106 protein-coding genes, 1 tRNA gene, 2 pseudogenes and 1 riboswitch (1 of these 110 running past the window's edge) are annotated in these 115,343 nt (G+C 37.3%); of the genes and pseudogenes, 49 read left to right on the forward strand and 60 right to left on the reverse strand.

The window, feature by feature from the left end; genetic code table 11:
- The first annotated feature begins 378 nt into the window (after positions 1-378).
- The 5 genes from B9T35_RS00005 (at position 379) to B9T35_RS00025 (ending at position 4,446) form a co-directional block, all read left to right on the forward strand.
- On the forward strand, positions 379-1,317 hold the full coding sequence (locus tag B9T35_RS00005; RefSeq protein WP_086189094.1) for a VacJ family lipoprotein: 939 nt from the start codon (positions 379-381) through the stop codon (positions 1,315-1,317).
- A gap of 127 nt (positions 1,318-1,444) precedes the next feature.
- The gene (gigA, locus tag B9T35_RS00010) at positions 1,445-2,413 is read left to right on the forward strand and encodes an RsbU family protein phosphatase GigA (protein WP_086189095.1); all 969 of its coding nucleotides are present in this window, start codon (positions 1,445-1,447) and stop codon (positions 2,411-2,413) included.
- A 113-nt stretch (positions 2,414-2,526) separates the two neighbouring features.
- Complete coding sequence (gene gigB / locus B9T35_RS00015; protein WP_086189096.1) at positions 2,527-3,054, forward strand: anti-anti-sigma factor GigB; 528 nt, start codon at positions 2,527-2,529, stop codon at positions 3,052-3,054.
- A gap of 34 nt (positions 3,055-3,088) precedes the next feature.
- Positions 3,089-3,913 (forward strand): carbon-nitrogen hydrolase family protein, encoded by an 825-nt coding sequence (locus B9T35_RS00020; protein ID WP_086189097.1) that lies wholly within the window; start codon positions 3,089-3,091, stop codon positions 3,911-3,913.
- A gap of 107 nt (positions 3,914-4,020) precedes the next feature.
- Positions 4,021-4,446 carry an organic hydroperoxide resistance protein gene (locus B9T35_RS00025; RefSeq protein WP_086189098.1) on the forward strand — a complete coding sequence of 142 codons (426 nt, stop codon included), beginning with the start codon at positions 4,021-4,023 and terminating at the stop codon, positions 4,444-4,446.
- Between the two features lie 249 nt (positions 4,447-4,695).
- Here B9T35_RS00025 and gspE read toward each other — a convergent pair whose 3' ends face one another.
- Positions 4,696-6,183 (reverse strand): type II secretion system ATPase GspE, encoded by a 1,488-nt coding sequence (gene gspE / locus B9T35_RS00030; protein ID WP_086189099.1) that lies wholly within the window; start codon positions 6,181-6,183, stop codon positions 4,696-4,698.
- A gap of 100 nt (positions 6,184-6,283) precedes the next feature.
- Here gspE and B9T35_RS00035 point away from each other — a divergent pair, with 100 nt between their 5' ends.
- Complete coding sequence (locus B9T35_RS00035; protein WP_086189100.1) at positions 6,284-7,105, forward strand: hypothetical protein; 822 nt, start codon at positions 6,284-6,286, stop codon at positions 7,103-7,105.
- Positions 7,106-7,114: 9 nt separating this feature from the next.
- Entirely contained in the window at positions 7,115-8,038 is a 924-nt protein-coding gene (locus B9T35_RS00040) for a mechanosensitive ion channel family protein (RefSeq protein ID WP_086189101.1), read from the forward strand.
- 54 nt (positions 8,039-8,092) lie between these two features.
- Here B9T35_RS00040 and B9T35_RS00045 read toward each other — a convergent pair whose 3' ends face one another.
- Entirely contained in the window at positions 8,093-10,837 is a 2,745-nt protein-coding gene (locus tag B9T35_RS00045; RefSeq protein WP_086189102.1) for a DUF2339 domain-containing protein, read from the reverse strand.
- A 163-nt stretch (positions 10,838-11,000) separates the two neighbouring features.
- On the opposite strand from B9T35_RS00045, the gene polA reads away from it, so the two are divergent.
- Positions 11,001-13,766, forward strand: coding sequence for a DNA polymerase I (gene polA / locus B9T35_RS00050; protein ID WP_086189103.1), 2,766 nt, complete (start codon positions 11,001-11,003; stop codon positions 13,764-13,766).
- A 128-nt stretch (positions 13,767-13,894) separates the two neighbouring features.
- Here polA and B9T35_RS00055 read toward each other — a convergent pair whose 3' ends face one another.
- From B9T35_RS00055 to ppx, 5 genes are read right to left on the reverse strand one after another with little or no spacing between them, the layout of a single operon-like run.
- On the reverse strand, positions 13,895-14,464 hold the full coding sequence (locus tag B9T35_RS00055; protein WP_086189104.1) for a YggT family protein: 570 nt from the start codon (positions 14,462-14,464) through the stop codon (positions 13,895-13,897).
- A 25-nt stretch (positions 14,465-14,489) separates the two neighbouring features.
- On the reverse strand, positions 14,490-15,320 hold the full coding sequence (proC, locus tag B9T35_RS00060; RefSeq protein WP_086189105.1) for a pyrroline-5-carboxylate reductase: 831 nt from the start codon (positions 15,318-15,320) through the stop codon (positions 14,490-14,492).
- A gap of 24 nt (positions 15,321-15,344) precedes the next feature.
- Positions 15,345-16,700: a tRNA lysidine(34) synthetase TilS gene (gene tilS, locus B9T35_RS00065; RefSeq protein WP_086189106.1), complete on the reverse strand. Its 1,356-nt coding sequence runs from the start codon at positions 16,698-16,700 to the stop codon at positions 15,345-15,347.
- Positions 16,637-17,461, reverse strand: a complete 825-nt coding sequence (locus B9T35_RS00070; protein ID WP_086189107.1) for an acetyl-CoA carboxylase carboxyltransferase subunit alpha — start codon at positions 17,459-17,461, stop codon at positions 16,637-16,639. The genes tilS and B9T35_RS00070 overlap by 64 nt, the downstream gene beginning before the upstream one ends.
- A gap of 35 nt (positions 17,462-17,496) precedes the next feature.
- Positions 17,497-19,017, reverse strand: coding sequence for an exopolyphosphatase (ppx, locus tag B9T35_RS00075; protein ID WP_086189108.1), 1,521 nt, complete (start codon positions 19,015-19,017; stop codon positions 17,497-17,499).
- Positions 19,018-19,299: 282 nt separating this feature from the next.
- On the opposite strand from ppx, the gene trxA reads away from it, so the two are divergent.
- The 3 genes from trxA to B9T35_RS00090 all read left to right on the forward strand — a co-directional run bounded on the left by trxA (position 19,300) and on the right by B9T35_RS00090 (position 21,909).
- The gene (gene trxA / locus B9T35_RS00080; RefSeq protein WP_086189109.1) at positions 19,300-19,626 is read left to right on the forward strand and encodes a thioredoxin; all 327 of its coding nucleotides are present in this window, start codon (positions 19,300-19,302) and stop codon (positions 19,624-19,626) included.
- Between the two features lie 330 nt (positions 19,627-19,956).
- Positions 19,957-21,225, forward strand: coding sequence for a transcription termination factor Rho (rho, locus tag B9T35_RS00085; RefSeq protein WP_086189110.1), 1,269 nt, complete (start codon positions 19,957-19,959; stop codon positions 21,223-21,225).
- A 411-nt stretch (positions 21,226-21,636) separates the two neighbouring features.
- Positions 21,637-21,909, forward strand: a complete 273-nt coding sequence (locus B9T35_RS00090; protein WP_086189111.1) for a hypothetical protein — start codon at positions 21,637-21,639, stop codon at positions 21,907-21,909.
- A gap of 376 nt (positions 21,910-22,285) precedes the next feature.
- Here B9T35_RS00090 and B9T35_RS00095 read toward each other — a convergent pair whose 3' ends face one another.
- The 3 genes from B9T35_RS00095 to pheS all read right to left on the reverse strand — a co-directional run bounded on the left by B9T35_RS00095 (position 22,286) and on the right by pheS (position 26,083).
- Positions 22,286-22,585, reverse strand: coding sequence for an integration host factor subunit alpha (locus B9T35_RS00095; protein WP_086189112.1), 300 nt, complete (start codon positions 22,583-22,585; stop codon positions 22,286-22,288).
- Positions 22,582-24,963, reverse strand: coding sequence for a phenylalanine--tRNA ligase subunit beta (gene pheT / locus B9T35_RS00100; RefSeq protein ID WP_086189113.1), 2,382 nt, complete (start codon positions 24,961-24,963; stop codon positions 22,582-22,584). The genes B9T35_RS00095 and pheT overlap by 4 nt, the downstream gene beginning before the upstream one ends.
- Before the next feature lie 139 nt (positions 24,964-25,102).
- Entirely contained in the window at positions 25,103-26,083 is a 981-nt protein-coding gene (pheS, locus tag B9T35_RS00105) for a phenylalanine--tRNA ligase subunit alpha (RefSeq protein ID WP_086189114.1), read from the reverse strand.
- Between the two features lie 156 nt (positions 26,084-26,239).
- Here pheS and B9T35_RS00110 point away from each other — a divergent pair, with 156 nt between their 5' ends.
- Positions 26,240-27,271 carry a hypothetical protein gene (locus B9T35_RS00110; RefSeq protein WP_086189115.1) on the forward strand — a complete coding sequence of 344 codons (1,032 nt, stop codon included), beginning with the start codon at positions 26,240-26,242 and terminating at the stop codon, positions 27,269-27,271.
- 25 nt (positions 27,272-27,296) lie between these two features.
- On the opposite strand, the gene B9T35_RS00115 is transcribed toward B9T35_RS00110, so the two are convergent.
- The 4 genes from B9T35_RS00115 to B9T35_RS00130 all read right to left on the reverse strand — a co-directional run bounded on the left by B9T35_RS00115 (position 27,297) and on the right by B9T35_RS00130 (position 29,332).
- Positions 27,297-27,845, reverse strand: a complete 549-nt coding sequence (locus B9T35_RS00115; RefSeq protein WP_086189116.1) for an NADAR family protein — start codon at positions 27,843-27,845, stop codon at positions 27,297-27,299.
- Between the two features lie 135 nt (positions 27,846-27,980).
- Positions 27,981-28,511 carry an AAA family ATPase gene (locus B9T35_RS00120; RefSeq protein ID WP_086189514.1) on the reverse strand — a complete coding sequence of 177 codons (531 nt, stop codon included), beginning with the start codon at positions 28,509-28,511 and terminating at the stop codon, positions 27,981-27,983.
- 144 nt (positions 28,512-28,655) lie between these two features.
- On the reverse strand, positions 28,656-28,853 hold the full coding sequence (locus tag B9T35_RS00125; RefSeq protein WP_086189117.1) for a hypothetical protein: 198 nt from the start codon (positions 28,851-28,853) through the stop codon (positions 28,656-28,658).
- Between the two features lie 101 nt (positions 28,854-28,954).
- Positions 28,955-29,332 (reverse strand): hypothetical protein, encoded by a 378-nt coding sequence (locus B9T35_RS00130; RefSeq protein ID WP_086189118.1) that lies wholly within the window; start codon positions 29,330-29,332, stop codon positions 28,955-28,957.
- A 55-nt stretch (positions 29,333-29,387) separates the two neighbouring features.
- On the opposite strand from B9T35_RS00130, the gene B9T35_RS00135 reads away from it, so the two are divergent.
- The gene (locus tag B9T35_RS00135; protein ID WP_086189119.1) at positions 29,388-30,317 is read left to right on the forward strand and encodes a hypothetical protein; all 930 of its coding nucleotides are present in this window, start codon (positions 29,388-29,390) and stop codon (positions 30,315-30,317) included.
- A gap of 277 nt (positions 30,318-30,594) precedes the next feature.
- On the opposite strand, the gene rplT is transcribed toward B9T35_RS00135, so the two are convergent.
- Together rplT and rpmI are read right to left on the reverse strand one after the other, a co-directional pair.
- Positions 30,595-30,954, reverse strand: a complete 360-nt coding sequence (gene rplT / locus B9T35_RS00140) for a 50S ribosomal protein L20 (protein WP_086189120.1) — start codon at positions 30,952-30,954, stop codon at positions 30,595-30,597.
- A gap of 11 nt (positions 30,955-30,965) precedes the next feature.
- Positions 30,966-31,160 carry a 50S ribosomal protein L35 gene (rpmI, locus tag B9T35_RS00145; RefSeq protein ID WP_086189121.1) on the reverse strand — a complete coding sequence of 65 codons (195 nt, stop codon included), beginning with the start codon at positions 31,158-31,160 and terminating at the stop codon, positions 30,966-30,968.
- 234 nt (positions 31,161-31,394) lie between these two features.
- Here rpmI and B9T35_RS00150 point away from each other — a divergent pair, with 234 nt between their 5' ends.
- Both B9T35_RS00150 and B9T35_RS00155 read left to right on the forward strand, forming a co-directional pair.
- Positions 31,395-32,660: an MFS transporter gene (locus tag B9T35_RS00150; protein WP_086189122.1), complete on the forward strand. Its 1,266-nt coding sequence runs from the start codon at positions 31,395-31,397 to the stop codon at positions 32,658-32,660.
- Positions 32,661-32,782: 122 nt separating this feature from the next.
- The gene (locus tag B9T35_RS00155; protein WP_086189515.1) at positions 32,783-33,538 is read left to right on the forward strand and encodes an energy transducer TonB; all 756 of its coding nucleotides are present in this window, start codon (positions 32,783-32,785) and stop codon (positions 33,536-33,538) included.
- Positions 33,539-33,604: 66 nt separating this feature from the next.
- On the opposite strand, the gene B9T35_RS00160 is transcribed toward B9T35_RS00155, so the two are convergent.
- The 4 genes from B9T35_RS00160 to B9T35_RS00175 all read right to left on the reverse strand — a co-directional run bounded on the left by B9T35_RS00160 (position 33,605) and on the right by B9T35_RS00175 (position 35,469).
- Complete coding sequence (locus tag B9T35_RS00160; RefSeq protein ID WP_086189123.1) at positions 33,605-34,033, reverse strand: YqaA family protein; 429 nt, start codon at positions 34,031-34,033, stop codon at positions 33,605-33,607.
- A 4-nt stretch (positions 34,034-34,037) separates the two neighbouring features.
- Positions 34,038-34,478, reverse strand: a complete 441-nt coding sequence (locus B9T35_RS00165) for a hypothetical protein (RefSeq protein WP_086189124.1) — start codon at positions 34,476-34,478, stop codon at positions 34,038-34,040.
- 22 nt (positions 34,479-34,500) lie between these two features.
- Entirely contained in the window at positions 34,501-34,788 is a 288-nt protein-coding gene (locus B9T35_RS00170; RefSeq protein WP_086189125.1) for a hypothetical protein, read from the reverse strand.
- Between the two features lie 63 nt (positions 34,789-34,851).
- Complete coding sequence (locus tag B9T35_RS00175; protein ID WP_086189126.1) at positions 34,852-35,469, reverse strand: glutathione S-transferase N-terminal domain-containing protein; 618 nt, start codon at positions 35,467-35,469, stop codon at positions 34,852-34,854.
- A 295-nt stretch (positions 35,470-35,764) separates the two neighbouring features.
- Between B9T35_RS00175 and B9T35_RS00180 the strand changes: the two genes are divergently transcribed.
- On the forward strand, positions 35,765-36,223 hold the full coding sequence (locus tag B9T35_RS00180) for an Hsp20 family protein (protein ID WP_086189127.1): 459 nt from the start codon (positions 35,765-35,767) through the stop codon (positions 36,221-36,223).
- Positions 36,224-36,329: 106 nt separating this feature from the next.
- Here B9T35_RS00180 and infC read toward each other — a convergent pair whose 3' ends face one another.
- The 5 genes and pseudogenes from infC to B9T35_RS00205 form a co-directional block, all read right to left on the reverse strand.
- Positions 36,330-36,881, reverse strand: coding sequence for a translation initiation factor IF-3 (infC, locus tag B9T35_RS00185; RefSeq protein WP_086189128.1), 552 nt, complete (start codon positions 36,879-36,881; stop codon positions 36,330-36,332).
- A gap of 5 nt (positions 36,882-36,886) precedes the next feature.
- The gene (thrS, locus tag B9T35_RS00190) at positions 36,887-38,809 is read right to left on the reverse strand and encodes a threonine--tRNA ligase (RefSeq protein WP_086189129.1); all 1,923 of its coding nucleotides are present in this window, start codon (positions 38,807-38,809) and stop codon (positions 36,887-36,889) included.
- A 206-nt stretch (positions 38,810-39,015) separates the two neighbouring features.
- Complete coding sequence (locus B9T35_RS18580; RefSeq protein WP_171264186.1) at positions 39,016-39,813, reverse strand: SEC-C metal-binding domain-containing protein; 798 nt, start codon at positions 39,811-39,813, stop codon at positions 39,016-39,018.
- 96 nt (positions 39,814-39,909) lie between these two features.
- Positions 39,910-41,004: pseudogene (locus tag B9T35_RS00200) on the reverse strand (D-arabinono-1,4-lactone oxidase); the annotation flags it as partial.
- Positions 41,004-42,728, reverse strand: coding sequence for a neutral/alkaline non-lysosomal ceramidase N-terminal domain-containing protein (locus B9T35_RS00205; protein WP_086189131.1), 1,725 nt, complete (start codon positions 42,726-42,728; stop codon positions 41,004-41,006). The gene B9T35_RS00205 and the pseudogene B9T35_RS00200, both read right to left, overlap by 1 nt.
- Positions 42,729-43,041: 313 nt before the next feature.
- Between B9T35_RS00205 and B9T35_RS00210 the strand changes: the two genes are divergently transcribed.
- Together B9T35_RS00210 and B9T35_RS00215 are read left to right on the forward strand one after the other, a co-directional pair.
- A complete protein-coding gene (locus B9T35_RS00210; protein WP_228147064.1) occupies positions 43,042-43,902 on the forward strand; it encodes an AraC family transcriptional regulator in 861 nt (286 codons plus the stop codon).
- A 220-nt stretch (positions 43,903-44,122) separates the two neighbouring features.
- A complete protein-coding gene (locus B9T35_RS00215) occupies positions 44,123-45,769 on the forward strand; it encodes an acyl-CoA synthetase (RefSeq protein WP_086189132.1) in 1,647 nt (548 codons plus the stop codon).
- A gap of 228 nt (positions 45,770-45,997) precedes the next feature.
- Here the strand turns inward: B9T35_RS00215 and omp38 are convergent, their stop codons facing one another.
- Entirely contained in the window at positions 45,998-47,032 is a 1,035-nt protein-coding gene (omp38, locus tag B9T35_RS00220; protein ID WP_086189133.1) for an outer membrane protein Omp38, read from the reverse strand.
- A 377-nt stretch (positions 47,033-47,409) separates the two neighbouring features.
- On the opposite strand from omp38, the gene B9T35_RS00225 reads away from it, so the two are divergent.
- The 3 genes from B9T35_RS00225 (at position 47,410) to B9T35_RS00235 (ending at position 49,809) form a co-directional block, all read left to right on the forward strand.
- Positions 47,410-47,940, forward strand: a complete 531-nt coding sequence (locus B9T35_RS00225) for a GspH/FimT family pseudopilin (protein ID WP_086189134.1) — start codon at positions 47,410-47,412, stop codon at positions 47,938-47,940.
- 122 nt (positions 47,941-48,062) lie between these two features.
- Entirely contained in the window at positions 48,063-49,238 is a 1,176-nt protein-coding gene (locus B9T35_RS00230; RefSeq protein ID WP_086189135.1) for a thiolase family protein, read from the forward strand.
- Positions 49,239-49,368: 130 nt separating this feature from the next.
- Positions 49,369-49,809 (forward strand): VOC family protein, encoded by a 441-nt coding sequence (locus B9T35_RS00235; protein ID WP_086189136.1) that lies wholly within the window; start codon positions 49,369-49,371, stop codon positions 49,807-49,809.
- A gap of 117 nt (positions 49,810-49,926) precedes the next feature.
- Here the strand turns inward: B9T35_RS00235 and B9T35_RS00240 are convergent, their stop codons facing one another.
- From B9T35_RS00240 to B9T35_RS00275, 8 genes are all read right to left on the reverse strand, one after another.
- The gene (locus B9T35_RS00240; protein ID WP_086189137.1) at positions 49,927-50,280 is read right to left on the reverse strand and encodes a DMT family transporter; all 354 of its coding nucleotides are present in this window, start codon (positions 50,278-50,280) and stop codon (positions 49,927-49,929) included.
- 119 nt (positions 50,281-50,399) lie between these two features.
- Positions 50,400-51,269, reverse strand: coding sequence for a 4,5-DOPA dioxygenase extradiol (gene ygiD / locus B9T35_RS00245; protein ID WP_086189138.1), 870 nt, complete (start codon positions 51,267-51,269; stop codon positions 50,400-50,402).
- Between the two features lie 169 nt (positions 51,270-51,438).
- Positions 51,439-51,924, reverse strand: a complete 486-nt coding sequence (locus B9T35_RS00250) for a DUF934 domain-containing protein (RefSeq protein WP_086189139.1) — start codon at positions 51,922-51,924, stop codon at positions 51,439-51,441.
- On the reverse strand, positions 51,917-53,560 hold the full coding sequence (locus B9T35_RS00255; protein WP_086189140.1) for a nitrite/sulfite reductase: 1,644 nt from the start codon (positions 53,558-53,560) through the stop codon (positions 51,917-51,919). The genes B9T35_RS00250 and B9T35_RS00255 overlap by 8 nt, the downstream gene beginning before the upstream one ends.
- A gap of 467 nt (positions 53,561-54,027) precedes the next feature.
- Positions 54,028-54,228 carry a hypothetical protein gene (locus B9T35_RS00260; RefSeq protein WP_086189141.1) on the reverse strand — a complete coding sequence of 67 codons (201 nt, stop codon included), beginning with the start codon at positions 54,226-54,228 and terminating at the stop codon, positions 54,028-54,030.
- 162 nt (positions 54,229-54,390) lie between these two features.
- Entirely contained in the window at positions 54,391-54,900 is a 510-nt protein-coding gene (locus tag B9T35_RS00265) for a DUF1543 domain-containing protein (protein ID WP_086189142.1), read from the reverse strand.
- A 327-nt stretch (positions 54,901-55,227) separates the two neighbouring features.
- On the reverse strand, positions 55,228-56,469 hold the full coding sequence (trpB, locus tag B9T35_RS00270) for a tryptophan synthase subunit beta (RefSeq protein WP_086189143.1): 1,242 nt from the start codon (positions 56,467-56,469) through the stop codon (positions 55,228-55,230).
- On the reverse strand, positions 56,450-57,103 hold the full coding sequence (locus B9T35_RS00275) for a phosphoribosylanthranilate isomerase (protein WP_086189144.1): 654 nt from the start codon (positions 57,101-57,103) through the stop codon (positions 56,450-56,452). Before B9T35_RS00275 ends, trpB begins: the two co-directional genes overlap by 20 nt.
- 258 nt (positions 57,104-57,361) lie before the next feature.
- Positions 57,362-57,573, forward strand: a riboswitch (cobalamin riboswitch).
- A gap of 35 nt (positions 57,574-57,608) precedes the next feature.
- Between B9T35_RS00275 and B9T35_RS00280 the strand changes: the two genes are divergently transcribed.
- The 8 genes from B9T35_RS00280 to B9T35_RS00315 all read left to right on the forward strand — a co-directional run bounded on the left by B9T35_RS00280 (position 57,609) and on the right by B9T35_RS00315 (position 65,825).
- The gene (locus B9T35_RS00280; RefSeq protein WP_086189145.1) at positions 57,609-59,465 is read left to right on the forward strand and encodes a TonB-dependent receptor plug domain-containing protein; all 1,857 of its coding nucleotides are present in this window, start codon (positions 57,609-57,611) and stop codon (positions 59,463-59,465) included.
- 89 nt (positions 59,466-59,554) lie between these two features.
- Positions 59,555-60,133 carry a cob(I)yrinic acid a,c-diamide adenosyltransferase gene (locus B9T35_RS00285; protein WP_086189146.1) on the forward strand — a complete coding sequence of 193 codons (579 nt, stop codon included), beginning with the start codon at positions 59,555-59,557 and terminating at the stop codon, positions 60,131-60,133.
- A 211-nt stretch (positions 60,134-60,344) separates the two neighbouring features.
- A complete protein-coding gene (locus B9T35_RS00290) occupies positions 60,345-61,067 on the forward strand; it encodes a glycerophosphodiester phosphodiesterase (protein ID WP_086189147.1) in 723 nt (240 codons plus the stop codon).
- A gap of 384 nt (positions 61,068-61,451) precedes the next feature.
- The gene (locus tag B9T35_RS00295) at positions 61,452-62,618 is read left to right on the forward strand and encodes an acyl-CoA desaturase (RefSeq protein WP_086189148.1); all 1,167 of its coding nucleotides are present in this window, start codon (positions 61,452-61,454) and stop codon (positions 62,616-62,618) included.
- 174 nt (positions 62,619-62,792) lie between these two features.
- Complete coding sequence (locus B9T35_RS00300; RefSeq protein ID WP_086189149.1) at positions 62,793-63,122, forward strand: DHCW motif cupin fold protein; 330 nt, start codon at positions 62,793-62,795, stop codon at positions 63,120-63,122.
- Positions 63,123-63,185: 63 nt separating this feature from the next.
- A complete protein-coding gene (locus B9T35_RS00305) occupies positions 63,186-64,628 on the forward strand; it encodes a protein adenylyltransferase SelO (protein ID WP_086189150.1) in 1,443 nt (480 codons plus the stop codon).
- 190 nt (positions 64,629-64,818) lie between these two features.
- Positions 64,819-65,418: a L,D-transpeptidase family protein gene (locus tag B9T35_RS00310; RefSeq protein ID WP_086189517.1), complete on the forward strand. Its 600-nt coding sequence runs from the start codon at positions 64,819-64,821 to the stop codon at positions 65,416-65,418.
- A gap of 32 nt (positions 65,419-65,450) precedes the next feature.
- Entirely contained in the window at positions 65,451-65,825 is a 375-nt protein-coding gene (locus tag B9T35_RS00315; RefSeq protein WP_086189151.1) for an MmcQ/YjbR family DNA-binding protein, read from the forward strand.
- A 103-nt stretch (positions 65,826-65,928) separates the two neighbouring features.
- Here the strand turns inward: B9T35_RS00315 and B9T35_RS00320 are convergent, their stop codons facing one another.
- Both B9T35_RS00320 and baeS read right to left on the reverse strand, forming a co-directional pair.
- Entirely contained in the window at positions 65,929-66,615 is a 687-nt protein-coding gene (locus tag B9T35_RS00320) for a response regulator (protein WP_086189152.1), read from the reverse strand.
- 15 nt (positions 66,616-66,630) lie between these two features.
- Positions 66,631-68,289 (reverse strand): sensor histidine kinase efflux regulator BaeS, encoded by a 1,659-nt coding sequence (gene baeS / locus B9T35_RS00325; RefSeq protein WP_086189518.1) that lies wholly within the window; start codon positions 68,287-68,289, stop codon positions 66,631-66,633.
- A gap of 137 nt (positions 68,290-68,426) precedes the next feature.
- On the opposite strand from baeS, the gene B9T35_RS00330 reads away from it, so the two are divergent.
- The 3 genes from B9T35_RS00330 to B9T35_RS00340 all read left to right on the forward strand — a co-directional run bounded on the left by B9T35_RS00330 (position 68,427) and on the right by B9T35_RS00340 (position 73,245).
- Positions 68,427-69,065: a hypothetical protein gene (locus tag B9T35_RS00330; protein ID WP_086189153.1), complete on the forward strand. Its 639-nt coding sequence runs from the start codon at positions 68,427-68,429 to the stop codon at positions 69,063-69,065.
- A 301-nt stretch (positions 69,066-69,366) separates the two neighbouring features.
- Positions 69,367-71,169: an acyl-CoA dehydrogenase C-terminal domain-containing protein gene (locus tag B9T35_RS00335; protein WP_086189154.1), complete on the forward strand. Its 1,803-nt coding sequence runs from the start codon at positions 69,367-69,369 to the stop codon at positions 71,167-71,169.
- Between the two features lie 294 nt (positions 71,170-71,463).
- Positions 71,464-73,245, forward strand: coding sequence for an acyl-CoA dehydrogenase C-terminal domain-containing protein (locus B9T35_RS00340; RefSeq protein WP_086189155.1), 1,782 nt, complete (start codon positions 71,464-71,466; stop codon positions 73,243-73,245).
- Positions 73,246-73,373: 128 nt separating this feature from the next.
- Here the strand turns inward: B9T35_RS00340 and B9T35_RS00345 are convergent.
- Positions 73,374-74,000: pseudogene (locus B9T35_RS00345) on the reverse strand (FMN-binding negative transcriptional regulator).
- Positions 74,001-74,148: 148 nt separating this feature from the next.
- Here B9T35_RS00345 and B9T35_RS00350 point away from each other — a divergent pair.
- Positions 74,149-74,643 (forward strand): phosphate-starvation-inducible protein PsiE, encoded by a 495-nt coding sequence (locus B9T35_RS00350; RefSeq protein WP_086189156.1) that lies wholly within the window; start codon positions 74,149-74,151, stop codon positions 74,641-74,643.
- Between the two features lie 55 nt (positions 74,644-74,698).
- Here the strand turns inward: B9T35_RS00350 and B9T35_RS00355 are convergent, their stop codons facing one another.
- Entirely contained in the window at positions 74,699-75,205 is a 507-nt protein-coding gene (locus tag B9T35_RS00355) for an RcnB family protein (RefSeq protein ID WP_213033339.1), read from the reverse strand.
- A 149-nt stretch (positions 75,206-75,354) separates the two neighbouring features.
- Positions 75,355-75,864, reverse strand: coding sequence for an RcnB family protein (locus B9T35_RS00360; protein ID WP_086189157.1), 510 nt, complete (start codon positions 75,862-75,864; stop codon positions 75,355-75,357).
- A gap of 172 nt (positions 75,865-76,036) precedes the next feature.
- Here B9T35_RS00360 and B9T35_RS00365 point away from each other — a divergent pair, with 172 nt between their 5' ends.
- Complete coding sequence (locus B9T35_RS00365) at positions 76,037-76,486, forward strand: hypothetical protein (protein ID WP_086189158.1); 450 nt, start codon at positions 76,037-76,039, stop codon at positions 76,484-76,486.
- Between the two features lie 91 nt (positions 76,487-76,577).
- Here the strand turns inward: B9T35_RS00365 and B9T35_RS00370 are convergent, their stop codons facing one another.
- Positions 76,578-78,041 (reverse strand): phospholipase D family protein, encoded by a 1,464-nt coding sequence (locus B9T35_RS00370; RefSeq protein WP_086189159.1) that lies wholly within the window; start codon positions 78,039-78,041, stop codon positions 76,578-76,580.
- A 170-nt stretch (positions 78,042-78,211) separates the two neighbouring features.
- Entirely contained in the window at positions 78,212-80,290 is a 2,079-nt protein-coding gene (znuD, locus tag B9T35_RS00375; RefSeq protein WP_086189160.1) for a zinc piracy TonB-dependent receptor ZnuD, read from the reverse strand.
- A gap of 136 nt (positions 80,291-80,426) precedes the next feature.
- Here znuD and B9T35_RS00380 point away from each other — a divergent pair, with 136 nt between their 5' ends.
- From B9T35_RS00380 to B9T35_RS00395, 4 genes are all read left to right on the forward strand, one after another.
- Positions 80,427-81,191, forward strand: coding sequence for a DUF4184 family protein (locus B9T35_RS00380; protein ID WP_086189161.1), 765 nt, complete (start codon positions 80,427-80,429; stop codon positions 81,189-81,191).
- A 194-nt stretch (positions 81,192-81,385) separates the two neighbouring features.
- Positions 81,386-83,176, forward strand: a complete 1,791-nt coding sequence (aspS, locus tag B9T35_RS00385) for an aspartate--tRNA ligase (RefSeq protein ID WP_086189162.1) — start codon at positions 81,386-81,388, stop codon at positions 83,174-83,176.
- A gap of 538 nt (positions 83,177-83,714) precedes the next feature.
- Positions 83,715-84,632, forward strand: a complete 918-nt coding sequence (locus B9T35_RS00390) for a lysophospholipid acyltransferase family protein (protein ID WP_265733434.1) — start codon at positions 83,715-83,717, stop codon at positions 84,630-84,632.
- A gap of 227 nt (positions 84,633-84,859) precedes the next feature.
- Complete coding sequence (locus B9T35_RS00395; RefSeq protein WP_086189164.1) at positions 84,860-85,081, forward strand: hypothetical protein; 222 nt, start codon at positions 84,860-84,862, stop codon at positions 85,079-85,081.
- Positions 85,082-85,131: 50 nt separating this feature from the next.
- Here the strand turns inward: B9T35_RS00395 and B9T35_RS00400 are convergent, their stop codons facing one another.
- The gene (locus B9T35_RS00400) at positions 85,132-86,013 is read right to left on the reverse strand and encodes a polysaccharide pyruvyl transferase family protein (protein WP_086189165.1); all 882 of its coding nucleotides are present in this window, start codon (positions 86,011-86,013) and stop codon (positions 85,132-85,134) included.
- 303 nt (positions 86,014-86,316) lie between these two features.
- Here B9T35_RS00400 and B9T35_RS00405 point away from each other — a divergent pair, with 303 nt between their 5' ends.
- Entirely contained in the window at positions 86,317-87,258 is a 942-nt protein-coding gene (locus B9T35_RS00405; protein ID WP_086189166.1) for a glycosyltransferase family 32 protein, read from the forward strand.
- A 253-nt stretch (positions 87,259-87,511) separates the two neighbouring features.
- On the opposite strand, the gene B9T35_RS00410 is transcribed toward B9T35_RS00405, so the two are convergent.
- Positions 87,512-88,273, reverse strand: a complete 762-nt coding sequence (locus B9T35_RS00410; protein ID WP_086189167.1) for a glycosyltransferase family 25 protein — start codon at positions 88,271-88,273, stop codon at positions 87,512-87,514.
- Between the two features lie 78 nt (positions 88,274-88,351).
- Between B9T35_RS00410 and B9T35_RS00415 the strand changes: the two genes are divergently transcribed.
- On the forward strand, positions 88,352-89,233 hold the full coding sequence (locus B9T35_RS00415) for a hypothetical protein (protein ID WP_086189168.1): 882 nt from the start codon (positions 88,352-88,354) through the stop codon (positions 89,231-89,233).
- Here B9T35_RS00415 and B9T35_RS00420 read toward each other — a convergent pair whose 3' ends face one another.
- The 9 genes from B9T35_RS00420 to B9T35_RS00460 form a co-directional block, all read right to left on the reverse strand.
- Positions 89,234-90,268, reverse strand: coding sequence for a glycosyltransferase family 4 protein (locus tag B9T35_RS00420; protein WP_086189169.1), 1,035 nt, complete (start codon positions 90,266-90,268; stop codon positions 89,234-89,236). It abuts the gene before it with no gap.
- A complete protein-coding gene (locus B9T35_RS00425; RefSeq protein ID WP_086189170.1) occupies positions 90,265-91,044 on the reverse strand; it encodes a glycosyltransferase family 2 protein in 780 nt (259 codons plus the stop codon). The genes B9T35_RS00420 and B9T35_RS00425 overlap by 4 nt, the downstream gene beginning before the upstream one ends.
- On the reverse strand, positions 91,038-91,793 hold the full coding sequence (locus B9T35_RS00430) for a polysaccharide deacetylase family protein (protein WP_213033340.1): 756 nt from the start codon (positions 91,791-91,793) through the stop codon (positions 91,038-91,040). Before B9T35_RS00430 ends, B9T35_RS00425 begins: the two co-directional genes overlap by 7 nt.
- Positions 91,790-92,818 carry a glycosyltransferase gene (locus B9T35_RS00435; RefSeq protein ID WP_086189171.1) on the reverse strand — a complete coding sequence of 343 codons (1,029 nt, stop codon included), beginning with the start codon at positions 92,816-92,818 and terminating at the stop codon, positions 91,790-91,792. The genes B9T35_RS00430 and B9T35_RS00435 overlap by 4 nt, the downstream gene beginning before the upstream one ends.
- A gap of 5 nt (positions 92,819-92,823) precedes the next feature.
- Positions 92,824-93,717, reverse strand: a complete 894-nt coding sequence (locus B9T35_RS00440) for an ELM1/GtrOC1 family putative glycosyltransferase (RefSeq protein ID WP_086189172.1) — start codon at positions 93,715-93,717, stop codon at positions 92,824-92,826.
- Positions 93,718-93,813: 96 nt separating this feature from the next.
- Positions 93,814-94,740, reverse strand: a complete 927-nt coding sequence (locus tag B9T35_RS00445; protein ID WP_086189173.1) for a branched-chain amino acid transaminase — start codon at positions 94,738-94,740, stop codon at positions 93,814-93,816.
- A gap of 26 nt (positions 94,741-94,766) precedes the next feature.
- Positions 94,767-97,517, reverse strand: coding sequence for a bifunctional [glutamate--ammonia ligase]-adenylyl-L-tyrosine phosphorylase/[glutamate--ammonia-ligase] adenylyltransferase (gene glnE / locus B9T35_RS00450; protein WP_086189174.1), 2,751 nt, complete (start codon positions 97,515-97,517; stop codon positions 94,767-94,769).
- Between the two features lie 88 nt (positions 97,518-97,605).
- Positions 97,606-98,871, reverse strand: a complete 1,266-nt coding sequence (locus B9T35_RS00455) for a sensor histidine kinase (RefSeq protein WP_086189175.1) — start codon at positions 98,869-98,871, stop codon at positions 97,606-97,608.
- Between the two features lie 256 nt (positions 98,872-99,127).
- Positions 99,128-99,214: transfer RNA gene (locus tag B9T35_RS00460), tRNA-Leu, on the reverse strand.
- Positions 99,215-99,392: 178 nt separating this feature from the next.
- Here B9T35_RS00460 and queA point away from each other — a divergent pair.
- The 9 genes from queA to secF all read left to right on the forward strand — a co-directional run bounded on the left by queA (position 99,393) and on the right by secF (position 109,485).
- On the forward strand, positions 99,393-100,430 hold the full coding sequence (queA, locus tag B9T35_RS00465) for a tRNA preQ1(34) S-adenosylmethionine ribosyltransferase-isomerase QueA (RefSeq protein ID WP_086189176.1): 1,038 nt from the start codon (positions 99,393-99,395) through the stop codon (positions 100,428-100,430).
- A 165-nt stretch (positions 100,431-100,595) separates the two neighbouring features.
- Positions 100,596-101,612, forward strand: a complete 1,017-nt coding sequence (locus B9T35_RS00470; protein WP_086189177.1) for a UbiA prenyltransferase family protein — start codon at positions 100,596-100,598, stop codon at positions 101,610-101,612.
- Positions 101,613-101,994: 382 nt separating this feature from the next.
- Entirely contained in the window at positions 101,995-103,020 is a 1,026-nt protein-coding gene (locus tag B9T35_RS00480) for a hypothetical protein (RefSeq protein WP_086189179.1), read from the forward strand.
- Between the two features lie 30 nt (positions 103,021-103,050).
- The gene (locus B9T35_RS00485) at positions 103,051-103,617 is read left to right on the forward strand and encodes a LemA family protein (RefSeq protein ID WP_086189180.1); all 567 of its coding nucleotides are present in this window, start codon (positions 103,051-103,053) and stop codon (positions 103,615-103,617) included.
- Between the two features lie 272 nt (positions 103,618-103,889).
- On the forward strand, positions 103,890-104,711 hold the full coding sequence (locus tag B9T35_RS00490; protein WP_086189181.1) for a DUF4303 domain-containing protein: 822 nt from the start codon (positions 103,890-103,892) through the stop codon (positions 104,709-104,711).
- Between the two features lie 246 nt (positions 104,712-104,957).
- The gene (gene tgt, locus B9T35_RS00495) at positions 104,958-106,088 is read left to right on the forward strand and encodes a tRNA guanosine(34) transglycosylase Tgt (protein ID WP_086189182.1); all 1,131 of its coding nucleotides are present in this window, start codon (positions 104,958-104,960) and stop codon (positions 106,086-106,088) included.
- A gap of 123 nt (positions 106,089-106,211) precedes the next feature.
- Positions 106,212-106,541: a preprotein translocase subunit YajC gene (gene yajC, locus B9T35_RS00500; RefSeq protein WP_086189183.1), complete on the forward strand. Its 330-nt coding sequence runs from the start codon at positions 106,212-106,214 to the stop codon at positions 106,539-106,541.
- Between the two features lie 53 nt (positions 106,542-106,594).
- Positions 106,595-108,496: a protein translocase subunit SecD gene (gene secD / locus B9T35_RS00505; RefSeq protein ID WP_086189184.1), complete on the forward strand. Its 1,902-nt coding sequence runs from the start codon at positions 106,595-106,597 to the stop codon at positions 108,494-108,496.
- An 8-nt stretch (positions 108,497-108,504) separates the two neighbouring features.
- Entirely contained in the window at positions 108,505-109,485 is a 981-nt protein-coding gene (secF, locus tag B9T35_RS00510; protein WP_171264187.1) for a protein translocase subunit SecF, read from the forward strand.
- A 57-nt stretch (positions 109,486-109,542) separates the two neighbouring features.
- Here the strand turns inward: secF and B9T35_RS00515 are convergent, their stop codons facing one another.
- The 8 genes in view from B9T35_RS00515 to B9T35_RS00550 are tightly spaced (at most 28 nt apart) and all read right to left on the reverse strand, a layout consistent with a single transcriptional unit that may run on beyond the window.
- Positions 109,543-110,211, reverse strand: coding sequence for a 4'-phosphopantetheinyl transferase family protein (locus tag B9T35_RS00515; RefSeq protein WP_086189186.1), 669 nt, complete (start codon positions 110,209-110,211; stop codon positions 109,543-109,545).
- Positions 110,212-110,236: 25 nt separating this feature from the next.
- Positions 110,237-110,671: an excinuclease gene (locus B9T35_RS00520; RefSeq protein ID WP_086189187.1), complete on the reverse strand. Its 435-nt coding sequence runs from the start codon at positions 110,669-110,671 to the stop codon at positions 110,237-110,239.
- Between the two features lie 20 nt (positions 110,672-110,691).
- Positions 110,692-111,912, reverse strand: a complete 1,221-nt coding sequence (locus B9T35_RS00525; RefSeq protein WP_086189188.1) for a beta-ketoacyl-ACP synthase — start codon at positions 111,910-111,912, stop codon at positions 110,692-110,694.
- Positions 111,912-112,637, reverse strand: coding sequence for a 3-ketoacyl-ACP reductase FabG2 (locus B9T35_RS00530; RefSeq protein ID WP_086189189.1), 726 nt, complete (start codon positions 112,635-112,637; stop codon positions 111,912-111,914). Before B9T35_RS00530 ends, B9T35_RS00525 begins: the two co-directional genes overlap by 1 nt.
- A gap of 28 nt (positions 112,638-112,665) precedes the next feature.
- Positions 112,666-113,094 carry a 3-hydroxylacyl-ACP dehydratase gene (locus B9T35_RS00535; protein WP_416202410.1) on the reverse strand — a complete coding sequence of 143 codons (429 nt, stop codon included), beginning with the start codon at positions 113,092-113,094 and terminating at the stop codon, positions 112,666-112,668.
- Positions 113,091-114,299: a beta-ketoacyl-[acyl-carrier-protein] synthase family protein gene (locus B9T35_RS00540; RefSeq protein WP_086189522.1), complete on the reverse strand. Its 1,209-nt coding sequence runs from the start codon at positions 114,297-114,299 to the stop codon at positions 113,091-113,093. The genes B9T35_RS00535 and B9T35_RS00540 overlap by 4 nt, the downstream gene beginning before the upstream one ends.
- A 12-nt stretch (positions 114,300-114,311) precedes the next feature.
- The gene (locus tag B9T35_RS00545) at positions 114,312-114,872 is read right to left on the reverse strand and encodes a DUF3261 domain-containing protein (protein ID WP_086189190.1); all 561 of its coding nucleotides are present in this window, start codon (positions 114,870-114,872) and stop codon (positions 114,312-114,314) included.
- On the reverse strand, positions 114,872-115,343 hold the 3' end of the coding sequence (locus B9T35_RS00550; protein WP_086189191.1) for an NAD(P)/FAD-dependent oxidoreductase. Its footprint extends 827 nt past the window's final position; only the last 472 of its 1,299 coding nucleotides appear in the window; the start codon falls outside the window, past its right edge; it ends in the stop codon at positions 114,872-114,874. Before B9T35_RS00550 ends, B9T35_RS00545 begins: the two co-directional genes overlap by 1 nt.

Here is a 115,343-nt window from a genome sequence, read left to right on the forward strand (position 1 = left end):
CTACTCTCTTTCGATGAATAGTCAACAGGTTTTGTTATTTAATTCTCTCAACAAATCATTCCTTAACCAATCTTTAAAATTCCAATTCGAAATCTTAACATCTCAATCAAGCTACTGATTTATCAGAAGTTTTATTTAACATCACCGCCGATGGATGTGCATTCTACAGCATTCCTAATCCTACACAACCCCTTTTCTTAATTAATTTTAATTATTTGAATCGAGTGTGTGTTTTTTGTGCTTTTATCGAATTTATTCACACTTTTTGATCAAATTTGCTTTAATACTTAGCAATTAACTGCTGTTAGAATAGAATTATAGGAATATAGCTCTTCAGCTAATCAATATTATTTTGACTTTATCTATCTGGATACATTTATGCATCGTTTAAATATCTTGTGGGCAAGTATGCTTACTCTGGGTTTATCTTCTCAAGTTCTTGCTCAAGATACTTTATCCGTTAAAGATAATGAAAGTACAACTGAAACAAATACAATTGCTGAAAGCACTATTCAATCTAATGCAACTGACAATAAAGCAGAAGATGTAGCCAAGCATCCTCGCTTAGAAGCTTTAAAAGAACTTAAGAATATTAAGGTTGATGATTTAAAAGTAAATGCCAATGCCGCTCAAGACGATAGTGTGAAAGATCCACTGCAACCACTTAATCGTGAAATCTATGAATTTAATGACACTTTAGACCGTCACTTTTTCCGCCCTGTAGCCGTCCAATATAAACAGAAGGTTCCTGATGATGTTCGTAGTTCTTATACATCATTCCGTAAAAATTTAAGTGAACCATGGAATGCAGCCAATCAATTGGTGCAAGGTCGTTTTAGTCGCGCTGCAAAATCATTAGGACGCTTTACCCTTAATACAGTCACTTCCCTCGGGTTTGCTGATCCTGCAAGTCGTTTAGGCTTATCAATGGAGGAAGAAAGCTTAGGTACAACCTTAGGATATTATGGTGTGCCAAGTGGTCCATATTTAATGCTCCCTATTCTTGGTCCAAGTACGATTCGTAACTCTTTAGACTATATTGCTGAAGGTTATGCAAATCCCTTGTGGCAACAGCGTCATGCCAATGATCAAACAGGTCTTGTATGGGGTAATCGTGTGATGGGCGGAATTAACACCCGTGCTCGCCTGCTTGATGTTGAAGATGTATTACAAGGTGATCGCTATTCAGCAATCCGTGATATCTATTTACAACGTAAAGCTTTTGAGATTTCCGAGAAAAAAGGACGCGGTCAAGAAGCTGTTTCTTTTGTCGATGATGATTCTGATATGAGTGATGACTCAAAGAGCAGTCACTAACTTGAAATAATTTGTTAAACTGAATTGCTAACATATCATTTAGATATGCTAGCAATCCTTGGTTATCTATAGTACATCTACTAACATATCTTGATAATCAGTCACTCTAGGATCATTGATCAACTCTATGTATTTCATTCAGCCCACTCGAAACATTCCCAATTTAGAGCAGGTGCTTGATGCTCTTCCGAGCCTGCACATGATTCATATAGAAGATATCCATCTTTATGACCCAACGATTATTGCAATTGCAGATGTACAAGACTTTCTTCATCACCAATGGTCATTACCGACGATTGTGATTGCCAATGAAAATGAAGGAACAGCACTTTCTCAAGCTTGGGAAATGGGTGCATTAGCTGGTTGGATATGGAATCGTCTACCTGCGCATCCCGAACATTCATTACAAATTATTGATGCACAATATAAACGTAATCAAGATAGTCGCGATTTACCTTCTGCGGCAGAATTACAGAAAAAATTACTACCGAATCCATTAGAACTCCAAAACTATCAAATTGAAACCCTGTTTCAACCATCGGCATATCTGTCTGGTGATTGGTATGACTATTGGAAAATCAGTGATAAAGAAGTGATGTTTTATCTCGCTGATGTTTCAGGACATGGTGTAACCAGTAGTTTACTTACATCTTGGATGGCAGCCTTTCATGGTCGTTCTAAAACACCAAGAGAATTAATTAAGAAACTGAATGGCATGTTAGTGCAAGAAAATATTGAAAAGCATATCACCATGATTGCAGGTATTTTGAATGTAGAAACACACAGCCTGAGATGGTCAAGTGCTGGACATTATCCGCCTGCGATTATTTTTGAACCCGATCAAGTACCTCGTGTTTTAAACACCAGTAGCTTTCCTTTAGGTCTAACTGAAGATTTGGAAGTTGAAGAGTTTGAATGTACGCTCACGCGTCATGCTCGGTTCATTATTTGTTCAGATGGTGCACTTGAACCTTTTGATGGTGGTTTGAATGAACAGTTTGCTCAATTGGTCTATCATTTGCAGAATCAATCATTCCAAGCCCCTGAACATGTTGCCGATGATATTGCCATTCTGAGTTTCCGCAGAATGAATTAATCTTATAATCAATAAGATAACGAAAAACTAGTGCTTCTACGACTCTACACCACTTGAGTATAGAGTTGCGCTATGTGATAATTTTCACATCCTTCTCTGCAAATGGCATTTATATGTCAACAGGTCATGTTGAATATGCAAGCTTGAATGGAACGCATATTTTTAAGCTCATAGGCGAAGTGCGTGCCCAATCTTGTATTAGTCTAGACAAACTTTTGGCGAAGATTGAACAGCAAAAAGACGTCGTTGGCGCAATTGTTGATTTAACTGAAACCACATTTATTGATAGTACCGTTCTTGGAATACTGGCGAAGTTAGGCCTAAAGCTTAAACAAATTCACCATATTCAAGCTGTCATGTTATCTACAAACTCAGATATTAGTACCCTCGCCAATAGTATGGGCTTAGGGCAAGTTTTCGTAATCCTCAATTATTGTGGAGACCCGAATGTATGCACACGTGCTTTAATTGATGATCATGTAACGCATAACGCTATGCTTTGCACTGTGCTTGATGCACACAAGACGCTGATGAAACTCAACGACAATAATCAAAATATGTTTGAGCCATTGGTTAAACAACTCGAGAAACAGCAAGATACTATGGAATGTGTATCAAATACTGATAAGCAAAACGCTTAATCACTTTTCAGAATCATCTTTTCAGGGATAGCGCATGACTTTACTTTCTGTTGTTCAAATGAACTCTCAAAATGATATTGAAGCTAATTTCAATGTGATTGAGTCCTTGATTCAACAGAGTAAAGCGGATGGCGCTTCTCTGATTGTATTTCCAGAAAACTTTGTCTGTTTCGCGGCAGGCAAACAACGTGAAACTGCCGCACAGTTTGAGTCGATCCAACAACGACTGGAACAACTCGCACATCAATATCAAATCTGGATTGTGGCAGGAACCTTACCTTGCCCTTTCCGTCCAGATGGCTCAATCATTGAAGATGGTCGAGTACGTACGGTTAGTTTATGTATTAGCCCTGAACGTACCGAAGCTCGTTATGACAAAATTCACCTCTTTGATGTTCAAGTAGGTGATGCTGTAGGTGGTTATCAAGAATCTAAGTTCTTTGAACCAGGCACAGATGTCGTTGTTGCAAAAACACCTTTTGGCAATATCGGTTTGCTGGTGTGTTATGACTTACGTTTTCCTGAGCTTGCACTAACTTTGCGATCTCACGGTGCGCATCTTTTAACTGCTCCTGCTGCTTTTACCTATAAAACAGGTCAGATGCATTGGCAGTTGCTTTTACAAGCACGGGCAATGGATAGCCAATGCCAAGTGTTAGGTGCTGCTCAACAAGGTTGGCATGGTGAAAAACGTCAAACTTGGGGTCATGCAGGTGCTGCGAATAGTCGTGGACAAATTTTAGAGATTCTTGATACAGAAGGTGCTCAGCTTTTCACTGTTCCTTTTGATTTAGAAGAACAAAATATGATTCGTTCTTCTATGCCGCTTATGCAACATCGAAAATTGATTTCACTCTAATTGTCAATTTTTTTATCTCTTTCAATAATTTTACAAAATCACCGCTTAATTTTCCTTCCATTTAATCCAAGATAAAGTTTCATAAAAAATTTATCAGGGATTGCAAAATGTCTTTAGAAAAAGTTGTTTATACCGCTCATGCAAAAGCAACAGGTGGACGTGATGGTCGTGCAACATCATCCGATGAAATTTTAGATGTGAAATTAGCTGTGCCGAAAGAAATGGGCGGTGCTGGTGGTGGAACTAATCCTGAGCAATTATTTGCTGCGGGTTATTCGGCTTGTTTTCTTGGCGCAATGAAATTTGTAGCGGGTAGAGATAAGCTGAATATTACTAAAGATGCTTTCATTGAAGGTGAAGTCGGTATTGGTCCAATTCCTACAGGTTTTGGTATCGAAGTAAAATTAAATATTCATTTAGAAGGTCTGGACAAAGCTGAAGCACAAAAACTGGTGGATGCCGCACATATTGTTTGCCCTTATTCAAATGCAACGCGTGGCAATATTGATGTGACATTGAATGTGATTGTTTAAGTAATATGATCTATCCCGAAGTCATAACTTTGGGATAGATGTTTATAATTTATAGATATTGCTAAAAACTCGTTACCTATTTTTTGTGTTAATGGATTAAGCCATATCAAATTCTTAAATCAATATTTCTGATTAGCCCATTTGGGTCTAGGTTGAATAGAATGATCTTCATAAACAGCTGCTTTCAATACTTGTCAGCAACGATCTAAAATTAAAATTTCAAGATCATCCCCCTCAACAATAAGCTATTCAATCCACAGCTTCATTGGTTACACGCAACACTTCTTCCATTGTGGTTTTACCTGCCAATACTTTACGCAACCCATCATCACGAATAGAGCCTGATTGTTGGCGCACATAATTTTCTAACTCATATTCGGCAGCATTACCATGAATTAAACGGCGCATTTGATCATCCACAGGGGCAATTTCATAAATTGCTGTACGACCTGTAAAACCAGTATGTGAACAATAATCACAGCCTTTTGGGATTGGTAGTTTTAAATCCTGCTCAGTACTTACATTTCGAAAAATATCTTTTTCAAACTGATCTGCTTCACGCCAATCATGGCAATGTGTACACAGTGTTCTCACCAAACGTTGTGCAATCACACCAATTAAAGAGCTTGCCAATAAAAATGGCTCAATCCCCATATCTTTTAAACGTGTCACTGCACCAATCGCTGTATTGGTATGTAGCGTAGACAGTACCAAGTGACCCGTTAATGAAGCTTGGACTGCAATTTCGGCAGTTTCCAAATCTCGAATCTCACCCACCATCACTACATCAGGGTCTTGGCGAAGCATTGCCTTTAAAGCACGGGCAAAGGTCATATCTACTTTGGTGTTGACCTGTGTTTGCCCAATCCCTTCGAGTTGATACTCAATGGGATCTTCAGCAGTCAGAATATTCTTAGAACCATCATTCAGATCGGATAAAGCCGCATAAAGTGTCGTGGTTTTACCTGAACCCGTAGGCCCTGTGACCAAAATAATGCCATGCGGGCGATGAACCAATAGTGTTAAGCGCTCATAATCTTTAGGCATTAAACCTAAATGAGTCATGTTTAAACGCCCTGCTTGCTTATCTAACAAACGCATTACCACACGCTCACCATGCGAAGATGGCAATGTTGATACACGGACATCCACCTCACGACCTGCAAGACGTAAAGAAATACGACCATCCTGCGGAATACGTTTTTCAGCAATGTCGAGTTTTGCCATCACTTTAATACGAGAGACAAGAAGCGGTGCAAGCTCACGACGTGGCTGAACAATTTCGCGCAATTGACCATCGACACGTAAACGTACGGATAACTTTTTCTCAAAAGCTTCAATATGAATATCAGAAGCGCCTACTCGAATCGCTTCTGAAAGCAATGCATTAATTAAACGGACAATCGGTGCATCATCTTCCTGATCCATTAAATCTTCGGTTTCAGGAACTTGGTCTGCTAAACTGAGTAAATCTGGATGATCTTCTAAGCCTGCTGCAACTTGTTGAGATTCACCAGTTTCTCCAGCATAGCTAGAGCTGAGCATGTTATTAAAGTCAGACTGAGAACAGAGTTGATGTTGTGCAACGCGACCTAAATAACGGCGTGCTTCTTGAATTGCAATTTGTGCGGTATCTTGACGACGGACAATAAAAACTTGATCGCCTTCATAACGTAACAGCACTCCATGCCGCTTTGCAAAACTATAAGGTATTTGTAGTTGTTTAAGTACTTGCATTACATCTTATAATGATGATTAAAATTGCTTTGAGTGTACTCTAAGCAAATGACAGCGTGAAGTCTGTTTTTCAAAGAATTCAATATAGGGATAAACGCCTTTGTCTAAAAATAATGAGCATCTAGAACCTGTACTGCCAAACTTGAAATGGTGGGGCGAACAACATTTTGAATTGAACCAGTCCAAAGCTTGGCAATTTGGTTCGACAACTGTGCGCCTGACACGTGGCTTACAAGAATGGCGTTTAGAATATTATCGTCCACAAGTTCAATACGACTATGAACAGCAATGGCAATCCATTCAAGATGTGAATTTTGCTTTTCCACAGCCTGTGCATGTTGAACGTTATATGTTCCGAGAAACGCATAATACGTTCCAACTCATGCCGCGCTTAGCAGATCGTTCAGTCGTCATTCGCCCTGTTGATCCTATTTATATTCCTGCAGGGCAACGAGGAACCTTATATATAAGTACGCCACTTTGGGTTGCTGGTTTTGTTCAAGCACAAAGAGAACCTCTGTTTGATATTCCAGTGATACGTCCTAAAGATACTTGGTTTGGACCAGATCATCGTAGTGGTGAAATGTGTTATGCATCCTCAGTCGATGGGCGTACTGAGCTTAGACTGCTCAAGCCTCGCGCTTTTAGAGCGGTAACACCTATCGACTTCCATAATGTCAGTAATCATCAACTTCGCTTTGACCGCATGAATGTTCCTGTCCCTGCTTTGCCTTTATTTTATAGTGAAAGTACAGGACGTTTATGGACATCCCAAATTAAAGTCATTTATGAAGGAAATGATCGACCTGCTCGAGTGAAAATTGAAAATAGAACCCCGCCCTTAGCAGGTGACGTGGTCTATGTGCATCCTCCTCGCTCACCGGGTGGCGCATTATTTAATATGTTTGATTCATTTTTTTAAGGGGGCACTATGGCGACCATTCCACAAGATATTGCGAGTAGCCTCAAGGGTGTCTTTACCAGTATCAATACAGAGCGACTGAGTGAAATTTTAGTTGCATTGGTGTTGTGTTTAGTCGGGTTTATTTTAGCTCGAGTTATTTCCAACACCTTTATTCGTACTGTCGGTTCAAGATTTAACGCACACCAAAGATTGGTTTGGCGACGCGGGATTTTTTACTTTATTTTCTTATTATTCGTTGTGGCAAGTTTAAAAGAAGCAGGATTCAAGCTGAGTGTCTTTCTTGGTGCAGCGGGAATATTAACTGTTGCCTTAGGTTTTGCCTCACAAACATCTGCAACCAACTTAATCAGTGGATTATTCTTAATTGGTGAAGGTTCTTTTGAAATTGGCGATACGATTCAAATCACCTTAATTCGCGGTCATACCATTGAAGGTGAGGTCATTTCCATTGATTTACTTTCCGTCAAATTACTCACTTTAGACAACGTTTATGTTCGATTACCAAACGAACAACTAATTCGCGCACCTGTACATAATCTTTCTAAATTTCCAATACGGCGCATTCCGATTGTAGTGGCGATTAATTTTAATGAAGACATCAATAAAGTACGTGAGGTTTTACTTAATGTTGCCAATGACTATCCATTGACACTTGCTGACCCTAAACCACGTGTGAGTGTGACTGCTTTTGGTGAGTCATCCATTGAATTATTATTTGCTTTATGGTGTAAACAAGATAATTTCTTGCAAGTTAAAGATGAAATTCATGAAATGATTCGCAACCGTTTTGTCGAAAATCAAATCGAAATCCCTGTACCGAAAATTGGTTTTGTGGATCGAGGCTTTGTACCGAATAGTCAATTGAGTGATGATGATATTGATCAATACAGCAATGAAAAAGAAATTAAACATGAACCCAATTTAAAATAAACATCATAAAAATTCTGCTAAACCCTCTTTTTAAAAGAGGGTTGCTGAAAAGCCTTAAACTTTTTCAGTTTCAGGGATCGGTGCAATATACGCAATAATCAACATCACAAAACCTGCACCTAAGAATGAAATCACGCGTGTGAGTGTTCCAATGTGTGATAAATCAAATAGTACCAACTTTAAGGTCACAATCACTAAAATACTGCCCCCTAAAATCCACATTGCTCGTAATTGCTTACGACTTGCAATGCTCATACTAATGAATGCCAGACTGACCCAAAGTAAAGTTAAACTGAGTTGAATTGTTGCATCTTGCCATACCGCCAATTCATTATAAGGTGTTGAAAAATAGACATGCAGTGCCCTTAAAGTCATATAGCTACTTAGCCACAATAAACTTAGCACCGCTAAAATAGCGATAATGCCTTTATCTAAACCTGCTTTAATTTGTAGAAACAACATCCAAATAAAACCTGCAAGCATTGCCAAACTGATAAAGTCAAAAGGATTTAAGATGGGTAATAAATAGAATTGAAAGGCTTGTTGTGAATACAGTTGTGAACAAATAATCCAAAGCCCCATAAGTACGAGACTCGCTTTGCTTTGCCAAAACATATTCCAATCACGATCACTTTCTCTATCTTTTTGCCAATAACACCATGCACAAAATAACAGAGGAATAATCACGATACTGATATAAGGCATGTTTGGAATTAAGCTTAAACTCATCATACTCAAGCTAAGCAATACACCTAAGCTGACCCATTCTTTTTCAAAATTGAGATTACTGTTGGGTCTTAGCCATAAAATAGTGAGTAATAATCCAATTGCTGTCACAGCCCATTGCTCAAATATAGAGTACCAAACAATTTGACCATGTTCACTTCGATCTATTATTAGAATTAAAGCAAGTACATACAGCGGAACAATGCCAATCCATTTCGGTATTTGCCAAGACCATTTCGCTTTACAGACTCGCATTGCTTCATTCATCAGCACATAAGCCAAACTTATAGATAATAAAGTCAAAACATATCGATTTGAACTTAAAAAAATTGAATTTGGTTGATTAAAATCATTAAAAAAATCGAGTAACAAAATCAATAAACTTGAAGTTGCTGATAGCATTAATAAACTAAAAAAACCAATCGTGGCTGTCGTTAATTGTTTTTGAAAAGATGCTCGACTATTTGAAATCAGTACAACAGCGATATAACTCAAGCTGAGAATCCAATACATCAGTTTAGAGCTTTCAGGCAATACAACCCAGTAATACACACTCGATAAACCTGCTACGGTCATTAACCCCATCGCCAAATAGCGACTAATAGCAGAATTTTTATATAGAGCATAAATAAAGATCAATACACCTTCAATAGCCCATCCCACAACACTCCATTGCTCTGGCAATAGAATCGGTGGAATCAAGCTGATAAAGATCAACATCAAACTAAAATAGCTTTGTGAAATCATTTGAATCGATTGATTTCGTTGAGCAAATGAATGCAACAACGCATAAAGCATGGCAAATCCAATACTGAAAATGGCTTGCCAAGTTGCTTGCTTGAAATAAATCAAGTAAATAAAAATATAGCCAATAATAGGTGCACCAAAAATCAGAGCAAAATCCAATACAGGTTTAAGTTTAAATTGGGCAAAATCTTGTTTGGCAATCAGTTGACTGAAACGGAAACTTAACCAAATAAAAATTAAACTATGCGCCAGAACCAAACATGAGAGTAGATATTTGTCTGAACCAACCCCATGATAAAAAGCATAAGCTCCACCAACCACACTGGTAATAATGAATGCAATTTGGTTCAGTATTCTCCAAGGACGTACTGTACTCAAAACAGCAACGGCTAAATTAATCACTAAATAATAAGCGACTAACTCGACTGCGGTCGCATCTCGCACAGGGAGTGTAAAAGGCGCTAAATAAGCAATCAACATTGCCATCAATGCCAATTCAACCGCTTGTTGCTTTAAACTCAAACCAAGTGTGATGAGCATAATCACAGCAAAACTTAAACTTGCAATCCATAGGTGCGTAATAACCTGATTATAATAAGCAAAGAACAAGGTTAAGCATAAGCCTGCGATGCCTAATCCCTCTAAAGCCAAAGCAAAACTACGATTTTTACTCTGAAACCAATAACCCAATACGGTTACGACACAACTGATACCTGCAACAATAATGAGTTTTAAAGATAAGCTTAATTGCCAATGTTCTGTCGCAAAGCGTAATAATAAAATAAGACCTATCACTAAAATTAAAACAGCGACTTTTAAAACAGGATTACCTTGAAACAGCCATTGCTTCAACTGATCCATCAATCCAATTTCATTGGATATTGATTTTTGAGATTGAATAGATTCTAAGGAAAGATTCGAAGTAGATTGTATTTCAGATAAATTTGACGGTTTAAAATGCTGTAACTTATATTGCACATGATTGAGATGGTCTTCTAAACGTCGAAGCCAACGTAGAAAAAAATAAATCCATGCGGTCAATCCCAATCCGACTAACCAACTCCAATGCATCACGCCACCAACAACAGCGGTTATTGAAGCAATATATAAAGGCACACGAGAAGTCGTTTGAATAGGAAGCTGTACTTGTGTAGATAATTCATCGATTGGTTTTTGAATAGCATCGACATACTGCATGACACTCATCACAAATGCACTTGCACAGAGATAGGTCACGACTTTTAAATTTAAAAACCATGCACTGACAGCAACAATAAGTAGCACCATGAGCCAAATTATTCGAATTTCACTCTGCCCTTTCAGCATCTTTTAAACTTCTCTTTCCTGAGTCTTTTGATGATACATCAGCTCAGCCCATACAACGGACATATTCATCAGCTATTCAGTAACGTGGTTGTACAATCATGTTCCTGCGTGACAGCAAAAAATCACGTACAATGAACAAGTTTTTTGGATTAGGATTTTTTCAATGCCACCATTTGTATTGGTCGATGGGTCATATTTTTTATTTCGTGCTTACCACGCACTACCACCATTAACCACGTCTACAGGCTTACAAACCAATGCGATCCGTGGTGCAATTTCGGCTATCCAAAAACTGATGCGTCGTATTCAACCGACCCATATGGCTGTTATTTTTGATACACCTGAACCAACTTTCCGCCATGAGCTTTCACCAATTTATAAAGGTGATCGTCCAAGTATGCCAGAAGAATTATCACAACAAATTCCATATTTACACGCTTTAATTCGTGCATTGGGGATTCCTTTACATACACTTCCAGGTGCTGAAGCGGATGATGTGATTGGCACTTTGGCAAAACGTGCTGAAAAAGAAGGTCACCAAGTTTTAATTTCAACGGGTGATAAAGATATGGCACAGTTGGTCACAGATAAAGTGACCCTTGAAGATAGCTTTAAAGACAAGCCCATGGATGTGGATGGTGTCTTTGAAAAATTTGGTGTTTGGCCAAACCAAATCATTGATTATTTAACCTTGATGGGTGATGCATCGGACGGTATTCGTGGTGTTCCTGGTGTCGGTGCTAAAACAGCAGCTAAACTACTCACTGAATATGGCTCAATTGGTGGCATTTTAGAAAATGTCGATAAGATTAAAGGCAAAGTCGGTCAAAGCCTGAAAGACAATGTTGAAGGTATTGCATTGGATCATCAACTTGCCAGTATTGTGATTGATCTCGATCTGAATTTAACCTATGACGATTTAAAGCTGTGCGATCCAGATGTTGAAGCACTGCGTAATTTATATACTGAACTTGAATTCCGTAACCAATTACAATCTCTAGATCATCCAAACAATCCGAATAGTTCAGCCTATAAGCAAACTACAAAAGTGATTGCTACATCAGAACAAAATATTGAAAAAGAAAAAACGGAAGATCGAGCAACAAGTACCAGTGATGATGATCAATTGGGACAAGCCAACTATCATACAGTTTTAACACAAGCAGATTGGGATCAGTTCTTCCAACGTTTGAGTACAGAAAAACGTTTTGCCATTGATACAGAAACGACAAGTGTGGATTATCGTATTGCAGAAATGGTCGGTTTCTCTGTCGCTTTTGATGCCAAAGATGCTTACTACATTCCACTTGCCCACGATTATGACGGTGCTCCCGAACAACTCAATCGTGACGCAGTTTTAGCACAGATCAAACCCATCTTAGAAAATGTAAAAGTTGAAAAAATTGGACATCATTTAAAGTACGATGCACACATTTTTGAAAATCATGGCATTCATTTACAAGGCTGGTATTTTGATACCATGCTTGCCTCTTATGTGCTGAACGCTGTTGCAACCCGCCATGGCATGGATGATGTGGCACGCGTTTACTTGAGCCATTTGACCACAACTTTTGAACAAGTTGCAGGCAAAGGTGCAAAACAAAAGACTTTTAATCAAATTGAGCTTGAAACAGCAGCACATTATGCAGCTGAAGATGCACATGTCACTTATCGTCTATATGAAGTATTAGACCGTAAACTAAAAGAAATTCCAGAACTCAGTAATATTTTACATCATATTGAAATGCCTGTTGCCCGTGTACTGACCTCTATGGAAGAAAATGGCATTCAGCTTGATTTAAGTTTCTTAGATCAATTGGGTGTTGATTTTTCAGAGACTATTCAAAATTTAGAGAATCAAATCATTGAAATCGCGGGTGAAAGCTTTAATGTTTCATCACCAAAGCAAGTCGGTGAAGTTCTATTTGATAAACTCGGATTAAAAGGTGGTAAGAAAACTGCAACAGGTCAATACAGCACCAGTGAAGCTATTTTAGAAAAAATTGACCACCCGATTGCAGCTCTTATTTTAGAATACCGTGGCTTATCTAAACTCAAAAGTACATATACAGATGGTTTATTGAAACAAGCCAACCCTGAAACACATCGTGTACATACCAGTTATCATCAAGCCTTAACAGCAACAGGTCGTTTATCTTCAACCGATCCAAACTTACAGAATATTCCGGTTCGTGAAGAAATTGGTCGTCAGATTCGTAAAGCTTTTGTTGCACCTCAAGGTCGTGTACTTCTTGCAGCCGATTACTCACAAATTGAATTACGTTTAATGGCACATTTTTCTCAAGATGAAGCGCTAGTACATGCCTTTAATCATGGGCAAGATGTTCATCGTCGTACAGCTTCCGAAGTTCTTTCCGTTCCACTTGAAGATGTCACCAATGATCAACGTCGTCAGGCAAAAGCTGTCAACTTCGGCTTACTCTATGGAATGTCAGAGTTTGGTTTGATTCGCCAATTGGGCTTTACCCGTGAAGAATCGCAAAACTACATCAAACAATATTTCCATCGCTATCCGGGCATTTACGAATATATGCAACGGACTCGTCAAATTGCTTCAGAACAAGGATATGTTGAAACAATTTCAGGTCGTCGTTTATATACGCCCGATATTGATGCTCGAAATATGATGATTCGTAAAGGTGCTGAACGTGCTGCAATTAATGCACCATTACAAGGTTCAGCGGCTGAAATTATTAAAATGGCGATGATTGAAGTTGATAAAATTTTACCTTCGGCTCAAGCAAAACTCTTACTACAAGTACACGATGAATTGGTATTTGAAGTTGATGAAGCCATTGCAGATGAGTTGGCAATTAAAATTGCTGAAGCTATGCAAAATGTTGTGACTCTTTCTGTTCCTTTAGTTGTTGAAGTGGGTAAAGGTCTCAATTGGGATGAGGCGCATTAAAATGCTTTTTACTCCATTCTTTTTCTAAGTAAAAGTAAAGAGAATAGAATAGAATAGAATAGAATAAAAATATTTTCTCCAAAAATAAAAAAGGACTCATCAAGAGTCCTTTTTTATTGCAACTAAAATTAGAAGCCTGTTAACAATGCCTTAGCCACTTCCATCATCACCATATCGGCAATATAGAGGGCAAGGAAAGCCATAATTGGTGATAAATCTATCATTCCCATATTCGGCATAATTTTACGGAATGGTGCCAATAGGGGTTCTGCAAGCTCCTGAATCACTTCAATATAAGGCGAACGTGTTTGTGTAAACATCACCACCCAACTCAAAATAATCGTCGCAAAAATTAAATAACGACAGAAACGAATCAAATCCTGAATCATGGTTACAAATGTCAGAATCAGTAGATGTATTGGGCTATTTGGCATTGCCCCCATCAAATACATGACCCCAGACATTTTCAACAAGTACAGTACAATCAATAACACCAAAGCTGCGGTATTAACTCGTCCTTTTCCTAATGTCGGTAAGATGCGACTAAAAACGTCCACAATTTTAGTGGCTTTAGTCGTAGACAGCACCACAGGATTGTATGGACTGACCATCGCCAATTGCATTAAAAAACGGAAAAATACGAGCAAAATTGCAACGTTAATGATAATGCCAAAAATTTGCGCAGAATTTGCACCCATGTTTGAACTTTCCTAATTAAATCAATTATTTCGTGCTATCACTTAATTCTTGTGCCAATTCCTGACTGCGCTTTTGCGCAGCAGCGAGAGCTGCTTGAATATTTTGTGAAATTTGTGCACGATCAAAAACTTCTAAAGCCGCTTGAGTTGTCCCATTTGGCGAAGTAACATTTTTTCGTAATTCTGAGGGTGTATTTGAACTTGTAATTGCCATTTGTGCAGCACCCAACGCAGTTTGCAAGGTTAATGCTGTCGCAACTTTTTCATCTAAACCCATATTTTTACCCGCTCGGATCATGCTTTCCATCATATAGAAGAAATAAGCAGGACCTGAACCTGATACAGCAGTTACTGCATCAATTTGTGCTTCGGTACTCACCCAAAGTGTTAAACCTGTCGCAGCAAGAATCTGACTGGCTAATTCACGATTTTTCGTATCAACAACATCTGTTGCAAATAAACCATGCGCACCTGTTTGCACCAAGGCAGGTGTATTCGGCATCACACGGACAATACGTTCAGTACCAATCAACTTTGCAATTGTGCCAATTTCTGCACCTGCGACAATTGAAACCACCAACTTACCATCAAATAAACCATTAAGCGGTTGTAAAACTGTTGATAAAACTTGAGGTTTAACCGCAAAAACAACAACATCTGCATCTTTAATTGCAGCAACATTGTCATCTGTCACTTGTACATCTCTTTCTTGTAATAACTCACGTACTTTTTCAACAGGATCTGAAACTGTAATACGTGTTGCAGGCAAACCACGACTAATCAAACCACCGATTAGGGCTTGAGCCATATTTCCGCCACCAATAAAACAGATATTACAATTTAAAGCTGCACTCATGAATCACACTCAACATTGAATTTTTTATAACTGAGAGACTAAATTTGGTTGCCATCCACCGACTTCACAATATGCAGACTGCGCCAACCAAAATCCTTTCGGTGTAAAAACACCAAGCATAACATTATCTATGCTTAATATTTGAATTGTATGACGCATCCAAGGAAAAATTTGTGCTTCCTGAATGGCTTTTTTTAAAGGCCAACTTCCGACTCTGCCATACAAATGAATTTTCTCTCCACCGATACGTCTGCTGAGTGTCAAACTTTGCCCCAGCAATGCGAAAGAGAGCCCCATTTTTGTCATATTCACTTGGAATTGACCCGACTCTAAATCTAAGAACTGATTTAGATTGAATTGAATCTGTTGTGGTTTAACGTTCTGTATATTTTTTTCTGCAAGATATATGGCTTGATCTAAACGGTATAAAACTTGTTGATAACGCACATAATAATAACCATTCCAATGTAATGCAGCCTGTGCATCGGGTTTGGAATCAATCACTTCATCTTGGATTCTTTGTACCATTTCAAATGGAGGACGATAGGTATCTTGACCTTTCATCCATGCAGAAAGTAGCTGTCGTTGACGTGCACGAGATAGTTGTTGAAATTGAGCCAAATTTAAATATTGAGAATTACCACATACATCTAAATCTTGTTTTAAAACATCTTGTAAAATCTCATCTGCATCTTGCATTAAATAACTGGTACGTGCCACAGCTTGCTGCATTTTAGGATAACGACTTTGCAAAATATGCCAAAGTTCCTGCCGACACCATGCACGATCATAATGGGGATCTGCGTTGGTAGGATCATCTACATAGGCAATATCTAATTGACTCGTCCATTGGCAAATCTGCTCACGAGAAGTATCAAGTAATGGGCGCCAAATCGTCAACGCATCACGTTGATCAATTTGTTTCATTGCAGATAAACCTTGTACACCCGCACCTGAAAGCAATCGCAACATCAAAGTTTCAGCTTGGTCTTGTTGATGATGTGCAAGAACTAAAATTTCATTGGGTTTTAAATGTTGTTGAAATGCTTGATAACGAGCTTCACGTGCCTGATTTTCTAGATTCCCGTGCATAACCTGAACAGGTTGAACCACACATGGAATGTTTAATTGATGACATTGCGCTAAAACAAACTTTGCCCAATCATCACTAACCTGTTGCAGTTGGTGATTGACATAAATAGCACGAATTTTTTCAGGAAAAATTTGAGACATTAAATGTAAAAGCAGCATGGAATCCATGCCGCCGCTACATCCAATGAGATATTGGGTATCTTCTTGAAATAAGTTGAGCTGCTTTAAGACACTAAGCCTAAATTGTCGCTGCCAAACTTCATTAAACGTTGATAACGTGCATCGCATCGTTCTTCAGCACTCATCGGTTGCAATTCTTCTAAAGCTTGTTTAAGTACTACTTTTAACTTGTCCATGACTTCTTCAGGATGTAAATGTGCACCCTCACCTTCATCAACAACATACTCAACAATACCAATTTCTTTCAGTTTATCCGCCGTTAAAGCCAAAGCTTCACTGGCTTGTTCTGCTTTTTCAGCTGTTTTCCATAAAATGGAAGCACAACCTTCTGGTGAAATCACAGAATAAATACTATGCGATAACATAATCACACGGTCAGCTACACCAATACCCAGTGCACCACCCGAACCGCCTTCACCCAAGATTGTTGCAATTACAGGTACTTTTAAACGTGAAAGTTGTGCAAGACTGGTTGCAATGGCTTCTGCTTGACCACGTTCTTCTGCCCCCACACCTGGGTAAGCACCCATCGTATCAATAAAAGTAAAAACAGGTAAATTAAACCGTTCGGCCATATCTAATAAACGCTGAGATTTACGATAACCTTCAGGATTACTCATACCAAAATTGTGTTGCAGTTTTTCACGTGTACTACGCCCACGGTGCTGACCAACTACCATTACAGGTTGTCCATCAAAACGTGCCAGTCCTCCGACCATTGCACCATCATCACCAAATACACGATCACCATGTAAAGCATCAAACTCTGTAAACATATCGCCCACATAATCCAAAAATTGTGGACGATCTGGATGACGTGCAATTTGAACTGTTTTCCATGCTTTAGATTGAGCAGCTTTATTTTTCATAAGTCGATGATTATCCCTAAATTAACTCATTTCAGTTAATTGATAAATTGTTCCGACTGAATATTCAACTCAATGTCCCAATGCTTAAATTGCACTTGCTCATCATGCAAATCTGCAACGAGCAATGGCCATTGTTTGGCATCACCAGAAACGCTGAGTTGCCATTGTTGCGCATCTTGCACACTTAATTCAATGGCAGGAAGCATCTCATCACTTCGGCTATGATTGAGTAAAACCGCGAGACGAAGCAATAAACTTAAATAAAGCAGCTTGTTTCCACCAACTTTTAATACGTCAAATTTTGCATCACTACGCAATTTACGACGATGATGAGCGACCAAATGTGACAAATGGTTTTGGTCAATCTGAGAAAAACCTGCAATATCCGAATGCTGTAATAAATATGCACCATGACGGTGATAACCACCATGACTAATGGCTAAACCAATTTCATGTAAATAAGCTGCACGACGTAATAAATCACTGTCATCACTATTTAAATCAAGTTTTGTTGCCACACTATCAAAAAGATGTTGTGCTGTATCCACTACACGCTGAGCTTGTTTTAAATCAGCACCATAACGCCCCATCATGGCTTGCACACTACGATCACGAATATCTTCATGTTGGAAGCGACCCAATAGGTCATACATTACGCCTTCACGTAATGCGCCATCTGAATAGACCAGTTTATCGATATTCAGCACTTCAAATACCGCATAAAGAATGGCAAGACCTGCAGGTAGTACAGCTCGACGGTCTTCTTTCAGACCATCAAATTCCATTTCTGAAACATGTTTATATTTAAGTAACTTATCTTTGAGCTTTTCTAAACCCTCACGGGTTAGATTTTCTTTTTCATCGCTCCAACCCATATTCACACAAATTTGACGACATGCCTTAATGGTTCCACTTGAACCAACCACGGTATCCCAGCCTTCTGCTTTATAAGTATTGGCAATACCTGACAATTCTTTACGGGCTGCCACAACCGCTTTATCAAAATCTTTTTGATGAATTTCACCATCTGGAAAATATGATTTGGTATAGGCTACACAACCCATCTGTAAAGATTCTGTATGAATTGGCTCAAATTCTTCGCCAATAATTAACTCCGTTGAACCACCACCAATATCGATGACTAAACGACGGCCACTATTCGCCATCGTATGTGAAACACCCAAATAAATCAGACGAGCTTCTTCACGGCCTGCAATGATTTCAATTGGTTTAGGTAAAATTTCAGCTGCTCTTTGAATAAACTCATGACCATTCTTGGCCTGACGTAAAGCATTGGTCGCCACAATGCGTAATCGAGTCGGTTGTACTGAACTTAAACGCCCTACAAATCGAGCTAAACAAGCCAAACCACGCTGTTGCGCAGCTTCTGTTAAATTTTTATTTTCGTCTAATCCTGCTGCAAGCTGAACTTTTTCTGACATTGAAGCAACTTTTTTGACTTCGCCGTGATCTACACGAGCGATCGCCAAATGGAAACTGTTTGACCCCATATCAATCGCAGCAAGTAATTCTTCATCAATCAAAAAATCAGACATTATTGATACAAACTCTTTTAGAATTGTGCCTAGATTAATTCACATACAAGCAATTTAAAAGCCATTTGTTGAGACAATTGAATGAGTATTTATTTTTTCTACATATATGACAATTGTGTGACAAGAAACATATAAAACCGATTATCACTATTGTGAGCATCAATTGGACAAATTCACAATTTAGATCGAAAATTTAGGCATTCCCCTACATTGTTAAAGATGACTATGTAATACTTATATCCATAGATATATTCATCTTTAAAATCATTTTTGGAGCAAACCATGTCTGACAATATTGTTAATACAACTGATGCAAACTTTGAAGCAGACGTTTTAAAATCTGATATTCCTGTAATTGTAGATTTCTGGGCAGGCTGGTGTGCGCCATGTAAAGCAATTGCTCCAGTACTTGAAGTGCTTGCGCAAGAATACGAAGGCAAAGTCAAAATCGTAAAAGTTGATGTTACGGCTTGTGAAGGTACTGCTGTGAACTACAACATTCGTAATATTCCAGCATTATTAATGTTTAAAGATGGTGAAGTAGTTGCACAACAAATTGGTGCTGTGCCAAAGTCTAAATTAACTGCATTCATTGAAGAAAACATCTAAATCAAGCCAATAACGGATGATTTAAAAATGCACTATAAAAGTTATAGTGCATTTTTTTCGCTTGTAAATTGACAAATCATCTGATCTCACTTATATTTCTTGCTCAAGGAACATTGGGGCTTCTTTTTCCAGTTTCTTTAAAGACAACACATAAGATCGCCGCTCGGCAACAGAAATTGTTTTATACATTTCTCCTCGAAAGAACTAATTAGATTTTGAGTTTGCATTTGTGCAAATACAATTGCATCTCAATTCTTGTACTGCGGACGACTTTTGCTTCTTTTTCCTTTATCTGTGTACCACACATCCTTATTATCAATCTGACCATATATGAACTTAACTGAACTCAAGAAAAAACCGATTGGCGAACTCATCAAGATTGCTGAATTTATGGGCCTTGAAGGAATGGCGCGCAATCGTAAGCAAGATATTATTTTTGCCATCCTCAAACGCCACGCGATGAATGGTGAAGAAATTTTCGGAGATGGTGTTCTTGAAATTCTCTCTGATGGTTTCGGATTCTTACGTTCTGCCGCAGGATCTTACCTTGCAGGTCCAGACGACATTTACGTGAGTCCATCACAAATTCGTCGTTTCAATTTACGTACTGGTGATACCATCACGGGTACTATTCGCCCACCCAAAGAAGGCGAACGTTATTTTGCATTATTAAAAGTTAACCAGATTAACTACGATACGCCTGAAAACTCACGTAATAAAATTCTGTTCGAAAACTTGACGCCTTTATTCCCAACTGAACAGTTGATTATGGAATTAGGTAATGGTACGACAGAAGATTTAACTTCACGTGTTGTCGATTTAGTTGCTCCTATTGGTAAAGGTCAACGTTCAATTATTGTTGCCCCACCAAAAGCGGGTAAAACCATGTTATTACAAAACATCGCTCAGTCGATTGTGCGTAATAACCCAGAAGTTTTTCTGATCGTTCTTCTTATTGATGAACGCCCAGAGGAAGTAACGGAAATGGAACGTACTGTTCGTGGTGAAGTGGTTGCATCAACATTTGATGAAGCCCCTGCACGTCACGTTCAAGTTGCCGAAATGGTGATTGAAAAAGCAAAACGTTTGGTTGAACACAAGAAAGATGTGGTTATTCTTCTTGACTCAATTACTCGTTTGGCACGTGCGTATAACACGGTTATTCCGTCATCAGGTAAAGTTCTTACAGGTGGTTTAGATGCACATGCCCTTGAACGTCCTAAACGTTTCTTTGGTGCTGCACGTAACATCGAAGAAGGCGGTTCATTGACCATTATTTCTACTGCATTGATTGAAACAGGCAGTAAAATGGATGAAGTGATCTACGAAGAATTCAAAGGTACAGGTAACCAAGAAATTACCCTTGATCGCCGTATCGCTGAAAAACGCGTCTTCCCTGCAATGAATATCAAAAAATCTGGTACTCGTCGTGAAGAACGTCTCATGAGTGAAGAAAATTTACGTAAAGTTTGGATTCTACGTAAACTTCTACACCCTATGGATGAACTTGCAGCGATGGAATTCTTGCTTGATCGCATGAAAGAAACCAAAACCAATGATGATTTCTTTGATCAAATGAAGCGTAAAGCGACAAACTAATTATATTTTCAATATAAAAAACCACCTTTTGAGGTGGTTTTTTTATTGGTTGACATTATTTACATAAATACACAATTGTCATTTTACTTTGTAAGCTTATCTCTAAAGTATCCTTAAATCTTACGATTAAATATTAAAAAATATTATTTTTTAACCATTTACTTAATAACAAGCCAATATAAAAGCGCTTCTTGATTGTAACTTCCTGTTAAAAAAGTATCAAATTTTCATCGTTTTTTGAAGTTTTTTTCATTTAGGCAGTAGATATTACACAAGCGCAGTGATAGCATAACGACATACCAGTTAGACTGCTCCATGCGTTGTTGACCTATCGAACGTTAGGAATAATAAAAGCACACAACAGGCTAACTTGGGTTTTTTTGTCTCAAATTATTTAATGAGAGTGATGCCATGTTATTCAAAAAAATCGCTATTGCTGCTGCAGTTGCTACTACTTTAGCTTTCGTTGGTTGTGCTAAAAAAACTGAACAAGCTGCTGCTGATGCTAACACTGCTGCATCTCAAGCTGTAGAAGCTGCTTCTGAAGCTACTGCTGCTGCTGATGCTGCTACTCAAGGCGCTGCTTCTGAAGCTACTGCTGCTGCTGACACTGCTGTTGCTGCTGCTTCTGAAGCTGTAGATGCTGCTGCTGATGCTACTGCAACTGCTTCTGCTGCTCAATAATAGTCTTTTAGATTATTATCGAAAAAAGAGAACCTCTGGTTCTCTTTTTTTATATCTAAAATATTAATAGTCAATTTTTATATTTTATAATTATCTAATATAAACTACGTTACTCTACCTCAATAAAAATCAAATATACCCATTGCAAAGCTCTTCACTTATTTCTCTGCCCATTTTCAAATTACTGTCATAAAACACCATTATTCCCTCACTATCTTATTATCTCCTGAATTCATCATCTAACCATTATCAGTAGTTATGTAAACAATATTATTCAAATGATCTGCAATCACCCTATTAATAATTTATACAAAATATTTAGCAATAAAAAAGCCTTAAATGTAAAACATTTAAGGCTTCCTCAGACTCAAATCAATTAATCATCAATTTGTTCTGTTCCAACGCGTTGTCTAAATTTTTGACCAGCGCGGAACGTTACAACTCGACGGGCTGAAATCGGAATTTCTTCACCAGTCTTGGGATTACGACCAGGACGTTGACGTTTATCACGTAACTCAAAGTTACCGAATCCTGAAAGTTTGACTTGTTCGCCGGCAATTAATGCTTGGCTAATTTCATCAAAAAACAACTCAACCATTTGCTTTGCTTCACGACGATTTAAACTCGTGAGCTCGCTCAAATGATCAGCCATTTCTGCTTTTGTTAATGCTGTCATGAGGCCCTCAATGTCGCTTGGTAAGTGCTTTCCAACACTTCAATTACTTGATCCATACCGGATTTAATTTCAGCATCTTCAAGCGTACGGGATGGATGTTGCCATAACAATGCAAATGCTAAAGAGCGTTTACCTTGTTCAACACCTTGACCAGTGTACACATCGAATAACCAAGCCGAGTCTAAAAGCTCACTACCCGTTTTTTCGATAAGTTGCTGAATTTCGCTTACATTAATCTTATCACTAATTAAAAGTGCAATATCACGTCTAACCGATGGAAATCGTGATAATTCTGTAAAATTAGATACATAAGTTTGCAAAACAGCCAACTGATCGAGTTCAGCCACCCAAGTTTCGCTTAAATCTAACTTATCCTCCAAAGATGGGTGTAAACGACCTAAGTAACCAATCGATTTTCCGGCCACTAAAATTTCAGCAGATTGTCCTGGATGTAACCACTCACGTTCCGAACGAACATATTCAACTTGAACACGTCCAGCAGCTAAAACTTCCTCAACCTCACCTTTGAGATCAAAGAAATCCATTGCTTGTGGTTTGCCATGCCAAGATTCAGCTTGCTTAGAGCCTACAGCAATCATTGCGAGTGTTGGGATCTGTTTTAAATCATCAATGCTTTGAGCATTTTGATAATCAAAACGTAAACCCAATTCAAAGAAACGAACACGATTTTGTTGACGGTTAAGGTTGTATTGTACGCACGGAATTAAACTTGAAAGTAACGTCGAGCGCATCACAGCCAAATCACTTGAAATCGGATTGGCTAAAGCCAAAGGATTTACATTTGGATTTAACTGTTTTTCAAGTTTTAAATCTGCAAAGCTAAAGCTAATTGCTTCTTGATAACCAAGTGTCACCAAAGTTTGACGTAATTCTGGAAGTTCAAACTGATCTTGATGCTTCGCAAGTTTCACATCAATCACAGGTAGACTCATTTTAATATTGTCATAACCATGTATACGAGCAACTTCTTCGATCAAATCTTGATAAATCGCCATATCATAACGATGTGAAGGTGGAACTACACTCCACTCACCTTCTGCTTTCACGGTAACTTCACAGCCTAAACGCTGTAAAGCATCCGTAATAAATGCAGATTCCACTTGATAACCTAGTAGTTGATCGACCTGAGCTTGCTTTAACTCAATCGCTTCACGCGTTGGTAATAACTCAGCTTTTTCAGTCACAGTAATTGGACCAAACTCACCCCCCGCTAAATCTGCAATCAATTGTGATGCACGATGCATTGCGATCATTGGCAATTCAAAGTCCACACCACGTTCATAGCGTTGAGAAGCATCGGTATGTAAACCATAACGACGTGCACGACCTGCAATCGCTAATGGCGCAAAGAATGCTGATTCCAAGAAAATTTCAGTGGTTGCATCGGTAATAGATGAAGATAATCCACCCATAATCCCTGCAACTGCCAATACTTTTTCATCATCAGCAATGACCATGATTTTTTCATCAAGTTCAACTTCTTGCTCATTCAACAACACTAATTTTTCATTGGCTGTTGCTTGACGTACATGTACTGCACCCTGAACTTTACCTGCATCAAATGCATGTAAGGGTTGACCAAGCTCCATCAACACATAGTTGGTAATATCAACCAAAATACTGTGTTGACGAATACCTGAACGTGATAATGCTTGTTCCATCCATGTAGGCGTTACTGCTTTGGTATTCACATTTTTGATCACACGACCTAAATAACGTGGGCAACCTTCAGTACTAACAACTACTTTTTTCTCATCAGTAATTGTTGCAGCAACTTCTTTAATCTCAGGCGCTGTGACAACCAATTGGTTAATCACAGCAATTTCACGTGCAATACCGCGAACACTGAAACAGTCACCACGGTTTGGCGTAATGCTAATATCAACCACATGATCATCTAGGTTTAAATATTCACGGATATTGATACCAATCGGTGCATCAGCAGGAAGCTCTAAAAGACCATCAATTTTATCTTCAAGGTCAATTTCAGAAGCACCACACAACATTCCTTGTGATTCCATACCACGAAGTTTGCCTTTCTTGATTTTGAAATCACCTGGTAAAACTGCACCAATGGTTGCAACAGGTGCTTTCATACCGACACGTACGTTTGGCGCACCACATACAATCTGTAATGGCTCACCTGAACCAATATTGACAGTCGTCACACGTAAACGATCAGCATCAGGATGCTGAACGACAGTCAGAACCTCACCAACCACAACACCTGTAAATGCTTTCGCAGCAGGAACCATTTCATCCACTTCAAGACCCAACATGGTCAATTGATCAGATAAGGTTTCACTGTTTACAGCAGGATTCACCCACGTGCGTAACCAATTTTCGCTAATTTTCATACATTCATTCCTTAATCTCCCCTAACCCTTCTTTTTTAAAAGAAGGGAAACACATCCACTATATTTTCAGTAGGAAAGTCCACCTTTATTAAAGGGGATTTAGGGGGATTTCAATAATTTTTAAATAACCGATAAACCATTAAGCAAATTGGCGTAAGAAACGCACATCATTTTGGTAGAACATACGTAAGTCATTAATGCCATAGCGCAACATTGCAAAACGCTCAACACCTAAACCAAACGCAAAACCTTTATATTTTTCAGGATCAATACCCGCAGCTTGAAGTACATTCGGATGCACCATACCGCAACCCAAAACCTCTAACCAACGACCACGCTCATCCATAATATCCACTTCGGCACTTGGTTCAGTGAATGGGAAATAAGATGGACGGAAACGTACAGTTAAATCTTTTTCGAAGAATTCATTCAACAAATTCACCAATAAACCTTTCAGCTCTGCGAAGCTGGTATTTTCAGCCACGTATAAACCTTCAATTTGATGGAACATTGGCGAATGCGTTTGATCTGAGTCACAACGATATACACGACCCGGACATACAATACGAATCGGTGGTTGAGTCGTTTCCATGGTACGAATTTGTACGCCCGAAGTATGAGTACGCAATAAATGATTCACATCAAAATAGAACGTATCATGCATGGCACGTGCAGGGTGATGTCCCGGAATATTCAATGCTTCAAAGTTGTGATAGTCATCTTCAACTTCTGGACCCGTTGCAACAGTAAAACCTGCTTTGGTAAAGAATTGGCAAATCCGCTCTTGCACTTGAGTCACTGGGTGAATACTACCCACAGTTTGACCACGACCTGGCAAAGTAATGTCAATGGTTTCATTAGCAAGCTTTTGTTCTAATGCAGCTTTTTGTAATTCTGTCTGACGTTCAGTTAAAGCTGTGGTAATCGCTTCACGCACAGCATGAATTTGCGCACCAAAAACCTTACGTTCTTCAGGATCCATTTTGCCCAATGATTTTGACTGTTCAGCAAGCAGGCTTTTCTTCCCCGTGAATTGCACTCGTACTTGATCGAGTGTAGCAAGGTCTTGAGCTGCTGCAATCGCAGCGAGCGCTTCAGTGGTCAGGGCTTCCAATGACATAGTAACTCTCAAAGCAACAATTTAGAAAAATAATATAACTCGCTATTCTAACAGTTTTTATGCAGATGGATGAAGCCTCCTAAACAGGAAAATTAGATTAGTAATATGATTTATAAAAAGTATAAGATAATCAGACTGTCAATGAGATCAATAACAATGGCACTCGACCAAATCTGGAAGCAACAACTTACGCTCATTACTTATGGTAATGAATATCTCACTCAAGATTTAAGTTTTAATCGTTGGGTGCAACATTCTATATTCAATCAGCATGCGCTTCTGTTTAGAGACTTGCTCTCACAACATTTGCTTGCACAACATTTTCAGATTTGGCTAGAAGGTCTGAAAAAACAAGGTGTATATAGAATCAGTTTGCATAGCTCAAGTGTTCTGAATGATGAACAGAATCCAAATGCAAATGTAGAGTTATTACCGATTGCGCATTTTATTGTCAGCCATGAAAAGACCAAAAAAACTGCATGGATTTTTGGTAAAGAACTGGCTGAATGGTACACAGCAGATAATGATTATGATATTCCAACTGAACAACGTTCGAATATTCGACATGAAACCTTTTGGCGCTTTGATTTAAATCCCAAAATAATTAAACGAATTGATCAGGATTTGATTCAACCGAATTGGGATGATATTCAGCTTTATACAGATAATGAATTATTTGATACACGCTATGCACAAGGCTTTCAAGAACCAACCCATAAAGATTTACCCTATTATGGTATGCAGCAAGCTTTGACTAAAAATGGCGAGCTTTCAAAACAAAGTATCTACTTATCTTTATTACCAACGGATTACCAAGCTGATTATGCCCACGAGACTTTATACCGTTTAGATGCTTTGTCTGGCTTTTTACAAGAAAAAATTAAACATCCATACAATGAGAATGGTGAAAGTTTAAACCCAGATGAACAACTAAACCTACGGCATTTTGCTCAAAAGCTTGATGATTTAACGGAGAAATTTATCGTTAAAGTTGCTAATCATTATAAAACAGCACGTTTAACACCGAAAGAAATTGCTTCACCTTTTGATCATACTACGACTGAGAACAAGCAAACATCCCGAGTTAAAGCAAATGCTTCAGATCATAAAGTCGGTAAATCAAGTGTTCTGACTTTAATTATCATTACCATCATCATTTGCCTTGCCGCTTATTACTTTGGTTTATAAATGCTCGGAATAAAAGAAAGCAACTTTAGAGTTGCTTTCTGACTTCCATTAAAGCAAAACCAAGTAAATTCAGGCCTTTCCATTGTAAAGGTTGCTGTGTTTTTTCATCATCTGTTGAAAGACCAATTCCCCAAATTTTATCAACAGGAGAGGCTTCAACAATTACGCTGTCAGATGTATTCAGTAAAAATTGTTTTAAATCTAAATTCTGTGAAAATTTAGCCAAATTACCTTGAACGACAATTTCAAAACGACGCTCTACCCACATCTCTTCATTATAATTTTTGACTAAACGACCTAAAGCTTTCACCTCTTTAGGATTTTCAGCTTTAAGAATTTTTTCAAAAATTCCATCATCTTTAAATAATCTTGCTTTTTGCGCCATCATAAACTGTTCCGCATTTTGATAAGTATAACCATCAACTTCAAAGACAGATGGATACCACTGACTAAAACAACTCTTATCCACAATATCTTTGTGTTTTGGCGTATGCCCCCAAAAGCATAAATATTTTAAAGGGTGCCCCTTGCGAACTTGTTCTTGTAAATCTTCTAAATACTGAATATCACTCATTATATTGCGATCTCTATATACTTTCTAAATTCAAAACTAAACATCTAAACTTTGCACTCAATCTTTATATCGCAACTGTTAAATGATCTTAGCAACTGAGTAAACGAAACATTCAAAAGGTCAATTTCTACATCTTTAAAGCTGTTGTAAAAACGTCTGTACTTCTTTTCTCGATCTCAAATGAATAAACTGGATATGTGCATATTTTGGATTACGCATTCTCTCTAAGTATTTTTTACGATTTTTACGGTAGGTTTTGATCATCCACCATAAAATAGAATCTCGACTCAGCATTCTTTGAAAGCTTTCCTGATTATTCGAGTTTTCCCATAGTTTTTCTTTTGATAGCGCACGTGTTACTGCACGTTGCACAGATTGAAATAGATTAATGTGAAAAGGCATGTCCAACCAAATCACTGTTTCAACATCTTCCCATGTAATGTACTGAGTCCGCGTGTAATTTCCATCAACCACCCAACCTTCTGATGCTAAATCCAATTGATTGCGTAATTTTTCAAAAAAAGGCTCATCTGGTGTTTCTTGCCAATCATCTAACCACAATAAATCATCCAACTGGATATAAGCTAAGTCTAACTTTTCAGCGAGTTTTTTTGAAAAGGTGGTCTTTCCACTGCCTGTTGTACCAATTACATTAATTTTTTTCAGCACTTTTATTTCCCCCAATAAAAAAAGTAGCCAATTCTAGCTACTTTTAATAGATTTTCTACATAAAACTTTTTCATTACACCATAGAGAGCAAAGAAAAGACTGTTAGTACAAATGTAAAATATTCGATCTATTTTATAAAAATTAATTGATAGGTTTCAGCGTTATCGTAATTTTATGCTCATCTGCATGTTGGTTAATATAATGACTAATCGATGCAACTTCACCATGCACTTCCGCATCAGCACCATACATTACCCGTAAATACTCACCTTCACGTGGCAAAACCTCTAAATTCACTTCTATTGTGCCCTGCTCTAAACCTTCAATATGAACCTGCATGTAAAACTCCAATTTTTATTGTCTTTACAATCTATGCAAAGTTACTCGAAACGAATATGAGTTTCATGTAGATGTTGTGTAATGCATCTACACAAATTGAATTAATCATCATATTCAAGATCAGCTTCATCTACATTAATAAAATCAGGTTCCGGTGTTTGCTCGAACTGCACAGCAGAAATATAGGTTTGATGATGCAACTTTGCCTTCGCCACTCGGTGCATACCATCCATCAATCTTCCATCTGCACATAGGATGATGGGATAACTTAAATCCGCAGCATTGATCAATTCAATATGCTCAATAATCTGTTGAGTCGTGGGATGTATATCTGAAAACCAATAAGCTTCGTTAAGTTCTTTTATCTCAGACAAAAGAATATTTTTAACTTTAAAATTTTGACTCAGTTCAACCAAACGATGAACATCCCAAATATAGGTATCTTCACCAACCTCACGGAAGTGATATTGTTTTCTCATCAATTAATATTCATGCTATGCGATTACTAAACAAATAATAACAGGTAAATCATAAGTGTATTTAGAAAGAGCATATAGACAAATTGCTTTAATTAGCTATGGAAATGAATATTTAACAAGCTCTATTGAATCTGAAATTTTAGATCGCCACCCTTTACTATTTAACCATTTCCCCATTTTACGAGACTTACAACACGGCACACTTTTATGCGGCTCAGCATCTCACATATTGAATAGTTTAAAAGAGCTTGGGGCTACAAGATTAAGTTTACATATTGCTAGTGATCTTACATTTCCTCAATTAGAATCTAAAATTTTTTATTTTAGTGACTCTGAAAATGCATTCTGTATTATTGCTCATTTTCCTGAACAACAATATAAAGTCTTAATTTCGTGTCAAGAAAAAGCGCAATGGCAATCTTTTGATGAACATCAAAATGAGATATTTTCGAATTACTCTAACTACTATAATCAAACTGAAGCTTATACCTTACATGAATTAGAACTTGAAAATATTCAAATCATTGAACAAGATTTACGCCTTATTAACTGGGAACTCTTTTTAAAGGAATTTGAAAAACATGTATATTGTAATGCCATTGCAAAAAGGTATGGTATCTATCCCATTCAATTAGAAACCAATAATTGTTATGAGGGAGATTTATTTAATCATCAAAAAGAGAAACAATATCCAATACTTCCTTTCACCTTTCATAAAAATTATGCATCCAATTTACTTGAAAATACCGCAATACTTAAAAGACAATATGACGGTGCATCACATCCTAAAAATGAGTACTCAGATTATATACAAATGGATGATCAGGCAAAACAAGATTTTGATGTAGCTTCATCTGCCCTATCATTAATTCACCCCATTCTTATAAAGCACTGTGCTAATCACTATCAAAACTCTGGTATTCATAATCATCATTATTTTACTGGACTGCAGATTCCATATACTCAATCAATAATAATCCTATAACTTCTGAAAATATTTTTACTCATCACGATTTAGGAACCAAAGAGACTAGAGAAAATTCTGAAACTTCGTCTTTCAGTTGGTGGGGATTTATAACGTTTTTATCGTATTTTCTTTGGTGTTACTGTGCATTATGGGCACTTGCTTATTTTGCTGTTCATTGGGGAAATATCTTTATACTCGTTATCGCTTTATTTTTTGCATTATATAAAGCTATTAAAAAATAACCCAATAAAAAAGACCGCTAAAAAGCGGTCTTTTTTTAAATCATCGTAGATGATTAAGCAGCTAATGCGCTTTTCGCTTTTTCAGCGATAGCAGCAAATGCAACTGCATCATGCATAGCGATGTCAGCAAGAACGCGACGATCGATGATGATTTGAGCTTTTTTCAAGCCAGAAATCATACGGCTGTATGACAAACCGTTTAAACGAGCACCAGCATTGATACGTGCAATCCACAAAGCGCGGAATTGACGTTTCTTTTGACGGCGGTCACGGTAAGCATATTGACCAGCTTTAATTACTGCTTGGAACGCTACGCGATAAACACGTGAACGCGCGCCATAGTAACCTTTAGCACGAGCAAGAATTTTTTTATGACGACGATGCGCCTGTACACCACGTTTTACACGAGCCATTTATAATCTCCTTAGATGTATGGGCACATACGACGAACTGATTTCACGTCACTTACGTGAACCATGACACAGCCGCGTAACTGACGAATACGCTTAGCAGATTTTTTGGTCAAAATGTGGCGTTTGAACGCTTGTTTACGCTTGATGCCGTTCGCAGTCGCTTTAAAGCGTTTAGCTGCACCACGGCGAGTTTTCATCTTAGGCATAACAACCTCTTTTGAACACCTGTTCGGAACGTCTGCACCATTGCAAAACGACCTGCAGGTAAGGGAGTCAGTATTCTAAAGTAAAACTGTATAAAACAAAAGCAAAAGCCACAATATTTTAGCTTCGTAGAGATAAATTTAAACACTATTTCCAATATCCAATAGCAGATGAATATGTAAACAAGTAAATGCTTAAGCTTTATAATAATCACCTTATGATAAAACTGAATCACTATGAACCCTGCGCAGGATGCTTTTGCAGCACTAAGATATAGAGACTTTTCAATTATTACGGTTAATCAGTTTTGTTTAACCCTCGCAATTTTAATTCAAGAAATTATTGTTGCTTATTCGCTGTATCAAATTACTAAAGATCCACTCACATTGGGCTTTATTGGTTTAGCTGAAGCCATTCCATTCATTGCCCTCTCCTTATGGGGTGGATATTTCGCAGATAAGTTTAATAAACAGACCATTATGAAAATCTGTTTATTCTTTGCTTTCCCATTACCCATTGTATTGTGGGGCTTATTTCACGCCTATGGCTTAGGTCATATTGGTATTGGTGAATTATCTTGGGGAATTTATGCCGTCATTTTTGGTTTAGGTACAATCCGTGGATTTTATAATCCATCTGCAACATCATTAAAACCGTTCTTAATCCCACGAGAGCTTTACGCCAATGGTGCAACATGGACGACTATTGGTTGGCAAAGTGGTGTCATTATTGGACCCATGCTGGGTGGTTTTATGTTGGCAGGTCTAGGACGTGAAACTAGCTTAATTTCTGTGGCAGTACTTCTGTTTATTTGCTTTTGTTTGATTTCTATTTTACAAAAACGCACATTCCCGCCGATAGAACACAATAATTTAAAAGATAGCTTAAGCGAAGGTTTCCGTTTTATTTGGAAAACCAAGATTGTACTTTGGGCAATTTCTTTAGATTTAGTATCCGTTCTTTTTGGTGGTGTGATCGCCCTGCTACCGATTTTTGCAGAAGATATTCTAAAAATTGGTCCAGAAGGCTTAGGTTATTTACGTGCTGCTCCTTCCATTGGTGCACTTGTGACCATGATTGCGCTGACCAAATTCCCACCGACCCATCATGCTTGGCGCAACATGCTACTTGCTGTCGCAGGTTTTGGTGTGTTTACGATTATCTTTGCATTCTCAAATTCAATGTGGTTATCTTTATTTGCCTTAATGATGACAGGTGCTTGTGACAGTATTTCGGTTGTGATTCGCCAAACGATTCTACAGATTTATCCACCTGAAAATATGCGTGGGCGGGTTGCTGCTGTGAATGGGATGTTTGTATCTTCAAGTAATGAGTTAGGTGCTTTTGAATCAGGCTTAGCCGCTAAATACATGGGAACCATTGCAGCTACACTTGTTGGTGGATGTATGACGATGGCCGTGGTTGCCCTGAGTTGGATGAAAACTTCTGATCTATTCAAAGTCGATATTACCAAAGGACATGAAGAGTCCAGAAAAGATTAAAACCGATAAGAAAGCACCAATCGGTGCTTTTTTCTATTGCGAGTTAGGAAAAATCAGGAAATACTTAGCTCAATTTAAATCCAATGCCCTATGCACCTTAAATGCATCATCGAAAATACGCTATGAAACGACTTGCTTGCCTTTCACTATTGATGACTTTGCCCATCACTGCAACTTATAGTGCTGATAATACATCAACAAAAAAACTTGCTGTGCAAAAAGTAACAGCTGAACCTGCTCATTTAACCACTCGAATTCAATGGATTAAATATCCGCAAGTTCAATATAAAAGTGAAGATTTAGAAAATTTGGATCGTTCGGCGATTATTCGTATTCGTGCAGATGAAACAGGCAAAGTGATTGCAACTGAAATACAAGAAAGTACAGGCTTAAAAGCTTTAGATCAAAAGCTTGTGAATGCTGTACATGCTGCCAAAGTAAAACCTTATATTAAAAATGGTACTGCTTTAGAGATTATTGGCTATCAAACATTTACCTTAAAAATGGATGATTCTGAGGATAAAGCGCCTCGTAAAAATGAATGCACTTATACGTTTGCTTCAAAGAATTGGTTAAAACAAGAAAAAAATAAATCTGTACCTTTTGAATATCAGCAACAACCGCAGCTCAAGCTCGATGAAAACTTATTAAAAAACCAAGATCGTCTGGTTAAATTTAAATTTAAAGTTGATAAGCACGGTGATGTAAGTAATGTGCAATTGAAAAAGCGCTCTGGTGTAAATGCTTTAGATCAACAAGTCATTGAAGCAGTTTCAAATGCGAAAGTGACGACAATCAGAAGTTATAAAACGTTGTGGATTTATAAAAAATCAACTTTAAATGATCAAATTGAATTTAAAGTGAATAAGTGTCAATAATCTAATCATTCAAGAATAGGGCTAGGGCTCCTAATGAGCCTTATTCTATTCTTCTTAAATTCACACTTAAAATCCAATACCCATTACAACAAAATAAATAAAAACATATCGACCTGTTTTTGCAATCGAAACGATCAACAAAAATCGCCAAAAACCTTCCTTCATTAATCCTGCAATTAAAGTAATTGGATCACCAATCACGGGGGTCCAACTAAGTAATAAAGACCAAAAACCATATTTTTGATAAATTCTTTCAGCTTTCAACATTTTAATTTCAGAAATAGGAAACCATTTTTTATCTTTAAATTTTTCTATTCTAAGCCCTAGATACCAATTAACACATGAGCCAAGGACATTACCTATAGAAGCAACTAAAATCAGAAGTAAAGCTGAATGTTTCGCTGAAACCAATAAAGCCACCAATACTGCTTCTGACTGTAAAGGAAGTAATGTGGCTGCACCAAATGCTGAAATGAATAAAAGAAGATAAGCCATGAAGTTAAGCAGTGACTTTCTTTGATCTAAGCTTATAGCTCAATATTGAAATCATCCATGGAAAAATGAAAGCCAACCAATAGCTCCAGTCAGATTTTACAATTTTTTGAAATATCGTAAGTTGTAACCTACCTTCTGAAACTGCATTCCAATTAATATCTAAATGAAGGTAAATATATCTAAAAACCACCATATAAATCGCCAGTGAACTCACCAAAATAACAGTATTTAGAATCGTTTGTCCTAATTTAATTTGAATGAAAGCAAAGACTAAAGAAAAGATGATACTTGGTACAGCAACGACTCCCAAAACAATCCTCCATAAATAATTCATAGCAGATTGATACTGCAATATTGAGCTTAGGATTGCAGCAATCCCAAGTATTGCAATAGATAGCGCAAAATGTTGTCTATACATATATTTGATCATGGCATATTCTGGCATCCATTTAGTCAAACTCTTGACGTTATTTTAGGTTTAAAGACTTTTTAGTCTTAAAGTATTCCCAATTTGCCCAAACAACTGCCAAACAAATAACCAATATTCGTGCCCATTGATAACGCTGTGCAATAGGTTCCAATATGGTTCGTTGTATACTCATATCTGTTGGATTTAAATGTGTAAGCAAACTCTGAATATGAATAATTTCAGCAAAATATAAAGCCAAGCATCCTGCTATACCCGCAATGACACTCCAATAAAGCTTCGAATTTTCTTCTAGGATACGCGTTAAATTAATAAAGAAGGCTTTCATCATCATATCCACATAGTAAAAAACCACCCTGAATGGTGGTTTTTAAGTTTAGCATAAAAATTTTTATACTTTGATCGACAACGCTCGTTGTACTGCAGGGCGAGCCGTCATGCGCTCCACATATTCTTTTACATATGGATAATCTTCTAATTGAATACCTTGCCATTCATAACGCAAGACCCACGGTAGAATTGCCATATCTGCAATTGAATATTCTCCAGCAATAAATTTTTGTCCAATGAGTTGCTTATTCAAAACACTATACAAACGCTTCGTTTCCATCATAAAACGTTCAATTGCATATGGAACTTGCTCTTTGGCAAATTTACTAAAATGATGATTTTGCCCAAGCATTGGACCAAATCCACCCATTTGCCACATCAACCACTGCTCTACTTCAACACGGTCTTGCTCATTTTCTGGATAATACAACCCAGTTTTACGCCCTAAATATTGTAAAATTGCACCTGATTCAAATACCGAAATCGACTCTCCATTCGGTCCATTTTGATCCACAATTGCAGGAATTTTATTATTTGGAGAAATTCTTAAGAAGTCAGGCTGAAATTGGTCATTTTCCATAATATTGACGGGAAATATTTGGTAATCCAAATCCATTTCTTCTAATGCTATTGTAATTTTATGACCATTGGGTGTGCCCCAATAATAGAGATCAATCATGTTATTTACCTTTTGCCTTTCTCGTTTTTTGCATCAGATTATTGAGCTTTATCACTAGTTATAGCATGTTTTAGGTCAATAAACATTAGAATTTAAATGGCTAAAATACATATTAAAGATGCTATTTCTAATTCTAAAAAAAGATTCATTTTTTTACTTTTTATTCTTGAAATCTAAAAAAGTACTCCTATATTTAAAGTACAGCAATGATGACTAACATATTGCTGGCAACCCTGCGGATGCAGAGATAAAAGTCTTGTTTATATAACTTTGCTTATTTTAGGAGGTTCTATCCATGAGTAACTTAAGTCTAAGCCCATTATTCCGTCGTAGTATCGGATTTGATCGTCTAAATGATTTATTTGATTACGCAATGCAAAGTGATACACCAAATTATCCACACTATAATATTGAAAAAACAGGTGATGATCACTATCGCATCGTTGTTTCAACAGCTGGATTTAATGAAGATCAGCTTGATGTGAATCTTGAAAATCAAGTGCTCACGATCACAGGTCAATCCGTTGAAGAAAAGTCTGATACGACTGTTGAGTTTTTGCATAAAGGTATTTCCAACCGTTCATTTAAACTTTCTTTACGTTTAGATGAGCATATTGAAGTACAACATGCCAACTATGAAAATGGTCTATTAAAAATAGAGTTACAGCGTATTCTTCCAGAAGAAAAGTTACCACGGCATATTCCAATTGGCCGAAAAGAAACACAACAACTTGCCTCACCTGAAGTGAAATAAGTCATAAAAAAGACCAGTTTCGGCTGGTCTTTTTTATGACAAGATCAAAATGAGAAAGCATAAAAAAGCACTGCGAATGCAGTGCTTTTTTATGTTCAACGAGTTATTACTTTTTCTTTTTAGGACCAAGTAACATACCCATTTGACGACCTTCCATTTTCGGTGATTGTTCAATCACACCAAAATCAGCCACGTCAGCTTCAATTTTTTGTAATTGAGCAAGACCGATTTGTTGGTGAGCCATTTCACGACCACGGAAACGCAAAGTAATTTTAACTTTGTTGCCTTCTTCAAGAAACTTCAGAATTGAGCGAAGTTTAATGTTGTAATCGCCAATATCTGTACCTGGACGCAACTTAATTTCTTTTACCTGAACTTGATGCTGTTTCTTTTTAGCATCTTTTTGCTTTTGCTTCAGATCAAATAAATGTTTGTTGAAATCCATAATTTTACAAACAGGTGGCTCGGCATTGGCAACAATCTCAACAAGATCAAGCTCAACTTCTTCCGCAGCACGCAACGCTTCAGCAAGTGAAACGATACCTTTTTGCTCCCCATCTGCAGCAACGAGACGTACTTCTTTCGCTTTGATCTCGTCATTTAATGCAGGACGATTGCTTTTAGCACCCTGTTGTTGGTTACGGTCAGGCTGTTTAATCTTTCTTACTCCACAATATACCGGCCACGTTCGGCTACGGCTGCTTTCACTAGGTCAACAAATGCATCAATTGACATAGTACCTAAATTTTTTCCAGAGCGAGTACGGACATTCACCGTCCCTTCCTCAACTTCACGATCACCTAGTACCAATAAGTAAGGAATACGCTCTAATGTACGTTCACGAATCTTAAAGCCGATCTTCTCATTTCTCAAGTCTGAAATCGCACGAATGCCATTTTCTTTGAGTTTTGCGGCCACTTGCTCACATGCAGCGCCTTGAGAATCGGTAATATTCATGACACATGCTTGTACTGGTGCTAACCATGGTGGCATAAAACCAGCATAGTGTTCAATTAGTATACCAATAAAACGTTCAAAACTACCAAGAATTGCACGATGTAACATCACAGGATGGTCACGATCGTTATCTTCTGTTACATATGAAGCTTCTAAACGTAACGGCATGTTTGGGTCATACTGAATTGTACCGCATTGCCAGATCCGACCTAAACAATCTTTTAAAGAGAATTCAATTTTTGGACCATAGAAGGCACCTTCACCGGGTTGTAAATCCCAAGGCAAGCCCGCTGCATCTAAAGCATCAGACAAAGCTTTTTCTGCACTATCCCACATTTCTTCTGTACCTACACGGTTTTCAGGACGTGTAGACAGTTTCATTTGTACTTCTTCAAAGCCAAAGTCTTTATAAACACCTAGAGTCAGTTTAATAAAATCTTCTACTTCTTTAGCAACTTGTTCAGTGGTACAGAAAATATGTGCATCATCTTGCGTAAAGCCACGTACACGCATAATACCGTGTAATGAACCTGATGGCTCGTTACGGTGACATGAACCAAACTCAGCCAAACGAATTGGAAGATCACGATAAGACTTTAAACCTTGGTTAAAGACTTGTACATGACAAGGACAATTCATTGGCTTCACAGCATAGTTACGACTCTCAGAATGCGTCGTAAACATGTTCTCTGCATAATTCGCTGCATGCCCTGATTTTTCCCACAAAGAAATATCAACCACTTGCGGTGTTTTAATTTCTTGGTAACCATTCTCTTCCTGAACTTTACGCATGTATTGTTCAAGTACTTGGTAAATAGTCCAACCATTCGGATGCCAGAACACCATACCTGGTGCTTCTTCTTGCATATGGAATAAGTCTAACGCTTTACCAATTTTACGATGGTCACGCTTTTCAGCTTCTTCAATACGTTTTACATAAGCAGCAAGTTCTTTTTTGTCTGCCCAAGCCGTACCATAAATACGTTGTAATTGTTCATTCTTCGCATCACCGCGCCAGTATGCACCGGAGATTTTAGTGAGTTTGAATGATTTTAAAAATTTAGTATTTGGTACATGCGGACCACGACACATATCTAAATAATCTTGATGGTAATAAAGCCCCATCTGAGTTTCTTCAGGCATGTCCGCAATTAAGCGCAATTTATATTCTTCACCACGCGCCGTAAATTCTGCAATCACTTCATCACGCGGTGTCATTTTTTTCACAACGTCATAATCTTGATCGATGAGCTTTTTCATGCGCGCTTCGATTGCAGCCATGTCGTCTAAAGTAAATGGACGAGGCATCCAGATGTCATAGTAGAAACCTTCTTCAATGACAGGACCAATCACCATTTTTGCTTCTGGGAACAATTGTTTAACGGCGTGACCCACTAAATGCGCACAAGAATGGCGAATAATTTCCACACCTTCTTGGTTTTTAGGCGTGATAATTTCAAGCGTTGCATCTTCAGTAATGAAATCACTTGCATCGACAAGGCGACCATTTACACGCCCTGCTACGGTGTTTTTTGCAAGACCGGGACCGATGCTTTGTGCAACTTCCATGACAGAAACGGCTTGATCAAAAGTTTTTTGATCACCATTTGGCAATGTGATAATAGGCATATTTAAAAATCCTTAAGGAGTGATGCCCCGTACAATGGAGCATGTCACCGCGAGATTATGATCGAGACAAAGCTCAAAAGATAAAATCGGTGGAACATTATAAAAAGTGTTCAAAATTTTACACCTTTCGAGCTTATTTATAAACCTTTGCTTCAAAATTATTCCGCTATTAAAAATAATGATCCGCACGACCAATGATTTAAAACTTAGCGCTCACAGCATTTTTTATATTTTTTACCACTTCCACATAGGCAAGGTTCATTACGCCCGACTTTAACCTCAGTTCTCACAAACGGCTGTTGTGGGATATTCAAAAATACTGGTGTTGGCAGCGCTGGTCGTTCTGTACGTAGCCCAAACTCATATTCAATATTTTCTATTGATCCCACATAGTTTTCATCAAATTTATCCTGTTCGTATAAATTTCGAATCAGGTCAATTCGCTCAACCGCCTTCATATCCATCCATGCCATCAGAATAGGTGTTTCATTTTTGAAAAGAGCGGTTGGTTTTACTGGCGTTTTTAAGAAGCGTTGATGTAATTCATCTAAAGCCAATAAAATCTCTGATCGGCGATCAGGATAACTCACAGCCAATTTACCAATACATTCGGTAATTAGAAATACAGATTCTAAACTGACTATTTTCATTGCATGAATTAAGGATGGAATAACACCTTCCCCCATTAATTCAAATGCATCGGTAAAACTTTCACTCCAGTTATCCTGTAAATCTTCTGCTCGATCAAACTGAGTAAAAAATGCAGAACAAGCATCTATATATTTCAAAGCACCTAAAGCATAAATGGCATAATGTAATGCAAAAAACTCTGATTCACTGCCATCCAAAAGTTTTTTGTTAGTTGCAATTTCGATTAACTCTGGCGCATCTTCAATTGTAATATCATATTTTTCAATGTTTTTTGCAAAATCCATTAACACTTCTGGCTTTTCGCTTGCACTTGGAAGATGGAGTAACTTTTCAAATAAGGCTGAATGTTGCATAGGAGAATAACGTCATCATAATTTTCTGTCTTCTATTTTACACGATCTGCATTACTCCCTAAATGTTTCCCAAGTTTCAAACCCTCTATTTTGATAAAAAATCAATTGCGGATTTTGCTTGTGATATTGATGCACCGAAATAGAAATAGAATCTTGCTGATAAAAAGGACTGAGCCAAATATCATCACCTTTTACAAAACGAAATTCCAAAGGAAAAAAAGTCGACACTTTATATTTCCGTAGTTCTTGCAAGACTTCCTGCAAACAATTCAATCCTTGATCAACAGGAATCTGATACTCCATTTCATTAAACTTGATATTGCGGGGTGTTGGAAATATCTTGCTTGACCAATCGATAAAAGTGCTGGGTTGAACAAAAACACCCAATAGCTTTTGTAAATGTGGATTGAGCGATGGAAAGGCTTTGGTCAACTCAGAACACAGGGTCAATAAACTGTCCTCAGAAGGCCATGATTCTTTGCGAGGACGTATTTCCTCTTCAGTTTCATCCAAAGTTTTCAGCATCAACTGATCACCATAAGAAAAAATAAAACATTCAATATGCCGATGCTGTGTTTTCCACTGATGAATGTGGCTCAACATGTCTTTTACAGAACATAATTCAACATGTTCTTTGAGTTTATAGCGAGGTTTATTCTGCATGGTGATTTTGGTCAAAATCCCCAAACTGCCTAAGGACACCCGCCCTGCTTCAAATATCTCAGCATTTTCTGTACGGCTACATTGTAATAATTCACCTGATGCAGTGAGCAATTCAAAACCTTCGACATAAGCCGAAATACATTGCAAATCTGCACCTGTACCATGTGTTCCAGTTGATACAGCACCAGCCAAGCTTTGCTGATCAATATCACCTTGTTGCATCAAAGCCTGATCCAAGGGTTGTAAATGCTGATCAAGATCATACAAACGAGTACCTGACCAAATCGTACTTTGGCAATGTTCAGCATCCACCTGCTCTACACCTGATAAATGATCTAAAGACAATAGCGTCATATCTGTACACACCAAAGGTGTAAATGAATGCCCTGCACCTACCACACGAATTTTGGGGTGACTACAAACAATATCCTGTAATGCTGTCAGGTTTTGTGGTTTTAAAATCTGCTGTGGGTTCGATTTCTGAAATCCTGACCAATTTACCCATGTGTTTTGAGTCAACTCATCCATCAAAACTCTCCTTTGCTGGCAGCTGTTTTTAAACTTCCATGATTGGTTCTTTTTGCCAGTTCGTGTATTGGAATAATGGGAGGACGAGTACTTTGATCATAATTTCGTTGTTCTTTGGGTAAGTTTAATTGCTGAGCCAATTGTTGATATTCAGTTTGAAAAGCTGCATGCGTCCATTGACCAAATAATGTATGCCCACCTTCATACGCCTGTTCCTGATACTCCTCGAATGTGGTGATATAGCCCATATAATCATTGCAATAAGAAGCAAGCCACACTAGATCCTTTGCGGATAATTGTGCTTTAACCGTTTGAATCAGTCGTTGACCTGCAACCGTAGTGATTTCTCCTGGGCAACAAATCAGTGTTATATTTCCAAGGCGTACAATCTGTAAAGGCATGATCTGTGGCACAAGTGGACTGTCCTGAATTGCCCCTGCCTTCACCTGACGATTCATTTCCGCAATTACAGGATCAAAAATCCCAGGTACGACATCAATTGATTGCCCCAGTAACTTTTTACCCCCTACTTCAATCACAATATTTTTCACGCCTTGTGAATCATAAAGTGCTTTGTATTTTGCATAATCTGCGGATGTGGAATTGCTCATTCTCTTTTTACGCACCATCTTTGACAACATTGCCATACTTGCCGTCACTAGTTTAGGTGTTCCATGACCATCCACTGGTGTACCTGCAAAAAAAGGCACACCGTGGCAAGGTTGGCTCGTTCGCATCCCTAAAAGCCCTTGAGTAAACTCAGGTGGAATTTCAACATCGGTTAGATCCACATAACTCAATACAGCACTAACTGCACCCTGAACGGGAAAAGACTTTTGAGTCAATGCGGTTAAAGCAATTTCACTTTGATAATGTCCATTTTTCTGAGCATATTGATACTCTTTTTCGCCTTTAATTTTGTTCCGAATTTCCTGCTGATGCTCGCCATGAAAATGTGGAGATACGTCTCCTGCCGTCGCTTGAGCAAAAATAGCGACTGGATTGTGACTTCCTTTCTGCAACAATGTCTGTTCAACAAACATTGCGGCATACCCCTTATTATCACCATCGTGGGCTTTTAAGGTATTTCCAAGGCAGGTTGCATGCACACCAAACAGTGAGATCAGCGATTGCAACTGATTTTGTCGATAAAACCCGATCAATTGCATTTCACGGTTCAGCGCCAAATGGGTTTCTTTGTCCGTGCGATGCTGAACATCAGAATTTCGATTATAGGCTTTGATGGAGCGATTCCATGCCACAGGAATATCATCATGAAAACAACCTGTGCTACTACGAATTTCAGTGTCTTGCTCAGATTCAATAGCATTCAGAATGCTGATCAGAATGGCTTGAATCACAGCATCCAAATGTTCAGGTACAAAACCTGGTGTCGGCATATTATATAAAGCTTCATGTCCGCAACCGCCTGGACCTGAATGGGTATGCGTTGCCATCAGTACAAATTGATTTTCCTGAAAAGATAAACCCAATTTTTTTGTTAATTGCGCTACTGCACCACTGCGTATTGCATGGGTAATACAACCAAAATCAATACAGCAAAAAATTAAACGCTGATTAGATTGATCACAAATACTGAAACTTCGAGCAAACAATGCTGTTCGCTTTTCTTCAGCTCGATGTGTCCACATACCATAACCAAACATGGCATAGCCTTGCGCTTGAATCTCTATTTCTTGCTTATCCCAACCCACCATATACATGTTGAAAAATCCTTTTACTGATCATCATGATCCAATTTTTATTTTTGGTACAACAAAGAAGCTGATTGAGAGTTAAACAGATTTATGCGATACAAAATAGGGGGAAATCACGATCAGATTGGGGGGTATTCCGGACATCATGATAAAACAACAAAAAGAATTTGCTGTTCAGCATTTTATTTCACCAGTATTATTATCCAGTCTGATTCATTATGCAGAGCAGAATCAAATTAATTTTAGACCGTGATTTAATGATTTAAATCTGAATATTCAGCAGATTCGCCAAGGTGATGGTTTTCTTCCGTTCCAAAGTATTTGCACAGTTATTCAACGTGCAGTCGATCAGCATCCACACATTCCTTTAGGATTATTGATTGGTCGCGATGAAAGCCTTATTTCTATGGGAATTTTAGGCTTTGCCATGCAAGCTTGCCAGAATGTTGGTGAAGCACTTGAACTTGGTTTAAAATATCACCCCATTTCAGGTAGTGCTTTGAACCTGACTGCCTCGCTTGTATCGAATCAACTCGAATTAAAAATTAGTGAACGTTTCCCCAATACAGCGTTATTGCCTTTTTTCTGTGAAGAAATTTTTTGTAATATTCTCACGTTTCTTAGTAATATGATTGGTGAACATGACGATTTACTCAATGTGCAATTTAGCTATGCAGAACCCCAACACTTTCAACTTTATCGAGCTTTTTTTGATTGCCCAATCCCCTTTAACACCTCAAAAAATAGTATTTTTTTTAATATAGAGATTCTAAAGCGACCACTGAAAAGCTATAGCCCTGCAAATTACACGACAGCCATTCGTATTTGTGAAAAAACGTTGGATGACTTTAATAATATTAACCATGTTGATTATAAACAACGCATCCAACATTTAATTGAAGAATATCTACCCGAGCTTTTTGATATGCAACAAGCTGCTGACACTTTTCAAATCAGTGAGCGGCAATTAAGACGCATCTTAGTGACTGAGGGAATAAATTTCCAAACATTAAGACAAAATATTTTAGAACAAAAAGCCAAAATATTTATTTCGCAGAAATTTTCAATGACTGATATTAGCCAGCAATTGGGTTTTAGTGAGTTAAGAGAATTTCGTCGTGCTTTTAAACGCTGGACGGGTCATACACCATCCTTTTATCGAGAAAAAATAGACGCGTAAGTTTAGTTTTTTCAGAACTAGCCATCATTTTATTAATTTAAAAATAAAAATATTCAATTAAATATGAACGAATTACAAAACCTAAGAGGTCAAGTAAAAATAAAATCAATATGCTTCAATTAAGGATGGAAAAAAGCACTCGACTAAAGAATAAATGCAATCTTTTGACGATGTGCCTATCTTTAACCAAGGAATACAACAATGACATACGGAGTTTAAAATGGTAAGTGCATACGATGAATTACCGCGGACACCTGCAAATTTTGTAGCTTTGTCTCCACTCAGATACCTTGAGCGAGCAGCTTATATTTATCCAAATCAGGACGCAATAATTCACGGTTCTCGTCGTATTTCTTGGCGTGATACATATAGCCGTTGCCGTCAATTTGCACACCAATTACAAAATCTAGGTATTAAAAAGAATGATACCGTTTCTGTGCTATTACCCAATATTCCAGCGATGGTCGAAGCACACTTCGCTGTTCCAATGGCGGGTGCAGTACTCAATACACTCAATACACGCTTAGATGCTAAGACCCTGGCATTTATGTTAGAGCATGCGGAATCTAAAGTCTTATTGGTTGATCCTGAATTCGCTGCAATTGCGCAAGAAGCTTTGGCGCTTGTTTCACAAGATATTTATGTGATTGATGTTGCAGATATTGAATATGAAAACCATGCCAATGCTGTGTGCATTGGGCAAATTGAATATGAGGATTGGTTACAAGATGGCGATGTTAATTTTGAATGGCAGTTGCCCAATGATGAATGGGATGCGATTAGTTTAAACTACACATCAGGGACTACAGGTAATCCCAAAGGTGTGGTTTATCATCATCGTGGTGCATATATTAATGCTGCCAGTAATATCATTGCTTGCGGTATGACGCCTCGCTGTACTTATCTTTGGACACTGCCATTGTTTCACTGTAATGGTTGGTGTTTTGCTTGGACAGTGGCTGCCAATGGCGGCACCAATGTTTGTCTACGTAAAATTGATCCTGCTCTTGTTTACAAACTTATTGATCAACATAAAGTGGACTATTTCTGTGGTGCACCTATTGTTCTTTCCATGCTGATTAATACACCGAAAGATCAACAAATTAAATTCAACCATCATGTTGAAGTGATGGTTGCAGGCGCCGCACCTCCAGCCGCGATTATTGAAGGCATGCATCATATTGGTGTTCAAGTGAATCATGTTTATGGTTTAACCGAAACCTATGGCCCTTCTGCTTTATGTGCATCTCAAGCAGGTTGGAGTGAATTATCCATTAGCGAACAAGCTCAATTACACTCACGTCAAGGCGTCCCTTATCCTTTACAAGATGGGATGCGTGTACTTGACTCTGAAACCATGCAGCCAGTACCAAATGATGGTACAACCATGGGTGAAATCATGTTCCGTGGCAATATTGTCATGAAGGGTTATCTTAAAAATACCAAAGCCACTGAAGAAGCCTTCAAAGGTGGATGGTTCCATACGGGTGATTTAGCTGTTTGCCAACCTGATGGTTATGCCAAAATTATGGATCGCTCTAAGGATATTATTATTTCAGGTGGTGAAAATATTTCATCCTTAGAAGTTGAAGAAGTCCTATATACCCATCCTGCGATTATGACTGCCGCTGTTGTTGCCAAACCTGATCCGCGTTGGCAAGAAGTGCCTTGTGCATTTATCGAACTCAAGCAAGGAGCAACGACTACGCCTGAAGAAGTGATTGAGTTTTGCAAACAACACCTTGCACGCTTTAAAGTTCCAAAAGAGGTTGTGATTACGGAAATTCCAAAGACATCAACAGGTAAATTACAAAAATTTATCTTACGTGAATGGGCAAAAGAACGCTCTACTGGCGAATTTAATTAAGTATTCTATTCATTAATAGAATAAATATATGAAAGCCAGTTATGTTATGAGCTGGCTTTTTTATTGAGAAGTATTTTTGAAAAGTCATTTTTATAAAAAGTTCCTATAATCTAAAACAAAACAATCAATCTGATCAATAACCTTGTAACCCTAAAAATCATATAAAAATTTGAATAAAAAAAAAGCGACTCAATTGAGTCGCTCTTCTTTCACTAAATGCAACTCAAATTATTGAGCTACAACAGTACGGTTACCAGAAATCGTAGCGAATACGCGACGGTTCATAGCACGACCTTCTTTAGTTTTGTTGTCAGCAATCGGTTGATCCCAAGCGAAACCTTGAGTAGACAAACGAGATGCATCGATGTTGTATTCACCAACAAGTGCAGATTTAACAGAGTTAGCACGAGCTAAAGATAAACGTTCGTTTAACTTACGTGGACCAGTGTTATCTGTGTGACCTTCAATACGAGCAGTCGCATTCGGGAACTCATTTAGCTTTTCAGCAACTTTAGCAATTTCTGGCTTGTATTGATCTTTGATGTTTGATTTGTTTGTATCAAAGAACACACGAAGTTCCATGTTCAACTGTTCATCCAATTGTTTTGGAGGTTCAGGAACAATTACAGGAGCAACTGGTTCAACTGGAGTAACAACCACTACAGGAGCAGCTGGCTTCAAGTGACCACCAAGAACTACGTTAAGACCAGCAAGCGCTGTATAGTTCCAGAATTGCTCATCAAAGTTATAAGTACCACGAGCTTCTGTACGAAGAGACAAAGCATCGTTTAAACGCCAAAAAATACCAGCGCCTGCATTACCTAAAGTACCTTGTTCATCAGAACGGTTAGGAACATTATCGATGTCATATTTATAATGACCAGCACCTAACAATACATAAGGTTTGATTTTGCTGTCATAGTTTTTAGTGATCAAATCAGAAGTAGCATAGAAGTTACCATTGATTTGAGTTTGTTTGTATTCTGAACCAGCAACGCCAGTACCGTTTACATCACCTTTAACTTGGTTGTATTCAGCTTCAAAACCTAACCATGGAGTAAGTTCTACACCAAGTGCAGCACCAACGAATAAATCGTCTTGCAATTCAGGGCTGTTAGTTAAGCTGCCATCATGACCGCCATTATTGTGTTGAGAATCTTGGAAAGTATAACCAAGCATTAAAGGTGTTACAGTTACACCAGCGTTAGCAGCAGCGAATGGCGCGGCAACAAGCATAGCAAGTGCGATACGACTCAATTTCATGGATATCCTCCAGAGATAACAATTGTTGTTCAAGCTCAGCCTAAAATTTCGTGGCTTCCTGAGATAAGCTTTCTATATACCCCAGTATTATTTTTAAGCTACTCACGTTGAATCATACAAACACTTAGACATTTTTCCAAGTGCTTGATAAGTTTAATCAAGTAAATTATTGACAAAATTACTTACAATTTCCGTTGTAATTCGGTAAATTTTCACTCAACTTTCGATCGTGAATACCTTATCTTCTCACTTCTCTTATTTTAACAGTAAACGAATGCGATAGTAATAAATATTTCACCATCAAATAGTTTGCTTTTTAAACCTAAGAAAATTAATAATTTTTTAAATAAAAACAATACTTAAAAGAAGATTAAAACATGTATCCGAATTGTAAAGCAAATGGTTTTACGCTATTTGAACTTATTGTATCTATTTCTATACTCAGCATTATTGCAATGTTAGCAATCCCCCACTATCACGAATTAATGGAACGACAAGAGGTATCTAACTTAAAACCTTTACTCCACCAGCATATCAGTGTCGCAAAAAATCATGCCAAAACATTACATTCTAATATTGTCCTGTGTTCTTCAGTTGACTTAAAACAATGTGAAAATGATCAATGGAATTTTGGAATCATTATCTTTAATGACTTAAACAAAAATAAAAAAGTCGATGAGAATGAACTCATTGTTGCTCAAACAGCAACCCAAATGAAATATGGACAACTCAGATGGAAAGGGAGTGCTTCCAGCCCTAAAGTCATCACTTTTCAGGGAGATAGTGGCTTACCCAGAGGTGCACCAGGAAGCTTCTTTTATTGTGGTAGCAAAAATCCGCAAAATCATAAGCGGTTTTACATCGGCCCTATGGGGCATGTCCGTGTAGAACCAACCACAGAGTGTTAAAATTTCAGGACTCATGCGTCTAAGCTTGTCGCATTTTCACACTTTATTCTTATTGTATTTTCAATATACTGATTAGGTTTCGGATAAAACCCTAGAAAAGATAAGTTTTGGAGATTAGAACAATGACAGACATCGTAATCGTAAATGGCGCTCGTACTGCAATGGGTGGTTTTCAAGGTAGTCTAGCAAGTGTAACAGCACCTGAATTAGGCGCTGCATCTATAAAAGAAGCGATTGCTCGTTCTGGTCTACAACCGAGCGATGTTCAAGAAGTCATTATGGGATGTGTCCTCCCTGCGGGTTTAAAGCAAGGTCCAGCGCGTCAAGCAATGCGTCAAGCTGGTTTACCTGACTCTACGGGTGCAGTCACGATTAATAAACTATGTGGCTCTGGCATGAAAGCTGTCATGCAAGCTGCTGATATGATTAAAGCAGGCTCAGCAGAAGTTGTCGTTGCAGGTGGTATGGAATCCATGACCAATGCACCTTATATTCTTCCGAAAGCGCGTGGTGGCTATCGCATGGGACATGGTGAAATTAAAGATCATATGTTCTTAGATGGTTTAGAAGATGCTGAAACAGGCCGCTTAATGGGTTCTTTTGCGCAAGATATGGCAAATACCAAAGGCTATACACGTCAACAAATGGATGATTTCGCAATTCGTTCATTGAAACGCGCTCAAACTGCAATTACTGAAGGTTATTTTGCAGATGAAATTGTGCCTGTCACTATTTCAACCCGTAAAGGTGATGTTATTGTTGATAAAGATGAACAACCGTTTAATGCCAATATTGATAAAATTCCAACATTACGCCCTGCATTTGCTAAAGATGGCACTATTACCGCTGCCAATGCCAGCTCAATTTCAGATGGTGCTTCTGCACTCGTACTGACATCAAGTGATGAAGCGACTAAGCGTGGATTAAACCCTTTAGCAAAAATTGTCGCTTATGCATCAAACTCACAACATCCTTCAGAATTCACCATTGCTCCTGTAGGTGCGATCCAAAAAGTTTTAAATAAAACAGGTTGGAAGGTTGAAGATGTAGACCTTTGGGAAATTAATGAAGCTTTCGCAATGGTCACAATGTGCCCGATTGATGAATTCAAATTAGATGCTGAAAAAGTCAACATTAATGGTGGTGCATGTGCGCTTGGTCATCCAGTCGGTTCTACAGGCTCACGTATCATTTTAACTTTGATTCATGCTTTGAAACGCACAGGTGGTAAAAAAGGGATTGCTGCACTTTGTATTGGTGGCGGTGAAGCAACAGCTGTAGCAATTGAAATCCTTTAAATAAAAACTCCATTTCAATAAATGAAAAAGCCTTCTAAATAGAAGGCTTTTTTAATGTTTACACTTTTTCATCTGTTTTAAAGCTGAAAACTGTTAAATTAATCTTTTAAAACAAAAATGGATTATCACAATGCAACTCAATCATTACCTTAATTTTCAAGGCGAAACAGAAGCCGCTTTTAATTTCTATAAATCAGTGTTTGGTGGCGAGTTTGCATTGATTAAACGCTATTCAGAACTTCCGGATGCTCAAGTTTCAGCTAAAGAAAAAGATTATATTTTACATGTATCACTGCCTATTAATGGCTTCACAGTTTTAATGGGCTCTGATACAACTGATCAATTTTGCGCACAAACCCAAACTCCGTTTAGCAAAGGCAATAATCATTATATTTCTATTAATTTAGAACCACATGAAGAAGCCGAAGCTCGTCGTCTTTTTAGCGCTTTGTCTGTCAATGCACAGATTGAAATGCCACTTGATAACACTTTTTGGGGGGCACTTTATGGTGCATTGACTGATCAGTTTGGGGTAAAATGGATGGTGAATTGCCAGTTAGAAGACATATAAAATTTATAAAAATTCTTGTATAGATTCCTTCTAGTTTTCCCTTTAAAGAGAAATACAAAGAGGTCGTAAATAATGATGCAGGATATTGATTTGAGGAGGTGATTCAAACCACGTCCTCTATACATCAATATTAGAAAACTGCGCGATAATGGTTAAGCCTACTACAATAAATCCAATGCCAATCCATCCTGCTAAATCAATATGTTGCCCTAAAAATGTTTTGGCTAATAAAGCTGTTGCAATCACACCTACCCCTGACCAGAGTACATATAAAATTCCTGCTTGCATAAATTTAAGTGCATAAGCAGCACAAGCGAAAGAAATGATATACAAAACCAACGCAATGCCTTGATCAAGCTTATTGACCAAACCATTGCCTTTGGCTGAATAGAAAGTAGAAAGCACATCTGTTGCGATTGCGATCAGCAACCAAAATACACCTACATTCACTTTAGAGAGTAGAAAAGACATTTTCATTCTAATTAAAATAATAACGTCGCAATTTTATAATGAGTTGATTCCAATCTGGTAGCAATAAAAAAAGGTGAATATTGATATCCACCTTTTACATCAACGGGTGCATTTACAAATTAATGATGATCAAGTCTAAACGATGTCATTGTGAGTGATCCACCAACAGCTTTAGCATTAAAAATGCTGAGATCGTCTTGCTCTTCCTGCAAAGCCAGTGCATAAAGCATTGGATAATAATGATCAGGTGTTGGAATCGACAATAAGAATTCTTTGCCCTGCTTATCCCAATCAATTAAAGCCTGATGGTTTCTATCCAACAAGAAATTCTTCATTTTTGCATCTGCTTCCAAAGCCCAATCAAAGCCATACTCAGAGCCCATTTTATCAAAAGCAACTCGCCCTAAATTATGTACCATATTGCCACTTGCGACGATCAGCACCCCTTTACGGCGTAATGCGGATAATTGTTTTGCAAGCTCATAGTGGTATTGCGCACCTTGGCTATAATCAATACTCAGTTGCACCACAGGAATATTGGCTTGTGGAAAAACATGGCATAGTACACTCCATGTACCGTGATCTAATCCCCAGCCATGATCATGTTGAACGTGTACACTCTGAATCACTTCAGTTGTTGCATCGACCAATGCTTGATTTCCCGATGCAGGATATTGCATATCAAACAGCGCTTGTGGAAAACCACCAAAGTCATGAATCGTTTTGGGCATTTGCATCGCAGTCACTGCCGTTGAACCTTGCGTCAACCAATGTGCTGAAATACATAAAATCGCTGTGGGTTGTATTTCCATGGTTGAGCCAATACGATTCCATTCACGAGTAAACTCATTGGTCTGAATCGCATTCATCGGAGAGCCGTGTCCCAAGAATAAAACAGGCATAGGTGCTGTATGTGGCAAAGTTGCATTCCAGCCTTTCAGTAAAGATAAATCTCCTGTTACTTGATGATCCTGTATAACATTCTGCATGACATGCTCTCCGTATATTTATATCTATTATGCGAGGATGAATCGATAAGTGATAGCGTATTTTATTGACCACAACATTGCAAAAATAGAACGATCTTACAAAATGAACGTCCATAAAAAAAGTCGAACAATTGTTCGACTTTTAAATTCAAATGAATCGCTTAGAAAATCAAGCACCCGTTTGATAATGTGCGTGAGCCACAGCTGTTGAAGCCTGATACGGATGTTTAAAATCATTTAAACCCGCAGCAGCTTCATGAATGTCTTTACCTTCTTTAATCACAAAACTATCAAAGCCTGAACGCTTGAGATAATTCAGCACATCTTTAAAGATATCACCGACTGCACGAAGTTCACCTTGATAGCCTTGGCGACGTAATAAAGCTGCAAAGGAATAACCACGCCCATCATTAAAGCCTGCAAATTCGATAAAAATCGTATCAAGCTGATCCAAGGGGAACTGATTGACTTCAGGAGAAGCATCCACGGTAATGAATAAGGCTTTTTTACCCGAAACATTTGCCAGTTGATCAAGCTGTTCAACACTCAGAACAACATCACCTTGTGGTAAAACACCATCTTCAGTAATCACTTGATAGCTATTGTCTGCAATCGTGCCATCTTTAGAGAGCACTTGAAGTGCGGTATTAAGCATATGCACGCTCCTTGAATGGTTGAATGCCAACACGACGATAGGTTTCTACAAACTCTTCACCTTCAGCACGAAGATCTAAATAAGTATTTAGAATTTCTTCAACCACATCAGGTACACGATCAGCAGCGAATGATGGTCCTAAGATGTCACCAATCGATGCATCATGATCCGCATTACCACCCAAAGTAATTTGATAGAATTCAGCGCCTTTTTTATCAACACCTAAAATACCAATATTACCGACATGGTGATGGCCGCAGGCATTCATACAACCCGAGATGTTTAAATCCAATTTACCTAAGTTGTAAATGGTATCTAAATCATCAAAACGGCGTGAAATTGCTTCTGAAATTGGAATTGACTTTGCATTTGCCAATGAACAGAAATCCCCACCTGGGCAGCAAATAATATCGGTAATGAAACCAATATGTGCACGTGCCAAGTTGTTCGCTTCAAGTACTTGCCATACTGCAAATAAATATTTTTGTGGAACATCCACCAAAGAAATATTTTGTTCGTGCGTAGTACGCAACTCACCGAATGTATATTGATCAGCCAAGTCAGCGATCACATTCATTTCTTCAGTGGTCATATCACCTGGTGCAACACCCGTGCGTTTCAGTGAAATCGTGACAATACGATAGCCTGATACTTTATGTGCATTGGTATTGATGTTGAACCACTGTTTGAATTTTGGATGTGCAGCAAATAACTCAGCAAAATCTTCATCTGCATAATTTTGATAATTAAACGGTGTAAATTCTTCGTCTAATTTTTTCAAAATTTCAGGCTGAATTTTCAAGGTTTGAATCGTATGTGCAAATTCAGCTTCAACTTTTTCAGCAAAAACTGCTGGTGTTAATGCTTTTACAAGAATCTTAATACGCGCTTTATATTTATTGTCACGACGACCATGCAAGTTATATACACGCAGAACCGCTTCTAGATAAGCAATTAAATCTTCACGTGGTAAGAAATCACGAATAAAACTACCAATCACAGGCGTACGACCTAAACCGCCACCGACTTTGATTTTATAGCCAATTTCGCCTGCTTCATTTTTCACAATATAAACACCAATATCATGAAATGACACTGCTGCACGATCAATCTCAGTTAAAGCAGAAACGGCAATTTTGAACTTACGTGGTAAAAAGGCAAATTCAGGATGGAACGTTGACCATTGACGAATCAATTCACACGTCGGACGAGGATCTGCAATTTCACCTGCAACAACACCTGCATATTGATCGGTTGTAGTATTACGAATACAGTTACCCGATGTTTGAATCGCATGCATTTGTACAGTCGCCAACTCGGCTAACATATCAGGAACATTTTCTAACGCAGGCCAGTTAAACTGAATATTTTGACGGGTTGATACATGCGCATATCCACGGTCATATTCTTTTGCCAAATCTGCAACTTTACGCAGTTGATTTGAATTCATTAAACCGTAAGGCACAGCAATACGTAACATCGGCGCATAGCGTTGTACGTATAAACCATTTTGTAGACGAAGCGGACGATATTCATCTTCTGTCAATTTACCCGCTAAATAACGTTCCGTTTGATCACGGAATTGTGCAACACGTTCATTGATCAGTTGCTGATCAAAATCAGTATATAAATACATGGCGTACAGCTAGTAGTTTCATTATAACGACCAACAGCATATCGGGATTTAATCTATCAACGAAATGCTTTTTTTACATATTTCATAGCGGTTTTATTGATAAGCGATATGTAGATTAATGTTTTCCTAGTGTTTCTGAGTCATTCCTTACTTTTTATGCACTTTGAATTTATTTTCAGTTACTTATCTGTTTTTGTGATAATTGATTTATATCGATAAATGTACTTTGTTCAAAAAATAATAGATTTTTCAGATAAATCAAAATCCATTAAAAAAGGGCATATTTTTATACGCCCTTTTAGTTGAAGTTAATCATTTAAAACCTGTGTAGCTTGCTTAATTTCTTTGGATCTCACTATTATTCATCTTCAATCTATGAATATTGACTCATTACATTTAAATCAATGACTGCTTAATCATTCAAGGTTACATCTTCCATTCACACTAACTTAAACCTTCAAAATAAATTATTGCTGATCGTCTTGCTGAGGTTGTTCATCTTCATCATGATTTTCAAGTTTATTCTCACCAATTTTTGCCGCTTCGAAACCTGCAAATGCACCCGCTGCTTTTTCTAAAAAACCTGCATCTGGATCGAGTTTATCTACACCTTGTTCTGCAATCACAGCGCCAGCAATTTTACCAAGCTCGTCAAGTAAGCCACTCATATCTATTACTCCAAAGAATTAACTTGAGCTTGCAGTCTAAACTGAGCGAATGTAAGTAGCGCGGTAATGTTGTTGTGCTTGAATAAAGTTAGACGATAGAAATATAGAGATTTATGCTGATTCTTTAACCTTAAGTTTAGTTTAATCTTTTAATATTGCAGATCAAATCGTGAGGTAGCTGTTTTCCCAAATATTTGTGATAAATTCACCTTCAATCAATTGCACATAACGCCCATGTACCTGATCAATAGCAATGCAATCATCAACATTTAAAACACAGTCTGTATGTTGCTTTTGCCAGTGCTGTGCAAAATACTGCTTTCCTTTTTCTTTTGCGACCATCGGATTTTGCGCAACGATGAGCACATAACGATGTAATTCACCAAATTCACGGACATTATAACCACCTAAATTAATGAGATACAGTTTCTGCTCAGATTGATTCGGCTGTGCATTGCTAAAATGAATTTGATAATTTTTATGCTCAAATTCCACACCATTGATTTGCGCCCAAGCATCTATATGTAAACCTGCTAATTCACCGAACCATGCATTTTTTAACTGTGGATGAATTTCCTCTAAAGAATCACCTACTGCCAAAACCACATCATGTACTTCTGTATTGGCACGCGCATGACGACCACCAAGCATGACAATAAATAGACTAGGCATTATTTAATCCTCCTTTAAAAATTCAGCATTAAAATACGAGCTAAGTCCATCAGCAACTGTTCGAGGCAAGCTAAAATATAATAAGTCATGTTTCTGCGAAACATAAATCACTTAATAGAATTTGGTGAGTTTTGCTGATGGAAAAAATTTTGGTTAATTTTTAAAAAGTGACAGATGAACTCCTACCATTTGATGAGCAATCAATAAACGTCTTTCATAACCCAATCATTTGTTATAAATAAAAAAATCGTGTTTAGCTTTTACCAAACACGATTTTTTTAAATTCATTTTCTTCACCTAACATCTAAGGGGGAAGAAGAAAATGAATTACATCTCAACCATTTCCACACCATCAATACGTGCAACAGTCATTAAATCTTTATCACCACGACCAGAAACAGTCGCAATAATAATTTGATCTTTCGACATCGTTGGCGCAAGTTTAGTGACATAGGCCATCGCATGTGAACTTTCAAGTGCAGGAATAATCCCTTCAATTTGAGTCAAATCACGGAAGCCTTGTAAAGCTTCTTGGTCATTAATCGGTACATATTCCACACGATGCATATCTTTTAAGAAACTGTGCTCAGGACCAACACCTGGATAATCCAGACCTGCTGAAATTGAATGCGTTTCAATAATCTGACCTTGTTCATCAGACATTAAATAGGTACGGTTACCATGTAATACACCGACATGACCTGCATTGAGTGGCGCAGAATGCTTACCTGTTTCAATACCATAACCAGCAGCTTCAACACCGTACATTTTCACATCTTGATCATTCAAAAATGGATAAAACAAGCCCATCGCATTTGAACCACCACCCACACATGCCACCAAGGCATCAGGTAAACGACCCGCTTGTTCTTGAATTTGTTTACGTGCTTCACGACCAATAATGGATTGGAAATCACGAACCAATTGTGGATATGGATGTGGACCTGCAACTGTACCAATCACATAATACGTTGAATCAACATTCGTCACCCAATCACGCATTGCTTCATTCATGGCATCTTTTAAGGTTTTAGAACCACTTTCCACAGGGACAACCGTTGCACCCAACAAACGCATTCGATAGACATTCATGGCTTGACGTTTAACATCTTCAGAACCCATGAAAACAACACATTCAAGACCTAAACGTGCTGCGATGGTTGCCGTTGCAACGCCATGCTGCCCTGCACCAGTTTCTGCAATAATTCGTTTTTTACCTGAAAGTTTTGCAAGTAAAGCCTGTCCAATGGTGTTATTTATTTTGTGCGAACCTGTATGATTAAGGTCTTCACGTTTCAAATAAATCTGCGCACCACCTAACTCTCTTGACCATCGTTCAGCATGATACAGTGGACTCGGACGACCGACATAGTAAGCAAGATCGCGATCGAACTCTGCTAAAAACTGTTCATCATCTTTCATACGGAAATAGAGCTTTTCTAAGTCTTCTAAAGCCGCCATCAGCGTTTCTGATACAAAACGTCCGCCATGAATACCGAAATGCCCACGTTCATCGGGAAATTGGGTATAGTCTACTGCGCTGTTCTGATTAACACTTTGCTGATCCACGTTGGACTCCTTGCATAAACTTTTCAATGAGTTGTTGGTCTTTTATACCTTTTGCGGACTCTACGCCTCCGCTGACATCTACTGCAAATGCTTGAGTTGTCTTTATTGCCTCTTCAATATTTTCAGGTTTTAAACCACCTGCTAAAATTAAAGGAATTTCAAGTTTAGGGAACTTTGACCAATCAAATTGGTGCCCTGTTCCCCCTTTTAATTCAGGATGCCATGCATCTAATAATACGGCACTTGCACCTGCTTTTTGATAATGCTTGATCGTTTCAATAATATCTTCAATATTCATATCAGGTTTAACCTGAATCGCTTTATACCAACGTCTTTTATTTTGTTGTGCAATCGTTTGGCATTGCTCAGGTGTTTCATCACCATGAAACTGTAAAATATCAAGCGGAATATGTTCTAAAACTTTTGAAATATCTTCACTCGTCGCATTCACAAATAAGCCCACAATGCTGACATAAGCAGGCACAGCTTGAGCTAATTCTTTTGCCAACTCAATACTAACATGTCGTGGGCTTGGCTCAAAAAACACAAATCCAATCGCATCAGCACCTGCATCTACAACAGCATGTACATCTTGAGAGCGTGTAATTCCACAAATTTTGGCACGAGTTCGCATATATATGGGTTCTAATCTATTGAGTGAATCGCCGATTTATCAATCTTTCAGCTCAAAACATTGTAATGCAATTTTTTATGTCGTGTAGCTACAAAATAAGTTAAAACTTCAAAACACTTATTTCTTTTAAATTTATAAAGGTTTTCAAGTACATTCTGCTGTCTTTCATTCAAGAGAAATAGACCTAATTTATAATGGCACTATTTAACGATCAGAAACAATTTCAATACATTGTTTATTTTGAATACAAACTTTATACTTCGCCCAATTGCAATAAGTCCTGCTTAAAAGCTCAGGGAAGTTGGTGAAAATCCAGCACTGCCCCCGCAACGGTAAGAATGAAAAACATATCGTATTGAATGATTTAATTCACACCACTGCACATTCTGTGTGGGAAGGTGGATATGTAAATATTGGCTGATCAGTATTACATTTAAGTCCGGATACCTGCTTATTGTGCCCTTTAACTCAATCATTCACGGGGAGTGAATGTATGGAGCATGTTATGTCTGCATTTTTTAAACCTACCACACTTGTAGGTGCTATCGCTATTGCGATGGGGTTAACTTCCACAACTTTTGCTGAAACTCAAACTTCATCTAATCAAGTAAATACCACTTTAGATACACTTGTCGTTACAGCAACACGTTCTGAAGAAAAAATTGAGAACGTTCCTGCCCGAATTTCAATTATTGAACCACAAATTGTTGAGCAATCACCAATTGCTGAATTACCACACTTATTAATGAGTGATGCATCTATTAATATGGTTCAAAGCGGTGGATTTGGACAAATTGCATCAATCTTCACACGTGGTACAAACTCTGCACACACTCTTGTTTTGCGTGATGGTGTTCGTCTAAACAGTGCATCAACAGGAACTGCCTCTTTAGCATTTTTAGATACCACTGATATCAAACAAATTGAAGTTCTAAAAGGCCCTGCTTCTGTTTTATATGGAACAGATGCAATTGGCGGTGTTGTTCAACTTATTTCAAAAACACCTGAAAAAAGCGCTGCATTTGTTACAGGTGAAATGGGCGAGCATAAAACGTATAAAGCAGTTGTTGGTGCAGATTTAGCAGAAAATGATTTCTACGCACAAATCCGTGGTCAACGCTTAGAAACTGATGGTACTCCAGTCACTAGCGCTCCCAACAGTGAAAATGCAAGCTATGATCAGAAAGGCTATAGTGCAAAATTTGGTATCGATAAAGAACAATTTGCTGCTTCTGCCGATTATAGTGAAAATGAAGGCTATAGCGCTTATGACAACTATGGAAGTTTGACTTCACAAGATTTTAAAAATGAAGTCATTAACCTTAAAGGTCGTATCAATATCACGCCTAACTTTATTTTGAATGCGCGCTTATCTCAATTTAAAGATGACCTACAACAGCATGATGCACCTGATTTTGTTCATAGCAAAACTCAAGAAGCAGAACTTTATTCAAAATGGCAATTCACACCTGCTCAAAATGTATTGTTCGGTGTTGCCCATAAAAAAATTGAAGGTGATGTACTTTCAGTTAGTGAGTGGAGCACCGTTAAATATAATGAAGATGTGAATAGCACAGGCTATTTTCTTCAACATCAATACCAAGATCATGGTGTAAACACTCAAGTCGGTGTTCGTGTTGAAGATAATGAAAAATTTGGTACACAAACTGTTGGACAAGCAGCTGTTCGTTATCAAATTCTGCCACTAACCAGTATCTATACTAATGTGGGTACTGCATTTAGAGCACCCACCACAAATGATTTATATGCAATAGCTTGGGGTGGAAATCCAGACTTAAAAGCTGAAGAAAGTTTTTCTTATGAAGTTGGTTTAGACCAAAAGTTGGCACATAACTTAACGCTTGGTGTTTCTGCTTATCGTAATCAAGTAGATAATTTAATTACTTATTCTGGTTCAAAACTTATTAACCTGAATAAAGCGACATTCAATGGTGGTGAGCTAGGTCTAAAATGGCAACAAGATGAATTATTCTTAAATCTTTCTTATGCTTATGTTCAAGCTAAGAATGACGAAACGAAAGATGACTTAACTCGTCGCCCGCGTCAAAGTGCAACACTTACTGCTGGCTGGCAAGATGCGCAATATGGCATTAGTGCATCAGTTTCAGCAAAATCAAAGTCTAAAGATTTTGCAGATTATCCATCGACTACACCAACAACAACACCTGGTTATGTCACGACTGATGTAAATGCATTTTGGAATGTGAATCCAAACATCAAACTGTTTACCAATATTCAAAATATTGGTGATGTAAATTATAAAACAGCATACAACGGCGCAAACATCTATTACATCAATGGTGGGCGACTTGCCACTGCTGGCGTAACATTTAAATATTAATTTTTACCTCTAAGAAAAATCAGGATAATGTCATATACATGGCATTATCCTTTTTTATGACATCTAAAAACTGAATTTAAGGAACAAAGATGGGACATCGTTTAAGTAAAATTTATACACGTACAGGTGATGCGGGCACAACAGGTCTTGGTGATGGTTCACGAGTCTCTAAAGATGATTTGCGTATTGCAGCTTTGGGGGATGTTGATGAACTCAACTCTGCGATTGGAATTCTACGCTCACAAATTACGGCAAGCGACATTGCAGATAAAGCACCATGGGATAAAAGTTTAAGCCTGATTCAACATTGGTTATTTGATCTTGGTGGTGAAGTTTGTATTCCTAATTACAATCTTCTACAACCGATTTGCATTGAGTTTCTTGAAAAAGAAATTGATCAAATGAATGAATCATTGCCGATGTTAAAAGAATTCATTTTACCTGCTGGAACATTAGCCTGTAGCTATGCACATTTGGCACGTTCTATCTGCCGTCGTGCTGAACGTAGCTTAATGACGGTACAAACGCGTGATCAAAATATTCAAGCAACCGCTTTACAACTTCTTAATCGTTTATCAGATTGGTTATTTGTTGCTTCACGTAGCTTGCAACGTGCTGAAGGTGGTAGCGAAGTTTTATGGCAAAAAAACATTAATGAAACGATTTAACATTAATGCGCATTAAAAGTTTTAATCTTTAAGGCAGAAATGCCCTCTATTGTACTGAGGAGATTGATGCTTCTCAGTTCAATAGAAATTTTTGTTCAATAAAATAAATATTCTGGAATGTAGAGATTTCGTTTAAAAATGATTCATTTGATTCAGATTTATTCATTTTCGACTTAAAATAAAAACATATTGATACTTAGAGTAAATCGATTTGAGAATCATCGGACATCGTGGCGCACGTGGTGAAGCGCCAGAAAATACACTCGGTGGATTCCAATATATTCATGACCTTGGCATACGCGCTGTTGAGTTTGATGTCAGACAGCTTCAAGATGATGAACTCATCATCATGCATGATGACAATTTTATTCGTACAACAGGTATTGATCAAAATCTATATGAGTGCTCAAGCTCAGAACTTGAACCTTATAACCAAGCTAATATTTGGATGGATTGGGACAAACAAGTTACGCCCCTACTTCGCCAAGCTTTAACCATTATGCAGGACTTTGAACATCTTGAAGTGGAAGTAAAAGCGGTCACAACAATGCAAGAAGCAGAAAAGCTCGTTATTGAATTACAAAATCAATTAAAAGGTTTTGAACATTCAGCAGTGATTACGAGTTTTGATTTAAAAATTCACCAAGCATTACAACAGCAAAAATCAATATTTAAACGTGGACTACTCATTGAAGATGACCTGCAAGAAAAAGCCATTGAACAAGCTTTAACATTGGAATGTTGCCAAATTGGATGGATGAACCAGCTTGCGACAGATGAAATGATTCAAGCAACACAAAATGCAAAGCTAGAGATAAGCGTTTGGACAGTCAATGATATCGAACGAGCAAACTACTTACGTAATTTGGGCATCCAAGGCTTGATTACTGATTTTCCCAAAATGATGCAAAAAGCATTGAATCAAATTAAATAGCGCATCATAAAGCCAAGATATAAGCGTAATTACTGTCTCTATTGAATTGTAAATTCGATGTTATCAATATGTTTTCCAACTGAAACCATTAATCCTATTAGGATCTAATGTGCTGTATAAATAACAAACGTGTAGTAAGTATCAAAACTTTAAGCTGTACTTCAACGTATCTATCGAAACTCTTGTAATAAAGCATATTTTCTGTCGATAAAATCAATCATCAGTATGTTTTATTCTGTTACTGTTTTATTCAATACAGATGTACAATAATACTAGTGAACATCTGTTCGCTCATGCTAATATCTTTGAACGTATAGCCTAGAAAAATACTTAAGCTATGCTTTCGTTTTTACCTTTTCAAGGTTCTTAGGAGTGCTGTTGGAGATGAATGCTCCCCTACCCAAAGCCCCAATTAATTGGATCGGAGTTTTTGCGCTAGTCTTATTGCCTATCGTCGCAATTATTGCAATTCCATTATATGCATATCATCATGACTTCAGCGTTGGTGCTTGGGTCAGCTTATTTGTATTATTGGGTCTAAGTAGTTTAGGTATCACTGCGGGTTATCACCGTTTATGGGCACATCGTGCTTATGAAGCGACATTACCGCTCAAAATTATTTTAATGATTATGGGTACCTTTGCTGTACAAAACAGTATTTTGTTTTGGGCTTCAGGTCACCGTACGCATCACCGTCATGTAGATGATGTGGATGAAGATCCATATTCGATTAATAACGGTTTTTGGTATGCACATATTGGATGGATGCTTCGCAACTATCCTGCTGCTGAATCGAACTATAAAAATGCACCAGATTTATTGAATGATAAAGTGGTGATGTTCCAAGACAAATATTATATTCCGCTTGTGATTGCTGTACATGCTGCTATTTTATTACCAATTGGCTGGGCTGTTGGTGATATGTGGGGTGTATTACTGCTGGGTGGTTTATTACGTTTAATCATTAGTCATCATGTAACCTTCTTTATTAACTCGCTTTGTCATATGTGGGGCAAACGTCCTTATACAGATGAAAATACTGCACGTGATAACTTCTGGTTAGCTATTGCGACTTGGGGTGAGGGCTATCATAACTATCATCATATCTTCCAATACGATTATCGTAATGGCGTGAAATGGTGGCAATATGATCCAACAAAATGGTTAATTTGGTCTTTCTCTAAAGTTGGTTTGGCAAAAAATCTACGTCGTATTCCTAGCTTTAATATTAAAAAAGCTGAATTGGCAATGAAGTTTAAATATGCTGAACAAGACTTGGCTGTTTATGGTCATGATGTAAATGCAGATATCCTGGCAATGAAACAACGTATTTCTCAAGAATATGAAGCATTTAGTCATACTTTAAATGATTGGGCGAAGTTGAAAGAACAGGAAATACAGGCAAAAAAAGCCTCTGTTGCCGAAAAAATTCATCAAATGGATGACAAACTTAAAGTTGACTTTCAATTGGTCGAACAAAAATTAAGTTATCATCGTGCGCGTTTAGAAACACTGATGCGCAATGTAAAAAAGAATGTTGTATCTAACTAAATTATAGATTCAAAAGAAAAGCTCCTTTTTAGGAGCTTTTCTTTTATTTGAACTTTACATCCAATAAGCATTAAATATAAGTTCCAATAGGCCTTTTATTTTCCTCTTTTAAACAAAATTTAAAAACTTTATACAATATATCCAATCATCTCTAAATAATGAAAAGGACGACTCATGCAACTCAACAATATCCCTTTTGGTATTACAAATTGGAATGAAATAGAACAAACCAAACATTTGGGTGAGCAAGGTTATGCGCTTTGGCGTACACAGCAATTCGATACGATCCGTGTACGCATTGTGGAATATTCAACAGACTATTTAGCAGATCATTGGTGCCGTAAAGGTCATATTCTTTTTTGTCTTGAAGGCGAATTACATACAGAACTAGAGGATGGTCGTACATTTATACTCACTGCTGGGATGAGTTATCAAGTTGCAGACCATGCTGAAGCTCACCGCTCTTCAACGACAATTGGAGCAAAACTTTTCATTGTCGATTAAGCTGTTTTAATCCGACGACTATATCCAGTATAGTAGTTTCAATTCATCTCAGTATTGTCCACTATGCAATTCAATGCCCGTTATCCATCACTCAATCCTAAACTCTATCATGAGCAAATGCCTGTACCTTTAAAAGGTGCAAAAGCTGGGCATTTCAATGAAGCTTTAGCAGATGAATTACAATGGTCAGCAGAAGATAAAGCCAGTTGGGTTGAAATTTGTAGTGGGCAAAAAACATTCCCAGAATTCCATCCTCTAGCGATGGTTTATGCAGGACATCAATTTGGGCAATGGGCGGGACAATTGGGTGATGGCCGAGGCTTATTGATTGCTCAAATATTAGATCAAAATGGCCAAACAATCGACCTACATTTAAAAGGTGCAGGTTCAACACCCTACTCTCGTATGGGAGATGGTCGTGCCGTTTTACATTCAGTCATTCGTGAATACTTAGCCGGTCATGCCTTAAATGCTTTGGATGTACCATCGAGTAATTCAGTTGGATTTACCACATCTGAACAAGGAGTCCAACGTGAAAAACTAGAACTCGGTGCGATGATGTTACGAACGTCAGATTGCCATATTCGCTTAGGGCATTTTGAATGGATTAATCAATATCAACCTTCATTACTTCAAGAGTTCACACAAAAATGTATTGAGTGGCACTATCCAGAATGTTTAGAAGCAGAACAACCCATTTTAGCTTTTGCAACGAAGGTGATTCAAAAAACTGCGGTAATGATTGCCAAATGGCAACTGGTCGGTTTTGCACATGGTGTGATGAATACTGATAACCTGAATATTACAGGTTCTACTTTAGATTTCGGCCCTTATGGTTTTATGGAACGCTTTCGCCCGAATTGGATCAATAACCACAGTGATTATAATGGTCGCTATACCTATCAAAATCAACCAAGCATGGCGCATTGGAACTTATGGAACTGGCTGAATAATTTAATTCCATTGGCAAAGCCTGAAGAAAAAGAAAAGTTTAAACAAGATTTGGCACAATGCTTAGAACATTTTGAACCGACCTTCCTAGAACACTATACGCATGGCCTATGCGCAAAATTAGGCTTACCCAGCTTCCACAAAGACAGCTTTGATTGTGGTATGGCATTCTTAAGAATCTTACAAACTGAACAACTGGATTACACAAGTAGTTTTCTTCGTTTACAGAATAAAGAATATGAAGCGATGAAAGATGATTGCTTAGACCGTCGTCAATTTGAAGCCTTTTTAACTCAGTATGAAATGATTCGAGAAAATCAGGATATTGGTACTTTGGACGCAACAATGTTTGAAGCCAACCCTATTTATATTTTAAGAAACCATATGGCGCAAAAAGCCATCGAACTTGCCGAACGTAATGATTTTTCTGAAGTTGAACGTTTATTTAGCTTACTCAGTCAACCCTTTACACGACAAACTGATTTAGAAAAACCCGAAGATTTAGCACCATTGCCAAGTGATGTACCTGAAGTGATGGTGAGTTGTTCGTCTTAATTCACAATATTCGTGACAAATAATTAGATATTAATAATTCGCTCTAATGTGGCATAGTCACTTACATTTTCTGTGGATAAGCTTTTGTTTATCCACAAGATAAAGTTCGAATCACAATCGAACTATAGATTTTAGCCTTCAAATGCATAAAAATCAGGCATTACCAGAATTTGCATTTATACCTATACATATGAATAAGAAAATTGTTTTCCTCATTGTTCTACTTTGTGGCATTGCCACAGCGATAGTTTACGCTTACCAAAAATATGAACGCTTTATTCCTGCAACAAACCTGAATACTCCTATAACAGTATTATCAGATCAGGAAATTAAAAAAATTCGTCAACAAACACCAATTACTGAAATTCAAGTCTACAAAACAAAGCGTTTGGTGAATTTACTGCATCAGAACCAAGTCATTCGTACTTATCCAATGCGCTTAGGTTTCAACCCTATTGGACACAAAGTCAAAGAAGGTGATGGAAAAACACCTGAAGGACGTTACTTCATTGATTGGCGAAATCCTAAAAGCGCATTCTATAAATCACTGCATATTTCCTATCCCAATGAACAAGATAAACTCAAAGCTAAACAGCTTGGTCTTTCAGCTGGTGGAGATATTATGATTCATGGCTCTGCGACCACACAACAAGTTCAAAAACTCCCTCAACTGATGGATTATATGCCAAGAAATGACTGGACTTGGGGCTGTGTTGCCGTTAGAAATGTAGATATGGATGAAATTTGGAAGCTCGTTGATGATCGAACACCCATTACCATTTATAAATAAGTCATCCAAAAGTAAATAAGGACAATACTTTCATGACAGGTGAAGAAATACAGCAATATGCACTTAGCATTTCACAAAAATTACCAAAGGCTGAACTGACCCATCCCTTTGGTTCAGACATTGATGTATTCAAAGTCATGGATAAAGTGTTCATGTTAAGTTCAGAATTAAATGGTCAGAAATTTGTAAACTTAAAATGTGCACCTGAACATTCAGAAATGTTAAGAGATATTTATGATTCGATTCATGTGGGTTATCACATGAATAAACGCCATTGGATTTCGATTTATGAGGGCGAGCAGATTAATGAGGAATTGCTTGAAGATTTAGTTCACATTTCTTATGAATTGGTCACTCAAAAACTCACTAAGGCGCAAAAGAATGTTTTGGCGATTCATGCAGAATGATGTGAATAAGAAAAATTTATGTTCATATTCAGAAATATTTATACACAATTTCTGTGGATAACCTTGTGTTTATCCACAAAAGAATGCGTATTTAGACTAAAAACTAATCTTCTGGATATTCAAAACGATAGCCTACACCATAAACAGCTTGCACCCATTCATGGCGGTTTCCTGTTTCAGCAGCATCCGAAATTTTACGACGTAAGTTTTTGATATGACTATCAATAACACGGTCTGCAACATCAAAACTGTCTGGATTAATGTGATCTAAAAGTTGTGCACGTGAATACACCTGTCCTACATGTTCTAAGAACAATTCGAGTAAGCGGAACTCAGTTGGTGTCAAATTCAACGACTTTTGTTGGTACCAAATCCGTTGTTGTGCTTTATCCATCTTAAAGAGGTTGTTATCTTCAGGTTCAGCTTTACGTTCTAAACGGCGTAATACAGCTTGAACACGTGCAACTAACTCTTTTGGACTGAATGGTTTACATACATAATCATCTGCACCCATATTCAAACCAAGCACACGATCAATTTCTTCCGTACGCGCTGTTACCATAATAATCGGCAGATCAGACTGTTCACGAACTTTACGACAAATCGTTAAACCGTCCATCCGTGGCACCATCAAATCGAGAACCATCAAATTTGGTTTACGCTGTAAGAAACTGTTATATGCTTCTTGACCATCGTGAAACATACTGACTTCCAAGCCTGCTGCTTCAAGATAATCTCGCACCAATTCTGCAAGTTCAACTTCATCTTCTACAAGCATAATATGTTTCATGCGTAGTTTTTCCTTTTAAACGTTTGTCTGTTTTGGAAAAGTGAGTTTGCAACGCAAACCACCCAATGGTGAATGTTCAAAACTCAATGTTCCACCCAATGCTTGCACAATTTTACGGGATAATGCCAAGCCTAAACCTGTACCACCTGTGCTACGTGTTCGAGAATCATCCACACGGTAGAAACGTTCACCTAAACGTGCCAATTGCTCGTCGTTTAAACCCAATGGACTATCATCAACATAAACCGTCCATGTCTGTTCATCTTGTTCAGTATGTACACGAACTTCACCGCCTGCTTCAGTATAGCGAATACTGTTGCCTAACAAGTTGACCATAATTTGCTTAAAACGATCTATATCTAATTGTAATTGAGTTCCACTTCCTTGCGCGGAAATACGTAAATCAGCTTGTTCAAATTTAGGTTTAAAATTCTCAATTTCTTGTAAAACCACAGCCCAAGGATCCATCTCAGTAAAATAGCACTGTAATTGTTGCGCTTCTGCTTGAGCTAAATCGGCTAAATCTTGTGTTAACTTTTTCAAACTGGTGACTTGACGTAACATTGATTCAAAATGAGTAGGGGTCGGTTTACGAATACCATCTTGCATTGCTTCAATTTGAGCTTGTAACACTGCTAATGGTGTTTTCAATTCATGCGATGTATCTGCAACCCACTGCTTACGTGAATGTTCATGCTGATCTAAAATCACAGCCAAATGATTAATTTCTGTCGAAAGATCACCTAATTCATCATTTCGATTAATTTGAACCTGATGTTGATAATTACCTTTGGTTAATTCTCTTGTTGCATCTAATAAACGCTGAATCGGCTTTTTAAAATAGGTTGCCAATAATAAAGCCGCGACTAGACTCGCCAATAATGTCAAAATATAGATTAAGAACAAATAGCGTTTTTGATTACTAAAGAAGTTAATACTTAAAGCATCATCTTGATCTAAAACAGGTTTAAGACCTAAATAACCCACAGTTTTATTATTTACAATAATGGGGCGATAAGAAATTTGATCATTGGATGCTTCACCTAAAATAAAGTGATGATCTGCATCATATAAAGACAAACGTGAACTTAAGCCCAAACGGTCAGGCATGGCAATAAAACGTTTTTTACCATTTTGCTGTTCAGGTGAAATTAAAGGTGAATTCTTATTTTTTGCATCTGATCTTTTGAATAGGCTTTCATTTGAACTTAAAGGGAACTTTAATCCTTCAAAGGGTTGATATTCTGAAGGTAAATTTTCTTCTAAAATTTTACGTTCTTCCAACCCCATACGTTGCTGGTCTTGAGAGTTTTCATCCGTTAAAGGGCTCATTAACGTATGTTCTTTAAAATAACGCTGTTGCAAAGCAATGTCATATTGTCGGCGTAACCACCATTTCGATAATTTATCGTAATCGTCTGGGCCTGCTGTTCCTTCTATTTGTAGAATTTGTGCCTGAACTGCATTTCCCCAGTCCTGATATACGCCATACACGCCCGCTAGATTATCAATCAGATGATCTAGTTTCTGCATTTCAACATCTGCCACATATTTGGCAAAGTTTTTTTGCATCGTCCAATGTAATACTCCCAAACTCACAGTCGTGATCACTAAAGTCGTGAGCAGTACCGTCAGGAATAGACGTAATGCAATCGGGACACGGCGTATTTTCAAAACAGGTCTCACCTTTTTGTTCTCATTTCAACATTGTATCGAACAGTTACCCAAAATACTCTCCATTGTTTCTACATCATTATTGCTTAATCTTTACGACATCAACCAACATAGAATATTCATTGGAGATCATGACCATGAAAGCAATGACGAAAATAGCATTGGTATCTGCAAGCGTTTTAACAATGGGTGCGTTAACTGCATGTCAGTCGACGACAGCACCGAATAAAGATGGTCATGGTTCAGAAATGATGCGTGGTCATCATCAACATGATCGTCAAATGACACCTGAACAGCGCGAGCAAAAGAAACAAATGCGTGCTGAACACAAAGAAATGCGCAAACAAATTCGTAAAGCATGTGATGGTAAAACTGCGGGACAAGCTGTTCAAGTTAAAGCGGGTAATAACACCGTAGATGGTACTTGTAGCATGGTATTCAAAGCTGACCATAAATCGATGGCAGAGATGAAAGGTGAATTCCGCAATGACCAAGGTCGCATGATGCATGGCGGACAGCGTATGAAAGACATGACTGAAGAACAACGTGCCCAAGTTAAACAGCAATTTGAACAAAAACGTGCAGAACGTAAAGCACAATGGGATGCCATTCAAAGTGCTTGTGCTGAACAAGCCAATGACAAAGCGATTCAAGTCAAAATTGGCGAAAAACTCATTGATGGTCAATGTAAAATAAAATTTAAACCAAACCAACCTATGAATGATTTACGTCGTTCAGCACCAATGCAAATGACAGATGCACCAGCCGCACCATAAATAACAAACACGTATTCGATCAATATAAAAAGGCACTTTAAAGTGCCTTTTTTGTTGGACATATTTTTTTACGATTTTGACATTTTGTTTCATCTTTTTTAGATCAAATATATATACTATTTAAATACTTAGTTATTTCATGGGAAATTTCTTTGACTTTACAGTCACAGAGAAACAACCAAGTTATCTTGTGCCTCGCTATAAGATGTTGCACGATGTAGTAGAACAATTATGTGTCATTGAAGATACACATTTTTATTAAGATTATAAATCTGGTTTAACCAGTATTGAGGAACCCGATATGCCACAATACAAAGCACCCTTACGTGATATGCAATTCGTTTTGCATGAATTATTAAATGCTGAAGAACATTATGCAAAACTCCCTGCATACCAAGAAACCGTAAGCCGTGAATTGATTGATCAATATTTAGAAGCTGGCGCGGATTTCTGTGAAAACGAATTATCTCCATTAAACCAAACTGGTGACCGTGAAGGTTGTACTTGGAATGATGGCGTAGTAACAACACCTACGGGCTTTAAAGCAGCATATGACAAATATGTAGAACTTGGCTTCCCTTCACTTTCGGTTCCAGAAGAACATGGCGGTCAAGGTTTACCAGGTTCACTTGCAACGACTATTTCTGAAATGGTTGGTTCTGCAAACTGGGCATGGGGTATGTACCCGGGTCTTTCTCATGGTGCAGTTCGTACAATTGAGCACCACGGTTCTGCTGAACAAAAAACGACATTCTTACCTAAACTTGTTTCAGGTGAATGGACAGGTACAATGTGCTTAACAGAATCGCATGCAGGTTCTGACTTAGGTATCATCCGTTCTAAAGCTGAACCTCAAGCAGATGGTAGCTTTGCAATCTCTGGTGAGAAAATCTTTATATCTGCAGGCGAACATGACATGGCGGATAATATTATCCACATCGTACTTGCTCGTTTACCAGGTGCACCAAAAGGCACAAAAGGTATTTCATTATTCATTGTTCCTAAATTCAACGTGAATGCTGATGGTTCTATTGGTGAGCGTAATGCAGTACGTTGTGGTTCGATTGAACACAAAATGGGTATCCATGGTAATGCAACTTGCGTGATCAATTTTGATAATGCGAAAGGCTTCCTCATCGGACCTGAAAACCGTGGCTTACATGCCATGTTTACCTTCATGAACACTGCACGTATTGGTACTGCTGTTCAAGGTTTAACAGCTTCTGAATCTTCTTTCCAAGGTGCTTTGGCCTATGCGAAAGATCGTTTAGCAATGCGTTCACTTTCAGGACCTAAAGCGCCTGAAAAAGAAGCAGATCCAATTATTGTTCACCCTGCTGTTCGCAACATGCTCATGACTCAAAAAGCATTTGCTGAAGGCGGTCGTGCATTGGTTTACTTCTTGTCTCAATATGCAGATGTTGTAGAACAAGGCGCAACTGAAGAAGAACGTAAATTCGCTGACAACATCTTGTCTTTACTTACTCCAATTGCAAAAGCATTCTTAACTGAAACAGGTTCAGAATCTGCGAAGCACGGCGTACAAGTATTCGGTGGTCACGGCTTTATTTCTGAACACGGTATGGAACAAATTGTACGTGATACACGTATCTCTTGTTTATATGAAGGAACAACTGAGATTCAAGCTTTAGACTTATTGGGTCGTAAAGTATTGGGTACTCAGGGTGCAATGCTCAAAGATTTCACCAAAATTGTACATAAATTCCTTGAAGCAAATAAAGACAATGCTGAGATGAAAGAATTTGTTGAACCACTTGCTGCTCTGAATAAAGAGTGGGGTGATTTAACCATGCAGATCGGTATGAAAGCGATGCAAAACCCTGATGAAGTGGGTGCTGCAGCCGTGGATTACATGTACTTCTCTGGCTATGTGACGCTTGCTTTCTTATGGGCGCGTATGGCACTTGTTGCACAAGAAAAGCTTGCTGAAGGTTCGTCTGAAACTGGCTTCTACAATGCAAAAGTAACCACTGCTCGTTTCTACTTCAAGAAAATCTTGCCACGTGTTCGTTCTCATGTAGACGTGATCGCTGGTGGTTTAGATCCATTGATGGCTTTAAGTGCTGAAGACTTTGCATTTTAATTTGCAGTCTTATCTAGCATTCTAAAAAACTGTACTCCCAAGTACAGAAATAGAGAAAGGACTGTCATAGCTTTGATGGTCCTTTTTCTTTATCGTTATGGCCTATAAGCTGCCACACAAATGTTAACTCTTAATCATCTAATACATTAAGATATCTAGCATAAGTTTTAACCACCTCTTTAGTTTTCTCTTTAGAGGAAAAATGAAAAGACGTTATGTAAGATATCCATTGCAAACCGATTGCTTAGACTGATTAAAAACAACGTAATTTAGACAAAAACAGGTGTACGAATCATGCCAATTTATAATGCGCCACTTGCGGATATGAAATTCATCATTAACGATGTATTCAATGCAGAACAGTTCTGGCAATCCAATGAGAAACTTGCTCATGTTGATGCTGCAACTGCGGAAGCCATTCTTGAAGAAATGGCTAAATTTGCTCAAAACGTGACTTTACCTTTAAATCGCACTGGCGATGAAGAAGGCGCAACCTATAGTAATGGTGCAGTGACGACACCTGCTGGCTTTAAAGAAGCATTCCAACAATATGCTGAAGGCGGTTGGATTGGCTTAGGTGCAGATGAGGAATGGGGTGGTCAAGCCATGCCTAAGATGCTGACTGTACTTGCAGATGAAATGCTATTTGCAACCAACCCATCATTCATGCTCTACCCGCTTCTTTCTGTCGGTGCTGGTATGGCTTTAAACAGCTATGCATCACAAGAACAAAAAGAGACTTATTTACCTAAAATTTATTCAGGTGAATGGTCAGGTACCATGTGTTTAACAGAACCACATGCAGGGACTGATTTAGGCATTATCAAAACCAAAGCAGAACCTAATACCGATGGTACCTACAACATCACAGGGACTAAAATCTTTATTACAGGTGGTGATCACGACCTTGCTGAAAACATCATTCACTTAGTTTTAGCAAAAACACCTGATGCACCTGCGGGTTCACGTGGTATTTCATTGTTCATCGTACCGAAATTCATTGTGAATGAGGATGGTTCTTTAGGTGAACGTAATACTGCGGGTCCAGGTTCAATTGAACACAAAATGGGGATTAAAGCCTCTGCAACATGTGTAATGAACTTTGATGCTGCGAAAGGTTATCTTGTTGGTAAGGAAAACGAAGGCTTAGCGGCAATGTTCGTCATGATGAACTACGAACGCTTGTCTATGGGTATTCAAGGTCTTGGTGCTTCTGAATATGCCTACCAAAATGCAGCACAATATGCGACTGACCGTTTGCAAGGTCGTAGCGCTTCTGGTGTTCAATCTCCAAACAAACCCGCAGACAGTATTTTAGTACATGGCGATGTACGTCGTATGTTACTTAATGCGCGTGCGAATAATGAAGCATCTCGTGCATTTGCAGTCTATGTGGGTCAGCAATTAGACATTACCAAATTCTCAACCGATCCTGAAGCCGTTGCAGCAGCAAATAATCGTGTTGCACTTCTTACACCCATTGCAAAAGCATTCTTAACAGATACCGCATTTAATGCTGTGATTGATGCACAAATGGTGTTTGGTGGTCATGGTTATATCCGTGAATGGGGTATGGAACAATGTGTTCGTGATTTACGTATTTCGCAAATTTACGAAGGAACTAACGGCGTTCAGTCTCAAGATTTAATTGGTCGTAAAACCATCAAATGCAATGGTCTATTCATCGCTGAATATATCGCTGAAATTCGTGATTTTGCCAATGATTTAGAAGCAGACCTTAACTTCATTAAAGATGCAACTTTAGATGTTGCAACAGAAATTGAAGTTGCAACACAACGTGTCATTGAACGCGCAAAAGAAAATGTAGAATTCTCAAATTCTGTTGCTGTCGATTATTTACATGCGGTAGGTCTACTCAGCTTTACTTACATGTTTGCTAAAATTGCCAAAGCAGCAAAAGCAAAAGAAGGCGAGTTCTATCAAAACAAATTGGCTTTGGCACACTACTTTATCCAACGCGTTTTGCCTGACCTAAGTTCACGTATTGCGAAAATCAAAACGGGTTCAGAAGTGATTATGGGCTTTAGCGAAGATTACTTTACCAATCAGTCTTAATTGATTTTGATATAAAGACCATCCTCACTTAAAATTTATAGTAATATAAAAAGTGATGTAAAAAATGCCTGACTGTACAAGTGTATAGTTCAGGCTTTTTTTACTTTGAGCTAAAATTTAAGCAACGATTATTGAGGGTAATATTTTTGTATGGATTCAACCATTTCAGGATTTGAATCTTGTAAAGCTTTTGAAATATTATGAATATCTGCTTCAGAACGATTTTGACTAACTTTGAACTTTCCAATAATTGAAGAAATTTTAATTTCAATCGCAGCAACTTTTTCTAATTGCTCTGCAATAAAATCATTTGGCGCATCCCCCATTCTCCATGGGTTTTCTTGACTCTCTTCATGTGTTCGTGTCAAACAAGCCAATACACCACGTAAATATTGATCATCTTCCATCAATTTAATCTGGCCTTTCACATGTACAACACGGTAGTTTCACGTGGGAACAACACGATGATGCTCTTGCTTACCTTCATACCAATTGGGAGAAATATAATTTTGCTCTGCTTGAAAAATGATATAGGCAGACAACGGTTTCTCTAATAAAGCAGTCAAAGGATTGGCTTTAGCAATATGCCCTTTGAGAACTCCAAACTCACCAATCTGACGATCCAACTCTAAAGGAATATGATTGGCTTCAATCTCGCCATCAGTAACAACCATCAGACTTGCCAATGGATAATCTTGAATCAGTTGATATAAATCATCTAAATTTTCTAGTTTAAAATGCGTTGGTAAATACATTTTTTATTCTCAAAATACACATCCATTTAGTAGAACATAACATGTATGTGCATCAAAAAAGTTTCAGAAATTATTCATTGTTCGTTCATGTGCATGAAATTTGCATGCTTTTTACTATATTTAAACTCAGTAACTTGGAGGACAGCGAATGAATAAAGATCCACGCATTGAAAAACTTGAAAACCTCCTCGATCGTTTAGGCAATATGGCTGTTGAAGCTTTTCATTATTTAGCCTTATTTATTATTGGTTGTATGATTGCGTGGTCTGCGGTACATACCATTATTAATATTTTAACAATCAAACAATACGCCACCATTGATGATATTTTATTACTCTTCATCTACTTAGAATTAGGGGCAATGGTTGGAATTTACTTTAAAACCAATCATATGCCTGTTCGTTTTTTAATTTACGTTGCGATTACAGCTTTAACTCGCCTGCTCATTGCAGATATTCAACATGACCACAAAGCCAGTATCGACTTAGTGATTATTACAGGTTCAATTTTGATCTTGGCATTTTCAATATTGATTGTCCGATTTGCATCTTGGACTTACCCTTCTGTAATCCGAGATAAACACACAGACAAACCTTTGGCACATGGCAAAACACCTCGCCCTGAAGATGATGAACTTGCATAAGAAAAGCAGGCTTTAAGCCTACTTTTCTATTATGATCTAAAGAAAATAAATTCCTTTAGTACCCACCATTCAGTAAAACTTGCGCAATTAAACCTGTAGCAAGGGCAACAAGGACAAAATTACCATCAATATTTGCCCATCCATAACCGCGAGGTGGTTCATGCAAATGGTAGCCACGCCAATCATTCACGTAATAATGTGAGCTTCGGTAATAATCTGGTAAACGCTCGCCAACACGGTAAACCACACGTTGGTTATATCGGTTACCATAATAAGGATTGGATTGATAACGATAACCACCAGACTGATAGCGTCTTTGATCATAACGATATCCATGATCATATCGAGAAGGTGAATTCCAGTTCGATGATGGACGATTATTCCACTGTGATCCGTTATGATTGTTCCATTGAGGTGCAGTTGGGCGACTTGGTGATGGGCGCTGTTGACTATGATGCTGAGCACCTTGGTAATTACTCCATCCATGATCATCCGCCATAGTTGCCATGGACGAACTTAATAATGCAACACTAACCACACCAATGATAAGAGACTTGTTCATAAGTGTCCCCCTTTATGAGATGGTTTTAGCTTAAACTTTAAGCAAGTAGAAATAATGGATAAACGTAGAAAATCTGAAAATAATTGTAATATGTCGCACTGAAATATAAAAATGCAAAATTTAATGCACTTTTGTGCTTTCACTAAAAATTAACGATCATTGGGTATTTGTACATAGCGTCCGTGTTGAAAAATCCAATGCATTCCCACTTGCGGATCTGGCAAACCATAACGTCGCCAATCGGTAATTAAAGTATAGTTCGAGCTTTCAATTCTAGAGTTTGAATCCCCATTCACAAAACCATGGCTTTCCGAATGATATTCAGTTTGTGTTGGAAATTGATGATTATAAATAATCGTGACTCCATTTTGCGGTGGGTAACTTGGATATGAATCTGTTGGGTAATAATGGTTCGGATATTGAGGATGTCCCCAATGCGGTGGTCTTTGATATTGTGGTGGTTGTATCGGGATTTCCTGTGTAAAAGGATGACCATAAGGATCGGCATAACCTTTGTAGGTTGTGGTATACGGAGGCTTCTTAGGCTGAGGTCTTTCAACACTTTTATAATTCCCCCAATCTTTTGCATCTGCCATAGCTGAAATAGGTAGACCTGAAATCATCAAGATTGAAGCTATTCTTATAAGATCATTATTCATAATCCTCTCCCCCGATCAATCATTTATGTGTGAGTGCTGTATTAATTTAAGATACTCAATGAATAGAAACGATACAAATTATATTTTTTGTTTGATTCAAATGTTATTTCATCGATACAGCAGATCTAAGCTTCTGCTAAGATAAAGTTTTTAGCTGACTGGATTTTGTATTGTGTCTGACCTAAGTTTTGATCGTCTGCATCAATTTTTTTGTAAAGTTCCAAGCATTCAAGAATCACTGATTGATGCTTATGGCTCTGACAATCAACATGCATGGTGGTTCAAATTTCAAATTAATATTGAACATCCTTTGGCATGGCAAACAGTACAAGAACTTGGTCATGTTCTGAATTATATTTCTAAAAATGAACGCCTTCCAACTCAATTTCTTCCTGTTTCACCTCCACCCTATATGAATGGTGGTCCTAAAGAATTTTTGGCTTGGGTGATTCAATGTAACCATCCTGACTTTAGTCCAAATATTGTTTGTGATTGGCTAGAAGCTCGCTTGCCACAACCTGTAGAAGATGAAAAACAGTGGAATATTAAAACAGATTTAAAAGAATTGGATAATATGAAAGATTCTGATTTAGATAAATTGGTTCCACCGAATCCACAATAAAAATATATAGCGACATATACTTTCTAAAGCTCTATTAAAAAATAAACTCCCTTTATCAAAGGGAGTTTATTTTAAGTTAGATCTCTACACATTAAAAAGTAGATAAGCCACTCCACTCCATAAAACGATAAGTCCAATACTTCACAAAAGAATCATCAGCAAATTTGCTATAATCCACACTCATATTACGCCCATCTAAATTTGACCAAGCAGTATTGAAGTATTTCTCAGCATCAACAAATACGGGCTGATTCGGTTGACCAATCACCCGTAAATCAGTTTCAAGATTGTAATTTTTTAAATTACGTGCCGTAAAATTAGCTGAACCTAAAATTAGCTCACTTGATTGAGCATTACGTTTCACAATCATTTTGCTATGACATTGCTCACCTTGTGTATTGCACCAACGCACATCAATACCTGCATCATGTAATTCTGAAGCCACCTGACGGTTTGGAATACCATTTTTCTGACGACCAAAAGCATCTTTATTCGGATCAAGTAAAATACGTAATTGAACCCCACGTTGTTTTGCAGCAATCAATTGTTTGATGATTTGACGCTCAGATAAATAAAACATTGCCAAATCAATGTGATCTTTAGCTTTTGCGGTTTCAAGTAAGTTTAACACCGCTTTATAAATGGCTTCTTCAGTAAGTACCTGAACTTGTGGATCTGTTTTTTCACCATCAAAATTACCCGTAACAATAAATGGCGTATCGCCACCAGACATATGTGCAACAGGTTGTTCAGATTTTAAAACATCCAGTGCGGTATGACCTGAAACCAGTAATCCAACATTTGAATGACGTGAACTACCATCATGTGGATTCGCTGAAGTCACAATGGTTTTCCAGCCTTCAAGCGTATCGACAACAATGGTTTTACGGTGATTGGCTTTAAAATTGAATAAATTTAAATAGCTACGAATCGTAATTTTTTCTGTACCAAAAGGATTCGCTAACCAACCTTTTTCAGTGTTATTGCCTGCATCCTGACAACACAAATACCATAAGCCTGACCATGTTGGATTGGATGCTCGAAGTGGTTTTAAATTGGTTTCAATGACATCCACACCTGCTTGGCGTAATTGACGATATTGCTCAGGAGCAGTGCCACCATAAACAGAGTTAATTGGATCTGTAATAAACTTCACTTCTAAGTTTGGATTCATCGCCCGTGCATGAATCAAGGCTTTGGTCAATTCTTGCGTCAATGCTCTTTGCTGAACTTTCGAATCACCCACTTCTTGGTTAAACAAAAACATATCGATCACAATGGTACTTTGTGCTTCATCAATCAGTTTCAGTATTTGATTAAAAATCTGATGATCTTGCTGTTGCTTACCTTGCGCATCCAGATACGTTTCATCCACAATAAATTTAACATCGGCATGTCTTAATGGCCCAGTGAAGTCTAAGCCCTCTGGTAGAGGTTTATAAGTTTGATAAATTGCTGAAGCCAGATAACCCACAGCAAGAAAACTGAGAATTAAACCGATATAACGGCGTTTTGACCAATTCAATTTACCTTGAATTTTATGAAAGATACGCATAAGAAAAAACCTAATCCAATGTACTCAGACTAGGTCTTATCTCCTTATTTTTCAATAATGATTTAGTAGACTTCTTGCATAAAGCCCTTTTATTTTCCCTTCGAGCAGAAAAATAAAGAGGCTATTAACACTGATGCAAGATGTTTAATGAACACAGTGATCACTTCAAATTAAAATGTAAAATTTACACCCATCACAAAATTACGACCGATTTGTGGAATGGTAGATAAAAAAGAACTGTGTTCATATACCGTTTCATCTAATAAATTATTGGCATTAAAAAACACACGCGCTTCCTGTTTCCCTGACATTGGATGCTTATAAGCCACCCCAACATTGACCATATTATAACCCTGCGTATCTGTTTCGTATGATGCAATATCATCTTGTTTAAACACATGTGCATACTCAGCTGAACCTGACCAATGATCATCAAATTCTGCATTTACTTTCGTTCCTAAGCGACCTGCGGGTACACGTGGGGCATTGTCTCCATCAATTTTACCTCGTACATAATCACCGAATACACCGACCTTATAAATAGGTGAAAACTGATAAGCAACTTCTGCTTCTGTGCCATAGAACTTCGCTTCATTTTGAGAATATTCAATCAAACGAAAGTTCTTATATTGATCTAAAGTCTTGGCATAAATGTAGTTATCAAACCAGTTGTGATAAAGATGCACGTGATAACTGAGTTTTTCATCATCATAATGTAAGCCAAGCTCAACATTATTCGATTTTTCTTTGCTTAAATCTTCATTTCCTAGCTCATAAGTATTGGTCGCAAAATGTCCACCATCCGCATAAAGCTCTTGAGCTAAAGGTAAACGTTCTTGATGTGAACCGACCAATGACAGTTTATAGTTGGGTTTAAATTCCCAATTCACAGCCCCTGAATAAGAAAAAGCATTGCCATCAAAATCTTTTTGTGTGGAATCTATATCAATTTTTTGATGATCTAAACGTGCACCTAGCTCAAAATGTAGATCATTCCATTGCTTATGTTCCAAACCGAAAACACTATATTTTTGAGTTTTATTGGGTGCCAAAATTGCTTCTTCACCCGTAATATCTAATTTTTGTTGACTGCCTTGCAAGCCCAGTACACCTTCCCAACCTGCAACAGGATTGTGAACCAACTCAATACGACCTTCATAACCTTGACTGTTAAATGTCGTCATTGACGTGCCATCTTCAATTTCATCATGTTGATAATCGGTATAACTGGCTTGCACTCGCAGTTTTTTAAAGCCTGCAAAAGGATCATTCAATTCAGAGCGAAAATCATAACGCTCTGTTTTCAAATCAATCCATGGACCTGATTCTGCATGAGCATGTTCATCATCATGATCTGAATGGTCGTCACCATCATCATGGTCACCACAATGCAAATGATCCCCATGAAGATGACAAGATTCATATTCATGACTATGTCCTGGTAAACCATATTGATCTTGACGGTTACTATAGGAAATGCCTGCAAAACCACGTTCACCAATCCACGACAATCCAATATTCACATTGTCTGAATTTGAAAATGTACTACCTACCCGACGTTCAGGTATTGAATGTGAATGATCGCCATGGTCTTCGGTCACAACATAATTCGGTGCAATATAATTATTTGCATCACGTGTCAAACCTTCTACACGTAATGCAACATTGCTTCCCAATCCAATTGTTAATCCTCCATTTGCCAATGTCTCGTCATTGCCTGTGTTATAGCGAATACCAACATTACCTTCATAACCATTTTCAGGCATTTGAGTCGGAATTTTAGTATCCGTAACATTAATTAGACCACCAACGGAACCTGCACCATACAACAAAGTAGAAGGACCACGTATGACTTCAATGTTCTGTGCCAATTGTGGGTCAATCGTGACAGCATGATCAGGTGATAGACTTGAAACATCCATGGTTTCAGTTCCATTTTGAGTCACTTTAACCCGTGCACCTTCTTGCCCACGAATCACAGGTCGGCTTGAACCTGCCCCAAAACTATTAGAACGAATCCCCAATTCATCTTTAAGAACCTCACCTAGCGTTGTGCCCACTTGTTGTAATTTTTCACTAGAAACTGTTTGATCTACCACACCAAAATCAACATTTGATTGTTCTAAGGGATGTGCACTAAAAGTAAGTGTTCCTAGTTTTTGTATTTGATCATTTGTATCTTCAGCCCAGATTGATGTTGAAACAATGGCTAAAATGGAGAGTGTCAAAACACTTTTAGAAAAAGACATGCGGGCTCTCAAAGCTCAATATTTTGAATAATGTTATATTATAACATTTCATTTAATTTGCAATAAAAAACACACCTGAACTCTTTTTTATTTAAACTATTAGTCACTATACTTGTTTTTTGATGTTAAATTTTTAATGCCTTTTACACTTTCCCATACTGTTCTTGCTCCTCCACTTGCCAAACTGACAGGTCACCGCTTACCGATTGCTGCTTTAGCCATTGGTACAATGACACCTGATTTATATCGAATTTTGGTCAAAACAGAAATTTATTTGAATCATCAATGGAAAGGCATTATCTACCCCGACTTAGTGGTTGGATTGTTATTTTGCTTTTTATGGTATTGCTTATACCGTCCCTTTCTTTTTCAGCTTTTGGGCTTAAAGAAAAAGCTGAATATTCATTCTTTACGATCATTCTGTACCTTTATCATCAGTATGCTGATTGCCATTATCATTGGTACAGCAACACATATTATTTGGGATGGACTCACTCATTTAGATTTCAGAACTTTCGCATTTTCTAATTTTCTGGCTCAGCCTGTTACCTTATTTAGCCATAGCTATCCAATGCATCGAGTACTACAAATCGGTACTTCTGCTTTAGCACTCCCCTTTATCGGTTGGATGGCTATTCATTATTATTCTCAATATAAGCAAGGAAATACTGTTAACTTTAAGCTCATTAAATTTGCGATGGCATTATTTTCAGGCTCTTTTATTGTTGGTTGTTGCAGCTACCTATACATCGCAAAACAGACAGGTTTCTATCCTCCCAATACAGATCTTTATACTTTCATTGGATTCTTTATGAAAAGCTTTACACGAGGTTCAATCCTCTGTTTTAGCTTAGGTTGTATTCTATTTTTTATTTTAAATCGTCAGCAATATTTTGATTAATGTCTGATTTTAGATATTACTTTTAATACTTCATTTCCGCTTTGTTATTCTCATCCATATTGAAAATGCACTGTTTTTGACACTGCTTCTTGTGACTCACCGCTCAAAGAGGCATAATCCATCATTACATTTAAAGGCGGTACGCTGTTTACGTATACGCTTTCCTTAACCCATATAGTTGGATGTTTTACGCTATGATGCGAACTCATTACTGCGGTTCTTTAACCGAAGCCCAAATTGATCAAACAGTAACATTATGCGGTTGGGTACATCGTCGCCGTGACCATGGTGGTGTAATTTTCCTTGATATGCGTGACCGTGACGGTCTCGTTCAAGTGGTTATCGATCCAGATACCCCAGAAGCATTTGCAACTGCAGACAAATCACGTTCAGAATTCGTATTAAAAATTACAGGTCGTGTACGTCGTCGCTATGAAGGCACAGAAAATGCCAACATTACCAGTGGTCAAATTGAAGTTTTAGGTAAAGAAATTGAAGTTCTTGCAGCTTCTGAAACCCCGCCATTCCCATTGAATGATGAAAATACTAATATTTCTGAAGAAGTACGTTTGAAATATCGTTTCCTTGATATTCGTCGTCCTGAAATGTTAGATCGTTTACGTTTCCGTTCGAAATTAACCAATCTTATTCGTAACTATTTTGAAGACAATGGTTTCTTAGACGTCGAAACACCAATTTTGACACGTGCAACACCTGAAGGTGCACGCGACTATTTAGTCCCTAGTCGTGTTTCTAACGGTAGCTTCTATGCACTTCCACAATCACCACAATTATTCAAACAGTTGTTGATGGTGGGCGGTATCGATCGTTATTACCAAATTGCTAAATGTTTCCGTGACGAAGATTTACGTGCGGATCGTCAGCCTGAATTTACCCAAATCGACGTTGAAACATCGTTCATGAGTGACGATGACATTATGGATTTGATGGAAACTTTAACGATTAAAATGTTCAAAGAACTTTTAAATGTGAATTTCGACAAATTCCCACGCATGACCTATAACGACGCAATGCGTGATTATGCATCTGACAAGCCAGATATGCGTATTCCTTTGAAATTGGTTGACGTTGCAGACATGATGCAAGACGTTGAGTTCAAAGTATTCGCAGGTCCTGCTAAAGATCCTAAAGGTCGTATCGTTGCACTTCGTGTACCGGGTGCAGGTGCGCTTCCACGTAGCCAAATTGACGAATACACTAAATTCGTTGGTATCTACGGTGCAAAAGGTTTGGCTTATATCAAAGTCAATGAACTTGAAAAAGGCATTGAAGGTCTTCAATCTCCAATCGTTAAATTCATCGAGCCAATCGTACTTGATTTGTTGAAACGTGTTGGCGCTGAAAATGGCGACATCGTATTCTTCGGTGCAGATAAAGCCAAAGTTGTAAACGATGCAATGGGTGCTTTACGTATCAAAGTCGGTCACGACATGAAACTTGCGACTTGCGAGTGGGCACCTCTTTGGGTGGTTGACTTCCCAATGTTCGAAGAAACTGATGATGGCAAATGGACATCTGTACATCACCCATTCACGCTACCAAAATCAAGCGTTGAAGAAGTGAAAAGCAATCCAGGTGCTGCGCTTTCTGTGGCATATGACATGGTATTGAATGGTACTGAAGTAGGCGGTGGTTCACTGCGTATCTTCAACCTAGAAATGCAACAAGCTATTTTTGCAGCTTTGGGTATTTCTGAAGAAGAAGCTGAAGAGAAATTTAGTTTCCTACTGAATGCTTTACGTTATGGCGCGCCTCCGCATGGTGGCTTGGCATTTGGTCTTGACCGTCTTGTGATGTTGATGACAGGTGCTTCTTCTATTCGTGACGTCATTGCATTCCCGAAAACCAAAACTGCTGAATGTCCATTGACTCAAGCACCTGCACCAGTTGAACCAAATCAATTGCGTGACCTTGGTATTCGTTTACGTGAAAAACCTAAAACTGAAGAAACAAAACAAGTTTAATTTCAAATTTAATGTTGAATTAAGTTAATTAAGAGACTCTGCTTATGCAGGGTCTTTTTTTAATAGTACTTAAATAAGTTTCTTTCCTAAAACAGAATTATTTTTCATGAGAATAGAAAAATAGAGAAGTTCTGAATGGCTATACAAGATGACTCATAAAATCAGTGCTAAATAAAAAATAACTCAAGCAAGTGCTGTATTTTGATTTTTTTTGATAGTTGAATATATCTAGTTATGATATATCATCTATTCGTTTTTAAATTAATGAATAATTAGAGTTAGTTATACATTAAAATAGGTGTTTCCTTTTTATTAAAGTATAGATTTATTGCATCATTCTTTTATATTTCTTTGCATGAAAAAATTAAAAGATCATGAATATTAATGCAAGATATCTGATGATTTGGTTTTATATAGATAAAATATATTGCTAACATCACTTCAATATTAATCTAATACGTTTCTATCCTTCTAGTCTTATCCCCATATTTTGTGCTTAAGAATCTGATCTCATATTTATTGCTTAAACATTACTGTGATCAATCTTTCTAAAGTTTTCTCTCACCATCTTTATGATGATCTATCCTTTATGTATTTTATTCTTAAAGTTATCGCACTGCTCCCGCTTTCTCTATTGCAGTTATTTGCCACTTGGGTAGCTCTATTTCTAAGTTGCTATAACTCATCGATGAAACGGATTACGACGATTAACATACAATTGGCTTATCCTGATTTAGATGACGTCAGTCAAAAAGACTTAGTGAAGCAAAGCCTAAAAAGCCAATGTATGACTTATCTTGAATTTGTGAAATGTTGGGGTACACCTGCTGAATACAGTCTTAATCTACTGAAGCAGATTCATGGTGAACAATACTTTATTGATGCGCTTGCCAATAAAAGAGGCATTATTGTTGTCGTGCCACACTTAGGCTGCTGGGAGTTACTGAATGCTTGGTTAAATAAATATACAGCCCCTGTCATAATGTACAAACCAAGCAAAATGAAAGGCTTTAATCGCTATATGTTAGAAGCCCGTCAACAATTCAATGCAACACTTGTTCCAACAGATGATAGTGGCGTCCGTGCTATTTTCAAACACCTCAAACAAGGTGGCTTAACGGTGATCCTACCTGATCATCTTCCAAAACCATCAGGTGGTATTTATTCACAATTTTTTGGGCAAAACACCCTTTCCAGTACACTGGTCTCTAAATTAGCGAATAAGACACAATGCAATGTGATTGGCTTAAGCTGCATTCGCAATGATGATAAAAGTAGTTTTACTGTACATTGCACGACATTATCTTCAGACATTCTTGCTAAAGATTTACAACTCTCTGTTGATACGCTCAACCAAGAAATGCAAAATATGATTAATATCGCACCTGAACAATATATCTGGTCCTATAAACGTTTTAGAAATGTTGAAGGACAAGACAGTATTTATAATAAGTAAAGCCTATATATTTCCTAAAACTATAAATGAGTTCTATTCATTAAGCCTCTGAAGTAAAGGCTTTTATGTTTTAGAAAAGAAAAAAGAGTGTTCTCGCTTCTATAAGATTTCTATCGATGAATGATCAAATTTGATTTCACATTCGATATTGCATCATTTTTATTGAATTGAGATAAGTTCTCAATAATGGCATAATAGTGCGGTTCATTTTATAGGTATATTACCACATGGCTATGCGTCCCGATGTTCGTCGTCATACGATTGTTCTTATTGCATTTGCAATTATTCAATGGGGTTTCATGCGCTATATTATTAGCCATCAAGTATTCAACCTAGATACTTCAGATCGTATTTTGTACTTTTGCTTAAGCAGTTTTGGCGGTGCATTTATGATTTTTGGCGCACTGATTTATATGATTATTAAGGGTAATGCTGACCAGCCATCATAGTTGTTAGATATTTAGCATAGATAAAATTCAATAATTGGTATTTTATCGATTCAAACCCTATCTCTAACGATTGGACAACTATCTAGAAGTGCATTTAAAGAATATTTATAATCACTTCTACGTGCCAATGAACTAATTTTTAATACGTTTTCTTCGGTAATTTCAGCTAATTCTAAATGATAATTAGCAATTTCTTGCTGTTCGTGTAGTGTGGAAAAAAAGTCTTCAAATTTAAAGTTATCACCCTCTAACTTATTTTCTGCAACAGTTAACCATACCCAAGGTACACCATAGGCTTGTGCAACAATTAAGCCATGTAAGGAAGTAGAAATACAAATATCTGAATTTACAATTTGATCAATAACATTCAATAAAGGATCTCCGACCTTAATCAAATCTATTTTTTCTGAACTATCGAGTGAAGTAAAATAATCAAAATGAGAAAAATGTGGGCATAAACTTACTTTGGGCGTCCTTAATGTTTTCTGAGGTTTATAGAAATAAGGTAATAATAATGCAGGATCGCCAAATATTTGAGGAATATCAAGATCAGTTAAATTTTTAAGCTCTTGAAATGTTTTTAATCCACGAACAGCATGAACCTCTCCAACAAAACGATTTATTTTTCGACACCGCTTACGATGAGGAGCTTTAATTAAACCACTCCCCCATATTTTTGCTTGGGGAAACTCTTGATCAATATGTTCAATAATTGAACCTACTGAAAAAATTGCATGTTCTTTAGAAGCACCTTTTACATTAATAATCGGTCGATCTGTTATTTTTGCTAATAGATAAGGACCAATCCAATCACCAAAGTTAGGGATTTCATCCCACCAGTAGGTATAGATTGGTTGTTTTTCCACAAATTGACCATTGTTATCTAATTGATAGGTAATACACTTTGGAGGTTCTTTAAAAAAAAATGACATTGTTCACCCCCTATAAATGATAATCTAGAGATTACAACCCATCACCCACCATCTCAAGTTAAACTATTGATTATTATAATAATAAAACAGAAACAAACAATAAGTAAAAACTAAATTCATTAATCCTCCATAATTCAAATTATCACATTGTGATACTTTTCTAATTTTCACATTAAAATTATAAAAAACCATTTGTTCCATTTCTAATCAAACTACTAAAAATAATATTTAAAATTAAAAAAACAGGCAAAGTTATATTAAAATTATCCAATAATCTTCCAATTATTTTTCGAGTTTTTTTAGATGGGCTTAAGAAAAACCACAAGGAAAGCATTTAGAATGCTTTCTTTCAATTTAAGATTTTATAAGAATATTAGATCTAAAAACTTAGAGCCAAATAACTTTGCTCATGAAATTATTTTAAATCCAAAAGATAAATCGTATAATGTATCTATTCCTAAAATCATTTGGATGTACTGGGACTCAGAGATACCGGCTATTGTTCTAAGTTGTTTTAATCAAATTCAAAAGCTGAATCCCACTTATGAAATAAACTTTCTAAATAAAGAAAATATTTCAAACTATTGTGATTATGATTTTTCTCAATTTAATAATTTAACTCCACAACAGTATTCTGACTTATTAAGATTTCATCTTCTCTACCATCATGGTGGGTTATGGCTAGATGCAAGTATTATTACTTATTCTAATTTAGATTGGATTCTTGATATCTGTAAAAAAAATAAGACCTCAGCATTTGGTTATTATAGAGCGGCTAATGTAACAATACATGAGTTTCCAGTTATTGAGAATTGGCTTTTAGCATCAGAAAAAGGGAATATTTTCTTTAAAGAATGGCTGGATGAGCTAGGTAATGCATTAAAGATAGGTGTAAAATTATATATTTCCAATATAAAAAAAAATTTAATTAATCCAAATGATTACTTCCAAAAAATAGGAGCATTAGAGTATTTAATTGCATATGTCGTTTGTCAAAAAGTTATGCGGAAAATACCAATTAGTATTTCTCTCATAAACTGTGACCAAAATGCATTTTTTTATCAAAACATAGACCTTAAATGTAATTTATATTTTATTGAATCTCTTGTATTAAAGGAAAAACCTTCTTGCATGCCACATTTAATTAAGCTAATAGGATCGGATCGAAAATTAATTACCCCCTACTTTCTAAAGAAAAAGTTTAAAAAAAATTCTCTTTTAGACTTCGATGATTCAGAGTGTTGAAATTGATTCAACATAGTTTTCTAGAATTTTTAATTATACACTAACAGTCACTGTTATTTATTTGTGTACTTCCTATATAAAAATTTCCAGCCTTAAACTTTAAAAATATTCGTTAAAGCATTAAGTATATATCTGAATGCTTAATTTTATGAAATTACTCAGCCTACATTGTATATATAAATAACGATGCTAACGTAAGACTTCTCTTGTTCACTCTAAGTAAAATTTTTGCATAAATCTAAAAGACAATATTCTATTTAAAATACTGTTTGTTCGAAAACTTAGCTAGATTTTTCGTCAAACCTTGACCATATTTACTTTGGGGAATATCTTTGGAAATTGCACGTTCAGCTTCAATTGCACTCAACTGTAAATTTTTTTCGCCCATTTCAATTTCAGGATGATCAACAATATAAGTCATCAGAATATGAGATTGATCATTAAAATCAAATAAATATCCCCAGTCATCTGCTTTTCGCATTGGTTGATGATAGTTAATTAATGTACGTGCCATTTCACGATCAACAATATAGGCAAAGGCATAATTTACACGATGATAAAAATCAGGAACAACTTCTAGGATTTTTTGATTCAAAAAGTCTTCTTCTTTAAATTTCCCTCTTATCTTCAAACACTCTTTCATTTGAATACCACCTAGACTAAAAAGAGTATTTCTGGATAAGTTAATTCTTTTTATTTCATCCTCTATAGTTTGTAACGAAAAATCTGTAGGTAAAATAGCATCATCTTCAAAAATTAATGCGTAATCATCCTCTGTTTGAAGAAATATATTCAATGCTTGAATATGCGACAACGTACACCCTAACTCCCCAGGTGTTAATGGCTTCGAGCGCCCCTTTACCGCTTGTTCAAAATATTGTTTTGCGGAAAGCTCACCACCTTTAATCCCTATTTTTTTAAAAGGGAGCTGACCATTTTGAAAAAAAGGCTGACCCAAAAACTTACATAATCGAGGAGAGTTTTCATCTTCAATACTAATAATAAAAACTTGCATTAGTCACCACCTTTTAGCCCAACTATCATCTTAACTATTGTAAAATAACTTTGATAGATTTTAATTGATTTCCCTCAAATGAAGCGTTTATTTTTAAAGAAATGGTATAAATATCAACAAAAACAAAAACAAAAGTCATTTGACTCTCATTGGTATATGCGTTTTGGCTGGCTCAACCAACCTCTTAACAATCAAGACCAATTAGTCGATTTATTTGAAATCCACTCTCCTAAAAACTTCACTTTTGCTGATTGTTTTTATGTAGAAGATAATAATCGTCATTTTATCTTCTTTGAAGAAGTTGATGATCAGCACCCTGTAGGTTTTTTATCAGTATTAGAAGTCTTTAAAGATGGTAGATATACTGATCCCCAAACTATTTTAAAACTGGATTATCATCTATCTTATCCATGTGTTTTTAAAGTTGAAAATGACTGGTATATGATTCCTGAAACCTGTGCCAATAAAACCGTCGAGCTTTGGAAATGTACAGATTTTCCAATGCAATGGGAAAAACATTCAAATCTTTTAGAGAATATTGAAGCTGTTGATACAACACCTTTTTATTATGAAGGTATGTGGTATTTATTTACTTCAACACGTCGTGATTGTAAAAAATTTGGCGATCGTCTAGATTTGTTTTTTACTGAAAATATTCTCCAGCCAAATTGGAAAGAACACCCACAAAATCCAATTTGTCGTGGTTATCAACAATTTAGAATGGCAGGTAAGCCTTTTATCTACGGCGATAAACTTATCCGCCCTAGTCAAGACTCTTTAAAGCGCTATGGTGGCAATATTGAACTAAAAGAAATTATTAAATTGAGTCCAACTGAGTACCATGAACAATTATTAGAAGTTGTTTTACCACATTGGAATACAAGTGATGACGGCTGTCATACCATTAATACTGAAAATAACTTTGTGGTACTCGATGCGATTCGTTTATCCCCCAAATAATCAGGATTTTAGTAATTTTTGATAAATATTAAAAGTCTGTTGAGCCATTGCTTCAACTGTAAGTTCTTTTTTAGCTCTTATAAATAATGGCTCAAAATCTTGCTGCGCTTTATCCGTTAAAGCATTTTCAATTGCATTTTGCAATTCATTCGAATCACCGATACTTGCAAGATAGCTTTCTGGAAACCATTCGATTACACCATTAACTTTAGTCGATGCCATTACTTTATCTGCTTGTAATGCCTCGACCATAACCAAAGGAAAACCTTCTCGATCAGAAGATAAAACTACGATATTAGCGATTTGCAGTAAATCACGAGCATCAGTTCTAAAACCTAAAAAAGCCACTCTATTTTGCATATTCTGTTGTTGTACTTGTTGTTTTAAGATATGACGCAATGATCCTTCACCCACGATCCATAAATTTGCATCAATTCTCTGCATCGCTTTAATTAGTAAAGCAATATTCTTTACAGGCTCCAAGCGACCAATGCACATGACAATTTTTTTACTTGAATCTAAATTTGGAAATTGTTGGTCGACACTGTGTTTTAACTTTTGCTTTGCATCAGCAGAAAGCTGTGCTTGAGGATAAACACCATTATAGACAATATACGCTTTTTCCTGAGGAATACCTTGCGTCAAAGCTTGGCTAACTGCAATCACAGCATCGCCCACTAAATATGCAAACTTATTTTTTTTTGTCCCATGAATTGTAGTTACTAGCTTAACTTGAGGCAAAAACATTCTAATTCGTGCAACAAGCTCAGATGCCTTACCTGCTTGGGCATGCACAATTTCAGGCTGAATCTTCTTTATTAAACAAAAAAGTTGCCAGAGCAATATAATATTCCATCGACTACGAGAAAAGTCGAGTGCATGAAAATGAACATTTATATTAAATTTTTCTGCATAACAAGGATGCGCAATAATATGTACTTCATTGCTTTTAGCCAATTCATTGACCAAATTAAAAGTATGCTGTTCTAATCCACCAATGCCACCACTAGTTGCTAAAATTTGAACAATTTTCATTTAGAATCCTGTTTATCTTTTTTAGCATTTAAATGTTGTTCAAACAGTTTTGCTTCTTTTAAAAAAGCATAAAAAGCATTAATCATACTATTTACAAAACCACGCCAACCATTTAAACAACTACGGCGAATGAAGTAGGATTTAAAAAAAGTCAGTGGCATAACAACAATAAGCTTGGCTAAACTCGGCTGTTTGCCTTTCTGAAATTTTTCGGCGGCTTTTAAATTTGAATATTGATTGTTTTTTTCAACTTTGACAAAAATACTTGATTCACCATAATGGTAAATATCACCATTAGCACGAACACTTTCACCATTAATTATGACATTTTCATGCACTTTATTTTCTAAATCATAATGCCCTTTACTTTTACGGAAAAAACGAACTTTGGCATGTTTTTTCGTATGCTTACTATTGGGAACACCTAAGAAAACATCATTGATTGGAATAATTAACGCATCAATTTCATCTTTCTGAATTGTTACAATAATTTCTTGCTTTAGTTCATCAGAAAGTACCTCATCACCATCTAAATTCAGCACCCATTCTTGTTGGCACTGAGCTAATGCTAAACTTTTCTGAGCTGCATAACCTTGCCAATCTTGGTGACTTATTCGTACATTTGAGAATTTTTGAGCAATAGCATAAGTATTATCAGTACTACCAGAATCTAAAATAATGACTTCAGCAAAATCAACCACACTCTTTAAAGTATCTTCCAACCAAGCACCACAATTCAAGGTAACGATATAGACACTACATGGAATACTCATAATTTATAACGTCCTTTGGCTAAAGCGATACGCATTTGTAATGCATTCATTGCACCATGAGTACTTACACGAGGAATATTAAATTGATTGGATTCGGTATAAGCTTCAATTTTTTTACGCGTTGAGACAGCATTTTTAAAACCAATATCCTTAGCCATTTGCTGATGTTTTTCATTAAAACGTCCAAAAGGATATGCAAAACTTGGGCATTTTCCAACAAGTGCTTCAACATCTTGTTTAGATGCCTGCATTTCCGCATAAGCAATATCATCACTTAATTTTAATAAATTCACATGATGTTGTGTATGTGCACCAAACTCAATCATACCCGAATTCGACATTTCTTGAATTTGCTCTGCATTTAACTTTTCAATACCTTCAATTTTTGTCGCAAGAAAAATAGTCGCTTTCGCATTGTATTTTTTTAATAATGGATATGCATATTGATAGTTATCTAAAAAGCCATCATCAAATGAAAGTGCAACAATATTCTTTTGCCCTTGGTATTGATCTAACTCTGAAACAAAGCAAAAAGTACTGTTCCTTTTGACTAAATATTGTAGAAATTGTTCAAATTTTTCAGGTGGCATATTCATGCCGGATGCTTCTGTATGTGGCGTAACCTGATGCAGCATCACAACTCTAGGTAATTTTGCGCTACGAAATGGCAACCAAAAAGTATAATTACCTAATAAATATAGCACTGCTGCTAACCCAATTATGCCAATCACAATATAAAGTAACCACATCATACATAAACCTCATGTGCCCACTCATAGGCTTCAGACAAGGGTTGATCAAAAGTCACTTCAACCATAAATTGGGTAATACGTTTAGCATTAAAGCTTGAGCGAGTTTTATTCCAGCCTGCTTCTGCAATCTGTTTTGCTTGCTCTGGATGCAAAGCATAGAACTGAATTTTTTCTGCCAAATCAGATTGATCATTAAAATAGATGATCTCTTGATCTGTATAAAGCTTTTCAAAACTTGGAATTCTGGGACTAAATGTCAGTAAACCATTTCCCGTTAACTGAACAATTCGGTCAGAACTATAAAGTGTGACATCATTTTTACGTGAAAAGTTAAGCCCCATTCGTGATTGAGAAAGAACCTGATAATAACCTTTACCATAAACGCCAGCTTGCTCAAAACAACCATAATACTGATATTGGATATGATTGCTTTTTAAAGTATCAGCTAAATCTTTTAAGAACTTTTCCCGCTCAGGTTCTTTATAAACAACACCACAGAAAATAAAATCTTTATCAATGCTAGTTGATTCAAATTGTTTTAATTGCTCTACATTCCGATGCCCAATATTTGGCATATAAGCCACTTTCAAATGCGACTGTTTAAGCTTTTGTAAATATTCGCCACCAGTCGTACAAAAAATAGCATCTAAATAAGGGGAAAATTCATGCACAAAACCCAATTTATGCTCTAGATACAAGGGGTCGACATACCAAAAGGCAATTTTAGTTTTTGGATATCGTTGCTTAATTTCTTTTAGAACATTTGGGTTCATTAAATCACTATGACCAATCAAAATTAAATCAGGTTCAAGATTATCCACAATGTTTAGAATTTCTTTATTCGCCCAATTCGCGCCTAATTTTTTAGTTTTAAAAATCGTACCCATTCGTGCCATATCACGAAAGCTAAAATCATAAACAAAATGACCATTTTCAGTTAATCCCGCTGAAATTTTACGGTCGGTGCAATAAAAATGTGCACCTTGTTTATTAAAGCCAAAATTTGCGATATGTAAAATTTTCATTTATTTCAAACATCTCTATTTTTAAATAAAATTTCAGCAACTCTTGTTGCTTCATTTAAATGAAGATTGATCAAATTATTTTGACACGCTTCATCTTCTTGATGCAAAGATAAGAGTCGATCAACCATTTGCGTTATTCTATCAGATTTAATTCGATCCACTTTAATCACACCGACTTTACAACCTGCAGTCAATGCCTCAAAAATCATGGATACACTGTCTTCAGTCACCCATACCGCTTCAGCTTTTTGCATTTCCTCAAAGATCCAACCTTGCGGTGTTTCTTCAACAGGAAAAATTTGAATCTGAGATGCATATTTCTGCTGTTCTAGCTGAACTAAAAACTCTGAAGGTGTACGGCGTGATGTGGTTAATATCACAGCAGCACTCAAATTATTCTCAACAATTGCTTGAATAGAATCTAAAACCTTTTGATCATTCCATTGATGACGTTTAGATGAACCACCCAAAGCAATAAGAATTCGACTTGATTCATGTCGCTGTTCATTCACAATTGGGTTCAATGCACCTTTTGTGATAATGACATGTTCAGATGCTTCAACATCATCATGTTCTGGAATAATGGCATAATCAAACCAATGAAATGGGAAATTAGGCTTCATCATCACAATAGTTTTTGCTTGCTGATAAATTTTTCCAAGCAATAAAACACGTAACTGAGTATGACTACCTACAGCAAAAATAAAGTCTGGTTTTTTGGTGACTATTCCAATGGAATGTTTAAATAACCCCATCAATAATGAAAAAATAGGAAGATCGGTAATATTAATTTCTTCAAAAGTTACATTTTCTGCACTCTGTCTTTGCATCGCTTGATATAAACCAACTGCTTGTGAGCGATGCCCTGCTTTACCATCACTAACATAGACAATATGCATAAAATTTCCTGTGCAAATGTTCAAACTACAAAATCTAAGTATTTACCAATAAAAAAGGCGAAACATCCGTTCCGCCTTTAATCTTAACTCATCAACTTATTTTACGTAAGTCAACCAGTGTGCATATTTAGGGTCTTTGCCCTGCACAGCATCAAAATATGCTTTCTGGATTTGTGCTGTGATTGGACCACGAACACCTTCACCAATTTGACGATCATCATACTCACGGATTGGCGTTACTTCTGCGGCAGTCCCTGTAAAGAATGCTTCATCACCAATATAGAATTCATCACGGGTAATACGACGCTCAATAACTTCATAACCCAAGTCTTTAGCAATGGTAATAATCGTTTGGCGAGTAATACCATCAAGTGCACCACCTGCTACGTCAGGTGTATGAATCACACCATCACGTACTAAGAATACATTTTCACCCGAACCTTGGCATACATAACCTTGTGGGTCGAGCAACATTGCTTCGTCATAACCTGAATGTGCCACTTCTTGGTGTGCAAGAATAGACAAAGTATAGTTACCTGATGCTTTTGCCTTACACATGGTCACATTAGGATGATGATGGGTAAATGAAGATGTTTTAACACGAATGCCTTTTTCCATTGCTTCTTCGCCAAGGTAAGTTCCCCAACTCCAAGCAGCAACAACGGCATGAATAGTATTATCCGTTGCAGCAATACCCAATTTTTCAGAACCAATGAAAATGATTGGACGCAAATAGCATGATGCTAATTTATTTTCACGAACCACATCAATTTGAGCCTGTTCCAATGTCGCGTGATCATAAGGAACTTTCATTTGATAGATTTTTGCAGAATTTAATAGACGCTTGGTGTGTTCTTTTAAACGGAAAATCGCTGTTCCATTCGGAGTTTCATAGGCACGGACACCCTCAAACACACCCATACTATAGTGTAAAGTATGTGTTAAAACGTGAGTTTTCGCTTCACGCCAATCAACCATTTGTCCATCTTGCCAAATAAAACCATCACGATCAGCCAAATTCATGACACAACTCCAAAAATTTTACACAATTATTCACTTTCCAATGCGGAAGTCGCAGTTGGATCAATTAGTCTTTGCCATAACTTGCAAACGATCTCTCGGGTATCGTGCCAATCCGCAGCATTGACTTGCATATTATGATTCGCAAGCGCTAGACGGTGGCTCTCGGCTCGTTCACTGAGATAAGCTTGAATCAGTGCTGAGGCATCTTCGCTGGATAAGCAACCTGCTTTAGCAGCATCTTCAAGAATACGCACATTATCGGAAAAATGGGCGAGATCTTTATTCGTCCCACTCCATGCGAGTACAATGTACTGTGCCATAAATTCGATGTCAACGATACCACCTGCATCCTGTTTTAAATGAAAAATTCCACCTTTTTTTTGCTCTTTTGATGATCCAAGATGGTCTTTCATTTTTTGACGCATTTTCAATACTTCTGTGCGAACCGTTTCTTCATCTCGTGGCAAAGTTAAAACTCGACAACGTAATTCTTCAAACTTGGTTCGCAGAGATTGCTCACCCGCAATAGAACGAGCGCGAACCAAAGCTTGATGCTCCCAAACCCATGCACTTTTCAGTTGATATTGTTCAAAGGCTTTTAGACTGGTCACTAGAAGTCCAGCTTCACCTGAAGGACGTAAGCGTGTATCAATTTCATAGACACGACCATCTAAAGTTTGTGTGGTCATTAACGACATAAACTTCTGCGCAACACGCATGGCAAACTCAAAACCACTGATGGCTTTTATGCCATCAGTATCGGTCTGTTCATCCATATAATGGATAAATACAAGGTCTAAATCAGAACCATAACCCAGTTCTATGCCACCCAATTTCCCATAACCTGCCACAGCAAAAGCAATATGCTCCAACGAACAACGTTTACCTTCGGCATCGACTGGATAACCATGTTTTTTTGCAATAGTTTGATAGGCAAGGTTTAAAGTTGCTATGACTGAAACTTCTGCAATATCCGTTAATGCATCAGATACTTTCATCAGTGGGCTTTCCGCTAAAACATCACTGGCTGCCACGGTTAAAACATTAGATTTTTTAAATAAGCGTAGAACTCGCATTTGATCTTCCACTTGATCAATTTCAATGCGCAATAGTTGTTGACGTAGTGAATCTTCTAAATCTTTACGTTTAGGCAACTCAAAATCCATAGACAAGAATTCATCCAACAACACTGGATAATGACTGAGTTCCTCGCAAATCCATGGACTGACTGTCGCCATTTTGACTAAGCGTTGTAATGCACCTTTACTTTCAATCAACATCACCAAATACACTGTACGGCGCATCACAGATTCGATTAAAGGCATTAAACGCAATAATGCAATTTGTGGTTTATCAGACTGCAAAATCACTTCAATCAGATGAGGCCAAAACTCTTTTAAACGTTGCACAGCTTTAGCAGGTAATTTTTTAATGGCATGACCAAACCAAAACTCATGAATCAAATTTTTAGCATGATCATCCAAAACTTCATCTAATTGCTTTTCCAATTGGCTAAAACTTTCTGCGGGCGAATCATGTCCTTTTTCTTTGATCAAATGTTCAAACTGATAGATGACTTTCGCTCGTTTTTGATTGAGTACATCAATAAAATCTTCCCAACTAGCAAAACCGAGTGTTTCATTAATACGGCTACGTAAATCAGGCTCAGTCGGTAAAGATTGAGTCTGTTGATCATTTAAAGCTTGAATAGCATGTTCTACACGACGTAAAAATAGATACGCATCTTCTAAATCAAAAACAGCTTCATCATCCAATAAACCGACTTCACCTAGATGTTTTAAACTCACTAAGCATTGACGATCTTGTAGTTCTAGTTTTGCTCCACCATAAATCAGCTGAAAAACTTGTACGATAAACTCAACTTCACGAATACCGCCCGCACCGAGCTTAATATCATCCGCAATATTTCGACGCGCCACTTCGCGTTCAATCATGGCTTTCATTTCACGCATGGCTTCAAATGCGGTGTAATCTACATATTTACGAAATACAAAAGGTCGAGTCATTTCCAGTAACTCTTCACCTTGTTTACCACCAGAAACCACACGTGCTTTAATCCATGCATAGCGCTCCCATTCACGTCCATGCTGACTTAAATACTTTTCCAAAGCGACATGGCTAATGGCTAAAGCTGAACCATCGCCCCAAGGGCGTAAGCGCATATCTACACGAAATACAAAGCCATCAGCTGTGATATGTTCCAAAAGATAGATAATCTTTTGTCCCCATAAAATACAGAACTGCTGTATATCAATACTTTTCCGCCCTGTAGTTTCACCCTGTTCATCAAAGGCAAAAATCAGGTCAATATCACTAGATAAATTAAGCTCTTGCGCACCCAGTTTCCCCATGGCAATCACAATTAAATCTTGCAATTTTCCTGCATAACTAATCGGTTCACCATGCTTCGCAAGCAATGGAATTAGAGCAAAATCTTTCGCTGCATTGATACTGCCATCCGCAAAATCTGATAATTCTCGAGTCAGCGTCACTACATCAGTGAGTTGATTGGCATCTTGCCAAATCCAACGAAACATCAATCGCGCACGTAAAATACGTATTGCACGCATCCATGTGTTTTCATCTGTGATTAATGCCAAAGTATTTTGGATCAACTGCTGAATTTTTTCCGTTGAGAGCGAACAACTAAATTCATCAATAGCATAATCTTGTTGTAAAACTGCTTGATGTAAACTTAATACTTGTTCTGCATACTGACTTGCACGTAGTGTTTTTTGCAATTGCTCAGCGTTCATCGGAAAAACCTGTACGTCTAAATTATGCTTTTATTTATAACAGGAGCAGATTCATTTTTGTGAGGATTTTAAAGATTATTTAATTTTTTTAAGGATTGGCGGAAGTCGGCTCTTTTTTCACTAAAGCCACATGTGAATCTACTGCTACAGGTAAAATCACTTTAAATGTTGTTCCGTCGCCTTCTTTAGACGTCACAGAAATCTCTCCCTGATTTAAATCAACAAAACGTTTGCATAGCACCAAACCTAAACCTGTTCCTTTTTCCCCAGATGTCCCTTTTAAACTCACCTGAATACTCGGTTCAAATATCGTTTCAATCTGACTTTCCGTCATCCCCAAACCTGTATCACGAATATAAATTTCAATACCCTGTTCAGTTTGGATTGCACGAATTGAAACTTTGCCGCTTCCATCAACATGGGTAAATTTTAGTGCATTGGATACCAAGTTTTGAATAACAGAAGTCACCATATTGATGTCTGCATAGACTCTTAAATTTTCAGATACATCTTCAGTCAGCTCAATATTTTTCTTAATTGCCAATGAATTCAACACATCAAAAACAATTTTGGTTGCTTGCTTAAGTTTAAAATTAATCGGGTGATAAACAAAACGTCCACCTTCCGCCATTGCCCAATTTAATAAGTTTTCTAATAAGTTATATGTCGATTGTGCTGTGTCATGCAGATAATCTGCGATATTTTGAATACTTGATTCATCAAGCGTACTCCGCTCTTCTGCAAGCACCTCAGAAAACCCAAGCAGCCCATGAAATGGCGCTCTTAAATCATGTGCAATAATTTGGAAAAATTTTGTTTTACTAAAATTCAAAGCCGATTGCTGTTCATATAGTTCTTTTAATTCATCATATTCTGAGCGTAACTCAATAATATTAATTAGGCTCATCGCAAACTCTTGTACGAGTTCTAAATTCTCATGTTTAAACGCATCAAGCTGATCATCAAATAAAATCACCTGACCAATTGAATTATGTTGATTAATTTTTAAATCAAATGCGACTAATCGTGAATGTCCAACACCTAAGCTTTTAATATGTTTTGAAAATTCAGCATAATTAGGATGATCTGCATTTAAAACAGCATCACTTGAAAAATAAGATGAAAGTTTGGCTCTTCGCTTTGCTTGAAAGGCTTTAAACCCCGTTGAAGAGGAATACCAAATATAAGGCTCATCATGAAATGCTAAAATTGCACGCTCAGAGTTTAAAATTCCACGAGCAAATTTTAAAAAGCCTTCAACTTTATTGTCTGTGGTAAAGACACCGAGTAATAGAGATAATCGACAAGCGCTCAGTTGGTCTGCTTGACCAATTTCCAAGAGTTCTAATCTCATGTCTGCCTCTCCATATCAATGCAATTGAAGTTATTCAGTCGCCCTAAATAAATTTACAAAAAACCACATAAAGCAATATAACAATAATATTTAAAAATGAATACCCATTCACTAAAAATCAACTTACATCACGATTTTATTCATTTAAATAATTAAAATCACATTCTAATTTTTTATTTAACAAAGTATTAAACAATAAAAAACCCCAAGCTTTTAGTGCAAGCTTGGGGTTTTTAGAATCTCACGATTCTGAATTTGGTCCCGAGGGTCGGACTCGAACCGACACATCATCTCTGATAGTGGATTTTGAATCCACCGCGTCTACCAATTTCACCACCTCGGGAAAGGTTGTGTGCGTATAATAACGTGTTTGATTTTCTTGTCAACGACAAGTTTTTATAATTGTTTATTTTTAAACCATAAAGTGTTTTTTTGCTTTATAAAGCACCAATCTCAGCGATCAAATCGAAAAAAGACTATACTCCACATAGTTTTCCTTATTTCCGTTATCGTATTTGATCATGCAACTTTCCGACTTCAGCTTTGACCTTCCAGATGAACTTATTGCTCGCTACCCACTAGATACTCGTAGTGCTTCTCGCCTTTTACATTTAAATGCAAAGGGTGAGCATTCAGATCTTCACTTCACCGATATTCTCGATTTGTTTGAAGATGGTGATTTAATGGTACTGAATGACACTAAAGTCATGAAAGCTCGTTTAAAAGGTAAGCGAGCTACTGGCGGTGCTGTTGAAGTATTGGTTGAACGTATCTTTGATCAAACCATTGCACATTGCCATATTAAAGCCAGTAACTCGCCTAAAGCTGGAGCTGAACTGTTTATTGGTGAAGATGGCGTTAAAGTGACGGTAACAGGTCGTCATGAAAACCTATATATTGTTGAGTTTTCACAACCGATTTTGCAAGTGTTAGACACCTATGGTCAGCTTCCGATTCCACCTTATTTTAATCGTGAGGCGGAAGATATTGATACTGTTCGTTATCAAACCGTATTTAATGATCCAACAAAAATTGCCAGCGTTGCCGCGCCAACAGCAAGTTTACATTTTGATGAAGAATTACTAAATAAACTTGAGCAAAAAGGGATCAATAAAGCCTTTGTGACTTTACATGTTGGTGCAGGTACATTCTTACCTGTTCGTACTTTAGATATTGCAAACCATATTATGCATAGCGAATGGTGTGATGTTCCAGAAGCGACTGCCAAACTCATTCAAGAAACACAAGCACGTGGTAATAAAGTCATTGCTGTCGGTACCACAGCAACTCGAGCATTAGAAAGTGCAGCTCAAGCATGCAGTGGAAAAATTGCAGCTTGGACAGGCGATACACAAATCTTTATTTATCCTGGCTATCAGTTCTCTGTGGTTGATCGCTTGATTACCAACTTCCACTTACCTGAATCTACCTTATTAATGCTAGTTTCAGCATTATCAAACCAAGAAAATATTCTCAAAGCTTATCAACACGCTGTTGAAAGCAAGTATCGCTTCTTTAGTTATGGTGATGCGATGTTGGTAGATAAAGTTATCAATTAAAAGCCTTGAATTTCTTTGCAAGGTATTGATCTATCAGCAATACCTTGCATTTACTAATTAGATTAAAATATCTTATTTGTAAAATAGAACAACTAAAACTTGCAACTGAACTGCGATCTTTCTTATCTTAGTTCATTCAATACAAATTAAATTCAAACAGTAACAATGAATAATTCAGTTGATCAAATTAAAAATACTTTTCTAAATCAGCATATCAACAATCAAAAAACATTAAATAATATTGGTGCGATTAATCAACTTCTAGCAACTCAGTCTGATTATCCGCAATTTATTGAAACGCTTAAACAATGGAAAGATGATCCAAGCCTATCTATACAGAATTATACGTTTTGGCTATTTCTTGTTTTTGGCATTTTATGTCTTATTTTAATGTTTGCAGTTCATCCCTACTTTTTTGTTATTGCTGTTTTAAGTATTGCCTTTGCTTTTTATAAACGTACCTCTAAACGTCCTTTAAATGACTTGATTCAATACACACAGCAAAAAGTCTTAGAACAAAAGTATCAAATTCAATTCAATGCAGAAAACTTTAACCACACTATTCAATCGCCTTATCATTTTCCTCTTTTTAGTTTAGGAAATCATGAAAATATCATTCGTAATGAAGTCTATGGGCAATGGCAAATAGATCAACAGATTTACCCCTACATGCTGTTTAATTATCACTATGTTGATGAAGAAGAAACTGAAGATTCTGAAGGCAAAAAGAAAACTGAATATCGCCATTATGATTTATGGGGAATTATGCTCGAAAATTTTCCAATTTCGGGAATCAGTATTGCAACCAAACAAAAAAGAGCATGTCGTTTAGGCGTAAAATGGTCGAGTGGAGATATTCGTTTTGATGAGCAATATCAACTGAGTGGTGTCAATGAAATGCAATTGGCCAAGTTTTTCACGCCTCAGCACATTCTTACACTTGAGCGTGTACTCGGAAATTTCAAAGGAGATGTCTATGTTCACCCTCAAAGTCCATCAATGTGTTGGTTATTTAAAACAGATATTCTCAAACAGTATTCGGATGTTGAATCTATTCAAACTGTACAAGATTTAGCAGCCAACTTAGAAAATCTGTGTATGCCAAATTATGAGCAACTCAGAGATTCTCTCCTTGAACTTTTAAGAGAAATTCAACCACATTACAGCTCGATCAATAAATAAACTGAAGTTTTTCTATGCTTTGATTTTTTTTGCATTTTAGATTGTCTAATTTTTTTATTCAGAAATCTTTGATCAATACACTTTAAGACATATTTTACAGAAATATTCATAACCTCAGTTTTCTTCTCTGAGGATGAGCACACTGTTTCGCAAGCGAAGACTTTATTCAATATATTGAATGAAGCGGGAATAAATTTACTTTTTAAGTTCATTCATTTACAGCATAATAAATAGACATTTTGCATCAATACTCAAACTTCTTTATTTTTCTGATCAAAGGATGACAAATACGGTTTCGTAAGAAAGGCTTGATGCAAGAAGTCGAATCAACAAAATACCCATACCCCTCATTTAAACCCTTTTAATGATATATTTTGCGTCCATGCCTATAGAAACTGTTGAACGATTACTGCATATCAGAACCAAAAGAAATCAACATGTGATGGCGAATATCACTCGTCTTTGGAAAATAGGTCAACAAGCACAGTCAGCTCAAGATATTTTAGATGGTTTGCATCCATGGCGTGAAAACAAAGATTTATATTTTCACAACATTATTCCACGCTTGCTGTTTATTATTGGAATTGTGATTTGTCTTTCAGGTTGGATTACTCATCACTACCTTCCATACCCTTTAAGCTTCACTGCGGGCTTATTATGTTGCTTTGTCGCCTATTTAATTTATGAAAGTAATGAGCCGATTGATGAAATTATCTCGTTTCTTGAAGAACGCATCATGTTCCTTCGATACGATTTACACTTTAATCAAACACCAAAGCATATCTCAAGCACAAGTAGCACATTATTGGTTATGAGTAAGCTCAAACAAACTTTTCCTTTCTTTTATCAAGGTAATGTTTCAAACGAACTCACTCAATTTGCATCCACCACATGGCACGATGGAGAAATTGAACATCAAGTCATGTTATTTCAATATCACTATGTGGATGAATTCGCCCTTTATGGCATCGACAGTCAAAAACAGAAAATTAAAGAAATTGAGAAAGATTTATGGGGAGCCTTTGTCTTTCAAATGCCTGCTTTGGGCTTTGCGGCAACCAATAAACGTAATGATTTTATTGAACCCTATACACAAACTTGGTCAACCAGTGATATTTTAGTCAATCAAAATTTACATATTTTTGGCTATGATCAACAGCAACTTGCACGAAGCATTAGCCCAAGTATGACGCTCAAATTGAGTGATTTTTTTCAAAATTATTCAGGCGATGTGGTCTATCATTTTCAAGAAAATATGCTCTGCTATTTGGGTGATCAAAACTTATTTAGAGTCTCTCGAAAAAAACAGGACATTCATGATATCTCATTGTTGAGAGGTCATTTACGTACTTTAACCATGCCTGAATATGAAAAATTTAAACAGAGCATGCTAAACTTAATTTCATAACCACATCATAACAACGAAGGAATAATACACATGGGTTTATTGATTTTTATTGCAATTTTCATTGTTGCGATTGTTTGGGCAATTTCAATTCGCAACAACATTGTCCGTTATTTCAACGCCACTAAACGTGCATGGGCAGAAGTTGCTAACTTTGAACGCCAAAAAGTTAAAACCTTAGAAACGCTTGAAACAACACTGAGCCAATACACTCAATTTGAAAAATCAACTTTAGAAAAAGTCACTGAATTACGTCAGCAAATTTTAAATTTGAACACCACCAGTACCGATGTTTCGCAACTTCAATTGATTGAGAAGTTGAACCAAGATCTTATGCGTAGCCTCAATGTTGTGGTTGAAAACTACCCAGAACTTAAAGCCAATACCTTGTATGCAAAAATGATGGATGATATTCAAGAACAAAATGAAAATGTTGGTGCAGCAATTACCATTTTTAATCGCAATGTAGAAGCCTTTAACAATACAATTGAAGTCTTCCCAAACAATATGATCAATACCATTACTTTGGCGAAAAAACCGATCCTTCCTTTTTCAGATGCTGTTGTGGCACAAAATTTTGACTACCGACCGAATTTTTAATTAAAACGTGACAAAAATAACACTTTAAAATCTTATTATTTTGAGTATAATTTATACGAGTATAGTACTTAATTTTCAAAGGAATACCATTTATTTAGGTATTCCTATAATTTTGTAAGAAAGCGCGATTATTAAGAATAATGAAATAAAAACTTAATAATATTGCCATATAGGTTTTTACTTAAGATTTAAAGCACTTATATTTAAAATAATCTTAACAAAAAAGTTAAGGTACAACGAAACATTAAAAGAATAGAAAAGTGAGTCGTCGCATGTTTGACTTAGAACCAAGCCAAATTCCTTTTTTAAAAACGGTATTAATTGATGAGTTTCAAGCGCTCTATTACCGTTTTAAAAAAGATCAGATCTATGCCTTTACTTTGGTCTTGGATGAGTTTTATGCCGTTGATTATGTAACAATTTCGACTGAAAAAAGTTTATTCAATGACATTGAAGATGCAAAACAATACTTAGCTGAAGATGATAAATGGGATATTAAAAAATGGAAATATCGCAGTAACAACATCAACGATGGTTTGAATCTTTTAAAAAATAGCATGCAAGAATATTTTCAAGAGTCGATTCTTTCTAAAGCCTATATCAATAGTTCTTCTGGCATGACAGAACACAATAGCCTCAAAATTTATATTGAAGGAATGCGTCAAGCAAAAGAGTTTTTGACGACCATCTATCGCCTCAAACCAGAACAAGTTTTATTTTTTATCAGTATGCACAATAAGCATGAGGTTGCGATTCAGTCTGCGATTGAACTCAATCCGTCTTCATCTTTACTCTATGAATTTATTGCCAATGTCAAAACGGTTAACATTAAAACTAAGCCATCTGTGGAAAAACTCAGTCAATTAGATAAAGATGTTTTAATTGATTTAGCACAAATTGTAGAAAATATTGAACCGTATGATCCTCTTTTTATTGCGCATCAAGCCTACTTACTTTCCTTAGAATCTTATTTTTTAGAAGTAAACCCATATATTCAAAATTTGATTAGCCATATTTCAGCCATTGATGGTGATCAATTTGCATTGGATAAAGAAGAAATTTTAGACCGTATTAAACAATTTTATAAAGTATAAAAATTGAGATCTAGATGAAGTGCAGAAGCTTCATCTATTTGTGATAAAAACACCTTACCGTTTACAAAACCAATGAACCCACTTTAATTTCATTGGATATCCGCCAATAAAATATCATTAGCAAAGAATCATATACTTATAAGAATATTGTAAATTTTGTAGCTTCCAACCTCAGAATCTAGGAAAATAGTCCCCTTTTGCAACAATCAATCAGCGAACTGTTTTTTCGCCAGATTCGGGTATTCTATGAAGTTTGAAAATTTAGGTCAGTCGGGTCGTGCTCGTCGTGGCCGTTTAACCTTGGAACACGGCGTAATTGAAACGCCTGTGTTCATGCCAGTGGGGACTTACGGCACGGTTAAAGGTATGCTCCCGCGTGATATTGAAGATATCAAAGCACAAATTATTTTAGGTAATACCTTCCATTTATATCTTCGCCCGGGCTTAGATGTGATTCGTGAGCATGGTGGTTTACATGGTTTCATGAAATGGAATAAACCGATTCTGACAGATTCAGGCGGTTTCCAAGTGTTTAGCTTGGGTGCGATGCGTAAAATTAAAGAAGATGGTGTAACTTTTCGTTCTCCAATTGATGGCTCAAAAGTTTTCTTATCGCCTGAAATTTCAATGGATATTCAGCATACGTTGAATTCAGACATCGTAATGATTTTTGATGAATGTACGCCTTATCCTGCAACGCATGAAGAAGCTCAAAAATCGCTTCAACTTTCCCTACGTTGGGCAAAGCGTTGTAAAACACAACATCATGATGTGTTAAAAAATAAGAATGCCCTCTTCGGTATTATTCAAGGCGGTATGTATGAAGACCTTCGTGAAGAATCCTTAAATGGCTTAAAAGAAATTGATTTTGATGGTTTTGCAATTGGTGGTTTATCTGTTGGCGAGCCAAAAGATGAAATGATCAAAGTACTTGATTATCTTCCAGTTAAAATGCCTGCGGATAAACCACGTTATTTGATGGGTGTAGGTAAACCAGAAGATATCGTTGAAGCAATTCGTCGTGGTGTCGATATGTTCGACTGTGTAATGCCAACACGTAATGCACGTAATGGTCATTATTTTGTGACTGATGGTTTAGTGCGTATTCGTAATGCGCAATATCGTCATGACCAACGTCCACTTGATCCACATTGTGACTGCTATACATGTAGTAACTTCAGCCGTGCTTATCTCTTCCATTTAGAAAAATGTGGTGAAATGCTCGGTTCGATGCTCGGAACCATTCATAACTTACGTTATTACCAACGTTTTACACAAGATATTCGTGATGCACTTGATAATGATACTTTTGATGCCTATATCAAAGATTTCTATCAACGTCGTGGCTTAGAAGTTCCACCTTGCCCTGAAGACTAGCCTTCTATTCTCAAGATTCGCACAACAGTATTTGCGCTGAATCCAAAGACAAGGTAAATTGCAGAACAAGTCGATTTAAACATCATATTTTTGACACCAGTTATTTAACTTTAGGAAACTAAAATGAGCTTCTTTATTTCTTCTGCTCACGCTGCTCCAGCGGCTGCACAAGGCCCAAGCATGATAGCAAACATCTTAATGATTGCTGTTTTTGTTGCGATCTTTTACTTTCTCATTTGGCGCCCTCAAGCAAAACGTGCGAAAGAACACCGCTCTTTGGTCGAAAGTCTAGGCGTAGGAAGTGAAGTTGTCTTTGCTGGTGGTTTAATGGGACGTATCACCAAAATTGAAGGTGACTTTGCCGTTGTTGAACTCAGCCGTGGTAACGAAGTTAAAATTCAACGTGCAAGTGTCATTTCAGTATTACCTGAAGGCACACTCAATAACCTTTAATCATAAAATAGTCGTGCTACCTGCACGACTTTTTCATTTTAAGAAGACAGCAAATGCGTTACCCTGCATGGAAATATATACTGATCCTTGTTGTGCTTGTGATCAGTACATTATACGCACTGCCAAGTTTGTATCCTGATGAACCTGCTGTTCAAATTTCGGGTGCCAAGGCTGGTACTGTAATTGATCAGACAGTTATACAAAAAGCAGAGCAAATATTAAAAAGCGAAAATATTACCAGTCATGATAATACTTTCACCAATAATGCCGCACTCCTTCGTTTAAGTGGTTCTGAAGCACAGTTAAAAGCTAAAGATGCACTCAGCCAAGGCCTAGGTGATAATTATACGGTTGCATTAAACCTTGCGCCAACCACACCTGAGTGGTTACAAAAAATTGGTGCTAAACCAATGAAACTTGGTTTGGACTTACGTGGTGGTGTTCACTTCTTACTTGAAGTTGATATGGACAAAGCCATTGCCCAGCGTATGGAAACATCTGCAACGGATTTACGTCGTGAATTCCGTGACAACAAAATTAAATTCAATAGTTTGTCATTGAGTAACAACGCAATTTCGATTCAATTTGCAAATAATGATGACCGTGCTGCTGCAATGGATTTTTTACGTCGTGATGGTAATAAATATACGCAACAAGCGCTTGCAACTGATTCTGGTTCTACGCTTAAGTTAACGTATAACGATGTAACCAAACAAGAAATTCAGTCTTATGCTTTAAACCAAAACTTAACCACTTTACGTAATCGTATTAATGAGTTAGGTGTGGCTGAAGCACTTGTACAAACTCAAGGTAGCAACCGAATTGTGGTTGAACTTCCAGGTGTGCAAGATACTGCTGAAGCAAAACGTGTATTGGGTCGTACTGCAAACTTAGAATTCCGTTTAGTGTCTGATTTAAACGACCAATATATTGACCGCTACACAGGTAAATATAATGGACAACCGACACCTCCGGGCACAGAAGTTTTTGCGTATGAGTCTTTAGACAGCGGTAAAGAATTATTATTGAACCGTAACCGTATTTTAACAGGTGAGCGTGTTCAAAACGCTTCGAGTGGCTTTAGCCAAGACTCTGGTGGTGCTGAAGTCAATATTACTTTGGACACGGCTGGCGGTAAACTTATGGCAGATGCGACTCGTACTGCTGTAGGTAAACGTATGGCAGTATTGTTTATTGAAAATAAACAAAAGATTAGTACAGTAACCGACCCTGTGACGGGTGTTCAAACTGAAGTTCGTACCCCATACTCAGAATCGGTTGTGATTAATGCTGCAACCATTCAAGCAGTACTCGGATCACAATTCCGTATTACAGGTTTAGATTCTCCACAAGAAGCTGCTGAGCTTGCACTGATGTTACGTGCAGGTGCGCTTGCTGCACCCATGTACTTCGTTGAAGAACGCGTTGTCGGTCCAAGCCTTGGTCAAGAAAACATTGAGAAAGGTGTTACTTCGACCATTGTTGGTTTTGCACTTGTAGCGCTTTGGATGGTTGTATTCTTCCGTCTATTCGGTTTAATTGCAGACTTTGCATTGGTGATTAACCTTGCGATGATCCTCACTGTTATGTCATGGATTGGTGCTTCACTCAGCTTACCGGGTATTGCAGGTATTGTTATCACCATTGGTATGGCAGTAGATGCCAACGTACTGATCTGTGAGCGAATACGAGAAGAAATGCGTTGGGGGGCTTCGCCCAAACAAGCCATTATCGCGGGTTATGATCGAGCTTATAACACCATTTTTGACTCGAATTTAACCACATTCTTAGTTGCCTTCATCTTATTTGCGATTGGTACTGGTCCAATCAAAGGTTTTGCCGTCACGCTAATGATTGGTATTGTTTGCTCAATGTTTACGGCAATTACTGTAACACGCGGCATCGTCCAAATTATTTACGGTAAAAAACGTAATTTGAAGAAGTTGAGCATTTAAGGAGATCTATGATGACTGAAGTGACTCAACACAAAGACAAGAAATATAGTCGTCCAGATGATGAACGCATGATTAATTTCATGAAGATTGCCAAACCAGCGGCAATCATGTCCATCATTTTGACTATTGCAAGTATTTTCTTTATTACAACCAAAGGTCTAAATCTAGGTTTAGACTTTACAGGTGGTATTTCTGCGGAGCTTAATTATAGCCAACCCGTAAAAGCCACTGATGTTTCTGAAGCACTGATTAAAGCGGGCTTCCGTGACCCTGTTGTACAAACCATTGGTACTAATCGTGACCTTTTGGTTCGTATGCCTGTGCAGGATGATGTTAAAGTTGATGACTTAAGCAATACCATTACCAAAGCTGTGCAACTTCCAAACAATCAAGCGAATGTACACAAAGTCGATGTTGTTGGTGGTCAAGTGGGTAATGAACTGTATATCCGCTCTGCTGGTGCTGTCGCACTTGCAATGCTGTTAATGCTTGTTTATGTCACCATTCGCTTTGAATTTAAACTGGCAATTGGTGCCGTACTTTCACTCTTACATGACGTAATCGTGACCATCGGTATTTTTGCAATGATGCAATGGCCATTTGACTTAACTGTCCTTGCTGCCATCCTTGCGCTTATTGGCTTCTCACTAAACGATAATATTGTTGTTTCGGATCGTATCCGTGAAAACTTCCGTAAAATTCGTGGTGCAGAGCCATTAGAGATTGTGAATATTGCCTTAACTGAAACCTTAAAGCGTACCATCCATACATCAATGACCTTATTGCTCGTAGTCGTAGCAATGATGGTTTTAGGTGGAGATGGCTTGCATTGGTTCTCTGTCGCAATGTTTGTCGGTGTATTTGTGGGTACATACTCATCCATCTACATTGGTACTGCATTCGCATTATGGCGTGGTCTGAACCGTAATGACTTTATTGTTCAAGTTAAGCCAGAGTTTGAAGACGAAGAAGAACATATTCCACATTAAGAAAAATTTCTATATAAAAAGCTCATCTTCGGATGAGCTTTTTTATTTTGTGGTTTATTAATGCTGAATAATTTCAATCTGAGGAAAAGCAAAACCTTTACATGAATATTCTGATTGCCACGCCACCGCCAGCATACTGTGACTTAACTGGTAATTTTGATAAGCAAATACACCAATGAGCGGATGCTGGCAAATGCCACCATGATCAGTTGCATGTGCTTGCGTATCCAACTCATTCAAACTCATTCGTATACCTAAACCAGATGCCTTCAGTACCGCTTCTTTTGTCGTCCAGACTTTAAACCAATAGATTGGATCAAACTCTAACGATTCCCAAGTCTGATATTCATTGGGATGAAACGCATGTTTTGCCAATGCTTCAAAACGAACTTTGCGATCTAGGTCTTCAATATCCACACCAATATTCCTAACAGAATTACTGGTTGCTAAAGCATAGTAATTTTGACTGTGGGAATGATTGAATGAAAAATGAGGATGCGATTGGAGATGATGTGGAAGTAAATAAGGCTTACCGAATTCAGTTTTAACAAAATCATCATTTAAAATAATTTTATTTAGGCACTTGGAGATAAACTGATTACGTTGTTGATAAATTTTATTTTTTTTATACGCATTAAAAGTGGGCAAATCTTGAAAATTATTTTTATCTAAAACAACAAACTGAGCCAATGGCTGAACATGTATTTGAATCGTTCTGTGTTTCATTGGCCCAATTTATCTCACTCAAAATTTAGAATTTTACAATATCACCTTTTAATGCAACAGCAGCAACAGCTGTACCTTTAGCACACTCATACGTTGTTGAATTTTTACTTTCATTCGATTTATAGAAACTGACGATATTGGTAACAGCATTTGCACCTTTTGCTTTTGCTGTATTTTGAAATTGAATGAGTGCTGAACGAAGTACGTGGTCACATGCAGTTTCTGCTTTTTTAGCGAAACCATTGGTTTTTTTATTGGTCACTAAGCCTTTTTGCACAACTTGACCACCAGATTTTGTTCCATCAAGATAAAACTTCACTGAACCATCTAAAAAACCATCTGCAACAGCACGATCAACAGCTTCATTAAAATTAAAATTATGTATTTGATCTGCCGCTTGAGCTGATACTACCCCACCAAAACACAATATTGCTGTGATACATAGTTTTTTAATCAACATTTTTATGCTCTCTACTCTTATTAGATTCGTTTAAAAATAATGGAGGTATTAATACCACCGAATGCAAAATTATTGGTCATCAATATTTGAGCATTTATCGTTCTTTCTTGCCCAACAATATAATCTAAATCACCACATTGTGGATCAATTTTATCTAAATTTAGTGTTGGAATAAAACAATTTCGATGCATCATTTCAATACTGAGCCAAGCCTCTATTGCTCCACAAGCACCTAAAGTATGCCCAAAATAACTTTTTAAAGAGCTGATCGGTTTTTTACCTAAAATTCGTGCTGTGGCTTGGCTTTCAGCAATATCACCTTGATCGGTTGATGTACCATGTGCATTCACATAATCAATTTGTTCCGCAGCAATATTTGCATCTTTAAGTGCCAATTGCATACAGCGCCCCATCATTTCTGAGTCTGGACGTGTGACGTGCTGACCATCTGTATTGGTACCATAGCCTAGAACTTCTGCATAAATTTTAGCACCACGTGCTTTGGCATGTTCATATTCTTCTAATATTAAGCAACCTGCACCTTCACCAACAACTAAACCATCCCGATCAGCATCAAAGGGACGTGGCGTTTTCTCAGGTTGCTCATTCATTCCACTTGTTGCAAGTAATACGTCAAAAACAGCCGTACCTGCTGCACTGAGCTCTTCTGCACCACCTGCTAGCATAATGGTTTGTTTACCATACTTTATCGCTTCAAATGCTTGCCCTATGGCCATAGAACCTGAAGTACATGCACTCGATGTTGGCAAAGTTTGACCTTTCAGACCAAAATATACAGTCATGTTTACTGCACTGGTATGCGACATCATTCGAATATAAGTGGTCGCATTCATCTTACCCATATTATGATCTAAGAGCATGCTTCCAAATTCTGCTACTGCATCAACACTACCCGCTGAAGAACCAAATGCAACACCAACCTCACCACTTTGTAAAATGGGATCATTTAATAGCCCTGCATCGTCCAATGCTTTTTCTGCACTAATGACGGACATCAGCGCAACACGCCCCATACCTCGGGTCACTTTACGACTAAAGTGCTTTGGAATATCAAAATGCTCGACTGGTCCTGCAATTTTACAACGCAAATCATTGTAAACTTCCCAATTCGACATATAACGAATGCCACTTTTTCCTTGCGAAAACTGTTCAAAGATAGCATCGGCTGTTTCACCTAAAGAAGTTATTCCCGCCATTCCTGTGACTACAACGCGTTTCATTAAATCAAACCCCCATTCACAGAAATGACTTGACGGGTAATATAGCTTGCCTCATCACCACATAAAAATTTCACTACACTGGCAACTTCATCGACTTGCCCCATACGTTGTAGTGGAATCATTTTAAGTGCATGTTCTTGCACTTCTTCCGACACCATTTCAGTTTCAATCAACCCAGGTGCAACACAATTGACTGTAATTTTACGTTTAGCCAACTCTAGAGCCAGTGCTTTGCTTGCTCCAATTAAGCCTGCTTTTGCAGCACTATAATTCACTTGCCCACGATTGCCCATAATGCCTGAAACAGAAGAGAGTGTGACAATACGCCCCCCTTGTTTAAGACGAATCATCGGCATGACCAACGGTTTTAAAACATTATAAAAACCATCTAAAGATGTGCTTATCACTTCATCCCAATCATTGTCTGTTAAAGCAGGAAATGCAGCATCATGAGTTAGCCCTGCATTTAAAACCACGCCATAAAATGCGCCATGCACTGCAATATCACTTTCCAATAATTGCTGAGTTTTAGCTCTATCCGTAACATCAAATAAAATAAAATGACTATTCCGTCCTAAAGCCTGAATTTGCTCTACAACCTGAGCAGCTTCTTGTTCTCTTGAACGTGCATGTACCGTCACATCAAAACCTGCCTGTGCTAAATGTAAAGCAATGGCTTTACCAATTCCTCGGCTTGAACCTGTTACTAATATTCTTCTCGTCACACGATTTACCCTAATGTCTAAACTGATCTTATTGTTCGGTTGGTTCGTACACATTCAACATGGCTGAAATGGTATGATTTTCATATTGAATTTCACAGGCAAATTGCCCCAAACCTTCATGTAAATATTGTTGTTCTGCTTTTATACGAAGTGTTTTACCTAACTCAAAATATTCAAAGGGCAAATGTAATTTACGTGTCCCCAATAAAAATCCTATTTTAGGTGGCTGTTTATTCTTTTTGCCTTGTAGCCCCGCATACGCACTGATGGTTTGTGCCATAAGCTCAATACTTGCCCATGTGGGTAAACCTTGAGAATCACAAAACATTAAATCTGAATGAATCAATAACTCAGCAACAGCAAAGTTATCCCCTATTTCTAAAATATGGTCAATGAAAACCATCGGTTTTTCATGTGGAATAAAATCAAGTGCATTCATTTGGATTGCTTGTGTCATTTAAGATGTGTTCCAAAAATCAAACTAATATTACTCCCACCAAATGCAAACGAATTTGACATCACATATTTTACAGGTTGTTTTAATACAGCATCTTCCACATAATTTTGATCATCTAATGCTGCATCAATATGCCCTTGATGATGTAAAGGCAACCATGCTTGATCATGTAAAACCTGTGTACAAATAAAAGCTTCTATTGCACCTGCAGCACCTAAGCAATGACCTGTTTTATGTTTGGTACTGCTTAATGGAACAAGATGCTCTTTAAAAACATGACGTACAGCTTTAATTTCCATCGCATCATTTTGTGGTGTTGCTGTACCATGCAGATTTAAATAGCCGATCTCTTGAGCCTCTAAATCTGCCCTATCCAATGCAGATTGCATAGCTTGCGCAGCGCCAAGACCTTCAGGATGTGGCGCGGAAATATGCCATGCATCCATAGATTCACCTGCGGACAAAAGCATGACTGGAGCAATCTCTTTCGACAATAAAAAAAGACTGGCTGCTTCACCGATATTGATACCATCTCGATGCTGACCACAAGGCTGACAAATAGTATGAGATAGGCTTTCTAAGCTATTAAAACCATTTAAAGTCAGCTTACACAATGTATCAACACCACCGACTAAAACAACATCAGCAAGATCTGCATTAAGCAAACGCTGTCCTGCTGCAAATGCTTTGGCACTCGATGAGCATGCTGTAGAAATGGTATAAGCCAATCCTTCCCAAGCTAAATATTGTTGTACTGCTTTCGCCAAGCTGCCCATTTCTTGTTTTTTTTGATCTATTTCAATTGATGTATCACCTTTAAAATAGGCTTTGAGTAAAGGTTCATTGTCCGCAATGCCTGATGTCGATGTCCCCAAAACAATGGCTAATCGCTTTTTATCAAATTTTGCAATATAAGTCTGAATATCTTGTTCGATCATCTGTAATGCTGTAATCGCAAAACGTAAATTACGAGAATCAAATGCCTTCAAATGTGCTGGAATATCTTCTATTAAAGCCTGATTATATAATCCAACCCATTGTTTTTGTTCTGGGATAAAATCACTTTTTAACGTCAGCGTATTCTCGGGTTGACTGAGAGATTGTCGCAATTCTACAGTCGTTTTTCCTAAGGCTGATAATCCAACTGAACATTGAATGCCTACAGCAGGATTTAATCTATCAATTGCTTCATCCAATTTTGTCATCATGATTTGACCTTAATCATTACTTTCTAAAGTATTAGCAACTTGGCTAAAGACCATTTGATAAGGAACTTGCAGATTATCTAACTCTATACGATCAGCAAGATATCGAATGTTCAATACTTTCTGCTGCTGAATTAAAATTTGCTGATTATCAGTAGTCTGGTCTTTTAGAGAAGTAACATCCTTATGTTTTAAATCAATAAAATTTGGATAAGTTGCAAATAAAATATCACGCACCACAAAATCAAAAGGTAATAACTTCATTTGTTCAATACGCTGTTCAACTTTGACATTTTGCCCATCAAATTTGATTTCAAACAACTGTTGCCCTGTCAGAGTTAAAGCTAAAAGCTGTAATTCTTTACCTTGCTGTTGCTGATAAAGTAAAAAACTAAAACTATGCTTTTTCCACAAAACATCAACCTGATCCTGCCTTTGGTAAAACTGAGCCTGCCATTGCTGTGAAGCCAAACCTTGTGCCTTCGGTATGAAGGATTGACAAGCGCTGAGATTCAATCCAATCACACCACTCAGTAACATACTGCTAAAAACTTTAACCCAATTCACTTGCATCACTCAGCCTCAATTGCTTTTTCTTGAGGGAGTTCTTCTCTGCAATATTCAGCCAAAGTACTTAAACGCTGTTTGGCATTTTTATGAATAGGATTGGTTTGATCCCATGCATAACCCGCTAATAATGAAGCAATCATTCTGCGGATTTTATCATTTTGATGCTGAGAAAAAACCACATCTTGAAACTCGCCTTCATACCAAGATTCTACATAAGCTCGAAACACTTGGATGCCTTTACGCAATGGTTTTTCATACTCATCCATCCAATTGACGGATTGACCTTGCAATACTTTGTCTACCAAAGGCACAACGAGACTTGATGATTTTAAAGCAATTGTAACTCCCGATGAAAATACAGGATCTAAAAACTCACCTGCATTCCCCAATAAAGCATAATTACGATCTGCAAGAGATTTAACATTGGCAGAATACCCAACCAAGGTGCGTACAGGCGTATCAAACTTCATATTT

Origin of the sequence: Acinetobacter sp. ANC 3832, from assembly GCF_002135415.1 — a bacterium.
Classification (GTDB): domain Bacteria; phylum Pseudomonadota; class Gammaproteobacteria; order Pseudomonadales; family Moraxellaceae; genus Acinetobacter.

What these genes read in the sequence shown, in the direction of transcription:
- B9T35_RS18580 (WP_171264186.1), bottom strand. Translation starts at nt 39,813, where the DNA reads ATGCAACATTCAGCCTTATTTGAAAAGTTACTCCATCTTCCAAGTGCA.
- B9T35_RS00435 (WP_086189171.1), bottom strand. Translation starts at nt 92,818, where the DNA reads ATGAAAATTTTACATATCGCAAATTTTGGCTTTAATAAACAAGGTGCA.
- B9T35_RS00525 (WP_086189188.1), bottom strand. Translation starts at nt 111,912, where the DNA reads ATGAAACGCGTTGTAGTCACAGGAATGGCGGGAATAACTTCTTTAGGT.
- B9T35_RS00095 (WP_086189112.1), bottom strand. Translation starts at nt 22,585, where the DNA reads ATGACAGCATTAACAAAAGCAGAAATGGCTGATCATTTGAGCGAGCTC.
- B9T35_RS00300 (WP_086189149.1), top strand. Translation starts at nt 62,793, where the DNA reads ATGCAACTCAACAATATCCCTTTTGGTATTACAAATTGGAATGAAATA.
- B9T35_RS00470 (WP_086189177.1), top strand. Translation starts at nt 100,596, where the DNA reads ATGAATAATTCAGTTGATCAAATTAAAAATACTTTTCTAAATCAGCAT.
- B9T35_RS00025 (WP_086189098.1), top strand. Translation starts at nt 4,021, where the DNA reads ATGTCTTTAGAAAAAGTTGTTTATACCGCTCATGCAAAAGCAACAGGT.
- B9T35_RS00090 (WP_086189111.1), top strand. Translation starts at nt 21,637, where the DNA reads ATGTTATTCAAAAAAATCGCTATTGCTGCTGCAGTTGCTACTACTTTA.
- B9T35_RS00295 (WP_086189148.1), top strand. Translation starts at nt 61,452, where the DNA reads ATGAATGCTCCCCTACCCAAAGCCCCAATTAATTGGATCGGAGTTTTT.
- gigB (WP_086189096.1), top strand. Translation starts at nt 2,527, where the DNA reads ATGTCAACAGGTCATGTTGAATATGCAAGCTTGAATGGAACGCATATT.
- trxA (WP_086189109.1), top strand. Translation starts at nt 19,300, where the DNA reads ATGTCTGACAATATTGTTAATACAACTGATGCAAACTTTGAAGCAGAC.
- B9T35_RS00280 (WP_086189145.1), top strand. Translation starts at nt 57,609, where the DNA reads ATGTCTGCATTTTTTAAACCTACCACACTTGTAGGTGCTATCGCTATT.
- ygiD (WP_086189138.1), bottom strand. Translation starts at nt 51,269, where the DNA reads ATGCAGAATGTTATACAGGATCATCAAGTAACAGGAGATTTATCTTTA.
- znuD (WP_086189160.1), bottom strand. Translation starts at nt 80,290, where the DNA reads ATGTCTTTTTCTAAAAGTGTTTTGACACTCTCCATTTTAGCCATTGTT.
- B9T35_RS00045 (WP_086189102.1), bottom strand. Translation starts at nt 10,837, where the DNA reads ATGCTGAAAGGGCAGAGTGAAATTCGAATAATTTGGCTCATGGTGCTA.
- thrS (WP_086189129.1), bottom strand. Translation starts at nt 38,809, where the DNA reads ATGCCTATTATCACATTGCCAAATGGTGATCAAAAAACTTTTGATCAA.
- rplT (WP_086189120.1), bottom strand. Translation starts at nt 30,954, where the DNA reads ATGGCTCGTGTAAAACGTGGTGTACAGGCGCATCGTCGTCATAAAAAA.
- B9T35_RS00415 (WP_086189168.1), top strand. Translation starts at nt 88,352, where the DNA reads ATGAAGCGTTTATTTTTAAAGAAATGGTATAAATATCAACAAAAACAA.
- B9T35_RS00130 (WP_086189118.1), bottom strand. Translation starts at nt 29,332, where the DNA reads ATGAGAAAACAATATCACTTCCGTGAGGTTGGTGAAGATACCTATATT.
- B9T35_RS00485 (WP_086189180.1), top strand. Translation starts at nt 103,051, where the DNA reads ATGGGTTTATTGATTTTTATTGCAATTTTCATTGTTGCGATTGTTTGG.
- B9T35_RS00420 (WP_086189169.1), bottom strand. Translation starts at nt 90,268, where the DNA reads ATGAAAATTGTTCAAATTTTAGCAACTAGTGGTGGCATTGGTGGATTA.
- B9T35_RS00275 (WP_086189144.1), bottom strand. Translation starts at nt 57,103, where the DNA reads ATGCGAACTCGTGCCAAAATTTGTGGAATTACACGCTCTCAAGATGTA.
- B9T35_RS00350 (WP_086189156.1), top strand. Translation starts at nt 74,149, where the DNA reads ATGAATAAAGATCCACGCATTGAAAAACTTGAAAACCTCCTCGATCGT.
- B9T35_RS00255 (WP_086189140.1), bottom strand. Translation starts at nt 53,560, where the DNA reads ATGTATTTATATACTGATTTTGATCAGCAACTGATCAATGAACGTGTT.
- B9T35_RS00285 (WP_086189146.1), top strand. Translation starts at nt 59,555, where the DNA reads ATGGGACATCGTTTAAGTAAAATTTATACACGTACAGGTGATGCGGGC.
- tilS (WP_086189106.1), bottom strand. Translation starts at nt 16,700, where the DNA reads ATGCGATGCACGTTATCAACGTTTAATGAAGTTTGGCAGCGACAATTT.
- B9T35_RS00355 (WP_213033339.1), bottom strand. Translation starts at nt 75,205, where the DNA reads ATGAACAAGTCTCTTATCATTGGTGTGGTTAGTGTTGCATTATTAAGT.
- omp38 (WP_086189133.1), bottom strand. Translation starts at nt 47,032, where the DNA reads ATGAAATTGAGTCGTATCGCACTTGCTATGCTTGTTGCCGCGCCATTC.
- B9T35_RS00260 (WP_086189141.1), bottom strand. Translation starts at nt 54,228, where the DNA reads ATGAGTGGCTTACTTGACGAGCTTGGTAAAATTGCTGGCGCTGTGATT.
- B9T35_RS00310 (WP_086189517.1), top strand. Translation starts at nt 64,819, where the DNA reads ATGAATAAGAAAATTGTTTTCCTCATTGTTCTACTTTGTGGCATTGCC.
- B9T35_RS00545 (WP_086189190.1), bottom strand. Translation starts at nt 114,872, where the DNA reads ATGCAAGTGAATTGGGTTAAAGTTTTTAGCAGTATGTTACTGAGTGGT.
- B9T35_RS00230 (WP_086189135.1), top strand. Translation starts at nt 48,063, where the DNA reads ATGACAGACATCGTAATCGTAAATGGCGCTCGTACTGCAATGGGTGGT.
- B9T35_RS00170 (WP_086189125.1), bottom strand. Translation starts at nt 34,788, where the DNA reads ATGAAAGCCTTCTTTATTAATTTAACGCGTATCCTAGAAGAAAATTCG.
- secD (WP_086189184.1), top strand. Translation starts at nt 106,595, where the DNA reads ATGCGTTACCCTGCATGGAAATATATACTGATCCTTGTTGTGCTTGTG.
- B9T35_RS00320 (WP_086189152.1), bottom strand. Translation starts at nt 66,615, where the DNA reads ATGAAACATATTATGCTTGTAGAAGATGAAGTTGAACTTGCAGAATTG.
- B9T35_RS00520 (WP_086189187.1), bottom strand. Translation starts at nt 110,671, where the DNA reads ATGTTGATTAAAAAACTATGTATCACAGCAATATTGTGTTTTGGTGGG.
- rpmI (WP_086189121.1), bottom strand. Translation starts at nt 31,160, where the DNA reads ATGCCTAAGATGAAAACTCGCCGTGGTGCAGCTAAACGCTTTAAAGCG.
- B9T35_RS00240 (WP_086189137.1), bottom strand. Translation starts at nt 50,280, where the DNA reads ATGTCTTTTCTACTCTCTAAAGTGAATGTAGGTGTATTTTGGTTGCTG.
- B9T35_RS00265 (WP_086189142.1), bottom strand. Translation starts at nt 54,900, where the DNA reads ATGCCTAGTCTATTTATTGTCATGCTTGGTGGTCGTCATGCGCGTGCC.
- B9T35_RS00110 (WP_086189115.1), top strand. Translation starts at nt 26,240, where the DNA reads ATGGCACTCGACCAAATCTGGAAGCAACAACTTACGCTCATTACTTAT.
- proC (WP_086189105.1), bottom strand. Translation starts at nt 15,320, where the DNA reads ATGAGTGCAGCTTTAAATTGTAATATCTGTTTTATTGGTGGCGGAAAT.
- B9T35_RS00215 (WP_086189132.1), top strand. Translation starts at nt 44,123, where the DNA reads ATGGTAAGTGCATACGATGAATTACCGCGGACACCTGCAAATTTTGTA.
- secF (WP_171264187.1), top strand. Translation starts at nt 108,505, where the DNA reads ATGATGACTGAAGTGACTCAACACAAAGACAAGAAATATAGTCGTCCA.
- rho (WP_086189110.1), top strand. Translation starts at nt 19,957, where the DNA reads ATGAACTTAACTGAACTCAAGAAAAAACCGATTGGCGAACTCATCAAG.
- B9T35_RS00395 (WP_086189164.1), top strand. Translation starts at nt 84,860, where the DNA reads ATGGCTATGCGTCCCGATGTTCGTCGTCATACGATTGTTCTTATTGCA.
- B9T35_RS00250 (WP_086189139.1), bottom strand. Translation starts at nt 51,924, where the DNA reads ATGCTTAATACCGCACTTCAAGTGCTCTCTAAAGATGGCACGATTGCA.
- B9T35_RS00125 (WP_086189117.1), bottom strand. Translation starts at nt 28,853, where the DNA reads ATGCAGGTTCATATTGAAGGTTTAGAGCAGGGCACAATAGAAGTGAAT.
- B9T35_RS00405 (WP_086189166.1), top strand. Translation starts at nt 86,317, where the DNA reads ATGGGCTTAAGAAAAACCACAAGGAAAGCATTTAGAATGCTTTCTTTC.
- B9T35_RS00020 (WP_086189097.1), top strand. Translation starts at nt 3,089, where the DNA reads ATGACTTTACTTTCTGTTGTTCAAATGAACTCTCAAAATGATATTGAA.
- B9T35_RS00160 (WP_086189123.1), bottom strand. Translation starts at nt 34,033, where the DNA reads ATGGCTTATCTTCTTTTATTCATTTCAGCATTTGGTGCAGCCACATTA.
- B9T35_RS00445 (WP_086189173.1), bottom strand. Translation starts at nt 94,740, where the DNA reads ATGAATTTGGCTGATCGTGATGGTTTTATTTGGCAAGATGGACAAATG.
- B9T35_RS00535 (WP_416202410.1), bottom strand. Translation starts at nt 113,094, where the DNA reads ATGACACAAGCAATCCAAATGAATGCACTTGATTTTATTCCACATGAA.
- polA (WP_086189103.1), top strand. Translation starts at nt 11,001, where the DNA reads ATGCCACCATTTGTATTGGTCGATGGGTCATATTTTTTATTTCGTGCT.
- B9T35_RS00515 (WP_086189186.1), bottom strand. Translation starts at nt 110,211, where the DNA reads ATGAAACACAGAACGATTCAAATACATGTTCAGCCATTGGCTCAGTTT.
- B9T35_RS00540 (WP_086189522.1), bottom strand. Translation starts at nt 114,299, where the DNA reads ATGACAAAATTGGATGAAGCAATTGATAGATTAAATCCTGCTGTAGGC.
- B9T35_RS00410 (WP_086189167.1), bottom strand. Translation starts at nt 88,273, where the DNA reads ATGCAAGTTTTTATTATTAGTATTGAAGATGAAAACTCTCCTCGATTA.
- B9T35_RS00315 (WP_086189151.1), top strand. Translation starts at nt 65,451, where the DNA reads ATGACAGGTGAAGAAATACAGCAATATGCACTTAGCATTTCACAAAAA.
- ppx (WP_086189108.1), bottom strand. Translation starts at nt 19,017, where the DNA reads ATGTCTGATTTTTTGATTGATGAAGAATTACTTGCTGCGATTGATATG.
- B9T35_RS00175 (WP_086189126.1), bottom strand. Translation starts at nt 35,469, where the DNA reads ATGATTGATCTCTATTATTGGGGCACACCCAATGGTCATAAAATTACA.
- pheS (WP_086189114.1), bottom strand. Translation starts at nt 26,083, where the DNA reads ATGTCATTGGAAGCCCTGACCACTGAAGCGCTCGCTGCGATTGCAGCA.
- queA (WP_086189176.1), top strand. Translation starts at nt 99,393, where the DNA reads ATGCAACTTTCCGACTTCAGCTTTGACCTTCCAGATGAACTTATTGCT.
- B9T35_RS00055 (WP_086189104.1), bottom strand. Translation starts at nt 14,464, where the DNA reads ATGGGTGCAAATTCTGCGCAAATTTTTGGCATTATCATTAACGTTGCA.
- B9T35_RS00155 (WP_086189515.1), top strand. Translation starts at nt 32,783, where the DNA reads ATGAAACGACTTGCTTGCCTTTCACTATTGATGACTTTGCCCATCACT.
- B9T35_RS00305 (WP_086189150.1), top strand. Translation starts at nt 63,186, where the DNA reads ATGCAATTCAATGCCCGTTATCCATCACTCAATCCTAAACTCTATCAT.
- yajC (WP_086189183.1), top strand. Translation starts at nt 106,212, where the DNA reads ATGAGCTTCTTTATTTCTTCTGCTCACGCTGCTCCAGCGGCTGCACAA.
- B9T35_RS00370 (WP_086189159.1), bottom strand. Translation starts at nt 78,041, where the DNA reads ATGCGTATCTTTCATAAAATTCAAGGTAAATTGAATTGGTCAAAACGC.
- gigA (WP_086189095.1), top strand. Translation starts at nt 1,445, where the DNA reads ATGTATTTCATTCAGCCCACTCGAAACATTCCCAATTTAGAGCAGGTG.
- B9T35_RS00360 (WP_086189157.1), bottom strand. Translation starts at nt 75,864, where the DNA reads ATGAATAATGATCTTATAAGAATAGCTTCAATCTTGATGATTTCAGGT.
- B9T35_RS00165 (WP_086189124.1), bottom strand. Translation starts at nt 34,478, where the DNA reads ATGCCAGAATATGCCATGATCAAATATATGTATAGACAACATTTTGCG.
- B9T35_RS00205 (WP_086189131.1), bottom strand. Translation starts at nt 42,728, where the DNA reads ATGTATATGGTGGGTTGGGATAAGCAAGAAATAGAGATTCAAGCGCAA.
- B9T35_RS00480 (WP_086189179.1), top strand. Translation starts at nt 101,995, where the DNA reads ATGCCTATAGAAACTGTTGAACGATTACTGCATATCAGAACCAAAAGA.
- B9T35_RS00150 (WP_086189122.1), top strand. Translation starts at nt 31,395, where the DNA reads ATGAACCCTGCGCAGGATGCTTTTGCAGCACTAAGATATAGAGACTTT.
- B9T35_RS00490 (WP_086189181.1), top strand. Translation starts at nt 103,890, where the DNA reads ATGTTTGACTTAGAACCAAGCCAAATTCCTTTTTTAAAAACGGTATTA.
- glnE (WP_086189174.1), bottom strand. Translation starts at nt 97,517, where the DNA reads ATGAACGCTGAGCAATTGCAAAAAACACTACGTGCAAGTCAGTATGCA.
- tgt (WP_086189182.1), top strand. Translation starts at nt 104,958, where the DNA reads ATGAAGTTTGAAAATTTAGGTCAGTCGGGTCGTGCTCGTCGTGGCCGT.
- B9T35_RS00335 (WP_086189154.1), top strand. Translation starts at nt 69,367, where the DNA reads ATGCCACAATACAAAGCACCCTTACGTGATATGCAATTCGTTTTGCAT.
- B9T35_RS00400 (WP_086189165.1), bottom strand. Translation starts at nt 86,013, where the DNA reads ATGTCATTTTTTTTTAAAGAACCTCCAAAGTGTATTACCTATCAATTA.
- B9T35_RS00440 (WP_086189172.1), bottom strand. Translation starts at nt 93,717, where the DNA reads ATGCATATTGTCTATGTTAGTGATGGTAAAGCAGGGCATCGCTCACAA.
- B9T35_RS00330 (WP_086189153.1), top strand. Translation starts at nt 68,427, where the DNA reads ATGAAAGCAATGACGAAAATAGCATTGGTATCTGCAAGCGTTTTAACA.
- B9T35_RS00225 (WP_086189134.1), top strand. Translation starts at nt 47,410, where the DNA reads ATGTATCCGAATTGTAAAGCAAATGGTTTTACGCTATTTGAACTTATT.
- B9T35_RS00040 (WP_086189101.1), top strand. Translation starts at nt 7,115, where the DNA reads ATGGCGACCATTCCACAAGATATTGCGAGTAGCCTCAAGGGTGTCTTT.
- B9T35_RS00180 (WP_086189127.1), top strand. Translation starts at nt 35,765, where the DNA reads ATGAGTAACTTAAGTCTAAGCCCATTATTCCGTCGTAGTATCGGATTT.
- gspE (WP_086189099.1), bottom strand. Translation starts at nt 6,183, where the DNA reads ATGCAAGTACTTAAACAACTACAAATACCTTATAGTTTTGCAAAGCGG.
- pheT (WP_086189113.1), bottom strand. Translation starts at nt 24,963, where the DNA reads ATGAAAATTAGCGAAAATTGGTTACGCACGTGGGTGAATCCTGCTGTA.
- B9T35_RS00340 (WP_086189155.1), top strand. Translation starts at nt 71,464, where the DNA reads ATGCCAATTTATAATGCGCCACTTGCGGATATGAAATTCATCATTAAC.
- B9T35_RS00380 (WP_086189161.1), top strand. Translation starts at nt 80,427, where the DNA reads ATGCCTTTTACACTTTCCCATACTGTTCTTGCTCCTCCACTTGCCAAA.
- B9T35_RS00455 (WP_086189175.1), bottom strand. Translation starts at nt 98,871, where the DNA reads ATGAGATTAGAACTCTTGGAAATTGGTCAAGCAGACCAACTGAGCGCT.
- B9T35_RS00235 (WP_086189136.1), top strand. Translation starts at nt 49,369, where the DNA reads ATGCAACTCAATCATTACCTTAATTTTCAAGGCGAAACAGAAGCCGCT.
- B9T35_RS00005 (WP_086189094.1), top strand. Translation starts at nt 379, where the DNA reads ATGCATCGTTTAAATATCTTGTGGGCAAGTATGCTTACTCTGGGTTTA.
- aspS (WP_086189162.1), top strand. Translation starts at nt 81,386, where the DNA reads ATGATGCGAACTCATTACTGCGGTTCTTTAACCGAAGCCCAAATTGAT.
- B9T35_RS00115 (WP_086189116.1), bottom strand. Translation starts at nt 27,845, where the DNA reads ATGAGTGATATTCAGTATTTAGAAGATTTACAAGAACAAGTTCGCAAG.
- B9T35_RS00070 (WP_086189107.1), bottom strand. Translation starts at nt 17,461, where the DNA reads ATGAAAAATAAAGCTGCTCAATCTAAAGCATGGAAAACAGTTCAAATT.
- B9T35_RS00430 (WP_213033340.1), bottom strand. Translation starts at nt 91,793, where the DNA reads ATGATGTGGTTACTTTATATTGTGATTGGCATAATTGGGTTAGCAGCA.